Genomic DNA, 104,031 nt, shown 5'->3' with positions numbered 1-104,031 from the left:
TGAAGAAGTCATAGGCGTTAATGGTCTTTATGCGAAAGCTTTTGACTTAACGGCTTTGCCAAGTGGCACATACAATTTTGAACTTGATGGTGAAGTGGAAATTAAAACCATCCCTTTTACTGTTGCGTCTAACACCGTTAAACTTAATAGTGAAATGGCCAAAGTAATTTTTAAGCCAACCATAAGAGTAAAAGGTGATTTAGTATTTGTTTCTAAACTTTCTCTTAATAACGAACCTTTAAAGATTGATGTTTACTTCGAAAAAGGCAATAAATCTGAACTTATGTTGTCTGAAACCATTAAGGACACTAAAAAAATCGAAAGAGTTTATAAATTAACAGGTTTAAAAGGTGGTGACTATAAAATAGTATTCAATACCAGTGGTAAAGAATTTATAAAATACATTAATAATTAGTTAATGTCTTATTTAGTTTAGTTGGTAAAGTGGGCTGTGGTGGCCCACTTTTTTTATTTAAAACAATCTTAATTGTCCTTCTTTATATTGTTCATGTAAATCTAAATTCAATTTTTGCATGACTTTTCCTTTAAAATAGTTGTGCCTTGCCATTTTTATTAAATTATTAATTTGCTCGGCAATTTTTCCTTCTCCCCGCATTCTAGTGCCGTAACGGCTGTCGTTTAAATTTCCCCCGTGGCAACTTTCTATTTGATGCAATACTTTATCCGCCCTATCTGGCATCGTTTTTTTAATCCAATCGGTAAAAATCTCTCCAATAGCACCATTCAATCTAACAATAGTATGAGCTATAGATAAGGCACCATGCTCTGAAACCACTTTTGCCAATGGTAAAATTTCATGACTATTTATGGATGGGATTATGGGCGCCAACATCACATTTACAGGAATACCGTTTTCGCTAAGTATTTTAACAGTTTCCAATCGTTTTGTAATGGTGGTTGTTCTAGGTTCTAAAACACGCCTGATATCTTCAGATAAGGAAGTTATCGAGATGTTTACCCCAATTAAATTATCTTTCCCTAGTTCTTTTAAAAGATCCAAATCACGCAAAATCAAAGCATTTTTGGTGATGATAGCAACTGGGTGTTTGTATTTTAAAAACACTTCCAAACACTGTCTTGTAATTTCAAATTGTTTTTCGGCAGGTTGGTAACAATCGGTATTTCCAGACATCACAATGGGGTGTGTTTTCCAAGTTTTCTTTTTTATGAGTGCTTCTAAAAGTTTAGGCGCGTCTTTCTTTACTAAAATACGACGTTCAAAGTCCAAGCCGGCACTATAACCCCAATATTCATGGCTATTACGGGCATAACAATAAATACAACCATGTTCGCAGCCTTGATAGGGATTCATGGAATAAGTCATACCAATATCAGGGCTTTCTACTTTATTCACGATGGTTTTAGGGAACACCTCTAAATACAGCGTTTTGTTTTTGTCGATTTCTTCGCCTTCTTTATGGCAAAATTCAAGAAAATCGTCACGCATTTCATGACTGAGTTCAAAGAACCGATTAGGCACATTTAACTGCGCGCCTCGCCCTTTTATGGTGGATTTGGGATTCATAATAATGATTGTTTGGAGATACTTGCGTAGTAACTTTATAAAGTTACTTATTATTTAAAACGGAAATTGTTAAAATGAAGATGGGTTATTAACAAAATTTTAGCGAGGCTCTTGATTTTGTAAGAAAAAAAATATTAAATTCGTTTTTGTATGTGTACGGTCAAAACGCCCGTGCAAATTACCAACTCGTTCAAAAACAGTTATATTTCATTTAAAATAAAAACTATTTCCCAAATTGGGAACTAATTCATATCTTTGTAAAAAGTTGAGAGTCATTGCAAAAAAAATATTGAGAGAATTTTGGGAAGCCCATCCAGACTGTGAGCAACAACTAAAATCCTGGTTTAAGGAAACTTGTAAAGCAGAATGGAAAAATCCGAACGAAATAAAAGCTCAATATCCGAGTGCCAGTATTTTAAATGATAATAGAATCGTTTTTAACATTAAAGGAAATAATTACAGATTGATTGTAAAAATCAACTTTGAGTACGAAATGGTTTGGATTAGATTTATTGGAACTCATGCTGAATATGATAAGATTACCGCTAACACCATTTAGATTATGAACATACACCTTATAAAAACAGAACATGATTATAATCAAGCTTTAAAAAGACTTGAGGTTATATTTGATGCCAAAAAAGGAACGCCCGAAGGAGACGAACTAGAACTTTTAGGTATATTAATTGACCAATATGAAAATGAAAATTTCCCTATTGATTTACCAGACCCCATTGAAGCCATTAAATTTAGAATGGAACAAATGGGATATACCCAAAAAGACCTAGCGAACATTGTTGGCTTTAAAAGTCGGGCAAGTGAAATTTTGAATAGAAAAAGAAAGCTTACTTTAGAAATGATTAGACAACTGCACACAACACTGAACATACCAACGGATGTGTTAATTCAAACGTATTAGTTTTTCATATATTGTAGTTATTGATATAAAACATTAAAACGATTTCATATCATAATAGCTATATCCAATACCAGAATATGCAATCTAAAAAGAACACGCCTTACATTCAAATTTTGAAGAGATTTGTTACTCCAATTTTTGAAGAAAAAGATGGACTTTATTTTGTTCGCGAACAAAAATTTAGAAGCAAAATTTAAAGATATGGTTAAGCGCTTAGATAAACAATCATTCCACATCTTAAATCTTCGCTACTTTACAATACAAAAGTTAATCGTTTAGAAGAAGCTATCACTGCATATAATAAAAACTTTATAAATCTGCTAGTATGATGTTTATCTCTGTAACTGAAGGCTTGGTGAAATCACTAGGAAACTATTTAATAGAAAAACAACAGATTGATATTTCAAAATTAAAAAACTATCCATTCTTTAGATTCTTTTCTTCAGCACATACCATGGGAGACTGATTATTCCATAGACATAGGAAAAATATATGTTTATAACCGGTAACTATATTTTTGATAGGAATTACAATATTGAGGACAAAAAAATAATTAATTTAAAAACTCGACTTAATTTCTTAAAGAGGCAATATAAAGAGGGTCATAATTCAATCTTACATGGAGAAGATATTTCGTTTGGAGAAATATGGGATCTATATGTTAATTTTGCCACATTAGAAGAAGTATTTAATACTATTAAAATATTATGATAACTTTTATAAATAGCACTAAATTCAAGAATCTTTTAAAATCAAAGACCGCAATCGTTCTGCATGGTCATCACCCCATTGTCCCAAAACGGAAATAACAGGAATCAATGTTTTTCCAAAATCGGTTAATGAATATTCTACTTTAGGAGGCACAACCGGATAGATCTTTTTTGTAACCAAGTCATGCCCTTCCAATTCTTTTAATTGAATATTCAAAACCCGCCTAGAAGCATCAGGAATTTTACGTTGTAATTCGCTGGGGCGCTGATGTCCTTCATTGATAAACCACAACAAACGGATTTTCCATTTGCCATACAATACTTCCCCAATAAGATCCAAACCACAATTAAGGTTCAAAGGAATTTTTCTTTCATACATATTCCAAAATTAGTTCAATGTTCCAAAATGTGCAATAGGGGAATAATTTATCCCATAGCAATTCGATTTTCCGTACTTGTATAAACTGTTTATATGATGGAATTTTGTCTTATAAAAACAATTTATATGGAACAGTTTAATTTCAACAATGAGTTAGCAGGCAAAATTACCTTGGTAACAGGAGGCACAAAAGGCACAGGAAAAGCCATTGCAGAAAGATTATTAACCGCAGGGGCAACCGTGATTGTTACGGCAAGACATACACCGGAAACACTAAATGATAAACTACACTTTATTTCGGCTGATTTAAGCAAACATCTAGGCATCCAAAAGTTAGTAACTGAAGTTTTGAAACAGTTTGGAAGGTTGGATATTTTAATAAATAATATAGGTGGCTCTGAAACCAAAGGCGGTGGCTTTGCCGTTTTGAGTGATGAAGATTGGGAAGAAAGCCTTCAAATCAATTTGTTGGCACCCGTGCGTTTAGATAGAGGGTTTTTACCGCAAATGCTAGAACAAAAAAGCGGTATTATTATTCATATTGCCTCCATTCAAGGCAGATTGCCTCTATATGATTCCACGTTGCCGTATGCCGCGGCAAAAGCAGGTTTAATCAATTACAGTAAAGGTTTATCCAATGAGGTATCGCCAAAAGGTGTTCGCGTTTTAACGGTTTCCCCAGGTTGGATAAAAACCACCTCATCAGTCGCCATGATGGAGCGCATTGCCCAAAGTTCAAACATAACGGTTGAAGAAGCAACCAAAAGTGTGATAGATGCTTTGGGAGGCATACCTATTGGTCGACCAGCACAACCAGAGGAAATTGCCGAGTTTATTGGCTTTTTGGTATCACCAAGAGCCAATTATTTAACAGGAACAGAGTATGTGATTGATGGCGGCACGATTCCCACTATTTAATAATTTAAAAACAAAAAAAATGAACTTACCACAAATCCTCACAGATTTAATAGCTGCCCAAAATAGTTTTGACAGCGTAGCGTATGCACATTGTTTTTCTAAAACAGCCGTCGTTTTTGATGAAGGAAAAAGACATGTTGGAAAAGCAGCCATACAAAATTGGATAGCAAAGGCGAATGAAACTTACAGAACAATGATGAAGCCACTTGCCTATTCTGAAACAAAACAGACTTTAGATGCTGAAATTTCAGGAAATTTTCCTGGAAGCCCACTTATATTAACCTATCAATTTGAATTGAAAGACAGTAAAATTCAATTGTTGAAAATTGTCTGATAAAATTGGAGTAGTCTTTAATACTTTAACTGTAAATTTATATTCATTCAAACTAATGAACCCTAATAGACGTTGAATCATGCTAAAAGAATTTTCATATAAACAATTTGGGAATTTAGAATTCAGCAAATTGGCTCTTAAAGAAAAGGTGCTTACTTCTATTGATGACCACATCAAAATTTTATTTATTCCGAAGAGCGCTATTATTCAAGTTGATTTTCAGGAGTTCAACATGGAAGCGGACTCTCTCCTGTTTATCAATCCAAAGGTCATTTTAAAACCTTGTGAAACGGTAGACGGGCAGTTAATTCATTTCAATCGGGATTTTTATTGTATTGAAATTCATGACCAAGAAGTTGCTTGTGATGGTATCTTATACAACAATGTTTTTGAAATACCATTTATAGCCCTTGATGACATGCAATCGCAGGATATTCAGAATATAATACGCGACATTCAATCTGAAATGAAAAAGGAAGATGCCAGTACAGAAGAAATGCTCAGAATATTGCTAAAACTAATTATACTAAAATCCACCCGAATTTGGAAACAACAACACCAATTAGCAGATAACAGTCAACAATCTGACGTACAATTTTTAAGAAAATTTAGTAAATTGGTAGAACAGCATTATAAAACGCACCACAGTGTGGCGGATTATGCCGAATTATTATTTGTAACTCCCAAAAACCTTAGTAAAAAAATAGGCTTAATCAGTAAAAGCACTCCAAATGATATTATTAAAGACCGCATTATTCTAGAAAGCAAACGACTTTTGGCTCACACCACAATGACTGTAAAAGAAATCGCTTATAGTCTCAATTATGATGATGATGCTTATTTTATTCGATTTTTCACCAAGCAAGCAGGACTTTCTCCAGTGTCTTTTAGAAAACAATTTTAAATCCTTGAAGAACCATCATTTTGAGAAAAGCACGGCAATAAATGCCGTGCTTTTTCTTTTAAAACCACTTCAAAACCTACGATAATCCATTAAAAAACAACTCATTATTGCATTAAGGGAAAAAAGTGCAATGTAAAGGGAAAACCGTCCATTGTTGCCCTTTGTTAATTGCTGCAACTTTGCTTCATCAAATAAATAGTAACAATTTAAATATAAAAATCATGAACAAATTAACAGTAAAAGACGGAACAGAAATTTATTTTAAAGATTTAGGAACAGGACAACCCATTTTCTTTCATCATGGATGGCCTTTATCATCTGACGATTGGGATGCTCAAATGATGTTTTTTCTAGAAAAAGGTTTTAGAGTTATATCACACGATAGACGTGGACATGGACGCTCTACACAAACTTTCCAAGGAAATGATATGAACACTTATGCTGCTGATGTAGCAGAATTGGTTGAATTTTTAGACCTTAAAAATGTCATCCATGTTGGGCATTCAACAGGTGGTGGTGAAGCGATTCGCTATGCGGCTCAATACGGAAAAGACCGTGTAGCCAAAGTAGTTTTAATAAGTGCCATTACACCATACATGATTGCCGACGAAAACAATCCTAACGGAGTACCATTATCAGTGTTCGACGATATTCGTTACAATACACAACACAACAGGGCCCAGTTTTACCAAGACATTACCATTCCTTTCTTTGGATACAACCGTGAAGGTGCCGACATTAAAAAAGGCATTCAAGATAACTGGTTTAGACAAGGTATGATGGGTGGTATTAAAGCACAATACGACTGTGTTAGAGTGTTTTCTGAAACCGATTTTACAGAAGATTTAAAAAGTGTAACCATTCCTGTGCTTGTTTTACATGGCGATGATGACCAAATCGTTCCTTACGAAACTACTGCTGTCAAAGCTGCTGAATTATTGCAAAATGGGAAATTAATAATCTATCCTGGTTTCTCACATGGGATGCCAACAACGGAAGCCGCCACCATTAATAAGGACATCCTTGAATTCATAAATTCTTAAAAAAAAGTAATCACAATTTTAAATAATTAATAAAATGAAAAAATCAATTTTAGCAATCGCAATTTTAGTGTCTCTTTTCACTAACAGCCTCATGGCTCAAAACAAAAGAATTCCAGCATCAGCAGGAAGAGCGGAATATATTGAAGTAGAAAAAGGAGTAAAACTCCATGTAACCGACTTGGGAGAAGGCCAGCCCATCGTGTTAATTCATGGATGGCCTTTAAGTGATGCCATGTACGAGTATCAATACCAATATTTAAGTCGTAAAGGATTTAGGGTCATAGGAATTACGTTAAGAGGCTTTGGAAAATCAGATAAACCTTATGGACGTTATGATTTTGATGTGTTCTCAGATGACATTAAAGTGGTTTTAGAGACACTCAACATTCAAAATGCTGTACTGGGTGGATTTTCAATGGGTGGTGCTGTGGTAATTCATTATGTCACAAAATATGATTCAGCTCATGTGAGTAAATTGGCTCTTTTTGGTGCAGCCGCACCTTCTTGGAAACAAAGAGAAGAATCAGCATACGGCATTACAGAAGCAGATGCGAACGGTTTACTTATACAAACTATGACGGCCAGAGAGGATTTTATAGATGGGCTCGGCAGTGCATTTGTAGGTAAAGAAGGTAATATTTCAAAGCCTGTAGAAAAATGGCTGGAAAACATCAATTTAGAAGCTTCCCCTTATGCGGTTACGGAATCGATGCGCTCTTTATTAGAACTTGATTTACGTCCATCACTTTCAAAAATCAAAATTCCTACCGCCATATTTCAAGGGACTCAAGACAAGTTATGTCCATACCCATTAGCGGAAGAGCTTAATAAAGGGATTAAAGATTCATATATTGTGAAGTTCGAGAACAGTGGTCATGCATTATATGTTGAAGAAGCAGGTAAATTCAATACAGAGCTTGAAAAATTTGCCAAAAAGTAATAATTATTTCCATATAAGGGGCTGCCTAAAAACAGCCTCTTACTTATAAATAAACAATATTAAAATATGAAATATATAGCACTTTTAACAATTACTATTTTTTCCCTATCATCATCGATTGCCCAGGAAAACAACTCAAAAGAAGAGGCGAAATATATAAAATCTGAAGAATTTTTAGCACTCAATCTTCCATTTTCGCAAGCTGTTATTTACGACGATATCATTTATGTGTCAGGTCAAATTGGAAATAAAAACTCACAACTTGTGGAAGGGGGCATTCTTGCAGAATCCCAGCAAGCTCTGTTAAACATTAAAAATATATTGGAACAAAATGGTTCATGTATGGACAAAGTTATCAAATGCACGTGCATGTTAGCCGATATGAATGAGTGGCCTAGTTTTAACAGTGAATACATAAAATTCTTTCCAAACAACAAACCGGCAAGGAGTGCTTTCGGCACAAACGGATTGGCATTGGGTGCCAAAGTGGAAATTGAGTGTATGGCCTACATCAAAAAATAGACTTTTATAACTACATAAAAAATAAAAAAATGAACAATATAAACAACATAGGGCTTGATAAAAACAAAGCGAAACATTTAGCCGAAAAATTAAATGAACTTTTGGCAAACTATTCAATCTTTTACCAAAACACACGCGGCTATCATTGGAACATAAAAGGCGAGAAATTCTTCGAACTTCATTTGAAATTTGAAGAGTTATACAATGAATTGCTATTGAAAATAGATGCTATTGCAGAGCGAATTTTAACTTTAGGACATACGCCAAAACATAACTACGCAGACTATCGACTTACTTCAAAAATAAATGAAAGCACACAAGTAAGTGATGGTATAAGCGCGGTTGGAGATATTTTAGTTTCTTTTCAAACAACCATAGTACTTCAGCGAGAACTACTTATTTTAGCTGGAGATGCTAATGATGAAGGAACAAGCGCTTTAATGAGTGATTATATTAGAGAACAAGAAAAATTAGTTTGGATGTATTCTTCCTTTCTGAATAGATAAATCGGAATAAATCTAACTGGCAACAATTTATATGAAAGTTAAACAAACTACTTATTATTCTCCTGAAAAATTAGCCTTCCGCTTTTCTAAAAAAGCGGAAGTACCTTCAGCAAAATCATCTGTATCAAAACTCTTACCAAATGCTTCAATTTCCACTTCAAAACCATTAACGCCATCTTCAAAACAAGCATTAATAGCTTTTATAGCTGCACTTATAGCAACTGATGAGTTTTTTGAAATCCTGTCAGCAATTTTTTCGCAAAAAGGTAGTAATTCTTCTTGGGTTGTAACATGGTTTACCAATCCGTAAATAAGTGCTTGGTTGGCATCAATCATCCCTGCCGTCATAATCAATTCCATAGCTCGTCCTTTACCAACTAATAGAGGTAAACGTTGTGTACCACCATAACCCGGAATCAACCCAAGAGATACTTCTGGCAAACCCATTTTAGCGTTATCGCTCGCCACTCTAAAATGGCAAGCCATGGCTAATTCCAGCCCCCCACCAAGCGCAAATCCATTTACAGCCGCAATTACTGGTGTAGAAAGGTTTTCTATATAATCAAACAATAACCCTTGCCCTTTTGCTGCTAATTTTTTGCCTTCTTTTTTAGTGAAATCTGCAAATTCACTAATATCAGCACCAGCTACAAATGCTTTTTCACCGCTTCCAGTAATAATAATAACTTTGGTTTTTTTATCACCATCAGCCCTATTTAGGGCATCATGAAGCTCTTTAATGGTTTCTATATTTAAAGCATTGAGTTTATTTGGTCTATGAATGGTAATTGTGGTAATGTAATTCGCTCTTTCAGATAAAATGGATGTATATTTCATGTCTTTATTTTAAACCTTAACTATGCCCATATCACCTAAATCCAACGGAATGGTTTTGCCACCTTCTTTAATAGATTTATAAATAGCCTCTACAATCATGATATCTCGTTTACCCATTTCACCAGGTGCAAAATTAGGGCTTCCTGTTAACACATGCTTTGCAAAAGCATCCATTTGTATGGTTTGTTGATATTGTGGTTGATAGGGAAACTTGATTTCTTCTCCTCTAGAGGTACGACCAGATAATGGACCATAACTATGGGCAGGGTTCAATTCGGCCCAACCTCTACTAAAACTCTGGTAAAGACGATTAGCATTTGCATTATAGGAAGTAAACATATTTCCAACAACATTATTTGAAAATTTCATTTGGGCCGTGATAGATTCATCTACTTCTTTAAAAAAATCAGGTCTGGTGCTAAATTCTTGAGCTGAAATAGAAATTGGGTTGGCTCCTGCTCCATAAATACAACACTGTATGGCATAAACCCCCATATCCATTAAAGCACCGCCGCCTGCTAGCTTTTTATTTAAACGCCAGTTATCCCAAGTTCCCCATATAAAACCAGCATCAGAAGACACATATTTCAAATCACCAAATGTTTTCTCTTTGGCATAACGTTTAATCTCCTTAGTATAAGGATCTGTTTGCATGCGGTATCCAACCCCTAATTTTACACCATTTTCTTTACATGCATTTATTATGGCATCACATTCCACAACACTAACAGCCATTGGTTTTTCAGTAATCACATGTTTGCCTGCTCTTGCAGCTCTAATGCAAAATTCTGCATGCATACTGTTTGGCAGAACTACATAAACAATATCAATAGCATCATTTTTGGCAATGGAATCAAAATTCTCGTAGTTATAAACATTCGCTTTAGGTATCTTATATTTATCCATCCATTCTTTTTCTTTTGAAGGGGTACCCGTTACAATACCTGCTAAATAACAATGCTCTGTATTTAGCAAAGCAGGAGCTAATTGTCCACCACTGTAACCTCCTAATCCAACAAGCGCAATACCTAATTTTTTGTCTTGCTTTCCTAAATTAAGTCCATAGCTTAAAGGCATGTTTGCTAATAAAGCTGTACCTACTAATCCTCGTGTTAGTTTAGCACTAAATGCTCTTCTAGTGATTTTTTCCATTTTTATATCTTTTATGGTTTAGTTAGTGATTTTAAATTTACAATTATTTTTATGTAAGTAAATAAAAATTAAAAAAAATGACTGATCTAAATTCTTAAATAAGATAGATTTACAATATTATATTTTAGGAATGGTTACGATAAAAGTGGTTCCTTTATCTTTTTCGGTTTCAAAAGATATGGTGCCGTTATAGGTTTCTACAATATTTTTAACCATGGCTAAACCAAGACCCATACCGCTTGTTTTGGTCGTAAATTTAGGCTCAAATATTTTTTCTTTATTGTCTTCTGAAATACCCAGACCGTTATCTGAAACCGTTATGATAACATAATCTCCTTCGGCACTTACATTGACAATAATTCTTGGCCTTCTGTCTTCTGAAATAGCTTGAATCGCATTTTTTACCAAGTTTGTAACGACTCTTATAAGTTGCGTTCTATCAAATTTAGCAATGATTTCTACTTTATTTGAAGTGAAAAAAATGTAATCTTCATTAAAAATATCTAAAGCTAGTTTTACAATATTCACCACATTTAAAGTTTCATTTTGCTGTGCCGGCATTTTAGCGAAGTTTGAAAATGCCGAAGCAATGGAACTCATGGTATCTATTTGCTGAATTAACGTTTTGGTATACTCATCAACTTTTAAATGAATGCTCGGGTCTTCAGGATCAAACTTACGTTGGAAATTTTGCACCGTTAAACGCATGGGTGTCAACGGATTTTTAATTTCATGAGCTACTTGTTTTGCCATTTCTCTCCATGCCTGCTCACGCTCACTGGTGGCTAGTTTTACAGCACTTTCTTCAAGCTCATCAATCATACTGTTGTATGAAGTCACTAAAGTTGAAATTTCAGAACTGGTTTCTTCAACCACAATCCGTTCATTACGTTTTTCCAATCGAATGGTATTTATTTTATCGCTTATCGTCTTTAAAGATTTTGTAATATATTTTGATAGCAAAAAAGCAATACCAATGGCCATAATTAAGATAAACAAATAAGCGTAACCTAAACGGGTTAGAAACTTATTTAGTTCTGTCTTAAGAACATCATCGTTCTCCAAATACGGCAAGTTAATAATGGCAATGGGTTTAAATTTGGAATCTGTTATATAAGAATAAGAGGATTGAAATGTTTGTCCGTTCTCTACATGCTTGTCTACAAAACTATGAGTCGCTGTATTGAATATAGCATTTAAAATTTCAGCATCTATACATTTATCTTTGATATCGTGCTTTAAATTCGCTTTGGAAGTAATTAAAAGAGAGCCTTCTAAATCATACAGATTAATTTGTAGTTTATGAATATCTGCAATGTTAGTTAACTCTTCATTAAATATGTATGGAATGTTTTCTGTGGTAACTTCCCAAGTATTTTGTTTTCCGTTTAAAACACGACTAATATGCGTTTTAATATTTTCTTCTTTCTGTTCTAAGCGACTTATATGATAAACTTCACGCTCTTCTTTGTATTGATTAATCCCTACCAATGCAATAAGCACAGATGACAATAATACCAAAAGTATCATGACAATAAAAATACGCGTTCGTAAGGACAATCTTCTTAATTTCATCTGAATCAATAATGCATAAATATAGCAATAATCAAACCAAACATATGAAGCATAGATTTAAAATTGAAATTCGAAATTATTGTTTTTGAAATTTGCTGTTTAATTTTTAGGCATCCGGATTTTTAGCTCGAATGTTTTTGTAAAGTTTAAACCCTAACATGATAAGTATTCCTAAAACAACTATCCCAATAACACCAAAAACCCAATTAAGAGCACTTTTTAATATCACTAAAAATACGACCGCAAACAGAATAAAAGTAGCACCTTCATTCCAAATACGCATAAAACTTGATGTTTTTTTTACTACATCATTTTGAAGTTGGTTAAAATACTGATGCGTTTTTAAATGATATAAAATAAGCAATACAACAAACCCCAATTTTACATGCATCCAACCTTGTTCTAACCAATAAGGTTGTAAAATAAGTAACCAAATAGCAAATATGGTAGCTAAAATTGCCGATGGCCATGTAATAATGTACCACAAGCGTTTACTCATAAGTTTAAGCTGTTTTCCTAAAATTTCTTTATCGGGCGATGGCTTATAAAATGATTCTATTTGATAGACAAATAAACGAGGTATGTAAAATAATCCCGCAAACCATGTGATTACAAAAATAAGATGAAGTGATTTTATGTAATTATAGTATTCCATTGTTTCAAGAAATTGAATCTGAAACCTGAAGGTCAGGCTTTAAGGTCTTAACTATTTCTCTATTCAAAAAATAGGCTGTTACCAAGGTTGAAACCACATCTGAAATTGGAAACGATATCCAAACCCCTAATTCGCCATAAAACTTTGGAAGAATTAAAATAAGTGGAATGAAGAAAAACCCTTGCCTTGTCAGTGTTAAAAGTAAGGCAGGAATCGCTTTACCAACAGCCTGAAAATAGGCGGCTCCAATTAATTGAATGGCTATAATGGGTGTTGCCGCAAATACCCATCGCATAGCACTTGGTGTCTGATGAAGAACGTCCACATCTGTCGTAAACATTCTCGTTATAGCATCTGGGAAAAGCATTAAAACAAGAAACACTATAGTCGCTAATATGGAGGCGTATTTTATAGCTGTGTTGATAGATTCTCTTACCCTTGCATAGTTTTGAGCTCCATAATTAAAGCCCGCGATAGGTAAAAATCCTTGAGTAACTCCTAAAACAGGAAACATGGCAAACATAAGCATGCGTCCAACAATTGCATAAGCTGTTACTGAAATTTCACCTCCTAAGTGATACAAAATATTATTCATAAATAAGTACGTAATACTCACCACAGCCTGTCTAGCCAGCGTTACAAAGCCCAACGAACTTATTTCTTTTACAATACCTAAATTTAATCCGAAATGAGAAAAACCGATTTTTAGTTCAGAATTTTTCGACCTGAAATACCAAAAAATATAAATAAAACAAAGCACATAAGAAATACTGGTTGCCCAAGCAGCACCTTCCATACCATAATCTAGAAGATTTATAAAAATATAGTCTAAAAGTAAATTACCAACAGACGGAATCATCATGGCATACATAGCAAACTTAGGTTTACCTTCAGCTCTAATAACCGTATTACCCATCATGCACAACGCCAAAAATGGCACGCCATAAAGAACTATTTTATAGTAAATTTTAGCGGGTTCAAAAATAGCTCCTTTACCTCCAAACGATGTAATGATTGAATCTGCAAACCATAGCCCTAAAACACCCATGGTTACAGTTAATAATAAAGTTAGCGTAATTTGGTTTCCAAATGTTTTTAACGCTTTATTCTTGTTTTCCGAGCCTAATGCTCTTGATATAACGGACGATCCTCCAATGCCAATGGCCATACCTAAAGCCGCAATAAAAAAAGAAACGGGCAATACCACATTAATAGCCGCAATAGCTATAGAACCTATCCAATTACCCACAAAAATGGTATCCACCAAAATGTTTAAAGACATTACCAGAATGCCTATTGACGCAGGAAGCGCTTGTTTAATAAGTAATTTACTTATAGGCTGTGTACCCAAATCTTGAGCCGTTACTTTTGCCATTATACAGTTTACATTTTAGATACTGTCCAATCAGTAATCCATTTAGAAAGCAAAGTTACCCATTCTATGTCATCATTTAAGCAAGGAACGGTTGAAAATTGTTTTCCTCCCATTTCATGAAAAATTTCTTCACCTTCCATGGCTATTTCTTCTAAGGTTTCAAGACAATCGCTCACAAATGCCGGTGTTACAATGGCCATATTTTTAATCCCATTTTTAGCTAAACGCTCAATAGTTCTATCTGTATATGGTTGTAACCATGGATCGAAACCTAATCTGGATTGGAAAGAGGTTGAATAACTTTCTTCAGTAAGTTGAAGTTTTTCAGCAACTAGTCGTGTCACTTCTAAACACTGATGTCTATAGCAAAATTCATGTGCTTTACTAGGTGTTACACAACAACTGCCATTTATTTTACAATGTGATTTAGTGACATCGCTTTTTCTAATATGGCGTTCTGGAACTCCATGATACGAAAATAATATATGTTCATAATTTTTACCCTGCAAATGCCTTTTTATAGAGCTGGAAAGCACTTCAATATAATCTGGTTTGTTGTAAAACGCTGGTACAGATTCTATTTTTAAATTTGGAAAGTGTTCTTTTCTTATCTCTTCAGCTAAAACCAAAATAGTTTCGGTAGTTGCCATAGCAAATTGCGGATATAGTGGAAATAATAATACCTCGTCAACACCTTTATCTACCAATTCTTGAAGACCTTTCTTAATCGTCATACTTCCATAACGCATGGCTAATGCGACAGGAATTTCAACTTCCTTTTTTATTTTGTTCTGAAGTCTTTCTGAAAGCACAATTAATGGTGATCCTTCTTTCCACCATATTTTTTTATAGGCAGCTGCCGACGCTTTTGGTCGGGTTTTTAAAATGATACCTTTAACAAGTAGTGTTCTAGCCCAAAGTGGCACATCAATAACCCGCTCGTCCATTAAAAATTCCCCTAAATATTTTTTTACATCTTTAGGTTCTGGACTATCTGGAGACCCAAGATTTACAAGAAGTACGCCTTTTTTCATTTGCAATTTTATAAGTATCTAACAATACTAAATTAATCCTTTGTTATTTTCTAATTTTTGTTGGCAATATAATGTGGTCTTTTCATCATCAATATCCAAATCTTGAAAAATGCCACAGGAAATAGTGGGTCGTATTAAAGATTTAGTAATCATATTTTTAGATAACGCTTCTATTTCTGGAGTTAAAAATGTCATTTGTTTATTTGTTTTAAGATTGTAATTCTTTTTAGCTTAATTTAAAGACATAAGATATTTTTTAGGTGTGGTGCCATATTTCTTTTTAAATGCTGCAATAAAATGACTTGCCGTACTGTAACCAACTTTAAGCCCCACTTCGTTAACATTATTTTCCCCAGATTCTAATAATTTCCTGGCGACTTCCATTTTATAATCAAATAAAAAACTAAAAACGGAATCGCCATAAATTTGTTTAAAGCCTTCTTTTAACTTTTTTAGGTTTAAACCAATCTCATCTGCAAGCTCTTGCAAACTTGGTGGTTCTGACATACGTGATATTATAATTTCTTTAGCTTTTCTTATTTTAATCACATTGGTTTCGTCTACTAAAAACGGACATTGTTCAATATTAGCATCTTCACTTCTATTAAAATATAAACTTAAAAGTTCATAAGCCTTTCCTTTAAAATACAGGCTTTTAATAGATTTATTGAGGTTATAACTTATAACCTGATTTAAAACAATGGCCATAGATGGTGATATTACCCCATCTTTATAATATTTTTTGTCTTTGTTATCTTCACTTAAAAATGAAATATAATCGGCTTCTTGAGAAAACAACCCATGAAATTTCTTTATGGATATAAGAATAGTGACCATCCAAGAATTTGGATGTATTTCCAGATTAATTGGTAGCTCTCTTTGCGGATTATATAATAGCAATGAATTTTCTTCTAGAATATTTAAAGCATACCTTCCTTCATTAAATATAAATTTAGCAGATCCCTTAATACAAAAATGAAATTGAATAAAATCATTATGTACCTCTTTAACAATACTTTGAAAAGCACTTTTGTCATTTTTATAGGTAAAAACAAAAAAACCAACATCGACTTTTGTTTCTTCAAAAGTACTTTGAGCGACATTTTCTATTTGATTTTTATCACTAATCACAACCATTTATTTAGATTCGTTATAAATTACATTGCTTAAAGCTATTTAAATATATGCTAAAATATGATAATTATCATATTTTAGCATAAAAAGCGATTAAAAAACCAGAAACGATACTAAAAGTTCTTTGAGCGTTATTTTTTATCTTCCCATCAGCATACATTTGTTCTCGCAATTTTCAGGGAGAGCATGCAAAAATACAACATATCTAGAAGTAATTACTTTTATGCCATTGGTTTGAGCTATAAAAAAGCCGATGCTGACATAAGAGGCCGCTTTAGTTTGAATGAAGATTCAAAAAAAGCACTGCTTGATCAAGCTAAAGCTGAAAACATTGAAAGTTTAATAGTGACTTCCACTTGTAATAGAACCGAGATTTATGGGTTTGCACAACACCCCTATCAACTTATAAAATTGCTTTGCGATAATACCAATGGTACGGTTGAAGAATTTCAAGGAGTAGCATATATTTATAAAAACAAAGAAGCTATATCTCATATGTTTCGAGTTGGCTCTGGATTAGATAGTCAGATTTTAGGTGATTTTGAAATTATTAGCCAATTAAAACTAAGTGCGAAACTCTCAAGAAAAAACGAATTATTAAATCCCTTTATTGAACGCCTTGTTAATGCTGTCATTCAGGCAAGTAAACGCATTAAAAACGAAACCGAATTATCGTCTGGCGCAACATCCGTGTCATTTGCTTCGGTTCAATATATTTTCAACACAGTTGAAGATATTAAAAATAAAAATATTTTACTTTTTGGCACTGGAAAAATAGGAAGAAACACTTGTGAAAACTTAATAAAGCACACTAAAAACGAACATATTACTTTAATAAATAGAACAAAAAACAAAGCCGAACAAATTGCTGGAAAGTTCAATTTAATAGTTAAAGATTATGCTAATTTACAAGAAGAAATCAATAGCTCAGATATATTAATTGTAGCAACTGGCGCCCAACACCCAACTATAGATAAACAGGTTATACAAACAAAAAGACCACTTTTAATTTTAGATTTGTCCATCCCTAAAAATGTGGACGAAAATGTTGAAGATTTAGGGAATGTTAAGCTCGTTCATTTAGACCATCTTTCTCAAATTACCGATGAAACCTTAGAAAGAAGAAAAACCCATATTCCTTTGGCTGAAGCCATTATTGAAGAGGTAAATATTGAGTTTAATGATTGGTTAGAAACTAGAAAGTTTGCCCCAACCATAAAAGCTTTAAAACATAAATTACTTGATTTTGCTTCTTCTGAGTTAGATACCCAACGCAAAAAACTTTCAGATTTTAATGAAGTGCAGGCTGAACTGATTAGCAATAATATCATTCAAAAAATCACTAATCATTTTGCATCTCATTTAAAAAACGATAATATGTCTACGGAAGAAAGCTTAGAGCTTATTAAAAAAGTATTTCAGCTAGAAGAAACCCCAACAAATGTTTAAAACTTTTACATTTGTTACTTTATTCTTATGATTAGATTTTAACTCCAAAGAACAAAGTAAAAAAACTTAAAGTTTTAAGATAAAATGAAAAACAACAAAACCTTTATAAATCTATATCGTTTTATAGATGTCTTTATTTTATTCTTCTTAATCTTTGATTTTGGTTTCACTATTAATGATGATTATAAACCGTATAAACTAGTTGGCTTTTTTGCTATTGTAATTATATTAATAGCTTTTAACGTGATGAAAAGCTATCAATTTAAAGATAAAAGTTCTAAGAAATCTGTAAGATTGAATATTACTATTTTACTAATAACTTTAATTGCCGCTACTTCATTTATATTTTACAACAATGATTATTCCATAGTTCAGCATACTTTAAAAACTAAAGTTGTATTTGAGATTGGACTCTTCTTTTATTTACTTATAAGACTTTCATTTTTAATAAAATATATTTATAAAATTTACTTTAACCCTGCCATTTTGTTTATTGGTAGCTTTGGTATTTTTTCGCTTATTGGAGCTTTTTTTTTAATGCTTCCTCGAGTAACAACAAATGGCATTTCATTTATTGATGCCCTTTTTACATCCACAAGTGCTATTTGCGTAACAGGATTAGCCGTTTTAGATACTGCAAACGACTTCACTCAATTAGGACAAACCGTTATTATGGTTTTAATACAAATTGGTGGTTTAGGCATTTTAACCTTTACGTCCTTTTTTGCTTATTTTTTTAAAGAAAGCTCATCCTTCCGTGAAGGCATGTATGTAAAAGATTTTACTGCTTCTGAAAACCTGCAAGACGTTTTTAAGATGGCAGTAAAAATTGTTTTGTTTACTTTTGGTTTAGAAATTATTGGAGCCATTCTTATATATACCTCAATTGATGAGGTTACATCTGTTGAGAACAAACTATTTTTCTCTATTTTTCACTCCATTTCTGCATTTTGTAATGCCGGTTTCTCAACCTCATCAACAAGTTTTTACGATCCAGGCCTTCGCTTTGATTACTCGTTGCAATGGGTCATTATGGTGCTTATTATTTTTGGCGGCTTAGGCTATAACATAGTATTTAATATTGTAGCTTATTTTAAAAATTTCTTTGTTAACCTATTTCACAAAAAGAAAAAATTGCAATCGGTTAGGGTTATTACCCTAAACTCTAAATTAATCTTAGTGACCACAAGTATTCTGCTTGTTATTGGATTTGTGTTTTTCTACTTTGCTGAATCTAATTATTCGCTAAAAGAACACACCTCTACATTTGGAAGAATTACAGCTGCTATGTTTTCATCGGTAACACCAAGAACCGCAGGTTTTAACACCATAGATTATACACAAGTAGCTACACCTTCTTTACTTTTTGTCATTTTATTGATGTGGATTGGAGCATCTCCTGCATCAACTGGTGGTGGAATAAAGACAAGTACCTTTGCTATAGCTATTTTAAATATTTTTGCAACAGCCCGAGGAAGAAAAAGAATAGAGATTAACACTAGGGAGATTTCAAGTAGCACTGTAAACAGGGCGTTTGCCATTATCTGCATTTCGTTAATTGTTATTGGTATAGCCATTACTTTATTACTGTTTTTCGAACCTGAAAAAAACCTACTAGAAATAGCTTTTGAATGTTTCTCGGCATACAGTACCGTTGGCTTAAGTTTAAATGTAACACCTACATTGTGCTATTCTAGTAAAATTGTTATTATAATTGTTATGTTTTTAGGCAGAATTGGTATGCTTAACTTACTATTTGGTATGCTTGGTGAAGTAGAACAAAAATTTTATCAATATCCACAAGAAAATATTTTAATAAATTAAAATTCGATAATTATGAAAGTTATCATTTTTGGTCTCGGCAATTTTGGAATGTCATTAGCTTTAAGCCTTACAGAAACAGGCAATGAGGTTATTGGCGTTGATGTTAAAATGGACAAAGTTAATTTAATTAAAGATAAAATTTCCCATAGCATTTGTCTAGACTCAACAAACGAACAAGCATATCAAGCCCTTCCAATAAAACAAACAGATATAGCTGTTGTAGCCATTGGCGAAAACGAAGGCGCAGCCATAATAACAACAGCTATTATTAAAAAACTATCTAAGGCGAAGGTAATAAGCAGATCACTTTCTCCCATACACGATACTGTTTTACAAGCCATGGGCATTGATTTTATTGTTCATCCTGAACAAGAAGCTGCGGACAAATTAACCGATAAGCTTAATTTGAAAAATATTGTAGATAATTTTAAAATTGATAATCGTTATTCCATATCTGAAGTTAAAACCCCTGAGGCTTTTGTTGGCAAAACAATTATAGATTTAAATTTTAGAGGGACCTACAACTTAAATATTATTACCATTTTACGTAAAAAAGAAAAAACAAACTTAATTGGTGTTTCTACAACCCAATTAGAAGTTATTGGAATTCCTACGGGGGACACGGTTATTGAAATCGACGATGTTCTAGTGGTGTTTGGTTTAAACGAAAAAATTTCTGAAATTGGAAATATGAGCTAACAATCCAATCTAATAAAAAAAGAATAATACATCCATAAAAAATAGAGCTTTAATACATGTCTAAAATAATAAGAATTGGTACTCGCGATAGTGAATTAGCACTGTGGCAAGCCAAAATAGTTCAAAGTCAACTTGAAACCTTAGGTCATAAAACCCAGTTGGTTCCCGTAAAATCTACTGGCGATTTGGTTTTGGACAAACCTTTATATGAACTGGGAATCACAGGAATCTTTACTCGTACTTTAGACATTGCCATGCTAAATCATGATATTGATATTGCCGTACATTCTTTAAAAGATGTTCCAACGGTTTTACCACAAGGTATTGTTCAAGCAGCCGTTTTAAAACGTGGTAACGTCCATGACACGTTGATTTTTAAAGATAACGAAGAGTTTTTAAGTTCAAAGAAAGGTGTTGTTGCTACAGGAAGTTTGCGTAGACGTGCGCAATGGTTAAATAGGTTTCCAACCCATACGATTGTAGATTTACGAGGAAATGTAAACTCTCGTTTACAAAAGTTAGAAGACAATGATTGGAATGGTGCCATTTTCGCTGCCGCAGGCATTGGCAGAATTGGCTTAAGACCTGAAGACGCCATTAATTTAGAGTGGATGGTTCCTGCCCCTGCGCAAGGTGCCATTATGATTACAGCGTTACAAGATGATGAAGATACTAGAACGATTTGCAAAGAACTAAATCATGAAGAAACAGAGATTTGCACTACTATTGAACGTGAGTTTTTAAACAAATTAGAAGGTGGCTGCACAGCCCCTATTGGAGCTTTGGCTTATATTAAAAATGAAGAAGTCACTTTTAAGGGTGTTTTGTTAAGTACCGACGGTTCTAAAAGAATTGATGTTACCAGAGTTAAAAAATTAGGCGAACATCATGATATAGCTAATTTTTGTGCCGAATTTGTTATTGAACGTGGAGGCAAACGCTTAATGGATGTCATTAAAAATTCAAACAAAAAAACGACTGTCTATTCAACCAAAACGCTTACTGAAAGTCAGAAACTTTTATTTCATGAAAAAGTGGTTTTTGATAGTACCGACTTCATTAAAATAAGTTTAAACAGGATACATCCGCGATTTTTAAAAAATGAAATAAAAAACGTTGTTATAACCAGTAAAAATGCCGTAGAATCTTTAATAACAAATTATTCTGCCATCGAGTTACAATTTAAAAATATTTATTGTGTAGGCAGGAGAACGAAACAATTGGTTGAAAAAAAGATTGGTAAAGTTACCCATTCAGAAAATAGCGCAAAAAAATTAGCTCACTATTTAGTGGAATACATGGAAGGAAATGAAGTGACGTATTTTTGTAGTGATTTAAGATTGGATGATTTACCGACAATTTTAGAAGAAAACAATATAAAAGTAAATGAAGTAGAAGCCTATCAAACAAAGTTCGATGCTATAAAACTACCAGAATCTATTGAGGGTATTATGTTTTACAGTCCTTCAACAGTACAAAGTTATTTAGAAAAAAACAAAGCACATGGCATTGCTTTTTGTATTGGTGATACCACGGCAACCGAGGCAAAGAAACATTTTAAAGATGTTAGAGTTTCAAAAGTTCCAACCGTGGAAAGTGTTATTGAATTGGTTAATGAGCATTATATATAATAGTTGTTGGTTGTTAGTTTGAGGTTTTGAAGTAATCCATTCCAGAAACCAAAAACTAACAACCAACAACTAACAACAAAAAACATGATAAAAAACGATTTATTTTTAAGAGCGTTAAAAGGAGAAACTGTAGATAGACCCCCTGTGTGGATGATGCGTCAAGCAGGCCGTTATTTACCAGAATTTATAGCACTACGCGAGAAATACGATTTCTTCACACGTTGCCAAACTCCAGAAATTGCAAGTGAAATTACGGTACAACCAATCCGTCGTTATGGTATGGATGCCGCTATATTATTTAGTGATATTTTGGTGATTCCACAGGCCATGGATATTGAAGTACAAATGAAACCTAATTTTGGACCTTATTTGCCTAATCCAGTTCGCACATCTAAAGATGTTGACAATGTTATTGTTCCAGATGTAACCGTGGCATTAGACTATGTATACCAAGCCATAAAAGCTACCAAAGAATTGTTGAATGATGAAGTTCCTTTGATTGGTTTTGCGGGTTCACCCTGGACCATTTTATGTTATTGTGTGCAAGGTCAAGGCAGTAAAACCTTTGATAAAGCTAAAGAGTTTTGCTTTACAAATCCTGTCGCAGCTCATCTCTTACTTCAAAAAATTACAGATACAACAATTGCCTATTTAAAGGAAAAAGTGAAAGCAGGCGTTGATGCCGTTCAAGTATTTGATTCTTGGGGCGGTATGTTATCACCCGTCGATTATCAAGAATTTTCTTGGCAATATATCAATCAAATTATTGAAGCCTTAAAAGATGATGCTCCTGTTATTGCCTTTGGAAAAGGCTGTTGGTTTGCGCTTGGCGATATGTCAAAAAGCAATGCCTCTGCATTAGGTATCGATTGGACATGCTCTCCCAGAAATGCGCGGTATTTAACGGGCGGGAACATCACGCTGCAAGGTAATTTTGACCCAGCTCGTTTATTATCGCCTCCTTCTGAAATTAAAAAAATGGTGCATCAAATGATTAATGAGTTTGGTAAAGATAAATACATTGTAAATCTTGGTCATGGTATTTTGCCTAACATTCCCTTAGACCACGCCAAAGCATTTATTGATGCCGTGAAAGAATATAAAAGTTAAAACCAATACATGATACCTGAAAAAATCTTATCTCCATTTCAAAAATTTGTCAAGATAGAAAGCTTTAGCGGTATCTTATTAATGGCAGCGACCATTGTTGCTTTGGCTTGGGCTAATTCTCCTTTTTCTGAGAGCTATCAATCGCTTTGGCAATATAAAATAGGTTTCACGACCCAACATTTTGAGTTATATAAACCTTTAATTTTATGGGTTAATGATGGGTTGATGGCGATTTTCTTTTTTTTAATTGGACTAGAAATCAAAAGGGAATTTCTTATTGGCGAATTAAACTCTATTAAAAAAATAGCTTTTCCTCTGTTTGGTGCTTTAGGAGGTATGTTAGTGCCTGTAGGTATCTTTGTTATTTTAAATCAAAACCCCGAAACGTTCAAGGGCTGGGGCATTCCTATGGCTACCGATATTGCCTTCTCATTGGCTGTATTAAAACTCCTTGGCAATAAAGTTCCTTTAAGCTTAAAAGTTTTCTTAACGGCTTTCGCTATTGTTGATGATTTGGGGGCTGTTTTGGTTATTGCTTTGTTTTATAGTGGGAACATTAGCTTTGGGTTATTAATAACTGCCATTACGCTATTAGCTATTTTGTATCTTATATCTTATAAAGGATATTATTCTAAATTTATAATGATTTCTTTTGGAATTGTTATTTGGACCCTATTTTTAAAAGCCGGCATACATCCTACGCTTGCTGGTGTTTTATTGGCATTTTCTGTACCCATTAGTCAAAAAATCAAAACGCCTGAGTTTGTAGATAATTTAGTGGAAATTACAGAAAACATTAGAAAAGCTTCAATTTTAAAAAAACCCATTCTTTCAAAAGAACAAATTAACGAAATTGATAATTTGGAAGATTGGGCAAACAAGTACCAATCACCTCTTCAACACTTAGAACATAATCTTCATGATTGGGTTGCTTATTTCATCATACCTATTTTTGCATTGGCAAATGCCGGTGTTATTATTAATAGTGATATTCCGTTAGACTTTGCTTTAGTCATAAATATCATTATTTGTTTAATTATCGGGAAAAGCCTCGGTATTTCCAGTATTATATTTTTAGCTGAAAAAACAAAAATTATTGAAGTGCCCATAGATATTAGCCCAAGGCAAATTATAGGCGTGTCCTTTTTAGCTGGTATTGGATTTACTATGGCTATTTTTATTGCAAGTTTAGCTTTTATAGAGGATCCTATTTATTTAGACTCTGCAAAAATCGGCATTCTTATAGGCTCGTTAATATCGGCCATCATTGGTTATATTATTTTAAGTGTTACAACAACTAAAAAAATATAATGAAAGATACATTCTTTAAATACATCCATTCTCTACAAGATACCATTACTTCAACTTTAGAAAAAATAGATGGCAAAGCCACTTTTAAAGAAGATATATGGAAACGTCCAGAAGGCGGTGGTGGAAGAACCCGCGTGATTGAAAATGGCCATGTATTTGAAAAAGGTGGGGTTAACATTTCGGGGGTTCATGGAAAATTACCAAAATCCATGCAAACCTATTTTAATGTGGGTGATGTTGATTTTTTTGCTTGTGGAATCAGTTTAGTACTTCATCCAAAAAACCCCATGGTACCAACAGTCCATGCTAATTGGCGCTATTTTGAAATGTATGATGAAAATGGAGACATGATAGATAGCTGGTTTGGTGGTGGACAAGATTTAACACCTTACTATTTATTTGAAGAAGACGCCATTCATTTCCATCAAGTATGTAAAACGGCTTGTGACAAACATCATTCCGAATTTTATCCCGATTATAAAAAACGTTGCGACGAGTATTTTTATAATGCTCATAGACATGAAGGACGAGGCATTGGTGGCTTATTTTTCGATTATTGTAAAGCTACCAAAACTATGGGCATGGAAAACTGGTATAACTTTGTAACAGAGGTTGGCAATAGTTTTTTAGATGCTTATCTACCAATAGTTGAAAAACGAAAGGATTTGCCTTATACTGATGCGCAGCGTACTTGGCAAGAAATTCGACGGGGACGTTATGTGGAGTTTAATTTGGTTCATGATAAAGGTACCCTTTTCGGATTGAAAACCAACGGACGTATAGAAAGTATTTTAATGAGTTTACCGCCACACGTGCAATGGGTTTACGACCATCATCCAGAAAAAGGAAGCGACGAAGAAAAGCTTTTGAGCGTATTAAAAAATCCTAAAGATTGGGTGTAATGAATTGTTACTGCGGAAGTTTAAAATCATATAATAATTGCTGTGAAATAGCACATAAAAATTTAGCAGAGGTTGAAACTGCAGAACAATTAATGCGCTCAAGATATAGTGCATTTGTATTAGCTGATGGCGACTATTTAATGCAAAGCCACCATAGTTCAACACGACCAATTAAAGAAAAAAAAGAAATTGTTAAATGGTCTAAATCCGTTCGATGGTTAAAATTAGAAGTTTTAGAAACTTTTAAAGGAACCCAAAACGATACAGAAGGAACGGTAACATTTAACGCTTATTTTTATGAAAACGGAAAAGTAGAAATCATTCATGAAAAATCTGCTTTTGTAAAACAAAATAATCACTGGACTTACTTAGGATTAAGTAAATAAAAAATAAAACAATGTTCCCATTAAGAAGAAATAGAAGACTAAGAACAAACGAAGCTATTCGTTCTATGGTTCGCGAAACCCTCATCTCACCTAACGATTTTTTAGTGCCACTTTTTGTGGTGGAAGGCAAAAACGTTAAAGATGAAATTCCATCCATGCCCAATTACTTTCGTTATAGTTTAGATGTGTTAGAAAAAGAAGTTAAAGACCTTTGGCATTTAGGGCTTAAATCGGTTTTACTATTTGCTAAAGTACCAGACAGTTTAAAAGACAATAAAGGTACAGAGGCTATAAATCCTGATGGGCTCATGCAACGTGCGGTTAAAATAGTTAAAAATGCCTGTCCCGACATGTTAGTGATGACGGATGTAGCCTTAGACCCATACTCCGTTTACGGTCATGATGGTATTGTTGAAAACGGTATCATTCTTAACGACGCCTCCTCTGAAGTTTTGGCAAAAATGGCTTTAACACATGCACAAGCTGGTGCCGATTTTGTAGCACCAAGCGATATGAATGATGGTAGAATTATACAAATGCGTGAAGTTTTAGAAAATCATGGTTTTATTAATACCGGTATCATGAGTTATTCTGCAAAATATGCATCGGCATTTTACGGACCATTTCGTGACGCCTTAGATTCTGCTCCTGTTGACATGATTAACATTCCAAAAGATAAAAAAACCTATCAAATGGATTATGCCAATAGAATAGAAGCTATTAGAGAAACCAAAATGGATATTGATGAAGGTGCAGACATCGTGATGGTAAAACCAGGCTTATGCTATTTAGATATTGTTCGAGACATTAAAAATGCCGTTGATGTGCCTGTAGCTGTATATCAAGTTTCTGGTGAATATGCCATGGTAAAAGCAGCTGCCGAAAAAGGCTGGTTAGACCATGATGCCGTTATATTAGAACAGGTAACTGCCATAAAACGTGCTGGGGCAGATATTATTGCAAGTTATTTTGCTAAGGATATTGTGAAATTGATTTCGTAAATTAGCAATAAACATTTATAAATTCATGGGGTTATTAATATTTTACGGCTTAATTTCTATTTTCTTTTCTTTTCTATGTTCTATTTTGGAAGCTGTTTTTTTAAGTATTACCCCAACATTTCTAAAAATTAAAAAAAAAGAAGGCAAACTTTACGCCACTGAACTTGAAGCTTTAAGAAATGATGTAGACAGACCTCTAATTGCTATTCTAACACTTAACACCATTGCCCATACAGTGGGGGCTATTTTAGTAGGTAAACAGGCCGAAACCATATATGGGGATGGCGACAGTTATGGTGTTTTTATCGTTTCGGCTGTCATGACTTTCCTTATATTGACAGCCTCAGAAATCATTCCAAAAACAATTGGTGCCACTTACTGGAAACAACTGGCAAATTTCACTTCTAAAGCACTCAATATTCTAATTTTCCCCTTAAAATGGACGGGATTACTTTGGCTTATGCAACTTACCACAAAATTAATTGGAGGTAAAGGTCATGTTAGTGTTTTAAGTAGAGAAAGTTTTATGGTTATGACCGATATAGCACATGAAGAAGGCGTATTTCAAGATAACGAAATTAAAATAATCAAGAATTTACTAACGTTTAAAGAGGTGTTTGTAAAAGATATTATGACACCACGAACCGTTATGAAGGTAGAAAATGGAAATACAACCGTTGAAGATTTTTTCAATAAAAATTTAAACCTACGTTTTTCAAGAATTCCCATTTATTCAGACAATCCAGATAACATTGAGGGACTTGTTCTAAAAGATGATATCTTTAAAGAAATGGCTCTTGATAATGGCTTAAAAAAACTATCAGAATTAAAAAGAGATATTATCGTTGTGGATAGGAAATTACCCATCCCAAATCTTTTCGAAAAGTTAGTTGAATCACGCAATCATATGGCATTAGTGGTTGACGAATATGGAAGTGTCAGCGGATTGGTTACTATGGAAGATGTGATTGAAACACTTTTAGGTTTAGAAATTATGGATGAAAGCGACAGTGTATCAGATCTTCAACATTTAGCAAGAAGAAGCTGGGAATTACGTGCTAAAAAATTAGGAATTTACCATGAAGATAATTCTCAAAACTAATGGAAGAATGCATCATTAAAACACCTTTGGGTTATACTAAAATTATAGGTGATACAAATGGAGTTTCATCTGTAACCGTTCTTAATTCTGATGAAAAAATCACCGATATTATTCCGATACATCTTGAAGATTGTGCCTTTCAGTTGGAAGAATATTTTCAAGGCATCCGTAAAAATTTCGACCTTAAATTAAACCCTGAAGGCACCGAATTTCAAAAGAAAGTATGGGAACTGCTGGAACAAATTCCTTATGGAAAAACCGTTTCCTATTTAGACTTATCTAAACAAATTGGTGATATAAAAGCTATTCGCGCTGTTGCCAATGCCAATGCCAAAAACCCTTTATGGATTGTAGTTCCTTGCCACCGTGTTATTGGTAGTGACGGTAGCTTAACGGGTTATGCTGGTGGATTGCATCGCAAGCAATGGCTTTTAGAACATGAAAGTCCTTTTAAGCAACAATCTTTATTTTGACTTTCAATTTTTAAAATATTAAGAAGTTCATCATAAATTACTATATTTAATTCTACTAAATATTAGATATGAAATTCTTCAAAAAGTTCCTTAAATGGATTATCATCATCATTGGAACACTCATCCTTTTGTTATATATTTCTGGTTATGGCTATATTTTAAAAGGGGTTCGCGTCGTATATTTTACTGGGCACACTACAGCTTTTATTGATGATTATCCTTATTTTGAAAACGATACCATAAAAAAGGGAAATAACACGATTCCTTGGCCACTTCATAAAAACTACAATTCTGTGAAAGAAACAGAAAAGTTATTTAAAGTCAATAAAGATTGGGGAACGGTAGCCTATGTCATTATAAAAAATGATAGTGTTTGGTTTGAAAATTATTATGATGGTTTTAATGCCGAATCTAAAACTAACTCTTTTTCTATGGCAAAAAGCATTACCACGTCTATGTTGGGAAAAGCTATTATGGAAGGCTATATAAAAAGTCTAGATCAACCCATTAGTGATTTTTATCCAGAATATAACCATACAAAAACTACCGTAGGCGATTTAGCTTCTATGGCTTCTGGTTTAGATTGGGTAGAAGACTATACAGGTCCTTTTTCTATAACAGCAAGAGCCAATTATGATACTCATTTAGCTAAAACTATTTTAAATCAAAAAATTGTTAAAACACCAGGAAAATCATTTGAATACTTAAGTGGTAACACCCAATTATTGGGGATGATTATTCAAAAAGCAACCGGTAAAAAACTTGCAAATTATCTTTCAGAAAGTTTTTGGCAACCTTTGGGCATGACTGAAAATGCGCTTTGGGAATTAGATGATAAGGAAAACCGATTGGCTAAAGCATTTTGTTGTATTTCCAGTAACGCTAAAGATTTTGCACGTTTTGGAAAACTATACAAAGATTATGGAAAATGGAACGGAGAACAGTTATTGGATTCTGCCTTTGTTGTAAAATCAATAACTCCAAGATTTAAAGAAAGTCCACAATATGGCTATGGTTGGTGGATGAAGAATATGGGTAATAAGCACTTTTTTATGATGCGTGGCCATCTTGGTCAGTACGTTATAGTTGAACCTAACGATAATGTAATTATCGTACGTTTAGGACACAAAAAATCACCCGATGAAGGTGTTGGTCAATTTACTGATGATATTACAGTTTATATAGAAGAAGCTTATAAAATGATTGAAACTAAGTAATATGAAGCTATTTAATTTTAGTGAAATATATCAAAAAGCCGAATCAGCATTTTTACGTTTTCCTATAACCTTAACATGGGCTATTTTAGGAACGTTCTTTGTTATATACATTGTTGAATTTGATTTAGACTTCGATAATTACGTGCGAGAAACATCAACGCTATTCTTAGGAATTAGTTGGTTGATTGGAACACAATTTTTTATTGAACAACAAAAAGGATCCAAACCAAAAATGTGGTTATTTATTATAACTATTGCTTTACTATTAATTTTCTATTTTCACTTACCAAAAGAAGACAGCTTCAAAAACCCAATATATTATACACGTTTTTTACTGTATGTATTTGCTGGTCATTTATTTTTATTTGTGTCTCCTTTTTTAAATTCTTGGAATAAAAATGCATTCTGGAATTATTTAAAATCCATATTTATAGCTATTGGCAGGAGTTTATTGTTTTCAATAGTCTTATACTTAGGTCTAAGTCTTGCTCTTTTAGCTATTGAGTATTTATTTGTTTTTGAAATAAAGGGTGAACGGTATTTTCAAATATTTATATTCTGTTTAGGTATTGTAAATACTTGGACGTATTTATCAGATTTTCCTAAAAACATTCAAGAGCAAACAACTATAAATTACAATAAAGCATTAGAAGTTTTTGTAAAATATATTTTAATCCCCCTTGTTATACTTTATCTAATTATCCTGTATGCTTATAGTTTTAAAATTTTATTTACATGGAATCTTCCAAAAGGCTGGGTTTCATATCTTGTAATAGCTTTATCTCTACTTGGGTTTATTATACAAACTATGATTAACCCCATTCAAAAAACAATAAAATCTCCTGTAATAAATCGATTTCATCCATGGTTTTATTATCTATTAACACCTTTATTGCTATTGTTATTTATCGCTATTTTTAAGCGTATTGGAGATTATGGGTTTACAGAAAACAGATACTTTATTTTAATTCTTGCTTTGTGGATTACTGGAATGACAGGGTATTTACTGTTTAGCAAAAATAAGTATTTAAAAATTTTACCACTTACACTTACCATAGTAACACTATTAATTTCAATAGGGTTTTGGAGTGCTTTTAACATATCTAAAATTAGTCAACTTTCTGAATTTAAACAGGCATTTAGAACTGCCAAACTAAATAAAAATATAGCGACTAAAGAAGAGTATGAAACATTAGAATCTGTTTTACGTTATTTTTATAAAAGAGACAAACTCGATTTATTAGATTCTATTGTAGGCGTTAAATTAGATAGTGTTTATTTACGTAGAAACGGGAAATTTAAAAATAATTACTACTTAAATACTACTTACATTTTAGATAGTTTAAATATTATTAAACCTAAAGAAAATGATAATCTTGACAGCAAATACATGTCATTTGTTTTAGATAAAACCACTTTAAATACAGATTTAAACAACTATCAAAAATTATATTATATATCTTTTCAAAAGCAACCAAAGAACAGCATCGATAGTATTTATACTTTTGAAATAATTAACCACGAAACACAAGCGGTAATTAAAGAACATGATACTATTTTATTTGAATTAAACCTTAAATCTTTAATCGATAAAAATCCTTCCGATTATTATTATGAGTTACCCGAAGAAGATCTAATATTTAATTTTAAAAACGATAAGGTTTTAATGAAACTTATTATTGAATCGTTAAACATTAATATTGAAAAAGGAGATATAAACATTCAAAATTTAACCGCATTTGTACTAATTAAATAATGATATCAAAACTAAACCTTGAAAACATATTATTCCTAGATATTGAAACCGTTCCAGAAGTGCAACAATTCTCTGATTTAGATGAAACCAAGCAACATCTTTGGGACTTAAAATCGCAATATCAAAGAAAAGAAGATGAAAGTGCCGAAGATTTTTATGAACGTGCAGGCATTTGGGCAGAATTTGGCAAAATAGTTTGTATTTCGGTTGGTTATTTTAAACTTCAGGGTGATTTAAGAAAATTTAGAGTAACGTCTTTCTTTGGCAATGAAATTAAAATATTAAAAGATTTTAAAAACTTACTGATATCGCATTTCAGTGAAACAAAACATTTATTGTGCGCTCACAATGGTAAGGAATTTGACTTCCCATACATTGCCCGTCGTATGATCATTCATAATATAGAATTGCCACACAAACTGAATCTTTTTGGCAAAAAACCATGGGAAGTACCTTATCTGGACACTCTAGAATTGTGGAAGTTTGGTGATTACAAAAATTACACCTCTTTAAAGCTTTTAACTCATATTTTAGGCATTCCATCACCCAAAGATGATATTGATGGTAGCGAAGTGTACAGCGTATTTTATGAAGACAATGATATTGATAGAATTGTTACGTATTGCGAAAAAGATACAGTAGCGGTTGCCCAAATATTTTTGCGTTTGCGTGGTGACGATATATTAACCGACGATGATATTATTCATATTTAATGGAGAGAAAAAATATATTAACGGTTGAAAACCTGTCTATTTCCTTTGGCGAAAATGAAGTCATCCATCATATTTCCTACCATTTAAATCAAAACGAAATATTGGGTATTGTCGGGGAATCAGGATCCGGTAAATCGGTTTCTTCTCTGGCTATTTTAGGATTGCTCCCCAAGAAAATTAGCAAAATAACTTCTGGCAGTATTATTTATGACAACCAAAATTTAACAACACTTTCATCAAAAGCATTTCAATCCATTCGCGGAAAAAAAATAGCCATGATTTTTCAAGAACCCATGAGCTCTTTAAATCCGTCTACGACTTGCGGAAAACAGGTTCAAGAAATCTTATTACAGCATGAAAACCTATCTAAAAAGGAAGCCAAGCAACAAACCATATCGCTTTTTGAACAAGTAAAGTTACCAGACCCTTATCGTGTGTATGAGGCGTATCCACATGAAATTTCGGGTGGACAAAAACAACGGGTTATGATAGCCATGGCTATAGCTTGTAAACCAGATATTTTAATTGCCGATGAACCAACAACCGCTTTAGATGTTACGGTTCAAAGAAATATTATCGACTTATTAAAAGAGCTACAGGCTAAAACTAAAATGAGCATCATTTTTATTACGCATGATTTAGCACTTATTTCTGAAATTGCTAACCGCGTTTTAGTCATGTATAAAGGCGATATTGTTGAACAAAGCGACGTTTCCACCATTTTCAATCATCCTAAAAATAATTATACAAAAGCGCTTATTAATTCCAGACCTTCTCTAGATACGCGATTAAAAGTATTGCCAACCATCCAAGATTATTTAAACAACTCGGTATCCAAAGAGATAGTAACCGATGAAGACCGTAAAATAAATCATGAAAAATTATATAGTAACCCACCTTTATTAGAGGTTATAAATGTTGAAAAAGAATATATTTCAAAATCAGGATGGTTTACAAAATCAACCACTTTTAAAGCTGTAGACCAGGTTAGTTTTAAATTGTATGAAGGCGAAACTTTAGGGCTTGTTGGGGAGTCTGGTTGTGGAAAATCTACGTTAGGAAATGCCATTCTTCAATTAGACAAGGCTACTTCTGGAAAAATTTTATATAAAGGTGTTGATATTACAAAAATGTCTAAAGCCGACACTAGAAACCTTAGAAAAGACATTCAAATTATTTTTCAAGATCCTTATTCTTCATTAAATCCAAGAATTCCTGTGGGGGAAGCTATTATGGAACCTATGAAAGTGCATCGTCTTTACAATTCTGACAGTGAACGAAAAGACAAAACAATAGATATTTTAAATCGAGTTGGCTTGTCTGAAGATTATTTCAATCGCTACCCACACGAATTCTCAGGGGGTCAACGTCAACGAATTGGCATTGCTAGAACAATTGCCCTTCAACCAAAACTCATTGTTTGCGATGAGTCTGTTTCAGCTTTAGATATTTCGGTACAAGCACAAGTATTAAACTTGTTAAATGAATTAAAAGCTACTTTTGGGTTTACTTATATTTTTATTTCACACGACTTAGCTGTTGTAAAATATATGTCCGACCAATTATTGGTAATGAATCAAGGACACATTGAAGAATTAGATGATGCCGACATTATTTATAACAACCCAAAAAAAGAATACACCAAAAAACTTATTCATGCTATCCCTAAAGGATTATAGCATGAATATTTTTTTTGTGATGTAAAGTAGGCTTTTAACAAAACGCAAATTCTCTCTTAACGTTTCCTTGAATTTGCTGTCTTCATTTGTAGGTAGTTCTGGTAGATTTGCTGCGTAATTCATAATTGTTAAGTTTTAATAGATTTTGGGACATCTATGATTAATCTCTGGTTCGTTTGAGGATTGCTAATATGTAACAATTATTTTAAAAAACCTGTTTAAAAACAAAAAAAATCGATGAAATACATTTTAGATAAACATTTCATCGATTTAAGCTGGTTTTATTTAAATTTCAAAAGACAATTTCGGGAATATCCCCTTCAACTAATAATGTACCTTCAGTAGCCTTTTTTATATCATCAACAGACACTCCTGGAGCTTTTTCTAGAAGTTTAAACCCATTACTTGTGACCTCTAATACAGCAAGATTAGTGACTATCTTTTTTATGCAGCCAACACCAGTAAGTGGCAATGTGCATCGTTTTAATAATTTAGACTCTCCATTTTTATTGGTATGCATCATAGCAACGATGATATTTTCTGCACTAGCAACTAAATCCATGGCGCCCCCCATGCCTTTAACCATCTTGCCCGGTATTTTCCAATTGGCTATATCGCCGTTTTCAGCCACTTCCATGGCTCCTAAAATAGTCAGATGAACATGTTTACCTCTAATCATGGAAAAACTTAAAGCTGAATCAAAAAAACTGGCACCAGCCAATGTTGTTATGGTTTGTTTTCCTGCATTAATTACATCGGCATCTTCTTCGCCTTCGAAAGGAAATGGCCCCATACCTAATACCCCATTTTCACTTTGAAATTCAACCGCAATGCCTTCAGGAACATAATTAGCCACTAAAGTAGGGATACCTATACCTAAATTTACGTAGTAGCCATCTTTAAGCTCTTTTGCTAAACGTTTCGCTATTCCAATTTTATCTAACATTTTTTTTTAGTTATGATTGCCTAAAGTTATAAGTGTCTAAAGTGATGTTCGTTTTATTACGCCAATTTAAGGCACTTTAAATACTCATAACTTTAAACTTTTTGTCTGACAGTACGTTGTTCAATTCGTTTTTCATAATGTGTGCCTTGAAAAATACGCTGGACAAAAATTCCAGGAATATGAATTTGGTTGGGGTCTAATGTACCCGCAGGCACTAATTCTTCAACTTCTGCTACTGTAATTTTAGATGCACCACACATACAAGGATTAAAATTTCTTGAAGTTCCTTTAAAGATTAGATTACCTGCAACATCACCTTTCCAAGCTTTTACAAAGGAAAAATCTGATTTAAAGGCATGTTCTAAAACATACATTTTACCTTCAAATTCTCTAGTTTCTTTCCCTTCGGCTACTTCGGTGCCATACCCCGCTGGCGTATAAAATGCTGGGAAACCTCCCTGTGCCGCCTTGCATCGTTCTGCCAGAGTCCCTTGCGGAATCAATTCTACTTCTAATTCTCCAGAAAGCATTTGGCGTTCAAACTCATCATTTTCACCAACATAAGAAGAAATCATTTTTTTTATTTGTTTCTTTTGAAGCAACAAGCCTAGTCCAAAATCGTCTACACCGGCATTATTGGATATACAGGTTAAGTTTTTAACCCCTAGCCTGACTAACTCTGAAATAGCATTTTCTGGAATGCCAGAAAGACCAAATCCTCCCAGCATTAAAGTCATATGATCAGTGATACCAAAAAGTGCTTTTTGCACATTGGAAACTTCCTTATTTATCATTAACAATTATATTTTGTTCTTTAAAAATACAAAATGTCCACTAACAAATTTGACAAACCCATTAAAATGTTTAAAAGGGATACTCCATCTTACCATTGAAAAAGAAATAAATTTAAACATGCACAAATCAAAAAAGCCACTCAAAATGAATGGCTTATAATTTATAAAATTTTTAAATATGATAAATCCCTTAAAAACTTAAATCATCTGGCATTGTAGTGGTTCCATTAGAATTGACTTTTGTGGTATTAGAACAATCTACATTTATTGATAAATTAGCAGGGGCTTCAAACTCTTCTTTTGATACATTTAAATCTTTATCTGCATAACAGCTCTTCATATAAACGCCCCAAATAGGTAATGCCATAGCTGCCCCTTGACCATAGTCTATCGTCCTAAAATGTACAGATCTTTCTTCTCCTCCAACCCAAACACCCGTTACTAAATTCGGTACCATACCCATAAACCAACCATCACTTTGGTTTTGTGTAGTTCCTGTTTTACCTGCAATGGGATTTGTAAATCCATATGGATAACCTGTGATAACGTCCTTATAAAACTGATTTGGAGCACCTGTTCTTCTTAACCTGGCTCCAGAACCAGATTCAACAACACCTTCTAAAAGTTTAACAGTAACATAGGCGGTTTCATCACTTAATACATCTCTTGTTTCGGGCTTGAATTGATATAAAATAGTTCCATTTTTATCTTCAATACTAGTAACCATGACCGGTTTTGTATAAACGCCTTTATTAGCAAAGGCAGCATAAGCACCAACCATTTCATAAATACTTAATTCTGCAACACCCAGTGCTATGGACGGCACAGCAGGAATATCTGATTCTACTCCCAATTTTTTAACCATATCAATCACAGGTTGTGGCCCCACTTTGTCCATTAATCTAGCTGTAATGGTATTAACTGAGTTTGCCAAGGCATTTTTTAAAGTTCTGGTGCCTCCATAATCATTTTTTCCTCCTGAATTTTGTGGACACCAATCTTCCACATTGCCATATTTTCCTTTTTCAATACAAAAAGGGGTGTCAGGATAAACATCACATGGTGACACATGCAATTGATCTATGGCAGCAGAATAAACAAAAGGCTTAAATGTAGAACCTACTTGCCTTTTACCTTGTTTGACCATATCATATTGAAAGTGCCTGTAATTCATACCTCCAACCCAGGCTTTAACATGTCCTGTTTGAGGATCCATAGACATCATACCAGTACGCAAAAATGATTTGTAATAACGAATGGAATCTAAAGGCCTCATCATGGTATCAATTTCTGTGGCTTTACCATCTTTCCATGCAAAAATTGACATTTGTGTTGGTTTATTGAATGATTCTTGTATTTCTTTATCAGATTTATCTAAATCATATTTCATCTTTCTCCATCGTTCAGATTGCTTCATGGCACGTAAAAGCAAGGCGTCAATTTCTTCTTTCTTTAAATCTAAAAATGGCGCAGTGGGGTTCTTAGTAGGTGTGTTTTGTTTAAAAAATGCTTCTTGTAACTTAGACATATGTTGCTCAACTGCTGCTTCAGCATATTTTTGCATTCTGGAGTCTATGGTTGTATAGATTTTTAAGCCATCATTATACAAACTATATTTTGTACCATCTGGCTTTAGATTGTTTTTAATCCAATCTCTCATAAATGTATCCAAATAAGCTCTAAAATAGGTAGCCATACCATCTCTATGAGATTGGGGCGAATAATTTAAATCTAGTTCGGTTTTTTGAAGTGAATCTTTAACTCTTTCATTTATAAAATCATACTTCTCCATTTGTCTCAACACCACATCTCTTCTGTTTTTAACACCAACAGGATTTCGTCTTGGATCATAAAGTGATGAGTTTTTAAACATGCCTACCAACATAGCTGATTCCTTTAAATCCAATTCTTTAGGCTCTTTACCAAAATAAATACTGGCAGCACTTCTAATACCATCTGCATTATTTCCAAAATCGTAAATATTAAAATATTGTGCGATAATTTCTTCTTTGGTATATTGTCTCTCTAAACGTATAGCAATAATCCATTCTTTAACTTTTTGTAGCATCCTCTCGATGATGTTTTTTGATCCTTCTCCATGAAACAATTGCTTAGCTAATTGTTGGGAGATCGTACTTGCTCCACCGCCGCTACCTAATTTAACTACAGCTCGAAGAGTCCCAATAGCATCAATACCAGAATGACTATGAAAACGGGCATCTTCTGTTGCTATTAATGCATCCACTAAATTTTGTGGTAAATCTTCATAGCTTACAGGTGTTCTATTATCATTAAAATAAAATTTACCTAGTGTCTTTCCATCTGAAGAAATAATTTCAGTTGCCAAATTTGTTTTCGGATTTTCTAAAACTGTATGATCTGGCATTTCAGCAAATAAGCCTATCAATAAAAAAATTAAAACGATGAACAAGATACCTCCGGTAAATGTCCACCAAAACCAACGAATGTATTTTGAAAAATCTTGATTTTCTGTTGCTTTATTACTCTTTGCCATGTACTTAAGTTATATAATACCATCAATAATTCCTATTGAAACCGGAATCACTCGATGTGACATTTAATTATTATTTATTTTTTCTATTCTAAACCCAACATCTGTGATACCTTCTAAATCTACAACGCCGTTAACTTTTCCATTTTCCCTCATGGCATGTTGAATATTGACAGAATACATCCCTTCTTCTTTAAAAACAACCCCTTCTTTATACCAAAGTTTATTTTCTTTTACATCTGTTAAACCGGTTCCTAATAGTTTTCCCGTTGGGTCTGCCATTTTATATTCAAGAGTGTCTTTTATTGTTTTCCCGTGAGGAAATACCATTTCTACTATTAAAAACAAATTGTTGTATTTATACTCGTTTGTGTTCCTTAAATTAACAAACAAGTTATACCGGTTTATCGAATCTGGAGGGTTAATTTTAAAATTTATTATAGAATCTTTGTTCCATGCATTTGGAACCGATTTGTACTCGTCATAAACACGATTAGAGTCACAAGAGACACATATAAAAGAAAAAAATAAAACAGATAAAATAATATTACTTCTGAACATTTTTATTGCCTGGAGATTTAGGTTTTCTGTTATTCTTTTTTCTTTTATTATTCTTATTACCCTCTTGCGGTGCACTTTCTTGAAGAACGCCTTTTGGATTCCTTTTTCTTTTATTGTTTTTACGTTTGTTATTGGGTTTTGGACTATCAAAGCGTGTTAAACTATCTTGCCCTACAACGTTTTCAAATTCAGATTTAGTATCTTCCATAAGTTCTGAAGCATATTCTTCTAAACTTGCTACTGGTTGGTTTTTCTTATTTAAGGCTATAATTTCGTTCGCTTGAACGGTTGTTATCTTATGCCAATTCATCCACTCCCCTTCGTAAGCATACCACATATGCCCTTTAAAAATATCTGTTTTTTGGCAAACAGCCGTTCCCTTTTCTGTTTTAAGTTTAATTTCTGTTTTTGGAAATGCTTTTAGGGCATCAAGATAAGAATCTAGCTCATAATTTAAACAGCATTTTAATTTGCCGCATTGCCCTGCTAGTTTTTGTGGGTTTAATGACAGCTGCTGATATCTTGCCGCTGAAGTACTTACCGAGCGAAAATCTGTTAACCACGTAGAGCAACATAATTCACGACCACAAGACCCAATACCCCCTAGTCTGGATGCCTCTTGACGAAAACCAACTTGTTTCATTTCTATTCGTGTTCTAAATTCACGGGCAAAAACTTTAATAAGCTCCCGAAAATCAACACGTTCTTCTGCTGTATAATAAAAAGTGGCTTTACTGGCATCGCCTTGAAATTCAATATCAGAAATTTTCATTTCTAGCTTTAGGTCTATGGCAAACTGGCGTGCTTTTACCTTCATGGGTTCTTCTTTGTCACGTGCCTCAGACCAAATATCTATATCTTTTTGACTTGCTTTGCGGTAAATTTTAAGAATTTCTTCAGGAGTTTCTGAGATGTTTTTACGTTTCATTTGAATTCGGACTAATTCCCCTGTAAGAGTAACCATTCCAATATCATGACCAGAAGCGGCTTGTGTAGCCACCACATCCCCTATGCTTAGTGTTAAGTTTTCGGTGTTTTGATAGTATTCTTTTCTTCCATTTTTAAAGCGGACTTCAACCCAATTAAATGGTTTTTCTCCGTTAGGTAACGACATATTTGCCAACCAATCAAAAACGGTTAGCTTATTACAACTGTCTGTACCACAAGTACCATTATTTTTGCAGCCTTTTGGCTGTCCATCTTTAGTTGAGCAACTTGTGCAAGCCATATAGTATATATTGAATTCGTTAATAATTAAATTATTACGAATGAAGGTTCATAATTATTTTTTGGATTCCCGCATTTGCGAGAATAACCATCTGATTCGACTTTTGAAAGATAATTTCAAAAAACTTCTCGATGTAAAGATAAGATTATTATGCTTACTTTAAAACAGTAAAAATAGTAGCCTAATGTTTATAAAATATATTATCTCCTTTTTAAACAGATTTGACACTTATTATTTTTACAGGACATGCTTTTGACGCATGGTTACAATCTTCCAAAATATGCTCTTCGTTAGATTTTAAAGTGAAAAAACCTTTTTTATCTGTTGCATGAAGCAGTACAGATTTTCCGTCTTTTTTTGACATTTGGAATTGGTTGGGTGCCAACTCAACACAATAGTTACATCCAATACATTTATTACGTTGCAATGTGATGACTACCATTAAGCTTCGACTTTACTTTCAACCATTTTATACAATTTATCAGAAGGTCTAATTCTAAATCCTAATGGAATGGTAACTAAATCACCTTTGGTACCTTTACTCAGTTTTTGATCGTTAACCATCATTTCTTTTACCTTCACTTCTTTAACTCCTGTTGTTGCTCCCGTAATTAAAATAGTGTCTCCAATAGAAATATCGAACGCTTCAATTTTAAATTCACCTATTTGAGGCTTCGGAAAAAAATGTGTGCCTTTACCAATATACACTTTCTTTTGAGTAGCATGTGACCCAGAACCATTACTCCATTCACCTAGCTTCTGTCCTAAATAATACCCATTCCAAAACCCTCGATTATACACTTTTTCAAGTTCTTGCATCCAAGAAATCACCTGTACTTTTTCATAGGTTTTATTGGCTAAACTATCAATCGCTTCTCGGTAACACTTAATCACTTTTGCTACATATTCTGGAGCCCTGCCACGACCCTCTATTTTTAAAACTTTAATGCCTGCATCAGCCACCTGGTCTAAAATATCGATGGTACATAAATCTTTTGGAGACATTATGTATTCATTATCAATTTCCATTTCAAAGCCCGTTTCCTGTTCAATAACCGTATATTTTTTTCGGCAATTTTGCTTGCATGCCCCTCTATTTGCTGAAGAATTATACGCATGTAAACTCATATAACATTTTCCTGAAACTGCCATACACAAAGCACCATGACCAAAAATTTCAATCTCAATCAATTTTCCAGAAGGACCTTTGATTTGATCTTTTTCAATTTGTTCCGTAATCTTTTTTACCTGTCTTAAGCTTAGCTCTCTGCTTAAAACCATCGTATCTGCAAACAAGGCATAAAATTTAACTGTCTCAATATTGGTAATATTAATTTGAGTGGAAATATGCACTTCCATGCCTACCTCTCGAGCTGCCATAATAACCGCTTGATCCATGGCAATCACAGCAGTAATTCCAGCATCTTTAGCTTTGTTGATTAAGGTTTTTACAATGGATAAATCGTGATCATAGATAATGGTATTTAAAGTTAAATACGTTCTTACATTTTTCTCTTGACATCGTTTTGAAATTTCTGATAAATCCTCTAAAGTGAAATTTATAGAGGCTCTTGCACGCATATTTAATTGCTCAACGCCAAAATAAACAGAATCTGCTCCATTATCTAAAGCAGCTTGCAGAGATTCAAAATTTCCTGCGGGTGCCATTAATTCAATGTGTTGCATAACAGACTATTTATTAACTTTAAAATGATCAAAAATATTACGCAAATCTTTTTTATGTGGTAAATGATCTGCTCGTCCTTTTTTGAAAATATCGTTGCTATTGCCTTGTCCTTTTCTTAACTCTTTTTGCTCTTCGTAAGGCAATCTGTTTATTTCCATACAGGTTGTTGAACAGCAATTTTCCATTTCTTCTTTGCATTTAGGGCATTGTATAAATAGAAGATGACAGGCTTCATTAGCACAATTGGTATGCACATCAAAAGCCCCCCCACATTGATGACACTGTGCAATAACATCATCACTGATGCGCTCTGCCCTTCTATCATCAAACACAAAATTTTGACCTAAATACTTATTTTCAAGATTTTGGTCTTTTACTTGTCTGGCATATTCTATAATACCCCCTTCTAACTGATATACATTTTTAAAGCCTTTATGTTTAAAGTAAGCACTGGCCTTTTCGCAACGGATGCCTCCCGTGCAATACATTACCAAATTTTTGTCTTCTTTGAAGTCTTTTAAATCGGCTTCAATAATATCTAAAGATTCCCGAAACGTATCCACGTCAGGTGTTATGGCATTTTTAAAATGCCCGATTTCGCTTTCGTAATGATTACGCATATCGACCAAAATGGTTTTCTCGTCTTCAATAAGCTCATTAAATTTTTCAGCATTTACATGGACGCCTTTGTTAGTAACATCGAAGGTATCATCATTCAAACCGTCAGCAACAATTTTGTCACGAACTTTGACTTTAAGTTTTAAAAACGATTTATTGTGTTGTTCTACAGCAATATTTAAACGGATATCTTTAAGAAATTCTATGGTGTCTAAATGAGCTTTAAACTCATTAAATCTATCTGCCGGAAGTGACAATTGACCATTAATGCCTTCGTACGCCACATAAATTCTCCCCAAAACATCAAGGGCGTTCCAAGTAAGAAATAAATGATCTCTAAAAAGTTGTGGGTTGCCTATTTTGGCATACTGATAAAAAGAAAGTGTTAATCGATTTTTTCCTGTTTTATCGATTAATTCGGCTCTTTCTTTAGCACTTAATTTATTGTACAGTTGCATGCTATACGAATGTTTTTAAGGTTAAAAAAATATTTTAAGGTACAAAAGTACAATTTTTAAAAGCAGACCAAAAGTTATGGCACAAAAAAAGCACTTTGCCAAAACAAAGTGCTTTACAGACTAACTAACCATTTTTTTGATATTCTACTTTTTCATAAAGTTATTTTTGACTAAATTAGTCACTATCGAATTAACACTTACTGTTAAAATCACGGTAAAAGAAACACCTAAGCGTTAATTAATTTCAATTATGGAATCATTTCATAGCAAAAATTTCCCCACTTTAATTAGTAGATGCAAAATGTTCATAAAGGTTGCGTGATAAAATTGTAAGATGAAAAAACTTATACTATTTTAGCATCCATTACTTCAGAAAATAAAAATAAAATGAGCAACGAAAAAGAAGCAAAATTAAAAGCGCTTAAACTTACATTAGATAAATTAGATAAAGCATACGGAAAAGGAACGGTCATGAAAATGAGTGATTCTGCGGTAGTAGATGTTGAAGCCATTTCATCTGGTTCTCTAGGCTTAGATATTGCTTTAGGCGTTGGTGGATACCCTCGTGGTCGTGTTATTGAAATTTACGGACCAGAATCTTCTGGAAAAACAACATTGACATTGCATGCCATTGCTGAAGCCCAAAAAGCTGGCGGTATTGCTGCTTTTATTGATGCAGAACACGCCTTTGATAGGTTTTATGCACAAAAATTGGGTGTAGATATTGACAATTTAATTATTTCTCAACCAGATAACGGTGAACAAGCTTTAGAAATTGCCGATAATTTAATCCGCTCTGGTGCTATCGATATTGTGGTTATAGATTCTGTTGCTGCATTAACGCCAAAAAGTGAAATTGAAGGTGAAATGGGCGATTCTAAAATGGGATTACATGCACGTTTAATGTCTCAAGCCTTAAGAAAATTAACAGGTTCTATTAGCAAAACCAATTGTACGGTTATTTTTATTAACCAATTGCGTGAAAAAATTGGCGTGATGTTTGGAAATCCTGAAACCACAACGGGAGGTAATGCGCTTAAGTTTTATGCGTCTGTGAGATTGGATATTCGTCGCTCCACACAAATAAAAGAAACTGATGGTAATGTTACTGGAAATAAAACGCGAGTTAAGGTTGTAAAAAACAAAGTAGCACCTCCTTTTAAAACAGCTGAATTTGATATCATGTATGGCGAAGGCATCTCTAAAGTTGGGGAAATACTGGATATTGCTGTAGACAATGAAATCATTAAAAAAAGTGGTTCTTGGTTTAGTTATGAAGACACTAAATTAGGACAAGGTAGAGATGCTGTAAAAGCACTTATAAAAGACAATCCAGAACTTATGGACGAACTTGAAGCCAAGGTTAGAAAAATAGCCAAGGCGGCATCTTCTTCAGAAGATTAAATTAATTTTTTAAATCCCGAAACTTCTCGGGATTTTTTTATTTCATAACGCAACCTTTTAACTTTTTATGCATCTAGCAATAAAAGCTATTATAAATTCCAAATCTTTTATTTGTTATGAAAAAATTTTTAATTCTTAGTTTTATATTAATTTTAATGGGGTCTTGTAGTTTAGACAATGATCGCGATGATTTCAATTTAGAAATATTGCCTATTGAAAGCGTTGATATCCCAGATTCATTTACCATTGGAGAAACATATCCCATTACGGTTAGTTATTTTAAACCCTCTACCTGTCATTCATTTAGAGAATTTTATTATGACAAAGAAAATAATATCCGTACAGTTGCTGTTATTGATTATAAATTTTTAAAAAGTGACTGTGAAGATTTAGAGAATGAATTGGTGGAAGCCTCTTTTAATTTTCATGTAACCAGCAATGGGAGTTATATTTTTAAATTTTGGCAAGGTGAAGATGCTGATGGTGTAGACCAATATTTAACCATAGAAGTACCCGTGACTGAATAAACTAACTTAAACATTAATTAATCTGAGTTTAATTTGAGTTTAAATCAACTCATAGAAAATTGTAAAATTAATGATACCAAAGCACAAGGAGACCTCTATAAACTCTATGCGAGTAAATTGTTCCCCATATGCTTGAAGTATTCGCGCAACTATGCCGAAGCGGAAGATAATTTGCAAGATGCTTTTTTAACTATTTTCAATAAAATTGATCAATATAAAAACAAAGGCTCTTTTGAAGGTTGGTTGAAACGAATTACGATTAACACCGCCTTACAACGTTATAGAAATGAAAAGGTTTTTGAGATTATAAATGATAATATAACGGAAGACGTTGAATTGGAAATAGACGAAGATAACATCTCCCTAAATTATCTTTTAAAGATTATCCAAGAATTACCAGACAGATATAGACTTGTTTTTAATTTGTATGTGCTGGATGGTTATTCTCATAATGAGATAGCTGAGATGCTAAAAATTAACATAGGAACTTCAAAATCGAATTTATCAAGAGCTAGACAGACTTTGAAGCAAACCATTGAAAATTATAGAACACAACAACATTTACAGTCATTATAGAATGAGTGATAATAAACATATAGACAGATTGTTTCAGGAAGCCTTCAAGGATTTTGAAGAAGCTCCTAACGACGCTGTTTGGAAACGTATTGAAGCCCAATTAAAAGAGAAAAAGAAACGTAGGGTTATCCCTATTTGGTGGCGTTATGCTGGCGTTGCTGCTCTATTGTTGTTATTGTTAACTATTGGCAATGGTTATTTTAATGATGATTTACCTACGGATAAATACCAACATCAAGTGGTAGACACTGATGAAAACACGGATTTGAATCAAATAGATAGTGTAAATACAACTGGAGATTATAACAATCCAAGCAATAATAACATCATAAGAAACACAGAAACCATTACCAGTAATAATACTTCTGAAACGGATTCAAATAAGTCGACTCATGATAACAGAATAATCAATAGAAATCAAAAAGTATTGAATCCATCAAATGTATCATCCGTGGCAGATAATGCATCAAAAAATGATGGCAAAACAACAGATGATTCTTCAAGTAGTAGATCCAATAAAAAATCAAGCAACAACAATAACTTGTCTAGAACAAAAAACAATGCAGAAAGCACCATTGAAATCGCAAACACTTCAGAAGAAAAGACAAATAAGCCATCTGAGACTAATACCGCTGAAGTAGACAAAACTAAAATTGACAATCTGTTTAAAACCAATAAAGAATCAAACATTGCTGATGCTGAAATAATTCAAACGGACAAAGCAAAAACAAACGAAAAAGAACAAAATAAGCTTACTATTGAAGAAGCCATAGAAATAGCCAAAAATAATGATGAAGAAGAAAAAGTGAATTTAAATAGGTGGAGTGTTACCCCAAACGCTGCGCCTGTTTTTTTCAACAGTTTGGGTAAAGGCTCTTCCATTGATCCTCAGTTTAATAATAATTCTAAGAGTTCTGAAACCAATATGAGTTATGGTATCAGTGCCAGTTACGCTATAAATAATAAGATAAGTATTCGTTCGGGAGTTAATAAAGTAAATTTAGGTTATAATACAAATGATGTGGTACTGGTTCAATCACTTAACGGTCGCTCAAGTATTAGTGTTTTAAAAAATGTAAAACCTGAAATAAATAATACCGCCAGTGATGTCACTGTTTTAAGCACTCAAAATTTTGCTAATAAAAGCTCTCTATCGTTCGCGACAACTACAGGTATAAGCACATCAATCAATCAATCATTAAGTTTTATTGAAATCCCATTAGAAATTAAATATCTGTTGTCTGATAAAAAATTAGGCGTAAATGTTATAGGTGGTTTTAGCTCATTCTTTTTAAGTGACAATGAATTGTCTTCAGATTTTGAAGGAAACAAAACACGTCTTGGAGAAGCAAGCAACATTAATAAAACCAGTTATAGTGCCAATTTTGGTTTTGGTTTAGACTATAAGGTTTCTAAAAAAATAAATTTGAATTTAGAGCCTATGTTTAAATATCAAATCAACACATTCAATGATACATCTGGTGATTTTAAACCTTATTTTATTGGGGTATATACCGGATTCGGAATTAAGTTTTAGGTTTTTGGTTAGATCTGGATATTGTTTTCTATCTCCCTATAGAAAACAATATCGAAAAAAAACTGCCTCTCCCCGGGGCAGTTTTTATTTTTTGAACAGTTGCCAATTGGCTTAAAATATATCTGGCACTTAAAGCATCTTAGGATATTTTAGCTGAATGTTTTTTTCTATTCAGCAAATCTTATAATTCCATTACTTTCAAACCAAAGTTGTTTGTATTTTATGGGAATTATCTCTTTTCCCTTATTGTCAATATATCCAACTTTTCCATTCATTTCTACATACGCTAAACCGTTTGTAAAAGGTAATGCTTCCTCATAAATAGCTGGAATTTTAATATTCCCTTTTTTATTAATAAATCCATATTTCCCATTTGCTTTAAATAAAGCTAATCTATTAGTGAAAAATGGATAGCCAGTTTTCTCCATGTTGAATTTTACTTTGATTCTATTCTTTGTATCAATACATCCATAAAAATCTCCTTTTTTGACGAAAGCTAATTGTTCCAAAAACGCATAAGCTTCATCATATTCAAATGATATTTTTGTTTCATTTTTTCTATTGATGAAACCCCATTTCCCATCTTTAAGTACCGGGATTAAATTTTCATTTATATTAAAGCCTACTTCATCATAAATAGCAGGGATTACTTCTTCCCCAGATTTATTTATAAAACCGAATTTTTTATCATTTTTTACAGCATAAAGTTCATCGTCATTAACAAAATATATTTCTTCATATTTAGGAATAATTATATTCTTTCCTTTGATATTCACAAGTCCTTTTAGTTTTTTTCCCTTTATTACTTCTTGGTAGATAATAATTGAATCTTTATCGAAGTAGTGGCTTTTTATGTCATAATTTAAATCTTTATTAAAAAGGATTTTTCCATCTGAATCTAATATGTGACTTCCTTTGTTTTCTATTTGACATTCAAAATGATTGAATCCAAAATTACTAACCATTGTATATTTAAAACTAGTCAATGAATCGCCTTTCCGATTGATTAATCCATATTTTCCATTCTTTGTAGCAATACCTGTATTCCCATAATAAAAGAAGACATCATCATAATTATCCAGTAAAACTTCATCTCCATTTTTATTAACGTAACCATAAATAGAGTCCTTGATAATGTTGGCATAATTATCGTAAAAATCAGAACCCATGTTATATTTTGGTTTAATAATTATTTCCCCTTTTTTATTCATATACCCAATTTTTGGATAATTTTCAGGTTGAATATCGTAGTATAATATTCTTAATAAGTTTTCAGATAAAGAATTACTTTCTGTTTTTTGAGGCACTCTCCCAAGAAAAGACATCGTATTAATGTCTGGTTTTATTTCATTTTGTGAAAAAGAAAAATTTGACGAGATAAGTATTATAATTAATAGTAATAATTTGTTTTTCATTTTAATTTATTTTTTTGTTGAGCTTACTTTGGTTTAAAATAACACACCCACTACTGCCTCCAGCAGAGATTATTCATATTCCTTGATATTTATTTTAAATCCGTTACTTATGGTCATATTTCATTCAAAGTTTCTATTTGTTTTATTTTCCAATTGTTATTTTCTTTAATGAATATAATAGCTCTTTCTGAACCACCTTTTACATCTTGAGATAATTGGTCTCGATATTTAACTGAATTCAATATTAATATTTTATTTTCATCAATTTGATAAGGCTTAGAGAATGTATAATTAAGTTCAGTTTTTTTAGAATGCATAATTTTTGAAGAATTTAATATACTTTCTGTTTTAGAAGATAATTCTAAACTATAATCCGTATTAATAAACTTATCCGAAAGCTTATCCGCTTCTGACTCTATAATTACCTTATTTTTTACTAAAGCCTGTTTAATTTCTAAGCTAGGTGTATAATCATTGATGATTTCATAAGTGATATAAAATTGATTAGTATCAATTTTTTTTAACTCATCAAAAATGAATTCATAAAAATGAATTTTAGGTTGAGTGTCAATTTTTGATTTTACTCTATCACTATCTGCCTTTTTACAAGAATAAAGGAGAGCAAAAACTATGATTAGATATTTCATTTTAGTTGTTTTTTAAAATAATTTCTGCGTTACTAATCCAAACGCTTTGTCCGTAAACATCATTTTCAAATAACAGACCTTCCTCCTGTGGATATTGCCATGCGTCACCATTATAATTATAGTCACCATAATGAACATACTCGTGCAAAATAGTTACGCCAATTAGAAATGCAAATGCATTCGCTAAATTTGAATTTGGTGTTGTATTTTCTAATTGATTTACTAAATCAATGTCTAAATATAAGCTATTTGGATCAGTGCTTTTTTTGAATTTACCATATGGAGAACCCAGTTGTTCTATTCTTATAGTTGGTCCATTTCCCCATTTTAGATGATCTTCAATTTCAGTGGTTGTTAGATTTGTGTATTTTTTAATTGCATTTATAATAGTGCTATTGCCGTTTATAGTTGGCAACTGATTTTTTAGATATTCTGTAAGTTTAGGATATTGAGTTGCATAATTACTATTTGGAGGATATTTTACAAAAGGAAAAGCAGTAACTAAAGTGTTGTCTACTCCAGAATCAACGATTTCATTACCAAATGCTTTAGCTTCAGGAGCAACATTTCCCTGAGCGTCTGCATTGGCAGTTAAATAATTGTCTATGCTCAATATTTGGTATAGGGTCGCTTCTGTATTTAACCATACAGATTCTGATGACCTTAAGCTTATGCCCAACCTGCCCAATATACTTACACTCAAATCCCCAACGTTAACGCCTATTTCTCCCTCTATTTCCGCACAGTCTATTTGTGATTTAGAGGTACTGGATTGTTTGTCCAAATGGTCATCCGGCTCCCATGCAATAAATGTCATAATCCTTGTTGAAGAACCGCCACCGCCAAAAAATGTGGTAACTGTAAGACTAATAAGGCTTCCTTGTGAATTATAGTAGCCGGTAATTGAGACTCCAGTTATTGAGGTAGATGATGAGATAGACACGTTGACCGCGTATTGTGAATAACCTTGGCTTGTTAATGCATTTACAGGAAATTGCTCATCCCTCACGGTATCTTGGTATGATGTGCTGCCGGCTGTGCCACCATAGGTATTAAAGTCAAGCCTATAACTTTCCCCATATTCATATGGTGCATAATCATAGGCATTGGGGTCTGTTTTTAATGGATGGTCATTAGGTATGTCATAAAAATCCCCATTACCGCCATTGCCCGTATTGTCAATTCCCGTTTCTTGTACACAGTCACTTGTTGTTGAACTGCTTTTGCTTAATATCCCACTGGAGTCCTTAAAAAACGCATTAAAGGACATTATGTACTGTTTTCCCTTAAAATAACGGAAGTCTTTATCGTTCATTAAAAATGCATCCAATGCATCATCGTCCACAACATATTTAATGACATAGGGCGACCTTAATTTCCCTTTCGCGTCCTCATTTACTATCAAATTGTAAAACTCGTTCAATGGGGCATGTTCTACCGTTATGCTAAAAGAATAGTTTGTAATGGACTCTTTGTTCTTGGCTTTTAAGATTCGCTTTATATCTATATAGGACTTTTTATAATTAATCCCTTTATTGGAAGATGTCTTGCTTAATGATGAAATGCCCGTGAAAGCGGTTATGGCATCTATCACTTCGGGCACATCCGATTCGGTAACATAGCCGACGGTTGTTCCCGTTCCGTGAACTTTTGCCTCTTCTCTTACCGTATTTTCAAGAATATCTTTGTTACAGCTAAAAAGCATTATGAACGCCACCAAAATGTAGGCGCCCCGTTTTGAATGGGTTTTTTGAATTAATTTCATGAGCATAAATTATGTGGGTTGGTTATTTAAATCTTTATGCTATTAATAATTTAGAGAGGGGATTGCTATACCGTAAACTTAAAAACAATATTTTATTTTCTTACACAAAAATTGTCTCAATTTATGTAATTCATCAAAAAAGCATAATTATGGTTGTGGGAAAACCGTAATGGGTGGCGTCTATAATAAATTTTAAAGACTAAAAATCTTTAATTGGTTTAAAATAATATGTCTAGCTTTATTATTTAACTCTTTCGTGTCTTTAATGTCCAATCCTTCCGTTGGTAAAAATTCATGGACTTTAACACGCATCCTGCCTGGGCTTCCACTAAAAAAAGAAAAAGGAAACCGTTGTTTGTTATCAGGAAACGTTAATGGTACGATGGGTATTTTATGATTAATGGCCAACCTAAAAGCACCATCTTTAAAGTCATCCAATTCTACATGTTCATCCGGCACACCGCCTTCAGGAAAAATACAAATGCTCAATCCGGATTTCAATCGCCGCTGTGCTCTTAAAAAAACAGCCTTTCTGCTTTTTTCAGACGTTCTATCGACTAAAATACAAGTACGCTTATAGAAAAAACCAAATAATGGGATTTTAGCTAATTCCGCTTTACCAACAAACACAAATGGATTTTTTATGACAACCAACATGAGCATAATGTCAGTCATAGATGTATGGTTAGCAATAAACATATAACTTTTATGTTTTTCCGGGGTCTGTTCGCTTTTAATAAGCCAGTGAAAGCCCATACCAATTAAAATAATTTTTGCCCAAATTCGAGCTATTCTAAAAAAGAATGGATACCAAGATTCTTTTAAAATAGAAATAAAAAGAATCGGAAAAGCAATGAATATGGGGCTCGCTACTAGTATATAAAACCAAATACGGTACAATAGCCAAAAGATATATTTAAAAATTTTCATGCAAATCAAAAATACACAATTGTATCGAGCTATTTTACTAAAACAATTACCTTTGCTTTTTAGTTTAATTAAAAGATTCCTGCTGAAGTTTATCTTGAGCAGAGCTGAAAAGGCAAGAAATATTATGGCAAGAATACTTACTGGCATACAAAGTACGGGCACACCGCATTTAGGAAACATTTTAGGCGCAATTTTACCAGCAATAGACATGGCGAACAATCCTGAAAATGATTCGTTTTTATTTATTGCCAATTTACATACTTTAACGCAGATTAAGGATGCCGAAATGTTAAGACAAAACACTTATTCGGTAGCTGCTACTTGGTTAGCTTTTGGATTGGACATTGAAAAAACCGTATTTTATAGACAGAGTGATATTCCACAAGTAACCGAATTATCTTGGTATTTAAGTTGCTTTTTTCCTTACCAGCGTTTAACACTGGCTCACGGTTTCAAAGATAAAGCCGATAGATTGGAAGATGTCAATTCTGGGTTGTTTTTCTATCCCATGCTTATGGCCGCCGATATTTTATTGTATGATGCTGAAATTATTCCCGTTGGTAAAGACCAATTGCAACATATTGAAATGACACGCGATGTGGCATCTCGTTTTCATGCAAAAATGGGAGATGTTTTTGTTCTTCCAGAAGGAAAAATTGAAGAAAACATCATGCTTATTCCTGGTACAGATGGTGAAAAAATGAGTAAAAGTAGAGATAATACCATCAATATTTTTTTAGATGATAAAAAACTACGCAAGAAAATCATGTCGATCGAAACCGATAGCACACCACTCGAAGAACCAAAAGATTGGAAAACCTGCAACTGTTTTGCTTTATATAAATTATTAGCGCATGATGAGCAAATAAAAACCATGAAAGCCAATTACGAAAATGGCAATTATGGTTATGGTCATGCCAAACAAGCTTTGTTTGAATTAATTGTTGAAAAATTTGCAGTGCAACGCGAACGTTATAATTACTACATGAATAACCTCAACGAGATTGATGCCGCATTAACTGTAGGTGCTGAAAAAGCGAAATTGGTTGCAGATAGTGTATTGAAAAGAGTTAGAGAAAAAGTAGGATATTAATTTTTTATTCCGCCTGCGCAGGAAATCGAAGATTCGACGAAGTCAATGACAATCCTAAACAACCTCAAACAATTTCCCTGGTAAAGGTCTGACAACCCCTTTAAGTTCCATGTTTAATAATAGGCTTGCAACTTTAAAAATAGGTATTTGACATTCTATAGCAATCACATCTAATTGTTGCTTATTGTTTTCTTTTAGGTAATTGTAAATCGACTTTTCACTATCGTCTAACTCAACAAACAATTGTTTTTGAACGGTTGGTTTTATGGCTTCTTCTAACTGCCAATTCAACATATAAGGCACATCAAATGGGTTAGTGAGCATGTGTGCTTTTTGATACTTTATTAAATTATTGCAACCAGAACTTTGTATATCTGTTGTTCTTCCCGGAACTGCAAACACATCCCTATTATAAGAATTAGCGATATCGGCAGTTACTAGGCTTCCTCCTTTTTCAGCAGATTCTATCACAATAGTAGCCTCGCTTAGCCCCGCAATAATTCTATTTCGCTTTAAAAAATTATTTTTATCAAAGGTATCGCTACTCCAAAAGTCGGTAAAAAATCCACCATTTCTTTCCATGGTTACCATGTACTTTTTATGAACTTTGGGATAAATTTGATTTAACCCATGAGCCAAACAGCCTATGGTTTGTAAATTGTGTTTAATAGCAGCTTTATGAGCTGTAATATCTGTACCGTAAGCGAATCCAGAAACAATAACTGGATTATAAATCGCTAGTTTTTCAACTAAATCTTCACAAAAAGCCATGCCACTAGTGGTAATTTTTCTTGAACCAACAATACTAATTATTCTCTGTTTTTTTAAATGAATTGCTCCCGCTTGAAATAACAAAATAGGCCCATCAATACAATGCTTTAGTTTTTCTGGATATTCTTCATCTTTAAAATAAGACACTTGAATGTTATTGTTGTTTATAAAATCAATCTCTTTTTCGGCTTCCTTTAAATGGTACGATTTAAATAATTCTCCTACAATAACACTTCCAATACCATCAATTTTAAGCAGATTTTGCTTTTTCTCCTTTAAAACAATTTCAGCAGAACCACAATGATGTATCAATCGTTTCGCTATGATATCACCAATATTCGGTACATGTTGTAACGCTAAATTGTAAAGCAAATCGGTTTCGGTCACTGTAAAGTTTTGAATTTGAACATAAATAAAAGAATTTTTATTCTGTTAATAAATACTTACGTCTAAATTTTATCTACAAGTATAATTTTTTAACTTTGTTTTATGCAATTAGAAACCTACATAAGCGATTTACTTTACAGATATGAATGTGTTACTGTTCCTGAATTTGGAGCTTTTTTAACACAGAGAGTAACAGCATTTATTGATGACTCCAATAACACTTTTTATGCCCCAAAAAAAGTGTTATCATTTAATGAACAAATTCAAAAAAACGATGGCTTGTTGGCTCATTATATTGCCGATGTAGAAAAAATTCCTTTTGAAGTTGCGATTCAAAAAATAGAAACTCGCGTAAAAAGTTTAAAAGATAGCTTAACACAAGGAAAGACTGTTACTTTTGATAATATTGGTGAGTTAAACTTTAATAATGAAGGAAAAATTCTGTTTCAACCATCTTATCGTTTAAACTACTTGACAGAAGCCTTTGGTCTATCTCAATTTGTCTCTCCTGCTATCACGAGAGACGAATACAAAACAGAGGTTGAAAACTTAGAAAAAGTTATTCCTATTACAATTACCCAAGAAAAACGTAAATCCAGACCTTATTTAAAATATGCTGCCGTTGCGTTAATTGCTTTGACTGTTGGTGGTTTTGCTGCCTCAAACTATTATGTTAATGACATTGAAACTTATAACGAAATAGCTCAAGAAAAAGCCGCTCAACAATTAGATACTAAAATTCAACAGGCTACTTTCACCTTAAATACGCTTCCGGCTATTACACTAAACGTTACCAAACAATCTGGAAATTACCATATTGTTGCTGGTGCTTTTAGAGTTGAAGAGAATTCAGATAAAAAAGTTGAACAACTAAAAGCTTTAGGATATAATGCTCGAAAAATTGGTGTTAACAAATATGGATTGCACGTGGTGGTTTATGCTAGTTATGAAGATAGACTAGAAGCACTTAATGCATTAAGAACCATTAAAAAAGAAAACAACCAAGATGCTTGGTTAGAAGTTAAAGAATTGGATTAGTTTTAGCTTAAATTTTATTTCTTAATATGTAACTTTGCTTTTTCAAAAATTATTGAATGCAAGCAAAAACTCCCGAACACTCAAAAACAACCCTTACCGATGTGGTTTTACCCGGTGAAACCAACGCCTTAAACAGCTTATTTGGTGGCGAATTGCTCGCTCGTATGGACAGAGCGGCCAGTATTTCCGCGAGTAGACATTGTCGGCATATAGTGGTTACAGCTTCGGTTAATCATGTTGCTTTTTCAAAACCTATCCCTCTTGGTAGTGTTGTAACTGTTGAAGCCAAAGTATCTCGCGCTTTTAAAACGTCTATGGAAGTTTATATTGATGTTTGGATTGAAGATAGGGAGTCTGGTGAGAAATCTAAAGCTAACGAGGGGATTTATACTTTTGTTGCTGTTGATGAAGCAGGAAGGCCTTTAAGTGTTCCAGAATTAATTCCAGAAACAGATTTAGAAAAAAAGCGTTTTGAAGCTGCCTTACGAAGAAAAGAATTGAGCCTGGTGTTGGCAGGCAAAATGAAGCCTCATGATGCTATTGCTTTAAAGGCATTGTTTTTGAATAGCTAATCTTAAATTAAAGTAGAAGAAAGATTCCTGTTTTTTTGCAGGAAATCGAAGATTCGGATGAAGGCTATGACAGAAACTACATTTTATAAATCCAAGAATTTGGATTTTCAGTTTTAGCCTCTTTAAAAACAATGAAGCTTAAAACGGTTTCTCCATCAATTGAGTTTGTAAAAACTTCGCCTATAGGCTGTTTTGTAGTCACCTTGTCCCCTTCTTTAACGTAAACTTTCGAAAGATTTTTATATGCAGTAAAGTAATTACCGTGGCGAATCATTACAAAAGGGTTGGCATTTTTAATAAAAACGATTCTATACACTTCTCCATTAAATACAGCCCTCGCTTTTGCGCCTTTTTCAGTCGCAATACGAACACCATTGCTTTGTATCATTACCGACTTGTCTATTGGGCTTGGTTGCGTTCCATAACCAAGGGTCACATAGCCTTTTTCAACCGGCCAGGGCAATTTGCCTTTATTAGAAACAAAACTTGCTGCTAGAACTTTTTCTTCAGCTGTTAATGCAAAGCTAGTGGAACTGGTTGCTGTTGTATTTCCTGCTTTTTTATTAGAACTTACTATAGCTGCTTTAATAATATTTTCTATTTCTCGATCAATTCTCTCTGCTTCGCGTTGTTTTTCTCTAATTTGAGCAGTAAATAAGTTGATGTTTTTCTTAATAGCGGTCATTAAATCTTGATGGTCTGATCGTTCTTTCTCTAAGGTTTTTTGAAGTTCTCTATTTTCAGCTATTAAATCTTGCTTGTTTTTCTTTTGGTTTAATAAATTCTTATTTACTTGTTGAAGTTCTTGTGTTTTAACCTTTATCGCTTCTCCTTGCTCCTTTTGATGGTTTGAATATTGTTTAATGTATTGTAACCGCTTGTATGCTTGCTTAAAATCGTCCGAAGACAATAAAAACATGATTCTACTTTGTTGATTTTTGCTTTTATATGATTTTACAATCATAGCGGCATAATCTTCTTTCAAGCCTTTTAATTCGTTACGAAGATTCGTGATTTTTTTTTGGTTATTATTAATATCCCGCGTTAATAAATTGGTTTGTTGATTGGTAACTTTTATCAAATTATTAATCACACTAATTTTATAATTAAAATCTTGAATAAGAGACAACTGCGACTTTTGCTTCGATTTGTTTTCGGCTTGTAACTGGCTTATTTTTTGAATTTCTCGTCGTAATTCTTGTCGGCGGGCCTCCAGTTCTGCTTGTTTATTATTTTGTGAAAAAACAAAAACACTACTCAATAAAGCGATAAGGAGTACAGGTAATTTTATTATGTTTTTATAGTGTATCATTTAAGTTTTATTTCATCGAAACCAGATGGAATAGAAAAGGGAAACCTTAAATCTTCGTTCAAAGATACAGATTTGAATTCGAGTTCTGCAATCATTTCTTTATTCGCTTCTACTGCGATAATTTTAATATTTTCTGGAAGCGACTGCTTGTGGACTTCTTGATAGGTTAAATAATCAATTTGCAAATGTCTGAACTTCTTAGGTTGAGAAATTTGTTGTGACTTCAATTTAAAATGTGATGGACTTAATATATAAAATATTTCAAAAAGCTGTGGTTGTTGTTTTGGTTGAAGCACGTACAATTCATCTATAACGGATAGATTATAAATTTCGTTCTTTAAACCAAACAAAGCTTCTCCAAGCAATAAGTTTTGAAGTTTTTTAAAGTCTAATTCTGTCCCTATTAAATCGCTTAAATATTTATAATTTCCATCAAAATAAGTGTTATCTAATTTATTGTAAAAACTTACTTTTTCGGGCGTTATCATGGCTCTAATGACTGAAAACGCAGAGTTTATCCAAATAACCTCATCCTTTTTCATTCTGAAAGTTACTGAATGGGTTTGTTCGTTATCATCTGAAGTATAGGAGATTTTAAGTTTCGCTTGTAAGGTTTTAAAATCTGGTGATTGCCTCTCATTTTCTTTTATAAGTTGCTTTGAAGATAAACTTAAATTGGCTTCTCCGGATGCTATTCTCTTGGTCGTTTTACAACTTGTAATAAAAACAAGAGTAAGTAATAAAATACCGAATATATGGGTACGTTTTTTCAAATGACTAGGATGTTTAATTTTGAGTTTCTAATTGTTTGGCTTTATCACTAAACGATTTTGCTTTCGCCGTATTGTTTAACAGTGTATAAGCTATACTTAATTGGCTATAAAAATCTGTTTCTAATTTGTGGTCATCTATAATCCACTCTAATCCAGATTCTAATACTTCAGCCGCTTTTTTAGGCTCTTTTAATTCATTTAAGGCCACACCACTTACTAAATAACAAATAGGTTGGGAAGGGAATTTTTCTATCGCTTTATTGCTTTTTTCATTGGCTTCTTTATACTGTTTCAAGTCCAAATGAAGCAGTAATACATTTTTCAAAATACTTAAATTATCTTGATCTAATTTTAAGGCTTCTTCAAAATATTTTAGAGCATTGGCTTTGTCGTTTTTCGCTAAATAATATTGACCGAGTTCTAAAAATGATTTTTCTGTATTTTGGTCGCCAATTAAGCTTGTTGCTTCTACTAAATCTGACTCGTATTCAGGATTGTTTTTTACAAAATCAACAAAATCGGCTAAAACTTTAAGTTTCGCTTCTGGTCTTATCTCGTTGCTTCTAACAACAATTTTCATAGACTCAATGGCTTTTTCAGTATCGTTTTGTTCTAAATAAAACTTATATAATGCCAAATGAACTATTTGAGAGTTTGGGTTTATTTTTAGTAATTCCTTCGCTGTTTCAAAAGCTTTATCCTGTTCATTATTTTCACTATATCTAAAAATAAGAGCAATATAATTAGACTCTTTATCTGGATTGTTATCAATACGTGCTTCTAAATTTTTTATTTGATCGTCTTTTCTGCCTGTAACCTCATAAATACGATTTCTCATCATATCTCGAGACATTGTTATACCAAATTCAGAATCTAATTCATCTAGAATTTTTAAAGCTTCATCAAATTCTTTGGTTTTAAAATATAAACCTGCTAAATCCTCTTTATAATCTGGATGATATTTTACTAATTGTTTTACTGTTTTAATGGCTTTATCATAATCATTTTGCTCTATATAAAATTGGTATAGTGCATCTAAATACCACTCGTTGCTTGGGTCTTTATCTACGGCTTCTTTTAAAGCGTCTTCAGCAGAGCCAAAATTTTTAAGCTTATTGTAGTTTTTACCTAATTCGTAATATACTACTGGAATCGATTTATCTAATGTTTTACATTTTAAGAGGGCGTCAATAGATCTCTCATAATTTTCAATTCCTTTTTGCTTGAGAGCTTCAAAAAAGTATTCTTGAAATTGATCATCTACATCTCCTAAATCGTCCGTTGGTTTTTTATTAAGATCTCCTTGGGAATAGTTATACACCGGAAACAATAATGCTCCGAAAACTAAAAAAATTATGTAGATGTTTTGTTTCATAAAATATGTGATATGCTTCACATTTGTTGACAGGACAAATATTATTCCAAAATAGAATAATCGCCAATACTAACACTTGTAAAATTACCATTGTATTGCACATGATTACCAATCATGGCACTGTCTAAATTAGCATTTTTAATAGTAGTGTATGTTTGTATTAAACTATTTTTAACAGTTGAATTTTCTACCAAACAACCTTCTCCTATAGACACATTAGGACCTATAGTCGTGTTTTTTAAAACAACATGGTCTCCGATAAAACAAGGTTCGATGATTTTTGAATTTTCGAGTTTAACCGATGCCGCTATTAATTGCTCTTCACCATCAGCTTTTAAAAAGCTTAACATTTTAGTGTTGGTTTCTAAAGTGATGGCTTTGTTGCCACAATCCATCCACTCATCTACGGTTCCTGTTTTAAATACTTTCCCTTCAGCCATCATACGCTTAATACCATCATTAATTTGATATTCGCCGCCGTTCATAACGTTTTCATTTAAAACGTCTTGTAGTTTATCTTTTAAAACGGCAACATCTTTAAAATAATATATGCCTATAACGGCTTGGTCGCTAATAAAGTTTTTAGGCTTTTCAACCAATTCGATTATTTCTTGTTTATCATTTAATTCAACAACGCCATAAGCTTCTGGATTATCCACTTGTTTTGTCCAAATCACACTATCTGCAGTTGGATCTAAATCAAATTCTGCCCTAATGAGCGTATCTGCATAAGCGATAACTGCAGGGCCTGATAATGATGGTTTGGCACACATAATAGCGTGCCCCGTACCTAATGGTTGATCTTGACGATAAATAGACGCTTTAGCACCTAAATCGAATGCTAATTTTTTTAAACTTTCAACAACATCTTCTCCAAACCAAGCAGGGTCGCCTAAAACAAAAGCAATTTCTTCAATAGGTTGTTTTAAAACTTTGGCAATATCTTTTACTAATCTGTGTACAATAGGTTGTCCAGCCACCGGAATTAATGGTTTAGGAACTGTAATACTATGCGGTCTCAAACGAGAACCACGTCCTGCCATAGGCACTATTATTTTCATACTTTAAAAGTTGATTCGTTTATTTGTTACGATGTTTATTTATTTTCCAAAATTCAAATTGTTTCCTTTATCAATCAAAAATCGTTAATAGGGATTCGTCAATCACTTAACTCCCGTACTCCCAAAGCCCCCTTCACCTCGAGAAGTTTCAGATAATTCTTTTACTTCAATCCATTCTGCGCGTTCATGTTTTGCAATCACTAATTGAGCAATACGCTCTCCGTTTTCTATGATAAAATCTTCATTAGATAAATTCACTAAAATAACCCCAATTTCGCCTCTGTAATCAGCATCAACAGTTCCTGGAGCATTTAAAACGGTAATTCCTTTTTTAGCTGCCAATCCGCTACGTGGTCGCACTTGTGCTTCAAAACCAATAGGCAACTCAATAAACAAACCTGTTTTTACAATGGTTCGTTCTAATGGTTTTAATATAATTGACTCTGTTAAATGGGCTCTTAAATCCATTCCAGCAGACGCAATGGTTTCGTAATTTGGTAAGGAATGATTGGATTTATTGATTATTTTTATTTGCATCTTATCGTTTTAATAATTTCTTTAATTCGTTTCTTTCGAAGAAAACACTTAGTCCCAAAAATAACAAAACTATAAAGGTATTAATATAATAATTGGTGTTTGTGTTTAGGCTGATAATAGATAATACAATTGATAATACTAGATACCCTAATATACTTTTAAGGTCGTAAGGAACACAATAATACTTTTGTCCAATTACATATGACAATATCATCATTACTCCATAGGCAGCTAAAGTCGCCCAAGCAGCAGCTATAAACCCTATTTTTTCAATCATTATCACATTAAAAATTATTGTGATAACAGCCCCAACAATTGATAAATACATACCATATATTGTTTTATCTGTTAATTTATACCAAATACCTAAATTGAAATAAATTCCCAAGCATAAATTAGCAATTAATACAATTGGCACTATGGTAATAGCTTGCCAATAACTTTCGTCTTTAACTAATGCTATTTTAAATATGTCTAAATACGATATAATAAAAACCAACATAAAACTCCCTACTATTACAAAATACTTCATGATTAAAGCATATGTTTCTTTGGCGTTTATCTCTTTAGAATGTGAAAAGAAAAAGGGCTCTGCACCCAATCTAAAGGCTTGAATAAAAATGGTCATGAACATAGCAATTTTATAACACCCACTATAAGCACCGTTTATGTCCTTACCAAGTAAATAAGGAAGTATCCACTTATCAAAATTTTCGTTAATAACATATGCCAATCCAGCCACCATTATTGGCCATCCATAGTTCAATAGTTGTTTTAAAACACCTATACTAAACTCTAATTTAGTTTTAAAGAAATACGGAATTAGCATTAAAAAAGTCACTATACTCGCTATTAAATTCGCTATAAAGATATATTGAACTAAATCTGATTTATCATAACCAGGAAAATCAATATTAAATTTTGGAATGGCCCAAAGGAAAAAATAATTAAGAATTACATAAATTATAATATTAGCGATTTTAATAGCAGCAAACTTAATCGGCCTACCCGTAGCTCTTAAATATGCAAAGGGAGCCACCACAATCGTGTCTAAGACTAATAATCCGACTAATATTTTAAAATATTTTGGCGAAATATTTAACCATAAGGAAAGTTGTTGGGTAAATGTTAAAACAAGTACTAAAAATATAAATGTGCTTATAATTAAGCTTATAAATGTGGTAGAAAAAACCTTTTCTTTTTCGTTTGATTTATTAAAAAACCTAAAAAAAGATGTTTCCATTCCATAGGTTAATAAAACATTGAAAAAAGCGGCATATACGTAAAAAGTGGTATTATCAGAATAGCTAGTCGTTTCTAAATTACCAGTATGTAGAGGAACTAATATAAAGTTCATTAGACGAGGTAAAACAGTCGCTAAACCATAAATAATGGTGTCTTTAAAAAACTTTTTTAATACGCTCAAGGCATTGCTTATTTATCTTGCTAAAAATACGTTTTTAGCCCATACAAAGCAAAGATAAGTTATTGAATGCAATTGATATTTAAGGATACAATTGTCTTTCTTTTTGAGTAACATGTTCTATTTTTAAATACTTTATAACATTATCTTCTTTATAACTTACAATGCATTCGTCATCCTCAGGCTTAATCGATGATGTTTCAGGAAGCTTTGGCACCTCATTTCCATATTCGGCATAAGGCTCATGACTCATAATAATATCTTGTTTTTTAATAATCAGTGTTTTAAATATGCCGATAAACATATTATTTTTATATTCAAGTTTTGTTTGTTTGCCTTGAAAGTAAACGCTATCCAACAAAATGTTTTTAGGGTTTGATTTCATGGTAATGAAAATATTTATATTAGAACCCAATTCTTGATAATAGATTTCTCCTATTTTAAACGGCAAGTTCTTTTGTAGCCTTTTAGAACTTGAACATTGATAAAAACTTGCCATAATGAACAGCATGAAAAGAAAAGTAATTATGTTTTTAAATGTTTTCATCTATAATGGAAATTAATAACAATTTCATTTCAAAAGTAATGCCAGAAAAAAAGCCTCACTTTTCAAGTGAGGCTTGGTATTTTTAAATGCTAAAACTAGTTTAACATGATTATTTAATTATTCAAAGCCTCTGCACCGCCAACAATCTCTAAGATTTCGTTAGTAATAGCTGCCTGACGTGCTTTATTATAAGTTAATTTAAGTTGATCTCTTAACTCAGTTGCATTATCTGTTGCTTTGTGCATAGCGGTCATACGAGCGCCATGTTCACTAGCAAAAGAATCTCTTATTCCCTTATAAAGTTGCGTTTTTAAAGATTTTGGTATTAATTGCTCAACGATTTCAATTTTTGATGGCTCAAAAATGTAATCTGCATTCACATTTACATCTCTTTTTATTGGAACGATTGGTAAAAATTGCTCGGTAATAACTTCTTGAGTTGCTGCATTTTTAAATTTATTATAAACAATCTCAATTTTATCAAACTCTCCTGCTACGAATTTATCCATTAACATTTGAGCAATATCAGCAACATTATCAAATGTTAAATCATCAAGAATATGACTTTTATTCGCGATAATCTTATTGGTTTTTTTAAAGGCATCATTGGCTTTTTTACCAATAGCCACATAAGAAACCTCTTGATTAGCATAGGTTTTAGTGGTTAACCTACTAACTTCTTTAATAATATTTGAATTAAAAGCACCTGCTAAACCTCTGTTGGAAGTAATGGCCACAATTAAAACTTTTTTTACCTCGCGTTGAGTAGAAAATTTACTTCCAGAATCTGCATCTAAAGTCGCACTTAAATTTTGTAAAAGTTCTGTTAGCTTATCTGCATAAGGACGCATTGCTGTAATAGCATCTTGTGCTTTTTTTAACTTTGCAGCCGATACCATTTTCATGGCACTGGTTATCTGCATCGTTGAAGATACCGATGATATTCTGTTACGTATTTCTTTTAAATTTGCCATAGTTCAAATTATGAATTATAAATTATGAATCATGAATTTTTAATAATTGAAACTAAAAGTTTAATTAGAACTTCACAATCCTCTCTAAGCTTTGGTGGCACTTGGTAAATATTTGTTTCTTCTATAACGTCCAACCAAAATGATGTCTCATCTGCTTCTTTAAGAGCAATTCCTAATTTATTTTTAAAATCTTTTGTACTTTACACCTCTTTGAGATTCTCTCACATTAGCACCAACACTAGTGCCTGATTTTAGTAGCTGATTTGCTATTTCAAAAAACCGCTTTTCTTTGAGTTCTTCAGCGTAAACAACTATATCACAAGCAAAATAAAAACTTTTATCTACTATAGCATTACCGCTTTTTTTAAAACTCATAATTCAGAATTCTAAATCCTTAATTCAGAATTAGCTTTTGTATTTTGCTGATAATTCTTTTGCTACAACTGTTAGGGTATCTGTAACTTCGTCGGTTAATTTACCCGCTTTTAAGTCCGCTAAAATATTGTTGTGTTTTGCTCTTAAGAATTCTAAATAATCTCTTTCAAATTCTTTTACTTTTTCAACAGGAACATCTCTTAGCAAGTTTTTAGAACCTGCATAAATAATTGCAATTTGATCTTCTACTGTAAATGGATCATTTTGAGCCTGTTTTAAAATCTCAACATTACGTTTCCCTTTGTTGATTACATTTAATGTAACTGCATCAAGGTCAGAACCAAATTTAGCAAATGCTTCTAACTCGCGATATTGTGCTTGATCTAATTTTAATGTACCAGCTACTTTTTTCATGGATTTAATCTGTGCATTACCTCCAACACGAGATACCGAAATACCTACGTTAATCGCTGGACGTACACCTGAATTGAATAAATCTCCATCTAAGAAAATCTGTCCATCCGTAATCGAAATTACGTTTGTTGGAATATATGCAGAAACGTCTCCTGCTTGTGTTTCAATGATTGGTAAAGCTGTTAATGAACCTCCTCCTTTAACAATAGATTTTAATGCATCTGGAAGGTCGTTCATATTTTTAGCAATATCATCATTGTTGATGATTTTTGCAGCACGTTCTAATAAACGAGAGTGTAAATAGAAAACGTCTCCAGGATATGCCTCACGCCCTGGTGGACGACGTAATAATAAAGACACCTCACGGTAAGCCACCGCTTGTTTTGATAAATCATCATAGATAATTAAAGCGGGACGCCCAGTGTCTCTAAAATATTCTCCAATAGATGCCCCAGAAAATGGTGCGTATACTTGCATCGCTGCAGGATCTGATGCATTAGCAGCTACAATAGTAGTATAAGCTAAAGCTCCTTTTTCTTCTAATGTTTTAGCAATTAAAGCTACGGTTGATGCTTTTTGACCAACAGCAACATATATACAAAATACAGGTTCACCTGCATCGTAAAATTCTTTTTGATTTAAGATGGTATCAATACAAACAGCTGTTTTACCTGTTTGACGGTCGCCAATAACCAACTCACGTTGACCACGACCAACAGGAATCATCGCATCAATAGATTTAATACCTGTTTGTAATGGCTCGGTAACTGGCTCACGGAAAATAACCCCTGGAGCTTTACGCTCTAGCGGCATCTCATAAGTTTTACCAGAAATAGGACCTTTACCATCAATTGGATTTCCTAATGTATCAACTACACGTCCAACGATACCTTCTCCAACTTTAATAGAAGCAATACGAGAGGTGCGTTTTACTATAGATCCTTCTTTAACACCTATTGAAGCTCCTAACAATACAATACCAACATTATCTTCTTCAAGATTTAGTACAATACCTTCTAAGCCGCCTTCAAATTCAACTAACTCTCCATATTGAGCATTAGCTAATCCGTAAGCACGTACAATACCATCACCTACGGTTAATACAGTTCCTACTTCATCTAATGAAGCACTTGCTTCAAAACCTGATAGTTGCTTTTTTAAGATTGCTGATATTTCAGCTGGTTTTACTTCTGCCATCTTTTATTTATTAGATATTAGACATTAGACTTAGATGTAAGACATCTTTCGTTTAACTCTTTATTTTAATTTAATATAAATTCTCTTTTTAATTTACTTAGTTGGTTTGCAATACTTGCATTATATTGAATATCTCCAATACGTAAAATGAATCCACCAATAATGCTTTCATCTATAACATTTTCTACTTCAATATCTTTACCAGTTAGCTCTTTAGCCTTTACTAATACTTTCTTTTTCAAATCATCTGTTAAAGGAACAGCGGTAGTTACTGTAGCTAATTCTATACCTTTAGATTCGTCAAATAACTGATTGTATCTTTCTGCAACATCACTAAAAATATCAATTCTGTTATTACTAATTAAAGTATCTATTAAATTTAATATTGCTTTATTAGAATTTTTGAAAACTTCTAATAAAACAGATTTTTTTACAGATGAACTTACCACAGGACTTTTAAGCACATCGCGTAAATCTTTACTTTGTGCAATAGTATTAGCTATAAGTTTCATCTCCGTATTTACAGCTTCTGCTGTTTTTTCATCTGAAGCTAAACTTAAAACTGCTTTTGCATAACGTATTGCTGCTCTTGATCCTGCCATAATTCTTAATTAAAGGTTGTTTCACCTAACATAGACTCAACCAATTTTAATTGCTTGTCTTTACTAGATAATTCTTCTCTCACAACTTTCTCTGCTATTTCAATAGATAAGTTGGCCACTTGATTTTTTAACTCGGCAATAGCTGCTTTCTTTTCGCTTTCAATAGCCGCCTGTGCTTGTTCTATTATTTTATTAGCTTGATTTTGAGCTTCCCCTTTAGCATCTTCAATCATTTTCGCTTTCAAATCTCTCGCTTCTTTAAGCATGGCTTCTCTTTCCATTCTAGCCTCTTGCAATAACTTTTGGTTATCCGCTTGCAGGTTTTGCATTTCTAATTTTGCCTTTTCAGCAGATTTCAATGCCTCATCTATTCCAGTTTCTCTTTTTTCAACGGCATCAAGAATAGGTTTCCAAGCAAATTTCCTTAAAAGCAACACCAATCCAACAAACAATACTAATTGCCAAAAAAACAATCCTATTGAAAACTCATTAATTAACTTTTCCATTTATATCTATGTTTTTAATAAATATTAAATTAAAAACAACTTTAACCAACCGTTAAAGTTGTTTTTTGCTTTTTACGCTGCAAATAAAGCAGCAAATCCAATACCTTCAATAAGTGCCGCTGCAATAAGCATAGCCGTTTGAATTTTTCCAGAAGCTTCTGGTTGACGTGCGATAGCATCCATTGCTGATCCACCAATTTTACCAATACCTAAACCAGCACCAATAACGATTAAACCTGCTCCTACAATAGTTGGAATTTCCATAATATATATATTAAAAAATTAAACACTCACTTTTAGTGGTCGGCATGATGTTCTTCAACCGCAGACCCAAAATACAATGCCGATAACATTGTGAAAATATATGCTTGTAAAGCAGCCACCAACAGCTCCAACAAAGATAAAGCAAATGCTAAACCAAATGACAATGAGCTACCTAGCCAGTTTTTAAAGATAAACATTAAACCAATAATACTCATTAAAACAATATGCCCTGCTGTAATATTTGCATACAAACGAATCAATAATGAGAACGGTTTAATTAATGTACCTAGTAATTCTATAGGTGCCAAAATAATCTTCATTGGCCATGGCACACCTGGCATCCAAAAAATATGCCCCCAATAGTTTTTATTGGCCGTGAATGTTGTTATAATATAAGTCAACAAAGCCAATGCTAGTGTTACAGCAATATTATTTGTGACGTTAACCCCAAGTGGTGTTAAACCTAGTAAGTTAATAATCCAAATAAAGAAAAATACCGTTAACAAAAAACTCATGTAACGCTTATAATGTTTCTTACCTATATTTGGAATCGCAATATCATCTCTTATGTAGAGTACAATTGGTTCTAAAAACCTTCCAACACCAACTGGAATTGCATTACCTCTTTTATACTTTTTGGCCATACTGGCAAACATAGCAAACATGAGGAAACCAATAATAAAAATGGTAAACACGTTTTTTGTAATAGAAAAATCTAAAGGTTTTTCATTGATTGGATGATGTTCTTCATTATAATCTATTGTTCCTGAAGCATCGGTTTTATAAATTTTACCGTGATACGATTTATAAAAATTTCCATCGACTTCGGCAACCGCCTCACCATGATGTAATTTAGAAGATGAAAATATTCTTAAACCACCATCCCATAAAATAACTGGTAATGGAAAACTAATGTGTTTAACTTCTCCTGATTCTGCTTCATAAGAAAACAGACTGAAGTCATAAGAATCCTTTAAATGGTGTTGAATGTATTCCTTTATTTCTGTTTTTTTATCAGGTTTTGCCTCAATGTGCTCTACCTCTTCCTGTCCATAGAAAAAAAAGGTTGACAAAAACAGTAATAATGTTATTGGTTTTAAAGATATTTTTCTTCGCATATTACTCTAACTAATAGTGGCTTAAAAATCGCTGCAAAGGTAGGTTTTTATGTCAAAAACAAAAATAATTTTATGTTTTATTTCAAGGCTAATATTTAACCCTTTTTTCTAGGGCATTATTCCATATTGTTCAACCATTTGCTAAGGCTTATGGTTTCTAGAAACAAGCCTATTATATAAGGTATAAAAAAAGCAGCAAATTCTAATCTAGAGATATCATTATCCAACTTATAAAAAGGATAAAAGAAGATGAAAAACACAGTAAATTTCAGAGCACTTCCCACCAAAAACAAAAAGCCCAGTTGGCTTTTATATTTTCTTTTTAATAAATAAAGCATCCCAAAAACAGCTATAATTAAAAATAAGTTTGCAATATATGAAGCAATTATTCTGTCGTTAAACAAAGGGTATGCTAAAACGTTTAAAACTGTTATGTGTATGATAAACGCACTTCCCAAAACAACAAATGCCTTTATTGTAAAGCTAAAAAAAGGGTTGTTCATTTAATATTTAATTCGATTGACTTGCTGAATGACCACATAAAGAGAAATGGCAACTCCTAAAAGGGTAGTAATAATGATGAATAATTTATCTCCATGATGAAATTTGGCATCTAACCATCTACCTAAAATAACAAATAAGTAAATAGTAATACCCATTTGAATTGCTATACCAGTAAGTACAGCCAGGTTTTTAAGCTGTTTTCCCGGTTTCTGGTTTTCTTTCTTCACTTTTATTCATTTCTTTAACTGAACCTTTCATAACACAGGTTACATTAAAGGTAGCTCCTGGCTCTACCGCCAATTTTCCAGCAACTACTTCACCTTCAATATGTGCCGATGCTTTTAATGTTAATGTACCCGAAAGCGCCAATTTACCTGAAAATTTACCTTCAAAATAAGCATCTGTACCTTGTAATGTTCCTTTAATAACACCCGATTTACCAACGACCACTTTTCCGTTTGTTTTTATATTTCCCTCTACAATACCATCTATTCTAAAATCGCCTTCACTATTAAAATCACCAATAATTTTAGTGCCTTGTGAGATAATGTTTTGATTGGATGTGTTTTCCACCATTTTTCTTTCTTTTTTGTTGTCAGAGAACATATTATATTGTTTATTTATTAGCCCTGTTTAAATACATATCTAAATTCTTATGAATTTGTATGGTTTGATAGTTTGCAGATGAGATTGCAAAGTATGGTTCTTTTATTTTTTTCTTATCTTCTTTAGTTAATAATTGATCAAAGGTTTTTGCTACTTGTTCATTTTTAAAACCATGAACAATCACAAAAGTGGTATCTTTATTATAAACATCTTTTGATGAACTTAACTTATAATATTTTATTTTACTTAATATGGTATCTAAAGTAGTTTTAAAGTTATTTATATGTTCTTTTTTTGAATTATCAAAGCTAAAAACCACTTTAAAATTATTTGCAACACTATCTGGTTGAAAATCTTTATTTACAATTTTAGGCAATACCTGCCCTTCTATATCTTGAGCCTGTTTGCCTTCGGCTGTGTTAGCATAGGTAATGGCCACATAATTTATAGCTTTAGCATACGCATCATAGCCATACAAACGCCCGGAAGCTGTCGCTTTTAATAGTTCGAGTTTGGGTACTATGGGTTCTCCATCAAAAATATTGATGTATTCTTCTGCTTTAGATATGACCTCATCATAATCTTGATTGTCAAGTTTCTCATAAAGGGCTTCATACAAACTTTCCGGACTATTTTCATCTTTGGCAGAAGCCAATTCTGGATTACTTAAAATGGTAGCATATCTAGATTCTGGATAATTTGAAATGATATCATTTTTTGCAATATTAGCTTCATCATTTTCGCCTAAAAGCTCGTAAATTTTATACAGGTTATATTTTGATGGCAATATCAATCGGTCTTCTGGATTACTTTTTAGTAAATTTTCAAATCTTCTTTTGGACAATTCGTATTCCTTGAATTTTTCTTTGTAAATCAATCCTAATTGATAATATGCATAATTACGTTCTCTAGAAATACTATCAATGTCTTTTTCTTCGGAAGGAATTTTAGACATATAAAATTGAGGATCGAATACCTCGTTTTCGGTAGCCGAAGCGATAACATCTTTAGCTACAACATCTGTATTTGAATTTGATACATTTTTAGTAGACCATCTCCAATCATCTTCTAAAGCTCTGTCTCCCCAAATTTTAATAAACTCGTTTTTGCCATAAGCAACTGTTGTTGGATTATAAAAATAAAAAGAGGCAGCTTGGGCCGGTGTGCTTCCCACTCTTGATGGAGCGTTATTACTACTATTAGTATTTAGAGTTATTAAACCGTTATTTCGTTCTAAAGCATCCTCGTTTTCTTTTTGCTTTTCTGATTGAATTTTAAGTTTTTCTACAAAAGTTTCAAAATAAACCAATCTATCTGCCTCTGGTAAATTAACAAGATTTAAAATACTATCATTGGTTTGGGCAATACTTTCATAATAAATAACATCTTCCAGATTATCTCTTTTTCGCTTAATGGTTCTATATTCTTTAGAGTCTTGAGCCAATTTGCCCATAGTGCTATCATAATATTCGCCGGCATCTCTGTAAAGTGATTTATCAAAATTCATGTCGCCAAGAATTTCATAATTACGAGCCATTAATATTTGATCTTCGGAATTTGTACGCAAAGATTTATTATAATAGGTTTTAGCTAAAACTTCAGCATTGGTTTTGCGATAAAACTCTGCTATTTGGTGATATATTTTATCAAGGAACGGTCTATTTTCTCTATTTTCTTCAAGTTTTGTGAGGAATTCCAATAACTCAACTTTATCGCCTTTCTCGTAATCGAAGTTTTTAATTTTTTCTATTTCAGCACTTATCAAATAAATGCGGGGGATTTTTCGGTTTAACTCTATCACCTTATCAAAAGCATAAACCGCACTATCTTTAAGACCTAAAGCATTGTATAACTGTCCTTGTATAAACCGATAGCGACCTCTCTCATCGCTTTTTTTAGTAGCATTGGCCGCAATTCCTAATTCTGTGATAGCGCTATCAACCGATTTTGTATTAATATAAGCCTGAGCTAAAATGGAAGTGGCGTCTGCTAAGTCCTGATTTTCTAAAACTTCTTGCTCTAATAGACGTTTTAGGTTTTTTATGGCAAGCTCATCATTTTCTAAACGGATGTTGGCTTTCTCTCTCCAAATTTTTGCTTGATTTATTTTATCACTTGCTGGATATTTGTAAAGGATATAATTGAAAGCTTCTAATGCTGGCACAAAACGCTGATCAAAATATCTAGCTTTTCCTAATAACAAATAAGCTTCATCAATTTGAGGGTTTTTCTCTTTGCCATCAATGTTCATTCCATGGGTTTGAACCGCTTTGACAGCCTTCTCTTCCGCTCTTCCAAAACTTTCGTTCTTAGATTGCCCAGGAAGCACAACGTCTTCAAAAACTTCCATGCGCTCTATGGGAAGAATGTCCCAATAATTATCAAAATAACTTTCGTTAAGACGGGTTCTGCCTTCTTCTAAAGCATTATAACCATTATAAAGCGTGTTGTATTCTGCTGTTACAGCATGAAAATTACGGCTAATAAATTTGTCTTTTTTTCTTGAACAACTTGTTACAACAAAAATAGAACAGCCGAGAATTAGTATCCCTTTAAAAAATGTTTTCAATCCCCTATTGTTAGTCATATAAATAACTACAAACTAGTGTTTATAGTATGTTTCTGGGTAAAAATAAACATCTTTTTTGATTAACTTCTAAAATTAAAGCACTTTTAGATAACTTGTTAACCAGCAAAATGTGCCTCTAATTCTTTTAACGTAGCTTCGTTTGTCTCCAAATCTTTTATTATGTGTCCTTTTTCAAGCACAACAATACGTTCGCAAACGTCTGTAACATGCATTAAATCGTGACTGGAAATTAAGACTGTGACCCCTTTTTTTTCTGCTAAATCCTTAATAATACCTTTAAGTCTTATTTGGGTTGTAGGATCTAAATTCGCAAAAGGCTCATCTAAAATAATAACGTCTGGATTTCCTATTAAGGCTGCTACTATCCCTACTTTCTTTTGGTTTCCCTTACTTAAATCACGCAAGTATTTTTTCTGATTTAAAATTTCACCATGGAAAAAATCCTCAAATTGAGATAACAAAGCATTAACATCGGCTTTATTTTGGTTACGAAGTTCACCAATAAAATAAAAATATTCTTCGGCAGTTAAATAGCCGATTAAAAAACTTTCGTCAATAAAGGCTGATGTAAAAGGCTTCCAATCTTCGCTTTCATTAACTTGAATATTATTTGTTTTTATAAAGCCTGTGGTTGGTTGTATTAAATCTAAAAGCAAACTAAAATAGGTGGTTTTACCTGCCCCGTTGTTGCCGACTAAACCAAAACTTTGGCCTTTAGGAATCTCTAAAGATTCAATATTTAAAACCAAACTATTATTATATTTTTTTGAAAGATTTGATGTTATTATCATATTGTAATTTTTTAATTTTTGGTAATTATTTTTTATTTGAAAAAATGAGTTTTAAACGTTTTTTAATTTCAAAAAATTAAAAATATTTTTACGCTTCAATTTCAAAAAAACAACTTTTTTTAAAAATTGATTTTTATTTTTTTTTGACACTAAAATTATTGCTATTTCTATAGTAAAAACAATAGTTTTAGCAGTTTTATAATTTTGAAATTAAACTAAAAAAAAATGGTTTTAAAAAAAACTAAAAATTTCATTTTTTAAGTCCTATTTTTTTATGCAAATAGCATATCATATTTTATGTTTTTAATTTTAAAAAAACATAAAATGATTAGAATTTATTTATGGTAAATACCTTAATTGTTTTTAATCATTTTGATTAAACGCACTAATCATTTTATACTTTGATTCTAAATATTTTCTTGTGATTAATCTCATTAGTTTTTGATGAAAAACAATACCAACTATTCCCATTATTGCCAATACTAAACATGCCAATTCAAAACCAACAAGAAAATAGAATAAAGCAAATATTCCCATAGGTAAAATTAGCAACGGAATGCCTATAAGCCACTGCACAGCACCAGTACCTTGATAATTAAAGGCCGCTTTCTGACTTAATTCTATTTTTTTTCTATTGTAAGAGCCTCCATATAGAATTACATGTGTATTAACGCCAATATTATAAATGGCTGCCACAAAATGTGCCAATAAAATTTTCCAACCAAAAAACACATATGGGATACCAAGCACAAATAGGATTACAACGCTTAATGCCATTAAAGTGAATTTAGATTGCAAGTATTGTTGATACTTAATATTCTGACTCATTAATAATTTATAATAAGCACTATCCCAAGCAGGTATAAATTGACCAAAGTTGATTAAAAAAATTCCCGTTGAAAAAACACCAATAAAAACAAAAAACCACGGTAAGTTTTGGTATGTTGGTTGCGGGTAAAAAAACAGGCCATATAACAACCCTATGGCAACCAAAAAAACAGAAGATTTAGTACGCTTATTACGCCAAATTAATTTCAAATCCAATTGCATGAATGGAGCAATATCTCCAAAATTCTTTGTCCATTCTAAATTTGATGTTTGTACTTCTTTTATCTTTTCTTTTAAACCACTATCTAAAAACAGCTTTTCTTTTAATAACTTAAAATTAAAGAGATATAGCCCTATTAGAATTAACACCGGAACTACAATAAAAATTGGAGTTTCATAAATGGCATTAAAACCTTTAGAAAACAGCTCGTTAAAAGCTATAATATTAAAATGATTAAGGGCAAACAAACCACCTGTTAAAGCTATAATAGGTAAAAATGAGAACTCTTTCTTTGACGAAAAACTTTCAATAATAAAATTTAAGAAATTAATTATTAATGTGATTAACACTAATGCTATCATCCAAATTAATACTGAAGTTGTGGGATAATCTTCAACAATAAGTGTAACACCAAAAGGAATAATTGCAAAAAGCGGTAAAAAGTTAAAAAACGATAGTGTAGATTTACCTAAAACATAATTAACAATTTTTGATTTTTTTATGGGCACTATTAAAAGTGGCTTTACCACCAATACTGGCAGTTTTTGAAAGAAAAACCTAAAAATCAAATCTACTAGAATCCAATAAAAAAGAAAATTATTTACAATTAATAATGGGTCTGCATTGGGAAATGCTTTTTTAAGTCCCGGATATAAAAAAACGCCCATGCTTAAAAAAATCGCCATAAAATAGAGTGCTAAAAATCCCATTAAAATTTTTATAGCAAGTCCTTTACCAAAACTTGCAGACCTTAAAAAGGATTTCCACTCTAAACTTAAAAAACGCTTTACCATAAGTCTATTTAGTTATATTTTTGTGCAATTCCTTGTAATTCCATGCCCCAAGATTGCCCAAGCATCATGCCTTTTTGGGTTAAACTTAATTGTTTTTCGGCAAGTTTTTTGCCTAAATCAGTGTTATAAAAAGCTACCAACTCTTTTATTTCGGCTTGAGTAAACTCTTCCATATACAAATCGGCTAATTTATCGTAAAGCCCATCTAAAGTGGCATTTGCATCTTTTTGGTAAGCCCCTTTATTCGCTTCAGAGACCATAGTACCAATTTGAGCAATAGCGTTATCAAAGGCAGCTCCAGAACCTGTTAGTTTAATAAACTCAATGGTTTCCTTTTTAAATTCTGAATTCTCCTGTGCTTGGGTTACAACAGTTGAAATTAAGAATAATACTAGCAATACTTTTTTCATGGTTTTAGGTTTTAAATGGTTAGTGATTTCGTTTATAAAATAGATTTCTCTTAATTAGTGAAAATTTTGAAGTAATTGTTACAATCAAAATTTAAATTTACAAATCTACTTCGCTATTTTTGCATAAAACATATTAAATGTCATCATTTCATAAACTCTCAGTAAAAAAAATTAACAAGGAAGCTAACAAAGCTATCAGCATTGTTTTTGATATTCCCGAAAATTTAAAATCGTCTTTTCTATTCAAAGCCGGCCAATATATTACTTTAAAAAAAGATATAAATGGCAACGAATTAAGACGCGATTATTCTATTTGCTCCTCACCAAAAAGCAATGAGCTTAAAGTAGCCGTGAAAGAAGTGAAGGATGGTACATTTTCTTCTTATGCCAATAATCAATTAAAAGTTGGAGATGTTTTAGATGTTGCTCCACCTAAAGGGCGTTTTGTGTTTGAGCCGAATGACAAAAAAACTAAAAACATTGCCGCTTTTGCTGCTGGTAGTGGTATTACACCTGTTTTAAGTATTATAAAATGTGCTTTGGAAGAAGAAATACATAGTAAAGTGATTCTTGTTTATGGTAATAAAACGACTGAAGACACCATGTTTTTAAATGAACTTTTAGAGCTTCAGCACCAATATAAAGATAGGTTTTCCATCCAATTTGTGTTTAGCCAACAAGAAGATGAAAACTCCATTTTTGGACGTATCGAAAAAAGCACTGTTAATTATGTTATGAAAAACAAACATCAACATGTTGATGTTGATGCTTTCTATTTATGTGGCCCAGAAGCTATGATTCATACCGTTAAAGATGTTTTAACCTCTAATGGTATTGATGAAAAAAGTATTCATTTCGAACTTTTTAAAGCCGCAAAACCTGTAGATATTGAAGATAACGTTACCGCATCAAATGAAAAAACAACCATCACTATTACTGTTGATGATGAAACGACCACTTTTGAAATGTCGCAAAAACACACGGTTCTAGAAGCTGCTTTAGATGAAGAGATTGATGCACCCTATTCATGCCAAGGAGGTATTTGCAGCAGTTGTTTAGCGCGTGTAAAAGAAGGACAAGTTACAATGAGACAAAATAACATTTTAACAGATAAAGAAGTTGCAAAAGGCCTCATTCTAACATGTCAAGCCCAACCTACTACACCAACTTTGGTTGTTGATTATGATGATGTTTAATTTAGAACGTTAGATGCTTAGAACGCTTCGCTTTTTAGATTTTTAGAGAACTGAAATAATCTTGTTTACAATCATTTTTGGTGAAATACTTCCCGCTGCATTTTCATAACCTTTCGGGTATGTGTTTCCGTAAATGGAGGTTGGAATTTTAGGGAATTGATTTTTATCTGCTAACAATACATGATCTTCGGGTTGGTTAAAGGGTGCGAACCCAGCAAATGGATGTGTAACGCCCCAAATAGTCACCACTTTTACACCCAACATAGCCGCCAAATGCGCATTTCCAGAATCCATGGAAAGCATGACATCTAGATTTGAAATAATATCTAATTCTTCATCAAGCGTCAACTTTCCTGAAATATTTATAACATTTTCAAATTCGTATTCAAAATGGTTTAAAATACTTGATTCTTTTTCTCCACCGCCAAACAAAATAATTTTATACGCTTTTGAAAGCGAATTAATCACTTGTTTCATTAAATCTAAAGGATACATTTTACTTTCGTGGGCTGCAAAAGGTGCTATTCCAATCCATTTTGTTGTTTTGTTTCCTAATATTTCTGAAACTTTCGAACTTAATTTTTTAGGCTTTGGAAATGAAGGATTCTTTAAATCTAAAGTAAATCCTAGTGTTTTAAAAACCTCTGCATAGCGCTCATGGGTTGTTTTTAATTGCTGAAATATTTCACCAGAAACCAATGCTTTTTTCTCTGCTCTGCCTTTATCTATTTGAACAACGGGTTTTCCGAAGAAAGAAAACTTTAATACATTGCTACGTAATACATTATGCAAATCGGCTACAGCATCAAATCCTATTGCTTTTAGTTCCTTTGAAAGTTTAAAAAGCCCTAAAATGCCTTTATGTTTCCCTTTAACCTCAGCAGGAAATATAGAGACGTTTGGCAACTCCCTAAAAAAAGGCATGAAAAAAGCGCGTGTTAAAATAGTGATTTTAAGTTGCGGATTTTGTTCTGTCAATGCACGTAAAACTGGCACCATCATGGCCACATCGCCCATAGCTGAAAGACGAATAACCAATATGTGCTTTGAATTGGACATTTGAATTTATAAAAGTGAAATTCCTGCCTTTGCAGAGATGCTAAATTATTTTTGCCCTCTTAATACAGGGTTTAGCTCATCATCATTGTACATTTTCATTTGCTTGTAAACTTTCATGTACTTTTCGCCATTTTCTATATCATACAGCAAGGTATCGATAGCTGTAGACAAATCTACACGTTGCTCTAACAATACCTCTAGTTTTACCTTACAAGCTGCTTTGTGTCCTTCAGAAGCATCTGTACGAGTGGCTTCTTCATTCATGTGATAGATTTTTAACGCTAAAATAGATAATCTATCGATGCCCCAGGCCGGACTTTCGGTATTGATTGTTGCGTTTGCTTTTGGGGTAACATGCTTGTATTTTTCTAAAAAATAACTATCAATGTACTCCACCATATCGGTTCTGTCTTGATTTGAAGCGTCAATTTTACGCTTTAATGTTAAAGCAGCTACTGGATCAATTTGCGGATCGCGAATGATATCTTCATAATGCCATTGAACCGTATCAATCCAACATTTTCTATATAATAAATGTTCTATTAAATCGCTTTTTGAATAGGCATTTTCAAACGGCTGCTCTACACTATTAATAACATGGTATTTTTCAATAACGTCTTGAAATATTTTATTCGCTGTACTAGTAAACATGATGTATTTATTTTAAAGTGCAAACCTACAAAATTTAAACCTAAATAATATCCTTTTCAATTTCTGTAGATCCACGGTTTCCGTTTTTATTTAAATTGATATGATACCCGTAAATATAAGTTTAAATAATTAAATTTATGATTCAAAAAATGAAAGATAGAAAACCATGCATATTCATAACCTGTCTCTACAAAACTCTGTATTAAATACTTTTTTATCTGAAATTAGAAATATTCATGTTCAAAAAGACAGCATGCGTTTTAGACGAAATATTGAGCGAATTGGTGAGGTTTTAGGTTATGAAATGAGTAAAGTTTTAAACTACAAGCCTTCAATTATTGAAACACCTTTGGGTAATTGTGACATTAGTTTAATCCATAATGACATTGTTCTGTGCTCTATTTTGAGAGCTGGGATTCCATTACATAATGGCTTGCTTAATTATTTTGATACTGCCGAGAATGCTTTTATTTCTGCTTACAGGCATCACAACCCTGACGGTTTTGAAATTATTGTGGAATATCTAGCCTGCCCCAACCTAGAAAACAAAACCCTTATTTTGGCAGATCCCATGCTAGCTACAGGACAATCTATGGTAGCAACTTTTGAAGCCTTAAAACCCTTTGGAAAACCAAAAGAGATTCATTTAATTAGTATTATTGGAGCTAAAGAAGGTGTTGAATATGTAACGAAACATTTTGACGATGCTACTTATTTATGGATTGCTGCTATTGACGACAAACTAAATGACAAAGGCTATATTATTCCTGGACTTGGTGATGCTGGCGATTTGGCTTTTGGTGAAAAACTACAGAAATAATATCACAAAAGGGGTTATAATTAATGTAAGCAAAAACAGTTCTCTAAACCATTTATCTTGAATGGTTTCTATATAATTAGTGATGATTATTGCTAGAGGCGCAAACATAAATAAAAACTCACTCCCATCTTTATTAGGAGCTAAAATAACGGCAATAAAGCCGACAACAATTGCTAGAAATACTATTTTAAATGCAGGTCTAAATGCTTTTTTCTTGCTTTTAATACTTCTTATATAAAATAAAGAAGACCAGACACCGAAAGATAATAACATGGTAATGGCTATTATAAACTGAGGTGTATTGTATTTGCTAAAATCATAACTAACTTCTGGCAAGCTTTTAAAAACACCTAAAAAATTATTATTATAAATTATTGAAATACTTATTGCTATGACAAAAACGGTTGCCATACCAAAAAAAGGAATGAGCCAGTGCTTGAATTTATTATCAGAATATAAAAGTAGCGCTGCAAATATTATAATAAAAAACAAAATAGCCCAAAAGTAAAATAGAGCTGCAATAGCTATCCATAAGGCAGAATCAAATATTTTTTTTTCTGGAGTAATCATGGAGCGTAAGCTTATGACTCTTCTAAAACTAAGTAATATAAAAAAGTTTGAAAAAATAATATTTGGATCTGCGGTGGTTTGGGGTATTACCAACAAAAACAAACTAAAAAGCAGAATTTCATAACTGTTTTTTTTTGTTAAACTATGCTTACTAACAATAAAATTAATCAATAACACAGAACCATAGCAAAACAAGAACAACGCTATTTGCTTAAAAATATAACCCGCATTTACTGGTTCAATTACTAACTTTAATTTAGCCGTTACAAAAGCTAGAAGCGTAATAAAAAAAACAATAATAAAATTTATTGGTTTAGATTTTTTAAAAATGCTTGTTATCATTAACCGTTTTTGTATTTTTGCTTTGTAAATATACTAACTATGAAAGATTTCTTTTACGCTATACAGGATTTATTTGTTAATGTGCTTTTTGCCCCATTCGATTTTTTACGACTTGATGTGAAAAACTGGTTTTTAGCAAACACAATATCTTGGATTTTCATGGCCATTGGCTTTATTGCTATGGTATACTGGATGTTGCAATTAAAAAAATATAACGACAACAACGAAGAAGATAAAAGCGTTTCTGCACACTCTTACTTATAAGTCGAAACCTATATCCTTACGATAATACATCTTATCAAAATGTAGTTTTTCTATATTTTGATAAGATTTTTTTATGGCTTCTTGGTATGTATTTCCATAGGACGTTATGGCCATAACACGACCTCCAGACGTCACCACTTTATCATCTTTTAACTGTGCTCCAGCATGAAAAGCTATAGAATCTTCAATATTATTGATTCCTGTAATTTCTTTGCCTTTTTCATAATATTCAGGATAACCACCAGATACTAACATAATGGTTGTTGCTGCACGCTCATCGATGTCAATATCAATTTTATCTAAAGTTCCGTTTGCCATAGCTTGTAGAATTTCAACAAAATCGCTTTTTAATCTTGGCAACACCACCTCGGTTTCTGGATCCCCCATACGCACGTTATATTCGATTACTTTCGGATCGTCTCCCGCCTTTATTAATCCTATAAATACAAAACCCACATACGGCAAATTATCTTTCTTAAAACCGCTTATGGTCGGTTTTACTATGCGCTCTTCAATTTTATTCAAAAAATCATCTGTTGCAAATGGTACTGGAGAGACGGCTCCCATACCTCCTGTATTTAATCCGGTATCCCCTTCACCAATTCGTTTATAATCTTTAGCTGTTGGTAATATTTTGTAGTTTTCACCATCAGTCAATACAAAACAACTTAATTCAATACCATCTAAAAATTCTTCAATCACGACTTTGGTACTGGCTTGTCCGAATTTAGAATCTACCAACATGCTTTTTAACTCAGCTTTGGCTTCATTTAAATCATTTAAAATAACCACCCCTTTTCCTGCTGCTAATCCATCTGCTTTTAAAACGTATGGTGGATTCAAGGTTTCTAAAAAGGCATACCCTTTTTCAACAGTCTCTTTAGTGAAACTTTCATAAGCTGCCGTTGGAATGTTATGTCTAAATAAAAACTCTTTAGCAAATTCTTTACTGCCTTCTAATTGTGCAGCAGCTTTTTGTGGACCAATAACAGCGATGTGTTTAATAGCATCGTCATTTAAAAAGAAGTCGTGAACGCCATGTACCAATGGATCCTCTGGTCCCACAACAACCATGTTAATTGCTTCATTTAAAACCAGTTCCTTTATGGCATCAAAATCGGTTACTCCAATATTTACATTAGTTGCAATGTCTGCTGTTCCAGAATTACCTGGTGCTACAAATAATTGTTTACATAATGGACTTTGAGCAATTTTCCAAGCGAACGTATGTTCCCTTCCGCCAGAACCGAGAATTAAAATATTCATGATGTGTGTTTCTTAGATGCCCATCTACATGGGAATGACAAATTAATGTTTTTAACACGCCGCATTAAAAGCGAGTTTTCAAGTGCAAAAATAAAATTAATGAGACGAATTCAAGAATATTTTTTATTTACTTTACAAAAATTACTTTCAGCTTGAATTCGGTTGATCTTTCTTTAAAATTTAGAAGATGATAAAATAGGGTCGGAAAAAATAACTAAGAATTCCTGAATTAATGAAAATGGTAAGGCTGAATGAGGATTTACTTGTTGAAATTCTTGATTAAAATAATACCGTTTTGCCCATTGGGGAAGAAAGTCGGAGGGTTATACATCTTTATATAATAAAGACATCTCTTTATTTGATATGATTTGGGTGAAGTTGGTGTGCTTTGTAAAAAAATAGCCAGATTAACGTTTTATTATATTACAAAACCGCTGTTGAAAACAGGGAAAAAATGAAGAAAGTCATTATTAAACAACTCCAATTGATACTTTTAAAATAAAAGATTATTGAATTATAGAAGAACTTTCAAATAAAAAAGTTAAAACAAAAAGCGGATAATTTAATGATTATTATCCGCCTTCGTTTTTTATAAACTATTTGGTTGTATAGTTAGTAAAATCTTTATGTTCACTTTTATAAAGTTCTTCTTCTGTTAAACTTTTAAAATAATCATAGGTAATTTTCATACCTTCTGCTCTATCCACTTTAGGCTCCCAACCTAACAGTTTTTTTGCCAGACTAATATCTGGTTGTCTTTGCATGGGGTCGTTTACTGGTAAATCTTTATAAATAACTTTTTGTTTAGTTCCCGTTAGTTTAATGATTTCTTCAGCAAAATCACTAATAGTGATTTCATTCGGGTTTCCAATATTTACTGGATATGCATAATCGCTTAATAACAGTCTATAAATACCTTCAACTTCGTCATCTACATAACAAAAAGAACGCGTTTGTGAACCATCTCCAAAAACAGTTAAATCTTCACCTCTTAAAGCTTGTCCCATAAACGCAGGAATAACACGTCCGTCGTTCAGTCTCATTCTTGGACCATAGGTATTAAAAATCCGAACGATGCGGGTCTCAACACCGTGGAATGTATGGTAGGCCATAGTTATAGATTCTTGAAAACGCTTCGCTTCATCGTATACGCCTCTAGGTCCAATGGTATTTACATTTCCATAATAATCTTCGGTTTGTGGATGTACTAAAGGGTCTCCATATATTTCAGAGGTTGAAGCGATTAATATTCTGGCCTTTTTTGCTTTGGCTAAACCTAAAAGATTATGAGTTCCCAAAGAGCCTACTTTTAATGTTTGAATAGGAATTTTTAAATAGTCTATTGGGCTCGCTGGTGATGCAAAATGTAAGATATAATCTAAATCCCCTTTTATTTCAACAAACTCCGTGACATCGTGATTAATAAACTCAAAATTTGGATTGTTTGATAAATGATCAATATTTTTTTTATCGCCTGTAATAAAGTTATCCATCCCTATGACATAATACCCTTCTTTAATGAAGCGATCACATAAATGTGAGCCTAAAAAGCCAGCGGCTCCTGTGATTAATACTTTTTTCATATCGTGTTGTGTTTGTTTATGTTTAAATTAATATGCTTTGTCTTCGCCTTTAAATATATTTACTGCTGTTTGAATAATAATATTTAAATCCATTAATAATGACCAGTTTTCTATATAAAAAATATCATATTTAGTTCTATTTATAATATCTTCTTTGGTTTCAATCTCTCCTCGATAGCCTTTTATTTGTGCTAATCCAGTTATTCCTGGTTTGACAAAATATCTAACCATGTATTTTGATATGGTTGTTCCATACATTTCATTTTGTTTCCATAAATGTGGCCGGGGACCGACAACAGACATGTGTCCAAATAATACATTAAAAAATTGAGGTAATTCATCTATGCTGGTTTTACGAATAAACCTACCTATTCTTGTTACTCTTGCATCATTTCTAGAAGCTGATTTTTCTGTTGTCGAATTAATGGCCATGGATCTAAATTTATAACATCCAAATCCTTTTTCTTTTATTCCAGGGCGGTCTTGTCTAAAAAATATTGGCCCTTTGCTTTCAATAACAATTAAGAGCCCTAAAATAGGTATAAGCCATGAAAGAATAAAAACGACTATAAATAAAGAAATTAGAATATCAAAAATTCTTTTAACCGCCTTATTTACTGGCTCTTGAATGGGAATTCTGCGAAGTGATAATATAGGGATATAATCATAATATTCATATTTAAGCTTTTTTGAATATATATCTTTATTATCAGGAATAAACTTTAGTTCCTTTAGATTATTGTCTGCAAAATCTATGATTCTGTTAATTTGTTTATTGGATAGTTCAGCAACAGAAGTATAAATTTCATCAATATCATTTTCAATAATAAACTTAAAGCATTTTTGCAAAGAAAAGTCCTCCTCTTCCAAGGTAAATTGTTTTTTAAACTTATACCCATAATCAAGCTTTTTATTAAATATATATATCAGTTGCCTTGTCTTTTCAGTGTTTCCAATAACGACCACATTTCTATAATTACCTAATTGTTTTGACCTATATTTATTTAATACAAAATATAATAGAAATTTTAGAAATGAAATAACAGCGAGAACGAATAAAAAATAATTTCCTAAAGCGAGCCTGCTAATGTAAGGCTGTTTAAAGAACCCTATAAATGCATACAGAATTAAGCCGTAAAATACAAACTGAACTAATATTAATGTAACAATTTGAAGAACTCGTGTATACCTTTGTACATCATAAAAATTATTTTTAAAAGAGATAATTATCCATAAAAAAGAAATATAAATACTAAACAAATAGGTGTCTGTAATAAACGTTTCAAATAAAAAAATAGAGCCATTTATAACCCCCAAATCTATTAAATAGGAAATTGGCTTAATATAATCTGAATTTCGTTCTTTTTTAATTGTATTCAATTTTGTCTATATTCCATTTATCATAAAGCTTTTTTCAACTTTTAATTAAAAGCTTCTCGTTTTGATTATTAAAGCAAATATCTGAAAAGTTAATGAAAAGTATTATTTTATTCCGCCAATTTTTATTTGCTAAATAAAACTAGTTAATGCTTTTGTTTCGCTAAAACACACTTTATTTATAAGCAATATAACATTATAAACAAGAACAAGCCATGCTGACACCACAATAAAGATTCTGTAAAAAACACCATAATTATAGGAATACAGAACATAATGAATAAAAAATTTAAGCACGTCTCCCTTTTATGGAATAGAATATCTTTGAAAGATAGATAAACGAAGGCAAAATGCTTGAAATTACTAGAGCAATTACGGTGGGGCAAAACCGTAAGATGCACTTTTTGTCTTCTGATAAGGTCAAACCGATAAAAACCGAGCAAGGACGGTATTCTTGCAAAAACTGTAAAAGGTCATTTTCGGTTCTTGTCGGCACTATTTTCGAGGAAACCAGACTTTCATTGCCTAAATGGTTTCAGATAATCACGCTAATGCTCAACGCAAAGAGCAGTATGTCCGCAAAGGAAACAGAGCGTAATATTGATGTGACTTATAAAACCGCCTATTACACTTGTATGAGGGTAAGGGTCGGTATTCTCATGCCCGAAACGAAACTGAACGGCATCATAGAAATAGACGAATCGTATTTTGGGGGCAAGGCACGTTCAAAACACAATATCCCCGATGACGAAGTAAGCTTGGCTACTAACTCCCTAAAAAGAGGACGTGGCACTAACAAAGTGTCGGTCGTGGGGATGGTACAAAGAAAAGGTAACGTAAAGACAAAGCTTATTGATAAGTTAACAAAACGTAATCTGTTATTCATGCTAAAAGCGAACGCAAAGAACGATAACTCGATACTTATGACCGATGGGTTTAAAAGTTATTCGGAACTCGAAACTTACATTGACAGACTTGTAATAAATCATTTAAAACAATATAGTAAAGGAATAGTGCATATCAATACCATTGAGGGTTTTTGGAGCGACGTAAAGAACGGAATTAGGGGAAGCTTTAAGTCCGTTTTAGCAAAAAGTACCTCCCATTATATTTAAGTGGAGTTTGAAGGGAAATGAACTTGAAAAGTTTCTAAAGAACGTACTATTCCAATAAAAAGAACTGGAGCATTGGAAAGCCCAAAGCCCACAACAAATAAAAACAATGGCATATGGAAGCTAATACGGAAACAGTAGAAAAACCAAAAAAGAAATCCCTTAAAAAATTTCATGCAGATTGGAAAGCGATACAAAAACAAATAACCGATTTTGGATTTGAACACCAAGACGTTATTTGGGGCATTGAGACACGTTTTTCAAATAGCGAAAAGGGGGATTTAGAATGGATATGGACATACAAAGGGACGGACAGCTCTAAATGAACTATACGAGTACGATATTTAACGATAGTATGTTTTAAGGTTATCGATACTCGTGTAATCAATCGTATCATTCCCATTATGTCTGTATTTTACCCTGATATAAAAAGAATGTTCAGGATTTTGGATTGATTTACACTCTAAATCTAATACTGTTATTGTATAAGAATCAGAAATATAAGTGAAAGATTTACCAATAATATCTTGGTGTTTTTGAAGTTCTGTTTCGCAAAAATTCTTATCCCTGAAGAAAGATTTAAAAGTTAAAGATTGACGATTACATTAAGTATATAAAAGGAATCGAAAACCAAATATAAACAAATAAAACAATCTATTCTATTAAAGGGATAAGTGCTAAAATTTATGCCCTTTAAGTATTGAAATCGTGTAAATATCTACTTCGAGGACTCTAAAGGGGAAAACACAAAAACTGTAATTAATATTGAGTAAAACATTATTCCATATTGTCTTTGAAAAATAGTTTCAGTAAAATTAAATAAGGTAATGATAATTAAAAAGTAACTCATAATCACTTTTTTGGAATTGATTGAATATTTAAATAAAGAAAATAAACTTGACATATATATAATTAAACCTAGAAGACCATTTGTTAACCAAATTTCTAAAAATTGATTATGAGTATTATATCCATCCAAAGAAAACTTGAATCCCTTTTGATAGTAACAGTAATCAAGATGTTTTTGATAATCTCCGATTGGAATAAAATATAAATAGTTGTTGATACGTATTTTTTCCAAAACACAATCCCATATAATAACCCGTGGATCTAAACCTAATGCTAATGTTTTAATTCTATCAAAAAATGGATCAAATATTACGAGCATTAACACCACTAAAAAGAACAAAATAATGGAAAAAAAAATAGTGTTTCTTATGCTAAATTTGGAAAAAAAAATTAACACTAAAGATAATATTAATGTTATTAAAGCCATTTTTGAAGACAAAAAAATAAAACTTAAAATCAAGACACAGTTTAAAAAGATAAAAATTGTTTTAAACTGTGTCTTGATTTTAGAATACAAAAAAATGGAAGAAACTAATGTGAATGTAATGTAGGTAGCTAAATATACATGCTGAGCCGGGTATATATAAAACAAATACTTTGAATCAAAAAAACTATTTTTTTCTAGATAAAAAACAAATCCTTTTACAAGTCCATAAAAATTAACCAAAGAAAAACCTATTAATAATGCCCAAAAGAAAGATATAATATCTTTCTTTTGTATATATTCAAATACTAAAATACCGACAAATGGAACCAGCAAGATAGGAAGCCTTTTAACCAGAATACTAGTTGCATTTTGAACATCATATGAAAAAAAAAGAGACACTAAGGTAAGCCAAAACGGAACAGATATAATTAAAAAAAGTTTAATATTTTTTTTAGAAAATTTTCTCTTTTCAAACAAAAATAAAGAAAGTATAACAGAAAAAAAAAGAGTTAAAGAACTAATAAAAAATGAAAATAAAACAGAACAAAGGCTAAGTGCTAGTAACCAAAATATAATTAAAGAAAGTTTTTTTTTATTTATCATTATCATTTAAATTCTAAACCTTAATTTAGCCGATTCAAATATATAAATTTTGTACCCAAATGAGTTTTAAATTATCTGAAAACACGAAAGTTTACATTGCTGGCTGTGGAGGCATGCTTGGAGAAGCTGTATATGAAGCATTTAAAGAAAAATGTATTGTAAAAGCAACAGACATAAATCTTACGGAGCATTGGCTGGAATATGCCGATGTCCGAAATTACACTGAAATAAAAGAATCTATCTTAGAATTTGAAGCTGATCTTATTATTAACTTAGCGGCACTTACTGACCTAGAATATTGTGAAAAAAATCAAGAAGAAACTTGGCTTACAAATGCTCTAGGACCTGAAAATATAGGCCTAATTGCTAATGAACTTGATATTCCTTTAGTATATATAAGTACAGCTGGAATAGTTGACGGTTTACAGGATGTTTATAATGATTTTGACCAGCCAAATCCCTTAAGTATTTACGCAAAAGCTAAATACCATGGAGAATTATTCACTCAATTTCACGTAAATAAGTTTTATGTTTTTAGAGCCGGATGGATGATGGGTGCTGGTCCTACAAAAGATAAAAAATTCATTAACAAAATATATAAACAAATTAAAAGTGGTAAAAAAGAACTTTTTGTAGTTGATGACAAACTTGGGACCCCAACTTACACTAAGAGTTTTGCTAAAGGCATCATGCATGTAGTACAATCTGGAATGTATGGTGTATATAATCAAGTTTGTAATGGAGATTGCAGTAGGTATGACGTTGCAAAAGAATTTATTGCCCTTTTAGGTTTAACAGAAACCATTAAAGTGACTAAAGTAAATTCGGATTATTTTAAAACTGAATACTTTGCTCCTAGACCATACTCTGAAAAACTTACGAACCTAAAACTGAATAGTAGGGGTCTTAATGTAATGCCTGATTGGAAGGAGGCTTTAGAAGATTATGCTAAGGTATATATTAAAGATTTTAATAATTGAAAATAGCGGTAATTGGCATAAGAGGACTACCTGCTAGTTACAGTGGTTTTGAAACTTGTGCAGAGCATACTACTAAACAATGGGTGAAAAATAAACATGAAGTTGTTGTATATTGTAGAAGTCATATTTACGAAAGCAAAATTCCTAAAACAACAGAAGGGGTTTACTTAAAATACCTACCTTCTCTTCCAATAAAATCCCTTGAAACATTATCTCATACGTTCTTATCGGTATTACATTTGTGTTTTATCGAGAAAAACATCAAAATTATACACCTATATAATTGTGGTAACGGCATTTTTATACCTATTCTAAAGCTCTTTGGGAAAAAAACTTTTATCTCTGTAGATGGTTTAGAATGGAAAAGAAAAAAATGGGGTTTTATAGCAAAAAGCATGTATAAATTTGGTGCTAAAGTAGCAGTAAAATTTTCAAATGAATTAATTGTTGATAATAAAGTTGTTCAGGATTTTTATTCTTACAAATTTAACAAAGAAACTTCTTTGATTGCCTATGGAGCAAAAATTATTGAAAAATCAAAAATGACTTCTGAAGAAGTTTTTAATAAGTTTGAATTAAAATCTAAAGAGTATTTTCTTTTTGTAGGCAGATTTGTTAAAGAAAAGGGAGTCTTAAATCTAATTAAGAGTTATTTAGAACTTAACACACATTACCCTTTAGTGATTATTGGAGACGATGTTGAAAATAATGAATATAGAGATTATATTTTTTCCACATATAATGCACACCCCAAAATAAAATTATTAGGTTATCGTTTTGGAGACGAATATGAAGCAATTTTATCGAATGCCTTAATGTATGTTTCAGCAAGTGAACTTGAAGGCACCTCTCCTTCTTTATTGGCTGCAATGGGAGCTAAAACCTGTACTTTGGTTAATGGAATAGAAGAAAATTTGACTACCTTGGGGGGTAGTGGTTCTGTTTTTGAAAAAAATGATTATAATGATCTCGTAAAAAAGTGGCAATATTATATAGACAACCCAACAATAATTGACAAAATGGCGTTAAAAGGATACAAATATGTTTTAGAAAATTATAGTTGGAGTAAAATCTCAAAAGATTATATTTCATTGTTTGAGAAAAATAATTATTCATAACATTTCAGTTCTTATGATTAAAAAAATCAAAAAACTACTTATTAGATTAACTAATCAAGTTGGGCATTTAAAAGTGGGTGTGGATTGCCCTTATGAATGGTAAGGAAATGAATACGCTGGTTTGTGTGTCTGCCCAAATGTATATTCATTTGGGATCGGTGAGGACATATCTTTTGACAAGGCTTTAATTGAAAAATTTAATTGCTAAGTATTTGGCTTTGAACCAACAACCAAGTCAATAAAGCTGGATTAGAAATCAAGTTTTACCTAGTAATTTTTCATTTAGCGATTATGGAATTGGTGTAATTATTGAGAATACATTGTTCTATCTTCCAGAAAATGAAACACATGTTTCCGGAAGTATCAAAAAACATAACAACGTTGCAGCTCAAAAGAGCATTAAGGTTCATATAAAATCATTTGATGATATTGTTAAAATTCTTGGACACCCAAGGGTAAATATTGTTAAAATGGATATTGAAGGAGCTGAATACGGCGTAATCGAAAGTATCCTAAAAGCAATGCAAAAATAGATCAGTCATTGATAGAGTTTCATGATAGATTCTTTAGTGATAAAAAAGGAAGCTCTCAGAAAGCTGTTTCAATGCTTAAGGAGAATGGATATGAGGTTTTTGCAGTATCGGAGTTTCCTTTATTAAAAAGCATTTAATTTCATGATATAATTAAAGAAATTAAGGGGCGAACAATTGTACAAAAAGTAACATTATGAAAGTATTTAGTTCAATTTTATTGTTTATCCTTTGCTTTGTCGCCTCCACGCAACTCATTGCAAAATATTGGTCTCCCTATCTTTATTTTGATGATATTTTGTTCTTAATAATTACAGGTATTTCCGTCCTAGATATAATCATTACAAATAAATATTCACGCACTTACTCTTACCTAGTAATTGCATTTATCATATTTATTTTTATTTCATTTTTATTTAACTTTTATAGCTTAAATGCTTTTCTTTCAAAAAGTTTTTTTTATGCAAAACCACTTCTAACTTTTGTCTTTGTGAGCTACTTGTCTAATAAGTATATGCTTTTCGAGCATAAGAAAAAACTTTATACCCTTTTTATTCTTATTTGCCTTTTTTCGCTATTAGAGTTTTATATAATACAATATGTGGATAGAGGTTATATACACTACTTTAGCTATTCACAAAGATATGGTTATTACCGAGCTTCGAGTGTTACCTACCATCCAATTTCCTTAGGATTGTTAGCATTTTTTGGAATTGTTATAGGTAGGGAAGTAATTGAAGATAAACGAAAATGGCCTTATTTAGTTTTTGTAGTTTCTCTTATCCTTACAGGAACAAGGTTTGTAATGCTATTAATGGCAGTTTACTTTATCTATAGATTTATAATAACAAAAAAAATAGTTCTGGGTCATTATAAGTTTCCTCTGAAACATATCTATACATGCTTGTATCCTTTTATATTTTTTACCTTATTCGGAATATCGACCTATGTCAACATTAAAGATTATCATTCGATTCGAAGTCTTTCTTTACGGTCTGGCGTTGAATTACTTCTTGAACCTAAAACAGTCGTCTTAGGAACAGGTCTTGGAAGTTTTGGAACTTCTGAATCGGTATTATACGAATCTGAAGTCTATGATAAAATTTACTTTCCTGAGCACTACAAAACCCTGTTAGTTTCAGGGAATAATAGTAAAGCAGGGACAGAGAATTTTTTCTTTATGGCATTGGTTGAATTTGGAATTTTCGGGCTACTCCTGTACTACTTCATTATACTTAGAATACCAAATAAACGATATTTAAGCTATTTTTTTACATTCTATGTCTTGTTGGTGGTTTCTATTACTTTTGTGTACCCATTAAACACTTTACCATTTATGTATTTGATAAATATATTTTTTCCATTTGGTCGCAAAAATAATAAGTCTATTAGCTCATAATCTTAGTTAAGATCTTATGATGGCCCATTATTTATTAGGTTTTGGAATGAAAATAAAATTCTGAAAATCTTGTTGAAACTTAGCTTCATCAAATTCATAAAAAATAGTGAGCTCATTAAATTGCCCCATTATATATCCCTCTTTTAAAATTAATTGAGCTACATCTGAATTGCTAGGGTTATTATTTTTCCACTTATCTCTTAATATCTCAATACCTAAGATAGGTTTGAATCTTTTTAAACCTTTCTTAAAACCTCTCATAACTTCTAGCTCATGTCCTTCAACATCTATTTTGATAAAATCTAAGGTTTTGATATTATTGGCTTCCAAAAAGCCGTCAATTGATTTAGACTTAACCTTAATTATAGTAAAATCTTCCTTATTCCTAATTTGAGAAGCAGTTTCTGCAATTGCCGCATTTGGAGGGCAACTAATTCCTTTTTGAATTAAAAATTCCACCTCTTCTCTTTCTCCACTTGACAGTGCAACATTATGAGCTATCACGTTTTTAAAAGATTTAGTCCTGTTTGTTAAGAAGTCAAATGTCTCTTTATTTGGTTCAAATGCATGTATAGTTCCTTGAGGCCCCGTTTTTTTTGAAATAGAAATTGCCCATCGACCAATATTTGCACCTATATCTAAAACCGTTGCCCCGCTATTTAAATACATTAACGTTTTAGAAATAAGTTCTTTTTCAAATCTTGAGTCTGTATCAAAAATACTTTTGTATAAATGATGTCCTTTTCTAGTGAATGAATGACCAAAAACTTTATTAAACAAATCGAAAATATCTCGCTTTATTTTATCTTTTTGCATATATCTTTAATTTTGGGGAGCTGTTTATCTTTATATTTTCACGGCTACATAAATGAACATAATTTCCTAACTCTTCCTTTTCCAGTCTAATTAAGAAACCATATCCGTGTTTTAATGTCTTGTCATCCAAAACAACTAATTCTGTTATATTTAATCTAAAATCTTGATTACTTGTTTTATGAGGTTCAAAATACAACTTTTCTGTACCAATTTTTGGATAACGATTCCAACTGATTTCATTTTCTTTCCATGCCTCTTCAATATTCTCAACAATCAACCTTGTATTACCAGAGTGCTCGGGTTTTTTCACCTTATATAAGCCAGACTTATCGTTAAAATAAAGTTGCAAAAAAGCACTGTCTATTTTTGTTCCTTTTGGAAATTTGTCTAAATTAAAATATAGTGCTGCTCTGTTTAAATAACGCTTTCCATTAATTGAATCGCAATAAATATTTAACTCCGTTTCACTTCCATAATTATTATTTGAATTAGGGATACTCAAGACAGCATCCATACCATTTATTTTGCTATCAAAAGCATAAACTATATTACCTTTTCTTTGACAAGACAAAAAAACAAAGATAAAAAATGCAATGGCTAATTTAATAAATTTTATCATCTCTCTTTTTAATTACTCTTGCAGGAACGCCAGCAACAACTGTATTTGGCTCCGTATTTTTAGTAACTACTGCCCCTGATGCTACAACAGTACCTGTTGCAACTATTACACCAGGCATTATTATTGCATTTGCACCTACCCAAACATTATCTTCAATTATAGTAGTAAAACGTATTTCACCTTGATTTTTTATAGGGATATCAAGTTTGTTGAAATTATGATTTTCTGATAGAACGGTTACTCTTGGTCCAAAAATTACATTATTCCCAATAGATATCTCTCCTCGTACTCCAATAAAGCAATAATGATTGATAGCAACATTATCACCAATTGTCAGTTTGTCTCCAATTGCTCTTAAAACTCCTGTACATTCAATAATTGCAAAATCACCTAACATAAAATTGTCGCCTATTTTAACACCATTAATACTTAATGCATTTATCAAGCTATATCTACCCATATTCAGATTTCTTCCACAAGAAACTTTCCCAGAGAAAAGTACTTTGGCGCCTTTTGCCGCAAAAACCAAACCTTTTGTACTAGTTTTAATTTTTACCTTAAAAAACCCTCTTAATATTTGCGTTGCCTTATCAAATAATATTCTGGTAGTTTGCCTTTTACTAAAACAGTAGGTGATAGAATAGTCCTCTTTCTTCAAACGAGATATTAATTTTCCTAGCATATCAAGTCTTTGTAAATCTCTGATATTTTTGCAAAATGGTCATCTTCATTATATTGCTTTTCAGCCTCGATTGCGATTTGCTGGTTGTCTAAATATTTATTTTCCAAGACGATTTTTTTTAATTCTTCATAAATCTTATCAGATTTAAAATCGACCAAATATCCATTCAAATCATCCACCATCTCTTGAAAACCGCTGTGATTTGATGCAATTACCGGCGTACCCAGCATTAAAGATTCTAAAACAGACATTGGAAAATTATCATACCAAATAGATGGATGAATAGTAAATTTGGCGTTGGCAACTAACTCTATCAATTCTGAACCATATTTTGGGCCCAAAACCTCAATATTATTGGAAGGTTTAATAACCATGTCTCCTTTTCCAACAACTTTTAATTTATAATTCATTTTATCAAATAAATCCACTATTTTTTCAAGTCCTTTTTCTTTCGATACTCTCCCAAAGTAAAGAACATATTCCTTGCGTAGGGCAATAGTTTTAAAATCTTGTTTAGGAACACAATAAGGCAACCTTACAATTTCCTTGTATAATTTTGGTTGTATAATTTTTTTAAAGAAAATACTAGGGCTTATAATAGCATCAAAATATTTTTTGTACGAATTTAAAATATTATGATGTAAATAAGATTCTGCCATTCCTACAACACTTTTTGAGAAAGATTGATCGAAACATTTATTAATCGGAGCTTTATAATACTTTCCATGTAAACATTTAATACATACTTCATTTTTATGAGGAATATATAATCTATGGTTTGGGCATGCTAATTGCGAATCATGTATTGTATAGACTATTTTAATATCTCTTTTTTTAATTTCAGATAAAATTGATGGAGTTAATTGAAAATTAAAATTGTGTATGTGAACAATATCTGGTTTAAACCCATCTAGAATGACAGCCAATCTTTTCTTGTTTTGTTTAGAATATAAAACGTTTATTGATTCTCTTAATTTGGATTTTAGATCTGTTGTTGTCTTAAAATCTATTCCTCTAGCAAAACAGTTATAAGTGTCGGGAACCTTATTGTTATCGTCCTCCATCCCCCAAAATTCAACCTCAATACCTTTTTTAATTAGAACAGTTGCCAAATTAAACATATACGTTTCGGCCCCTCCTACAATTTTCATATACTTATTTATCTGCAGTACCTTCATTATGTGTTCTTAATTTATGTATTCCAAATATTAATAAAAAAGTAATAATCTCAAAAGTGCTAAAAATTACTGCTGCAAAATAAAGACTTTTGGCTGTCAAGACAAAATATGTAAGTGCTTTTAAACAAAAAACCGCTCCAAAGGCTACCACTGTTTGTAATGTTTTATTATTGTAGTTATTGTGTAATAACTTTAGCTGATAAGCAGCATAGAACGGTAGAGCCAAACAAAGAATTGCCAAGATCATCGCGCCTGGTTTGTAATCAATAGGATAAATAACAGTATATAAATCTTTTAAATACATGACATAAATTGCGATCATAATTAGGTTAAGGGCTAAAAATATCAGAAAGTGCTTTAGTTTGACTCTATAAAATAGAGGTTTGAGATTAACCGTAATAAAAGCCATGAGAAATAACGTTGCTGCACTATAAAAGTTATATGCTGAGGAAAAATATGCTACTTGCTTAAAATCCAGATATTTTTCTAAAAAGAAAATATCCATTCTTCCAATACCAACTTGAAAAACTTGGTAGAGAAAGTAATACTTAGTTTTACCTAATAAAGGCACATAATCATTAAAAGGAGGAATAAATAATTTGAAATTTAATTTCCTTAGATTAATAACAAAGAATATGATGGTAAGCACTAGGCCTATTAAACTAAAACCAATACATATCCCCAACAATGATATTTCAATATCAAAAATATATAAAACAAGCATTAATATTAATCTGGCAATAGGTTCAGAACTTGCTAAAATTATATCATTTTTACTTTGTTCTAGTCCTCTAAAAATAATTTGTATAAATTTTACAAAACCTGTATTAAGAAAAAAAAACGTTACCAGAAAAGTAATCCAAAATGAATTGGAGGTCCCCACAAAAAACAATGGTACAATAAAAAGGACTACAAGGGATTGAAATAATCTGGAGTTTATGGATAAATCTAGTAATGAAGAATCTTTTTTTATTGCATTGTTAAAAGTAAACCAACTAACTCCTAAGTCTGCAAAAATTGTAAACCAACTTGCAATTGCTATAGAAAAACTATATATACCATAATCTTCAACAGAAATAATTCGAGTTAATAAGACAATTACTATGAAAGAAATAGCTTTAGCCCCCATTTCAAAAAATGGGACTAAGAATTTAGATATATTTAATTTTAATGCTCGTAACAAAACCCCTAGTGAATTCGTTCCTTAATAACAGAACCATATACTTCAAAATATTTTGGAGCCAAAGTGTTCCAATTAAATTCATATACCCTACTCTTTAGGTTAAATCTCATTTTTTCATATTCGACTTTGTTTGAAATCAAGAAATCAATTTTTTCAATCCATTTAGACAAATCTAACTGTTCCATAACATATGAATCCCGACCACTTCTTAAAATACTATTTGCACCAGCATTATATAATGAAATCACAGGCAATCCGAATGACATACATTCTATATAAACCATACCATAAATCTCTACTGTACTAGGCATTAAAAACAATTTTGAAACATTATATAAGTAGCCGAGTTCTTTCTGTTCAAGTTGCGGAATATATATAATATCTTTCGATATTTCGGCGATCCTTTTCTTTACTAATTCTTCATATTTTCCTTTGCCTACTATCACAAATTGGACATCACTATTGTTAGAATAATGGGCTGCTAAATCCAATATAAAAAATGGATTTTTATCATCGATAAGTCTACCTACAAAAAGTATAATATCTTTAGTTGTATCAATACTATTCAAGCTATCAGGTCTTTTTTGATTCAAATTAGAATGGAGTTTATTACTATCAAAACCTACAGGAATAACAAAGGTGTTTTTAAAACGTTTTTTTACTATATAGTCTTCGGCAAATTTTGTCTTGCAAATAACAGCAGAAGTACATTTTCTTAAAATTGGCAAAAACAAAATGTCATAAACTCTTTGAATTAATTTATGTCTAGTCTCATTATACTCTTGATACATCCCCTGCCATAAAACCATTGGAACATTATTTAACTTACACCAAACTCCAACAATTACTGATTGTATAGAACTATCTTCAGAAACTTGAATAACAGTATAGTTATTCGATTTTAAAAATTTAAATAAATTGATAAAAACACCTTGCTGTGCTATCAACTGTCTGACTCTCAAGTAGACTATTTTTACTTTATTATTATATCTTATTTGTTCCTCTATATTTTTATTATTAGCATAGTAAACATCAACCTCAAAGCCTAAATCTACTAGTTCTTGAGCTAATCCTAACTCTTGTAAGTTATAATGATTAACTGAAAGGTATTTAGTCGAATTTCTTATTATGCCTAATTTAAATGTTTCTCCTTCCATATACTTTTATAATTATCAGTTATTTGACACAATAAATTAAGTATCGATTGTTTGTTTTAATATGTCTTTTAGGCTATCCCTCCAATGTGGCACTTCTTTAAGATATTTAACCTTTATTTTGTCCTTACTTAAAATACTATTTTTTGGTCGAGAAGCAGGAGTTGGATATTGGTTGGATGTTATTGGGATTAATTTTATATCATTTTCACATATAGCAAATATCTCCTTAGCAAAATCATACCAACTTATATTGCCTTCGTTACTATAGTGATAAATTCCATTTTCCTTTTCATTAGAATTTAGAATAAATATTAAAAATTCCGCTAAATCATTTGCATTGGTTGGTGAGCCAATCTGGTCGTTTACTACTTTTATTTCATTTCTTTCCTTTCCTAACTTAAGCATGGTTTTTACGAAATTATTTCCATGCCTTGAATAAACCCATGATGTTCGAATAATAAAAAAACGTTCTAAAATTTCCTGAACATATTCCTCTCCTTTGAGCTTTGAAGTGCCATAAACATTAATTGGGTTTGGTTGGTCAGTTTCTAAATATGGTATGTGTTTTTTTCCATCAAAAACAAAATCCGTTGATATATGAATAAGAGTGGCACTATAGTCTTTACATATAGTTGCTAAAAGCCTAACTCCCTCTGCATTCACCAAAAATGCTTTTTCTTTTTCGCTCTCTGCTCTATCTACAGCTGTATATGCAGCACAATTAATTAAATAATCAATTTTATGATTTTTAAAAGCATCAAGAATAGAGTTTTCGTTTGTTATATCTAGCTCCGTGGAAGATTTAAAAATCCATTTAATACCAGTTGTGTTTATTGAAATGTCCTGTAAACACTTACCTAATTGACCATTAGAGCCAGTAACTAATACTGATATCATACTTTAGCGGTTTCTAATTTTGGTAACAGTAAATCTTTTTCAGAAATTATAAACTCATCATCATTTAATTTCCAATTTATATTTAATGATTCATCATTATAAATTACACCGCCTTCTGCTTCTTTATTATAAAAATTATCACATTTATATGAAAAAATAGCTGTGTCGCTTAAAACAATAAAACCATGAGCAAATCCTCGTGGTATAAATAATTGTCTTTTGTTTTCTTCTGATAATTCAACAGAAACATGTTTTCCAAAAGTTAAAGAATCTTTTCTAAGATCAACGGCAACGTCTAATACCTTCCCTTTAATAACTCTTACTAGTTTTGCTTGCGCATGTTCTCCAAGTTGATAATGCAAGCCTCTAAGGACTCCTTTAGAAGAAAATGATTCATTGTCTTGAATAAAATTTACGCTTTTATCAATTAATTTATTGAAAGTATTTTGATTGAAACTTTCAAAAAAATAACCTCTACTATCTTCAAAAACCTTAGGCTCAAGTATAAAACAGCCTTTTAATTTAGTTTCTTTTGCAATCATTATTTTTTATTAATCAAGCCTAGCAAATTTTTACCATAGCCACTTTTCAATAATGGTTTTGCTAAATTTTTAAATTCTTCTTCATTTATATAGCCCATTTCAAACGCAGCTGCTTCAATCGCTCCAATTTTTAAACCTTGGCGTTCTTCTATAACTTCTACAAATTGAGATGCTTGCATTAAGGACTGAAATGTACCAGTATCTAACCAAGCTGTTCCTCTATCTAATATGCTAACATTCAGTTTGCCTTGTCTTAAATATTCTCTATTAACATCTGTAATTTCAAGTTCTCCTCTATGGCTAGGTTTTATATTTTTTGCAATTTCAACAACAGAATTATCGTAAAAATAAATACCTGGCACAGCATAGTTTGATTTAGGATACTCGGGTTTTTCTTCAATAGAAATAGCTTGTCCATCACTATTAAATTCGACCACGCCGTAACGTTCTGGATCATGCACTCTGTAGGCATAAACAATACCTCCGTTTGGATTATTATTTGCTTGCAATAGTTTTGCTAAACCAGTTCCATAAAATATATTATCTCCTAATATCAATGCCACTTTATCTTTTCCAATAAAATCTTCACCTATAATAAAAGCTTCGGCTAGGCCGTTAGGTGCATCTTGAACCGCATATTCAAACTTACATCCATATTTTTTTCCATCACCTAATAAATCTTGAAATAACGGTAAATCTTTAGGGGTCGAAATGATTAAAACCTCATGGATTCCTGCGTACATCAAGGTAGATAATGGGTAATAAATCATTGGTTTATCATAAATAGGCATCAATTGTTTACTTACAGATAATGTTAATGGGTGTAATCGAGTTCCTGAGCCTCCTGCTAATATGATTCCTTTCATTGTTTAAGGGTTACAAAGTTATATGGTTATGGGGTTATAAAGTTATAATTAATTTAAACTTTTTATGAGGTTTGAAAGCATATTTCTAATAAAATAAATGCGTGTGTTTACTTCTTCAACCTCTTTAATATATCCCAGCCTATAGGAAATTTCTATTTGTGTTTCAACTTCTGAAAGTGACCCTAAAGCAATGTATAAAAATCTAGAATATTCTTTTCCTCCTTTTCTACCTGCTCCTTCTGCAATGTTAGATGGGATTGAAACAGAAGCTTTGCGTAATTGAGACGTCAATCCATAAGCTTCTTTTGATGGAAAATCTTCTGTTATAACATAAATCAGAACAACAAAATCCATAGATTCTTGCCAAACTTTTAAATCTTTATGGGATTTAATTTTATCCATTGCTTAAATTCACTAATCTGTCGTCTCTTATAACCTTTTAACTTTATAACCTCTTAGCCTTTCAACTATACTGCTTTTCATAATAAGATTGATATTCCCCGCTAGTCACACTATGTAACCAATTCTCATTATTTAAATACCAATCAATCGTTTTGTTTAACCCTTCTTCAAAAGTAACTGAAGGCTGCCATCCTAATTCCTTATTAATTTTAGATGCATCTATAGCATATCTTAAATCATGTCCAGGGCGGTCTTTTACATAGGTTATTAGTTTTTCTGAACTGCCTTTTGGCCTGCTTAATTTTTCATCCATTTGTTCGCATAATAACTTAACCAAATCAATGTTTTTCCATTCATTAAAGCCTCCTATATTATAGGTTTCTTTGTTTTTTCCTTTATGAAAAACCAAATCGATAGCAACTGCATGATCATTTACATATAACCAATCTCTTGTATAATTTCCATCCCCATAAACTGGTAATGGCTTGTTGTTTATAATATTATTAATAAACAATGGGATTAGCTTTTCCGGGAACTGGTTCTGACCATAATTATTGGAACAATTTGAAATGACATAAGGCATGTCATACGTTTCACCATATGCCCTAACAAAATGGTCTGAACTGGCCTTGGAAGCGGAATAAGGCGAATTTGGGTCGTATGAAGTCGTTTCGGTAAACAATCCTGTTTGCCCCAAACTGCCGTAAACCTCATCTGTGCTAATATGATAAAAGAGTTTGTTTTGAAAATTATCTTTCCATAAATTTTTAAAGGCATTTAAAAGAATCATGGTTCCAATAACATTGGTTTTAACAAATGCTAAAGGGTCTTTTATGGAGCGATCTACATGTGACTCGGCAGCTAAATGAATCACAGAATCAAACTTATGTTTTTCAAACAACTTATTTATAAAGGTCTCATCAGTAATATCTCCTTTAACAAACGTGTAATTGGGTTGCTCTTCTATATCTTTTAAGTTCTCTAAATTACCCGCATAGGTTAAAGCGTCTAAATTAAAAATGTGGTAATTTGGATAGGCTTCAACAAATAATCTTACTACATGTGATCCTATAAACCCAGCTCCTCCTGTTATTAAAATAGTCATATTTTAGTTCTTTTTGTAATTTTTAAGATAGGTATTTAAAGATAATAGTAAGAAAATAAATAATGCTAAAATTAACATAATAGATGGTACAAGAAACTTATAACTTTTAAAAATACCTTTTTGTTTTACTCCTTTATTGGGAAAATCGGAGATAACATTTAAAATACTGGATTTATTAGCACGTTCCTCATTAAGCTCTACTAAACTAGTTTTTAATTCTTCCATTTTATTTATTAATGCCAGCTCTTTATTGTCTTTGCTACCATTCTCGCCTAGATTAATAGAGGTGCCTTGCATAGGGCGAGCCGCCTCTTTTTCCATAACTCTTTTATAGAGTGATTGTAATGAGTCTATCTCTACAATTTGCTTATTATAAAGTTTTTCTTGTAATTTTATATTATCCCCATTGGTCTCTTTCTGAAGTTTAAAATAATTATTATTTGAAATGGAATTAATAATGACGGGTTGAATTTTTTTTGCTATACTATTATTTGTCGCTATAACAGATACCGTATGAAATCGGGCATCCAAAGAGTTAAAATTTTTAAGATATGCTTCCATGTCAATAGCTTTTTGGGTAGTGGTATCTAGACTACGCACAAACTCATCAAAAAGCTGTACTTTTTGGTTTTCATCGGAATACGATTCTACTTTGAATTCCTTTATGGTGGAAGCCTCTTTTTTAGAAATAGATAATGCATCTGCTAAAGCAGTGGAATCTTCGGCTCGAGCCAATTCATTATAAAAATTGATATTATTATACAACTGCTGTACACTATGGAAATTTGGCTCAACGACCATAGTAGAAATATATTTAGGCTCTTTTATAAAATCCAAATAGATTCCTATAGCTAACCCAATACCTCCAACAACCACTAATTTTATAAAGTTTTTTTGAAGAAAAAGTAAAAAAAGTATAATAACCCCAAATATCCCTTTAAAGATACTTCCTATAAATTTGAAAAAACGGTCAAAGGCATTGCCTATCAATTTAAATAATTGTCCCAAATCTACTTCTTCAGATTGTTGTGGTTGAGGCGATTCTTTACTCATAATTCTACAATTGTTAGTTAAATAGTTGTTCTAATATTTTTCTTGTTATTAAATAGGTCGGTCTTACACCTGATGTTCCCAAGCCACCCGACGCTAAAGTACTTCCCGTTTCTAAAGGATTATCACTGGCATAGTAAGCATATCTTACTTTTACCTCTGGACTGATACTGCCTCTAACTTTTGATGCCGCTTGGATGGCTTTTTGGTAATGGGCCCCTTCCATTTCTAATCCGATAACATTCCATGTGGAATTATGAAAGAACTTTAAAATGTCTTTATTTTGAAGCGATGTGCCTAAAACGGTAATCATGGATCCTTCATACACATGGACACCTTGATTTTCTAAATCTTCTTTTTTTAATTCATTTTTAAATGGATAATTATCGGCTGTGCCTTCAAAAATATGTGCCGATGGAATCATAATATCGCCTTTACCTCCCTCTAAAATACCTGCTTTTCCCATAATAGACACAGACTTAACATCTAAATGAATTTTATTGCCTTTTATTTTATAAGGTTTTAAAAGTTCATCAATTGTTTCATAAGCTTGCTCTCCAAAAGCATAATCCATCACTAAAATAATAGGCTTTTCCGATTTTAAAAGCACTTTATCTGCTTTAATATCAATCTTATCAAAATCTATTCTATTGGTATCAAAAATTTGAACATCTATATTAGTTCCTGAGGTATCTGCAATAAAAGTCATTCCGTTTTTTAAAGCTTCTTTTGTGACCTTATTTCGTAAGTCTTCATTTTCCTTCTTACTAAGTTGCTCATACACTTCAAAAACATCTTTTTTTGGAAATACTGTTTTTAGACCTTCGGGTGCAAATAGTGTATTCATAACACTATGCATATTGGCACTTATTATATGAATGGGTCGTTCTAATAATCCATTCTTGTAAAGTGTCTCCTTTATGGAATCTGCCCAAATATCTCCATGAATATGATGCCCAATGCGTTCTCTTAATACCGGACTAAATGTTATGGTTCGTTTGTTGTTATCAAGTTGCTCCTCTATCGCCAATTTACCTAGCCAATAAACAATGTGCAATAACCTTTCCGGTTGGGTTGGTGTCGCAAAATCATTGTAAACGGATATCAATTCGTTAAATGTTCGTCCTAAAATATTAGCGGTATGTGTAATGGCAACTTCTCTTTCTGCTTGGGTCAACTTCTTTTTTGATAAAACCGCTTTTTCTAGCTTTATCCAATCTCTAGTAGTCGTGCCTTCTTCATGAATTAGAACTTTATTACTTATTTTATGAGACTCCACAAAAAGAAAAGTAAGATGTGTCAAAATATCATAGATTTCTGAACGTCCTCTGGTAATCTCGATATTCATTTGTTCATCATCTATGCGATAACAATTTCTTCTTCTTTTTTCTGGGATAATGGGTTTAAAATGTGAGCTAGAATAGCCTTCATCACTTGTTAGATTAATAAAAGTACATTCTTCAATACCTTGTGGCAACCTATCTATTACATAAAGCAACCCTGCTAATTCTGCTTTTTCTTCACCTATAGAACCATAAATTTCTGGTCTTAAAAGCAATAAAGACTGTCTTAAGGTGTCTCCTGAAATGCCCATAGGTTTATAAAACCCACGGTTAAATAAATGGCGCATAGTTATATACATTCTTTCGATTGCATTCGAGCTTTCTTGCGCCCTTGTTCTTTCGTGATGTTTTTTGTTTTTCATAACTATTTTTAGCCCTACAAAGGTAATACTAATTATACAAACTTGATAGAGGAAAAGCCTCAACAATTTTCCTGTCGTTAGATAAGCGAGGGATTTTATTCTGACCACCAAGCTTCCCTATAGATTTCATATAATTTTGAAACCCATCTTTTTTCACCTTGGTTATTTTAAGAGGCTGTAATACATTACCTTGTATCAAATCAAAATAATAACTATTTTGTTTTTGAAGAGATTCGTCAATTTTTTTAGCCAATATCAAAAGGTTTTCTGGTTCGTTTTCAAATTCAATAAACCATTCGTGATAAGGCAAGCCGCTATCAGGATTTATTTGAGGTGCCACAGTAAACTCTGAAACTCTAATATCTGTATTAAGTGTAGCTTCTTGCATGGCCTCTTCTACTTCCTTCCCAATAACATGTTCTCCAAAAGCTGAAATAAAGTGCTTGATTCTACCTGATACAATTATTCTATAGGGCGTGGTTGATGTAAACTCAATCGTATCGCCTATGTTATAAGCCCAAAGTCCTGCATTTGAGGAAATAATCATAACATAATTGATTCCAATCTCAACGTCTTTTATGGTGATTCGTTTTGGGTGTTCATTAAAAAACTCGTCAGCTTTTACAAACTCGTAAAAAATACCTGAGTTTAATTGAAGTAACATGCCTTTTTCATTCTGTTTGTCTTGGTAGGCAAAAAATCCTTCGCTAGCAGGATACAATTCTATACTGTCTACTTTTCTACCAATAAGATTTTCGAATTTGGCTCTATAAGGTTCATAATTAACACCTCCAAAAATAAATAAGTTGAAGTTTTTAAAAACTTCGCCCACTTTTTTTCCTGTTTTTTTCTGAATCTTCTCAAAATACATTTGCACCCAAGACGGAATTCCAGAAATAACGGTCATGTTTTCTGGAAGTGTTTCTTCAACAATCGCATCCACCTTAGTTTCCCAATCTTCAATACAATTGGTTTCCCAAGAAGGCATGCGATTTTTTTGCAGATATTTCGGAACATAATGTGCTACAATACCCGAAAGGCGACCAATCTGAATGCCATTTTGGGTTTTCATAACAGGGCTTCCTTGTAAGAAAATCATTTTTCCATCTACAAATTTGCTATTTCCAGTTTCATTAATATATAACAAAATAGCATTTCTAGCTGATTCAACATGGTAAGGCATACTTTCCTTGGTAATGGGAATATATTTTGAACCTGATGTGGTTCCTGAAGTTTTGGCAAAATACAATGGTTTTCCTT

At 32.2% G+C, this 104,031-nt stretch carries 109 protein-coding genes and 1 pseudogene (1 of these 110 cut by a window edge); 43 read left to right on the top strand and 67 right to left on the bottom strand.

The window, feature by feature from the left end; translation table 11 throughout:
• Positions 1 to 415, top strand: a pseudogene (locus tag DKT72_RS11235) (hypothetical protein); the annotation flags it as partial.
• Positions 416 to 472: 57 nt separating this feature from the next.
• On the opposite strand, the gene DKT72_RS11230 reads toward DKT72_RS11235, so the two are convergent.
• Complete coding sequence (locus DKT72_RS11230) at positions 473 to 1,546, bottom strand: PA0069 family radical SAM protein (RefSeq protein WP_111308835.1); 1,074 nt, start codon at positions 1,544 to 1,546, stop codon at positions 473 to 475.
• A gap of 265 nt (positions 1,547 to 1,811) precedes the next feature.
• Here DKT72_RS11230 and DKT72_RS11225 point away from each other — a divergent pair, with 265 nt between their 5' ends.
• The 3 genes from DKT72_RS11225 (at position 1,812) to DKT72_RS18250 (ending at position 2,931) form a co-directional block, all read left to right on the top strand.
• Positions 1,812 to 2,105: a type II toxin-antitoxin system HigB family toxin gene (locus tag DKT72_RS11225; protein ID WP_111308834.1), complete on the top strand. Its 294-nt coding sequence runs from the start codon at positions 1,812 to 1,814 to the stop codon at positions 2,103 to 2,105.
• A gap of 3 nt (positions 2,106 to 2,108) precedes the next feature.
• Entirely contained in the window at positions 2,109 to 2,465 is a 357-nt protein-coding gene (locus DKT72_RS11220; RefSeq protein WP_111308833.1) for a helix-turn-helix domain-containing protein, read from the top strand.
• A gap of 325 nt (positions 2,466 to 2,790) precedes the next feature.
• A complete protein-coding gene (locus DKT72_RS18250; RefSeq protein WP_162623302.1) occupies positions 2,791 to 2,931 on the top strand; it encodes a hypothetical protein in 141 nt (46 codons plus the stop codon).
• A gap of 269 nt (positions 2,932 to 3,200) precedes the next feature.
• Here DKT72_RS18250 and DKT72_RS11210 read toward each other — a convergent pair whose 3' ends face one another.
• Complete coding sequence (locus DKT72_RS11210) at positions 3,201 to 3,554, bottom strand: winged helix-turn-helix transcriptional regulator (protein ID WP_111308831.1); 354 nt, start codon at positions 3,552 to 3,554, stop codon at positions 3,201 to 3,203.
• 126 nt (positions 3,555 to 3,680) lie between these two features.
• Between DKT72_RS11210 and DKT72_RS11205 the strand changes: the two genes are divergently transcribed.
• From DKT72_RS11205 to DKT72_RS11175, 7 genes are all read left to right on the top strand, one after another.
• Positions 3,681 to 4,472, top strand: coding sequence for an SDR family oxidoreductase (locus DKT72_RS11205; protein WP_111308830.1), 792 nt, complete (start codon positions 3,681 to 3,683; stop codon positions 4,470 to 4,472).
• 19 nt (positions 4,473 to 4,491) lie between these two features.
• Positions 4,492 to 4,806 (top strand): Cif family virulence factor, encoded by a 315-nt coding sequence (locus DKT72_RS11200; RefSeq protein WP_111308829.1) that lies wholly within the window; start codon positions 4,492 to 4,494, stop codon positions 4,804 to 4,806.
• Between the two features lie 79 nt (positions 4,807 to 4,885).
• Positions 4,886 to 5,710 carry a helix-turn-helix domain-containing protein gene (locus tag DKT72_RS11195; protein ID WP_111308828.1) on the top strand — a complete coding sequence of 275 codons (825 nt, stop codon included), beginning with the start codon at positions 4,886 to 4,888 and terminating at the stop codon, positions 5,708 to 5,710.
• A gap of 221 nt (positions 5,711 to 5,931) precedes the next feature.
• Complete coding sequence (locus DKT72_RS11190; protein WP_111308827.1) at positions 5,932 to 6,753, top strand: alpha/beta fold hydrolase; 822 nt, start codon at positions 5,932 to 5,934, stop codon at positions 6,751 to 6,753.
• 34 nt (positions 6,754 to 6,787) lie between these two features.
• Positions 6,788 to 7,693 (top strand): alpha/beta fold hydrolase, encoded by a 906-nt coding sequence (locus DKT72_RS11185; RefSeq protein ID WP_111308826.1) that lies wholly within the window; start codon positions 6,788 to 6,790, stop codon positions 7,691 to 7,693.
• A 66-nt stretch (positions 7,694 to 7,759) separates the two neighbouring features.
• Positions 7,760 to 8,215 (top strand): RidA family protein, encoded by a 456-nt coding sequence (locus DKT72_RS11180; protein WP_111308825.1) that lies wholly within the window; start codon positions 7,760 to 7,762, stop codon positions 8,213 to 8,215.
• A 29-nt stretch (positions 8,216 to 8,244) separates the two neighbouring features.
• Positions 8,245 to 8,721: a Dps family protein gene (locus tag DKT72_RS11175; RefSeq protein WP_111308824.1), complete on the top strand. Its 477-nt coding sequence runs from the start codon at positions 8,245 to 8,247 to the stop codon at positions 8,719 to 8,721.
• 54 nt (positions 8,722 to 8,775) lie between these two features.
• On the opposite strand, the gene DKT72_RS11170 is transcribed toward DKT72_RS11175, so the two are convergent.
• The 8 genes from DKT72_RS11170 to DKT72_RS11140 all read right to left on the bottom strand — a co-directional run bounded on the left by DKT72_RS11170 (position 8,776) and on the right by DKT72_RS11140 (position 16,486).
• Positions 8,776 to 9,558: an enoyl-CoA hydratase/isomerase family protein gene (locus DKT72_RS11170; protein ID WP_111308823.1), complete on the bottom strand. Its 783-nt coding sequence runs from the start codon at positions 9,556 to 9,558 to the stop codon at positions 8,776 to 8,778.
• 9 nt (positions 9,559 to 9,567) lie between these two features.
• The gene (locus DKT72_RS11165) at positions 9,568 to 10,710 is read right to left on the bottom strand and encodes a Gfo/Idh/MocA family protein (protein ID WP_111308822.1); all 1,143 of its coding nucleotides are present in this window, start codon (positions 10,708 to 10,710) and stop codon (positions 9,568 to 9,570) included.
• Between the two features lie 117 nt (positions 10,711 to 10,827).
• Positions 10,828 to 12,285 (bottom strand): sensor histidine kinase, encoded by a 1,458-nt coding sequence (locus DKT72_RS11160; protein ID WP_111308821.1) that lies wholly within the window; start codon positions 12,283 to 12,285, stop codon positions 10,828 to 10,830.
• 106 nt (positions 12,286 to 12,391) lie between these two features.
• Positions 12,392 to 12,940: a CopD family protein gene (locus DKT72_RS11155; RefSeq protein ID WP_111308820.1), complete on the bottom strand. Its 549-nt coding sequence runs from the start codon at positions 12,938 to 12,940 to the stop codon at positions 12,392 to 12,394.
• 4 nt (positions 12,941 to 12,944) lie between these two features.
• Positions 12,945 to 14,315, bottom strand: coding sequence for an MATE family efflux transporter (locus tag DKT72_RS11150; RefSeq protein ID WP_111308819.1), 1,371 nt, complete (start codon positions 14,313 to 14,315; stop codon positions 12,945 to 12,947).
• 8 nt (positions 14,316 to 14,323) lie between these two features.
• A complete protein-coding gene (gene hemH / locus DKT72_RS11145) occupies positions 14,324 to 15,349 on the bottom strand; it encodes a ferrochelatase (RefSeq protein WP_111308818.1) in 1,026 nt (341 codons plus the stop codon).
• A gap of 27 nt (positions 15,350 to 15,376) precedes the next feature.
• Positions 15,377 to 15,544, bottom strand: coding sequence for a hypothetical protein (locus DKT72_RS18375; protein ID WP_220628115.1), 168 nt, complete (start codon positions 15,542 to 15,544; stop codon positions 15,377 to 15,379).
• Positions 15,545 to 15,580: 36 nt separating this feature from the next.
• A complete protein-coding gene (locus DKT72_RS11140) occupies positions 15,581 to 16,486 on the bottom strand; it encodes a helix-turn-helix transcriptional regulator (RefSeq protein ID WP_111308817.1) in 906 nt (301 codons plus the stop codon).
• A 183-nt stretch (positions 16,487 to 16,669) separates the two neighbouring features.
• On the opposite strand from DKT72_RS11140, the gene hemA reads away from it, so the two are divergent.
• The 15 genes from hemA (at position 16,670) to DKT72_RS11065 (ending at position 33,736) form a co-directional block, all read left to right on the top strand.
• Complete coding sequence (gene hemA, locus DKT72_RS11135) at positions 16,670 to 17,932, top strand: glutamyl-tRNA reductase (RefSeq protein ID WP_111308816.1); 1,263 nt, start codon at positions 16,670 to 16,672, stop codon at positions 17,930 to 17,932.
• Between the two features lie 84 nt (positions 17,933 to 18,016).
• Positions 18,017 to 19,756: a TrkH family potassium uptake protein gene (locus tag DKT72_RS11130; protein WP_111308815.1), complete on the top strand. Its 1,740-nt coding sequence runs from the start codon at positions 18,017 to 18,019 to the stop codon at positions 19,754 to 19,756.
• A 12-nt stretch (positions 19,757 to 19,768) separates the two neighbouring features.
• Positions 19,769 to 20,455, top strand: a complete 687-nt coding sequence (locus tag DKT72_RS11125; RefSeq protein WP_111308814.1) for a potassium channel family protein — start codon at positions 19,769 to 19,771, stop codon at positions 20,453 to 20,455.
• Positions 20,456 to 20,511: 56 nt separating this feature from the next.
• A complete protein-coding gene (gene hemC, locus DKT72_RS11120) occupies positions 20,512 to 22,086 on the top strand; it encodes a hydroxymethylbilane synthase (RefSeq protein ID WP_111308813.1) in 1,575 nt (524 codons plus the stop codon).
• A gap of 84 nt (positions 22,087 to 22,170) precedes the next feature.
• The gene (hemE, locus tag DKT72_RS11115; RefSeq protein ID WP_111308812.1) at positions 22,171 to 23,196 is read left to right on the top strand and encodes a uroporphyrinogen decarboxylase; all 1,026 of its coding nucleotides are present in this window, start codon (positions 22,171 to 22,173) and stop codon (positions 23,194 to 23,196) included.
• A 9-nt stretch (positions 23,197 to 23,205) separates the two neighbouring features.
• Positions 23,206 to 24,507 carry a Na+/H+ antiporter NhaA gene (gene nhaA, locus DKT72_RS11110; RefSeq protein WP_111308811.1) on the top strand — a complete coding sequence of 434 codons (1,302 nt, stop codon included), beginning with the start codon at positions 23,206 to 23,208 and terminating at the stop codon, positions 24,505 to 24,507.
• Positions 24,507 to 25,409, top strand: coding sequence for an oxygen-dependent coproporphyrinogen oxidase (gene hemF, locus DKT72_RS11105; RefSeq protein WP_111308810.1), 903 nt, complete (start codon positions 24,507 to 24,509; stop codon positions 25,407 to 25,409). Before nhaA ends, hemF begins: the two co-directional genes overlap by 1 nt.
• Positions 25,409 to 25,795 (top strand): YchJ family protein, encoded by a 387-nt coding sequence (locus tag DKT72_RS11100; protein WP_111308809.1) that lies wholly within the window; start codon positions 25,409 to 25,411, stop codon positions 25,793 to 25,795. Before hemF ends, DKT72_RS11100 begins: the two co-directional genes overlap by 1 nt.
• An 11-nt stretch (positions 25,796 to 25,806) precedes the next feature.
• Positions 25,807 to 26,796: a porphobilinogen synthase gene (gene hemB, locus DKT72_RS11095; protein WP_111308808.1), complete on the top strand. Its 990-nt coding sequence runs from the start codon at positions 25,807 to 25,809 to the stop codon at positions 26,794 to 26,796.
• Between the two features lie 25 nt (positions 26,797 to 26,821).
• Positions 26,822 to 27,898 carry a CNNM domain-containing protein gene (locus DKT72_RS11090; protein WP_111308807.1) on the top strand — a complete coding sequence of 359 codons (1,077 nt, stop codon included), beginning with the start codon at positions 26,822 to 26,824 and terminating at the stop codon, positions 27,896 to 27,898.
• Positions 27,898 to 28,371 carry a methylated-DNA--[protein]-cysteine S-methyltransferase gene (locus DKT72_RS11085; RefSeq protein WP_111308806.1) on the top strand — a complete coding sequence of 158 codons (474 nt, stop codon included), beginning with the start codon at positions 27,898 to 27,900 and terminating at the stop codon, positions 28,369 to 28,371. The genes DKT72_RS11090 and DKT72_RS11085 overlap by 1 nt, the downstream gene beginning before the upstream one ends.
• A 68-nt stretch (positions 28,372 to 28,439) precedes the next feature.
• A complete protein-coding gene (locus tag DKT72_RS11080; protein WP_111308805.1) occupies positions 28,440 to 29,588 on the top strand; it encodes a serine hydrolase domain-containing protein in 1,149 nt (382 codons plus the stop codon).
• 1 nt (position 29,589) lies between these two features.
• A complete protein-coding gene (locus DKT72_RS11075; protein ID WP_111308804.1) occupies positions 29,590 to 31,344 on the top strand; it encodes a DUF4153 domain-containing protein in 1,755 nt (584 codons plus the stop codon).
• Complete coding sequence (locus tag DKT72_RS11070; protein WP_111308803.1) at positions 31,344 to 32,057, top strand: 3'-5' exonuclease; 714 nt, start codon at positions 31,344 to 31,346, stop codon at positions 32,055 to 32,057. The genes DKT72_RS11075 and DKT72_RS11070 overlap by 1 nt, the downstream gene beginning before the upstream one ends.
• Entirely contained in the window at positions 32,057 to 33,736 is a 1,680-nt protein-coding gene (locus DKT72_RS11065) for an ABC transporter ATP-binding protein (RefSeq protein WP_111308802.1), read from the top strand. Before DKT72_RS11070 ends, DKT72_RS11065 begins: the two co-directional genes overlap by 1 nt.
• Here DKT72_RS11065 and DKT72_RS18610 read toward each other — a convergent pair.
• The 9 genes from DKT72_RS18610 to trhO all read right to left on the bottom strand — a co-directional run bounded on the left by DKT72_RS18610 (position 33,731) and on the right by trhO (position 42,540).
• Complete coding sequence (locus tag DKT72_RS18610; RefSeq protein ID WP_262496593.1) at positions 33,731 to 33,859, bottom strand: hypothetical protein; 129 nt, start codon at positions 33,857 to 33,859, stop codon at positions 33,731 to 33,733. The genes DKT72_RS11065 and DKT72_RS18610 overlap by 6 nt on opposite strands.
• 169 nt (positions 33,860 to 34,028) lie before the next feature.
• The gene (locus DKT72_RS11060) at positions 34,029 to 34,682 is read right to left on the bottom strand and encodes a 3-oxoacid CoA-transferase subunit B (protein ID WP_111308801.1); all 654 of its coding nucleotides are present in this window, start codon (positions 34,680 to 34,682) and stop codon (positions 34,029 to 34,031) included.
• Between the two features lie 92 nt (positions 34,683 to 34,774).
• Positions 34,775 to 35,476, bottom strand: coding sequence for a CoA transferase subunit A (locus tag DKT72_RS11055; RefSeq protein ID WP_111308800.1), 702 nt, complete (start codon positions 35,474 to 35,476; stop codon positions 34,775 to 34,777).
• Between the two features lie 190 nt (positions 35,477 to 35,666).
• Entirely contained in the window at positions 35,667 to 37,991 is a 2,325-nt protein-coding gene (locus DKT72_RS11045; protein WP_111308798.1) for a penicillin-binding protein 1A, read from the bottom strand.
• Between the two features lie 63 nt (positions 37,992 to 38,054).
• Positions 38,055 to 38,549 (bottom strand): gliding motility lipoprotein GldH, encoded by a 495-nt coding sequence (locus tag DKT72_RS11040; RefSeq protein ID WP_111308797.1) that lies wholly within the window; start codon positions 38,547 to 38,549, stop codon positions 38,055 to 38,057.
• Positions 38,536 to 39,777 (bottom strand): PSP1 domain-containing protein, encoded by a 1,242-nt coding sequence (locus DKT72_RS11035; protein WP_111308796.1) that lies wholly within the window; start codon positions 39,775 to 39,777, stop codon positions 38,536 to 38,538. The genes DKT72_RS11040 and DKT72_RS11035 overlap by 14 nt, the downstream gene beginning before the upstream one ends.
• A gap of 211 nt (positions 39,778 to 39,988) precedes the next feature.
• Complete coding sequence (locus tag DKT72_RS11030; RefSeq protein WP_111308795.1) at positions 39,989 to 40,219, bottom strand: ferredoxin; 231 nt, start codon at positions 40,217 to 40,219, stop codon at positions 39,989 to 39,991.
• Positions 40,219 to 41,463, bottom strand: coding sequence for a peptidase U32 family protein (locus tag DKT72_RS11025; RefSeq protein WP_111308794.1), 1,245 nt, complete (start codon positions 41,461 to 41,463; stop codon positions 40,219 to 40,221). Before DKT72_RS11025 ends, DKT72_RS11030 begins: the two co-directional genes overlap by 1 nt.
• A 6-nt stretch (positions 41,464 to 41,469) precedes the next feature.
• A complete protein-coding gene (gene trhO / locus DKT72_RS11020; protein WP_111308793.1) occupies positions 41,470 to 42,540 on the bottom strand; it encodes an oxygen-dependent tRNA uridine(34) hydroxylase TrhO in 1,071 nt (356 codons plus the stop codon).
• Positions 42,541 to 42,927: 387 nt separating this feature from the next.
• Between trhO and recA the strand changes: the two genes are divergently transcribed.
• From recA to DKT72_RS11000, 4 genes are all read left to right on the top strand, one after another.
• Complete coding sequence (gene recA / locus DKT72_RS11015; protein WP_111308792.1) at positions 42,928 to 43,944, top strand: recombinase RecA; 1,017 nt, start codon at positions 42,928 to 42,930, stop codon at positions 43,942 to 43,944.
• Between the two features lie 116 nt (positions 43,945 to 44,060).
• Positions 44,061 to 44,471 carry a hypothetical protein gene (locus DKT72_RS11010; protein WP_111308791.1) on the top strand — a complete coding sequence of 137 codons (411 nt, stop codon included), beginning with the start codon at positions 44,061 to 44,063 and terminating at the stop codon, positions 44,469 to 44,471.
• A 33-nt stretch (positions 44,472 to 44,504) separates the two neighbouring features.
• Positions 44,505 to 45,047, top strand: a complete 543-nt coding sequence (locus DKT72_RS11005; protein ID WP_111308790.1) for an RNA polymerase sigma factor — start codon at positions 44,505 to 44,507, stop codon at positions 45,045 to 45,047.
• Positions 45,007 to 46,584, top strand: coding sequence for a hypothetical protein (locus tag DKT72_RS11000; RefSeq protein WP_162623301.1), 1,578 nt, complete (start codon positions 45,007 to 45,009; stop codon positions 46,582 to 46,584). Before DKT72_RS11005 ends, DKT72_RS11000 begins: the two co-directional genes overlap by 41 nt.
• Before the next feature lie 167 nt (positions 46,585 to 46,751).
• On the opposite strand, the gene DKT72_RS10995 is transcribed toward DKT72_RS11000, so the two are convergent.
• The 4 genes from DKT72_RS10995 to DKT72_RS10980 form a co-directional block, all read right to left on the bottom strand.
• Positions 46,752 to 47,999 carry a WG repeat-containing protein gene (locus DKT72_RS10995; RefSeq protein WP_111308788.1) on the bottom strand — a complete coding sequence of 416 codons (1,248 nt, stop codon included), beginning with the start codon at positions 47,997 to 47,999 and terminating at the stop codon, positions 46,752 to 46,754.
• 113 nt (positions 48,000 to 48,112) lie between these two features.
• Positions 48,113 to 48,646, bottom strand: coding sequence for a hypothetical protein (locus tag DKT72_RS10990; RefSeq protein ID WP_111308787.1), 534 nt, complete (start codon positions 48,644 to 48,646; stop codon positions 48,113 to 48,115).
• Between the two features lies 1 nt (position 48,647).
• Positions 48,648 to 50,411: a hypothetical protein gene (locus DKT72_RS10985; protein WP_162623300.1), complete on the bottom strand. Its 1,764-nt coding sequence runs from the start codon at positions 50,409 to 50,411 to the stop codon at positions 48,648 to 48,650.
• A gap of 192 nt (positions 50,412 to 50,603) precedes the next feature.
• A complete protein-coding gene (locus DKT72_RS10980) occupies positions 50,604 to 51,341 on the bottom strand; it encodes a lysophospholipid acyltransferase family protein (protein WP_111308785.1) in 738 nt (245 codons plus the stop codon).
• A gap of 124 nt (positions 51,342 to 51,465) precedes the next feature.
• Between DKT72_RS10980 and trpS the strand changes: the two genes are divergently transcribed.
• On the top strand, positions 51,466 to 52,434 hold the full coding sequence (gene trpS / locus DKT72_RS10975; RefSeq protein ID WP_111308843.1) for a tryptophan--tRNA ligase: 969 nt from the start codon (positions 51,466 to 51,468) through the stop codon (positions 52,432 to 52,434).
• Positions 52,435 to 52,488: 54 nt separating this feature from the next.
• Here the strand turns inward: trpS and dprA are convergent, their stop codons facing one another.
• Positions 52,489 to 53,592 carry a DNA-processing protein DprA gene (gene dprA, locus DKT72_RS10970; protein ID WP_111308784.1) on the bottom strand — a complete coding sequence of 368 codons (1,104 nt, stop codon included), beginning with the start codon at positions 53,590 to 53,592 and terminating at the stop codon, positions 52,489 to 52,491.
• 102 nt (positions 53,593 to 53,694) lie between these two features.
• On the opposite strand from dprA, the gene DKT72_RS10965 reads away from it, so the two are divergent.
• Positions 53,695 to 54,630 (top strand): HU domain-containing protein, encoded by a 936-nt coding sequence (locus DKT72_RS10965; RefSeq protein WP_111308783.1) that lies wholly within the window; start codon positions 53,695 to 53,697, stop codon positions 54,628 to 54,630.
• A gap of 56 nt (positions 54,631 to 54,686) precedes the next feature.
• The gene (locus DKT72_RS10960; RefSeq protein WP_111308782.1) at positions 54,687 to 55,202 is read left to right on the top strand and encodes an acyl-CoA thioesterase; all 516 of its coding nucleotides are present in this window, start codon (positions 54,687 to 54,689) and stop codon (positions 55,200 to 55,202) included.
• Positions 55,203 to 55,278: 76 nt separating this feature from the next.
• On the opposite strand, the gene DKT72_RS10955 is transcribed toward DKT72_RS10960, so the two are convergent.
• From DKT72_RS10955 to DKT72_RS10855, 22 genes are all read right to left on the bottom strand, one after another.
• Positions 55,279 to 56,514: a murein hydrolase activator EnvC family protein gene (locus DKT72_RS10955; protein WP_111308781.1), complete on the bottom strand. Its 1,236-nt coding sequence runs from the start codon at positions 56,512 to 56,514 to the stop codon at positions 55,279 to 55,281.
• Positions 56,511 to 57,287 (bottom strand): lipoprotein insertase outer membrane protein LolB1, encoded by a 777-nt coding sequence (lolB1, locus tag DKT72_RS10950; protein ID WP_111308780.1) that lies wholly within the window; start codon positions 57,285 to 57,287, stop codon positions 56,511 to 56,513. The genes DKT72_RS10955 and lolB1 overlap by 4 nt, the downstream gene beginning before the upstream one ends.
• 13 nt (positions 57,288 to 57,300) lie before the next feature.
• Entirely contained in the window at positions 57,301 to 58,662 is a 1,362-nt protein-coding gene (locus DKT72_RS10945; protein WP_111308779.1) for a tetratricopeptide repeat protein, read from the bottom strand.
• A 41-nt stretch (positions 58,663 to 58,703) separates the two neighbouring features.
• Positions 58,704 to 59,723, bottom strand: a complete 1,020-nt coding sequence (locus tag DKT72_RS10940; protein ID WP_111308778.1) for a sugar phosphate nucleotidyltransferase — start codon at positions 59,721 to 59,723, stop codon at positions 58,704 to 58,706.
• 102 nt (positions 59,724 to 59,825) lie between these two features.
• The gene (dut, locus tag DKT72_RS10935) at positions 59,826 to 60,260 is read right to left on the bottom strand and encodes a dUTP diphosphatase (protein ID WP_111308777.1); all 435 of its coding nucleotides are present in this window, start codon (positions 60,258 to 60,260) and stop codon (positions 59,826 to 59,828) included.
• A 1-nt stretch (position 60,261) separates the two neighbouring features.
• Positions 60,262 to 61,686, bottom strand: coding sequence for a lipopolysaccharide biosynthesis protein (locus DKT72_RS10930; protein WP_111308776.1), 1,425 nt, complete (start codon positions 61,684 to 61,686; stop codon positions 60,262 to 60,264).
• A gap of 79 nt (positions 61,687 to 61,765) precedes the next feature.
• The gene (locus DKT72_RS10925) at positions 61,766 to 62,230 is read right to left on the bottom strand and encodes a hypothetical protein (RefSeq protein ID WP_111308775.1); all 465 of its coding nucleotides are present in this window, start codon (positions 62,228 to 62,230) and stop codon (positions 61,766 to 61,768) included.
• A gap of 113 nt (positions 62,231 to 62,343) precedes the next feature.
• On the bottom strand, positions 62,344 to 63,204 hold the full coding sequence (gene atpG, locus DKT72_RS10920; RefSeq protein ID WP_111308774.1) for an ATP synthase F1 subunit gamma: 861 nt from the start codon (positions 63,202 to 63,204) through the stop codon (positions 62,344 to 62,346).
• A 29-nt stretch (positions 63,205 to 63,233) separates the two neighbouring features.
• The gene (locus DKT72_RS18680; protein WP_317048437.1) at positions 63,234 to 63,374 is read right to left on the bottom strand and encodes a four helix bundle protein; all 141 of its coding nucleotides are present in this window, start codon (positions 63,372 to 63,374) and stop codon (positions 63,234 to 63,236) included.
• A gap of 13 nt (positions 63,375 to 63,387) precedes the next feature.
• Positions 63,388 to 63,579, bottom strand: a complete 192-nt coding sequence (locus tag DKT72_RS18675; protein ID WP_317048436.1) for a four helix bundle protein — start codon at positions 63,577 to 63,579, stop codon at positions 63,388 to 63,390.
• Positions 63,580 to 63,609: 30 nt separating this feature from the next.
• A complete protein-coding gene (atpA, locus tag DKT72_RS10910) occupies positions 63,610 to 65,190 on the bottom strand; it encodes a F0F1 ATP synthase subunit alpha (RefSeq protein ID WP_111308773.1) in 1,581 nt (526 codons plus the stop codon).
• Positions 65,191 to 65,255: 65 nt separating this feature from the next.
• The gene (gene atpH, locus DKT72_RS10905) at positions 65,256 to 65,792 is read right to left on the bottom strand and encodes an ATP synthase F1 subunit delta (RefSeq protein ID WP_111308772.1); all 537 of its coding nucleotides are present in this window, start codon (positions 65,790 to 65,792) and stop codon (positions 65,256 to 65,258) included.
• A gap of 5 nt (positions 65,793 to 65,797) precedes the next feature.
• Complete coding sequence (locus DKT72_RS10900; RefSeq protein WP_111308771.1) at positions 65,798 to 66,298, bottom strand: F0F1 ATP synthase subunit B; 501 nt, start codon at positions 66,296 to 66,298, stop codon at positions 65,798 to 65,800.
• Positions 66,299 to 66,370: 72 nt separating this feature from the next.
• Positions 66,371 to 66,562: an ATP synthase F0 subunit C gene (atpE, locus tag DKT72_RS10895; RefSeq protein WP_126161628.1), complete on the bottom strand. Its 192-nt coding sequence runs from the start codon at positions 66,560 to 66,562 to the stop codon at positions 66,371 to 66,373.
• A gap of 32 nt (positions 66,563 to 66,594) precedes the next feature.
• Complete coding sequence (gene atpB / locus DKT72_RS10890; protein WP_111308769.1) at positions 66,595 to 67,680, bottom strand: F0F1 ATP synthase subunit A; 1,086 nt, start codon at positions 67,678 to 67,680, stop codon at positions 66,595 to 66,597.
• A gap of 116 nt (positions 67,681 to 67,796) precedes the next feature.
• Positions 67,797 to 68,183, bottom strand: a complete 387-nt coding sequence (locus tag DKT72_RS10885; protein ID WP_111308768.1) for a hypothetical protein — start codon at positions 68,181 to 68,183, stop codon at positions 67,797 to 67,799.
• Positions 68,184 to 68,411, bottom strand: a complete 228-nt coding sequence (locus tag DKT72_RS10880) for an AtpZ/AtpI family protein (RefSeq protein WP_262510073.1) — start codon at positions 68,409 to 68,411, stop codon at positions 68,184 to 68,186.
• Positions 68,374 to 68,790, bottom strand: a complete 417-nt coding sequence (locus DKT72_RS10875) for a bactofilin family protein (protein ID WP_111308766.1) — start codon at positions 68,788 to 68,790, stop codon at positions 68,374 to 68,376. Before DKT72_RS10875 ends, DKT72_RS10880 begins: the two co-directional genes overlap by 38 nt.
• A gap of 10 nt (positions 68,791 to 68,800) precedes the next feature.
• Positions 68,801 to 71,359 (bottom strand): type IX secretion system periplasmic lipoprotein PorW/SprE, encoded by a 2,559-nt coding sequence (gene porW / locus DKT72_RS10870; RefSeq protein WP_111308842.1) that lies wholly within the window; start codon positions 71,357 to 71,359, stop codon positions 68,801 to 68,803.
• Positions 71,360 to 71,475: 116 nt separating this feature from the next.
• Positions 71,476 to 72,171 (bottom strand): ABC transporter ATP-binding protein, encoded by a 696-nt coding sequence (locus DKT72_RS10865; protein WP_111308765.1) that lies wholly within the window; start codon positions 72,169 to 72,171, stop codon positions 71,476 to 71,478.
• A gap of 363 nt (positions 72,172 to 72,534) precedes the next feature.
• Positions 72,535 to 74,013: a DUF5687 family protein gene (locus DKT72_RS10860; protein ID WP_111308764.1), complete on the bottom strand. Its 1,479-nt coding sequence runs from the start codon at positions 74,011 to 74,013 to the stop codon at positions 72,535 to 72,537.
• 8 nt (positions 74,014 to 74,021) lie between these two features.
• On the bottom strand, positions 74,022 to 74,423 hold the full coding sequence (locus DKT72_RS10855) for a DUF2059 domain-containing protein (RefSeq protein ID WP_111308763.1): 402 nt from the start codon (positions 74,421 to 74,423) through the stop codon (positions 74,022 to 74,024).
• Between the two features lie 137 nt (positions 74,424 to 74,560).
• Between DKT72_RS10855 and DKT72_RS10850 the strand changes: the two genes are divergently transcribed.
• Positions 74,561 to 75,619, top strand: a complete 1,059-nt coding sequence (locus DKT72_RS10850) for a ferredoxin--NADP reductase (protein ID WP_111308762.1) — start codon at positions 74,561 to 74,563, stop codon at positions 75,617 to 75,619.
• A 42-nt stretch (positions 75,620 to 75,661) separates the two neighbouring features.
• Here DKT72_RS10850 and DKT72_RS10845 read toward each other — a convergent pair whose 3' ends face one another.
• Together DKT72_RS10845 and DKT72_RS10840 are read right to left on the bottom strand one after the other, a co-directional pair.
• Positions 75,662 to 76,678, bottom strand: coding sequence for a glycosyltransferase family 9 protein (locus DKT72_RS10845; RefSeq protein ID WP_235841694.1), 1,017 nt, complete (start codon positions 76,676 to 76,678; stop codon positions 75,662 to 75,664).
• Positions 76,679 to 76,723: 45 nt separating this feature from the next.
• A complete protein-coding gene (locus DKT72_RS10840; protein WP_111308761.1) occupies positions 76,724 to 77,329 on the bottom strand; it encodes a DUF4254 domain-containing protein in 606 nt (201 codons plus the stop codon).
• Between the two features lie 166 nt (positions 77,330 to 77,495).
• Between DKT72_RS10840 and upp the strand changes: the two genes are divergently transcribed.
• Complete coding sequence (gene upp / locus DKT72_RS10835; protein ID WP_111308760.1) at positions 77,496 to 78,149, top strand: uracil phosphoribosyltransferase; 654 nt, start codon at positions 77,496 to 77,498, stop codon at positions 78,147 to 78,149.
• Here the strand turns inward: upp and DKT72_RS10830 are convergent.
• A complete protein-coding gene (locus DKT72_RS10830) occupies positions 78,138 to 79,061 on the bottom strand; it encodes a DUF6427 family protein (protein ID WP_111308759.1) in 924 nt (307 codons plus the stop codon). The genes upp and DKT72_RS10830 overlap by 12 nt on opposite strands.
• A 39-nt stretch (positions 79,062 to 79,100) precedes the next feature.
• On the opposite strand from DKT72_RS10830, the gene DKT72_RS10825 reads away from it, so the two are divergent.
• Positions 79,101 to 79,325 carry a DUF6341 family protein gene (locus DKT72_RS10825; RefSeq protein ID WP_111308758.1) on the top strand — a complete coding sequence of 75 codons (225 nt, stop codon included), beginning with the start codon at positions 79,101 to 79,103 and terminating at the stop codon, positions 79,323 to 79,325.
• On the opposite strand, the gene purD is transcribed toward DKT72_RS10825, so the two are convergent.
• The 3 genes from purD to DKT72_RS10810 form a co-directional block, all read right to left on the bottom strand.
• Entirely contained in the window at positions 79,320 to 80,591 is a 1,272-nt protein-coding gene (gene purD, locus DKT72_RS10820; RefSeq protein WP_111308757.1) for a phosphoribosylamine--glycine ligase, read from the bottom strand. The two genes, DKT72_RS10825 and purD, sit on opposite strands and share 6 nt — an antisense overlap.
• Positions 80,592 to 81,187: 596 nt before the next feature.
• A complete protein-coding gene (locus DKT72_RS10815) occupies positions 81,188 to 82,174 on the bottom strand; it encodes a UDP-glucuronic acid decarboxylase family protein (protein WP_111308756.1) in 987 nt (328 codons plus the stop codon).
• Positions 82,175 to 82,201: 27 nt separating this feature from the next.
• Positions 82,202 to 83,554 (bottom strand): exopolysaccharide biosynthesis polyprenyl glycosylphosphotransferase, encoded by a 1,353-nt coding sequence (locus tag DKT72_RS10810; RefSeq protein ID WP_111308755.1) that lies wholly within the window; start codon positions 83,552 to 83,554, stop codon positions 82,202 to 82,204.
• A gap of 351 nt (positions 83,555 to 83,905) precedes the next feature.
• Between DKT72_RS10810 and DKT72_RS18735 the strand changes: the two genes are divergently transcribed.
• The 3 genes from DKT72_RS18735 (at position 83,906) to DKT72_RS18245 (ending at position 84,989) form a co-directional block, all read left to right on the top strand.
• Positions 83,906 to 83,983 (top strand): hypothetical protein, encoded by a 78-nt coding sequence (locus DKT72_RS18735; RefSeq protein ID WP_369074224.1) that lies wholly within the window; start codon positions 83,906 to 83,908, stop codon positions 83,981 to 83,983.
• A complete protein-coding gene (locus tag DKT72_RS10805; RefSeq protein WP_369074223.1) occupies positions 83,956 to 84,666 on the top strand; it encodes an IS1595 family transposase in 711 nt (236 codons plus the stop codon). Before DKT72_RS18735 ends, DKT72_RS10805 begins: the two co-directional genes overlap by 28 nt.
• 113 nt (positions 84,667 to 84,779) lie before the next feature.
• Positions 84,780 to 84,989, top strand: a complete 210-nt coding sequence (locus DKT72_RS18245; RefSeq protein WP_162623299.1) for a hypothetical protein — start codon at positions 84,780 to 84,782, stop codon at positions 84,987 to 84,989.
• A gap of 392 nt (positions 84,990 to 85,381) precedes the next feature.
• Here the strand turns inward: DKT72_RS18245 and DKT72_RS10800 are convergent, their stop codons facing one another.
• Positions 85,382 to 86,542, bottom strand: a complete 1,161-nt coding sequence (locus tag DKT72_RS10800) for an O-antigen ligase family protein (protein WP_111308753.1) — start codon at positions 86,540 to 86,542, stop codon at positions 85,382 to 85,384.
• A 59-nt stretch (positions 86,543 to 86,601) separates the two neighbouring features.
• On the opposite strand from DKT72_RS10800, the gene DKT72_RS10795 reads away from it, so the two are divergent.
• The 4 genes from DKT72_RS10795 (at position 86,602) to DKT72_RS10780 (ending at position 90,569) form a co-directional block, all read left to right on the top strand.
• Positions 86,602 to 87,522, top strand: a complete 921-nt coding sequence (locus DKT72_RS10795) for an SDR family oxidoreductase (RefSeq protein ID WP_111308752.1) — start codon at positions 86,602 to 86,604, stop codon at positions 87,520 to 87,522.
• Complete coding sequence (locus DKT72_RS10790) at positions 87,519 to 88,640, top strand: DUF1972 domain-containing protein (RefSeq protein ID WP_111308751.1); 1,122 nt, start codon at positions 87,519 to 87,521, stop codon at positions 88,638 to 88,640. The genes DKT72_RS10795 and DKT72_RS10790 overlap by 4 nt, the downstream gene beginning before the upstream one ends.
• Positions 88,641 to 88,960: 320 nt before the next feature.
• Positions 88,961 to 89,173, top strand: coding sequence for an FkbM family methyltransferase (locus DKT72_RS10785; protein WP_162623298.1), 213 nt, complete (start codon positions 88,961 to 88,963; stop codon positions 89,171 to 89,173).
• A 193-nt stretch (positions 89,174 to 89,366) separates the two neighbouring features.
• Positions 89,367 to 90,569 carry a hypothetical protein gene (locus DKT72_RS10780; RefSeq protein WP_162623297.1) on the top strand — a complete coding sequence of 401 codons (1,203 nt, stop codon included), beginning with the start codon at positions 89,367 to 89,369 and terminating at the stop codon, positions 90,567 to 90,569.
• Positions 90,570 to 90,596: 27 nt separating this feature from the next.
• On the opposite strand, the gene DKT72_RS10775 is transcribed toward DKT72_RS10780, so the two are convergent.
• The 14 genes from DKT72_RS10775 to DKT72_RS10710 all read right to left on the bottom strand — a co-directional run.
• The gene (locus DKT72_RS10775) at positions 90,597 to 91,385 is read right to left on the bottom strand and encodes an FkbM family methyltransferase (RefSeq protein WP_111308748.1); all 789 of its coding nucleotides are present in this window, start codon (positions 91,383 to 91,385) and stop codon (positions 90,597 to 90,599) included.
• Complete coding sequence (locus DKT72_RS10770; RefSeq protein WP_111308747.1) at positions 91,372 to 92,004, bottom strand: DNRLRE domain-containing protein; 633 nt, start codon at positions 92,002 to 92,004, stop codon at positions 91,372 to 91,374. Before DKT72_RS10770 ends, DKT72_RS10775 begins: the two co-directional genes overlap by 14 nt.
• Entirely contained in the window at positions 91,988 to 92,686 is a 699-nt protein-coding gene (locus tag DKT72_RS10765) for an acyltransferase (protein ID WP_111308746.1), read from the bottom strand. Before DKT72_RS10765 ends, DKT72_RS10770 begins: the two co-directional genes overlap by 17 nt.
• Complete coding sequence (locus DKT72_RS10760) at positions 92,680 to 93,837, bottom strand: glycosyltransferase family 4 protein (protein WP_162623296.1); 1,158 nt, start codon at positions 93,835 to 93,837, stop codon at positions 92,680 to 92,682. The genes DKT72_RS10765 and DKT72_RS10760 overlap by 7 nt, the downstream gene beginning before the upstream one ends.
• Before the next feature lie 4 nt (positions 93,838 to 93,841).
• Positions 93,842 to 95,047, bottom strand: a complete 1,206-nt coding sequence (locus DKT72_RS10755; protein ID WP_162623295.1) for an oligosaccharide flippase family protein — start codon at positions 95,045 to 95,047, stop codon at positions 93,842 to 93,844.
• 5 nt (positions 95,048 to 95,052) lie between these two features.
• Entirely contained in the window at positions 95,053 to 96,204 is a 1,152-nt protein-coding gene (locus DKT72_RS10750; RefSeq protein ID WP_111308743.1) for a glycosyltransferase family 4 protein, read from the bottom strand.
• 36 nt (positions 96,205 to 96,240) lie between these two features.
• On the bottom strand, positions 96,241 to 97,101 hold the full coding sequence (gene rfbD, locus DKT72_RS10745) for a dTDP-4-dehydrorhamnose reductase (RefSeq protein WP_111308742.1): 861 nt from the start codon (positions 97,099 to 97,101) through the stop codon (positions 96,241 to 96,243).
• Positions 97,098 to 97,643 (bottom strand): dTDP-4-dehydrorhamnose 3,5-epimerase, encoded by a 546-nt coding sequence (gene rfbC / locus DKT72_RS10740; RefSeq protein WP_111308741.1) that lies wholly within the window; start codon positions 97,641 to 97,643, stop codon positions 97,098 to 97,100. The genes rfbD and rfbC overlap by 4 nt, the downstream gene beginning before the upstream one ends.
• Complete coding sequence (gene rfbA, locus DKT72_RS10735) at positions 97,643 to 98,509, bottom strand: glucose-1-phosphate thymidylyltransferase RfbA (RefSeq protein WP_111308740.1); 867 nt, start codon at positions 98,507 to 98,509, stop codon at positions 97,643 to 97,645. Before rfbA ends, rfbC begins: the two co-directional genes overlap by 1 nt.
• 48 nt (positions 98,510 to 98,557) lie before the next feature.
• A complete protein-coding gene (locus tag DKT72_RS10730) occupies positions 98,558 to 98,911 on the bottom strand; it encodes a four helix bundle protein (RefSeq protein WP_111308739.1) in 354 nt (117 codons plus the stop codon).
• 61 nt (positions 98,912 to 98,972) lie between these two features.
• On the bottom strand, positions 98,973 to 100,016 hold the full coding sequence (gene rfbB, locus DKT72_RS10725; protein ID WP_111308738.1) for a dTDP-glucose 4,6-dehydratase: 1,044 nt from the start codon (positions 100,014 to 100,016) through the stop codon (positions 98,973 to 98,975).
• A 3-nt stretch (positions 100,017 to 100,019) separates the two neighbouring features.
• Entirely contained in the window at positions 100,020 to 101,069 is a 1,050-nt protein-coding gene (locus DKT72_RS10720; protein WP_111308737.1) for a hypothetical protein, read from the bottom strand.
• 13 nt (positions 101,070 to 101,082) lie between these two features.
• Entirely contained in the window at positions 101,083 to 102,771 is a 1,689-nt protein-coding gene (locus DKT72_RS10715; RefSeq protein ID WP_111308736.1) for a DUF6909 family protein, read from the bottom strand.
• 28 nt (positions 102,772 to 102,799) lie between these two features.
• On the bottom strand, positions 102,800 to 104,031 hold the 3' portion of the coding sequence (locus DKT72_RS10710; RefSeq protein WP_111308735.1) for a GH3 auxin-responsive promoter family protein. 271 nt of this gene lie beyond the right edge of the window; only the last 1,232 of its 1,503 coding nucleotides appear in the window; its start codon lies off the right edge, out of view; the stop codon is at positions 102,800 to 102,802.

Origin of the sequence: Confluentibacter sediminis (assembly GCF_003258355.1) — a bacterium.
GTDB classification, from domain to species: Bacteria; Bacteroidota; Bacteroidia; order Flavobacteriales; family Flavobacteriaceae; genus Confluentibacter; species Confluentibacter sediminis.
The sequence above is the reverse complement of the archived record's forward strand: the minus strand, read 5'-3'. Positions and strand labels throughout refer to the sequence as shown.

What these genes read in the sequence shown, in the direction of transcription:
- DKT72_RS10760 (WP_162623296.1), bottom strand. Translation starts at nt 93,837, where the DNA reads ATGAAAATTGTAGGAGGGGCCGAAACGTATATGTTTAATTTGGCAACT.
- hemC (WP_111308813.1), top strand. Translation starts at nt 20,512, where the DNA reads ATGTCTAAAATAATAAGAATTGGTACTCGCGATAGTGAATTAGCACTG.
- DKT72_RS10845 (WP_235841694.1), bottom strand. Translation starts at nt 76,678, where the DNA reads ATGTCCAATTCAAAGCACATATTGGTTATTCGTCTTTCAGCTATGGGC.
- DKT72_RS11160 (WP_111308821.1), bottom strand. Translation starts at nt 12,285, where the DNA reads ATGAAATTAAGAAGATTGTCCTTACGAACGCGTATTTTTATTGTCATG.
- DKT72_RS11175 (WP_111308824.1), top strand. Translation starts at nt 8,245, where the DNA reads ATGAACAATATAAACAACATAGGGCTTGATAAAAACAAAGCGAAACAT.
- DKT72_RS11055 (WP_111308800.1), bottom strand. Translation starts at nt 35,476, where the DNA reads ATGATAAATAAGGAAGTTTCCAATGTGCAAAAAGCACTTTTTGGTATC.
- DKT72_RS11085 (WP_111308806.1), top strand. Translation starts at nt 27,898, where the DNA reads ATGGAAGAATGCATCATTAAAACACCTTTGGGTTATACTAAAATTATA.
- DKT72_RS11150 (WP_111308819.1), bottom strand. Translation starts at nt 14,315, where the DNA reads ATGGCAAAAGTAACGGCTCAAGATTTGGGTACACAGCCTATAAGTAAA.
- recA (WP_111308792.1), top strand. Translation starts at nt 42,928, where the DNA reads ATGAGCAACGAAAAAGAAGCAAAATTAAAAGCGCTTAAACTTACATTA.
- DKT72_RS10825 (WP_111308758.1), top strand. Translation starts at nt 79,101, where the DNA reads ATGAAAGATTTCTTTTACGCTATACAGGATTTATTTGTTAATGTGCTT.
- DKT72_RS10765 (WP_111308746.1), bottom strand. Translation starts at nt 92,686, where the DNA reads ATGCTAGGAAAATTAATATCTCGTTTGAAGAAAGAGGACTATTCTATC.
- DKT72_RS10865 (WP_111308765.1), bottom strand. Translation starts at nt 72,171, where the DNA reads ATGATAATAACATCAAATCTTTCAAAAAAATATAATAATAGTTTGGTT.
- DKT72_RS10955 (WP_111308781.1), bottom strand. Translation starts at nt 56,514, where the DNA reads ATGATACACTATAAAAACATAATAAAATTACCTGTACTCCTTATCGCT.
- hemA (WP_111308816.1), top strand. Translation starts at nt 16,670, where the DNA reads ATGCAAAAATACAACATATCTAGAAGTAATTACTTTTATGCCATTGGT.
- DKT72_RS11155 (WP_111308820.1), bottom strand. Translation starts at nt 12,940, where the DNA reads ATGGAATACTATAATTACATAAAATCACTTCATCTTATTTTTGTAATC.
- rfbD (WP_111308742.1), bottom strand. Translation starts at nt 97,101, where the DNA reads ATGATATCAGTATTAGTTACTGGCTCTAATGGTCAATTAGGTAAGTGT.
- atpE (WP_126161628.1), bottom strand. Translation starts at nt 66,562, where the DNA reads ATGGAAATTCCAACTATTGTAGGAGCAGGTTTAATCGTTATTGGTGCT.
- DKT72_RS18610 (WP_262496593.1), bottom strand. Translation starts at nt 33,859, where the DNA reads ATGAATTACGCAGCAAATCTACCAGAACTACCTACAAATGAAGACAGC.
- DKT72_RS10855 (WP_111308763.1), bottom strand. Translation starts at nt 74,423, where the DNA reads ATGAAAAAAGTATTGCTAGTATTATTCTTAATTTCAACTGTTGTAACC.
- DKT72_RS11205 (WP_111308830.1), top strand. Translation starts at nt 3,681, where the DNA reads ATGGAACAGTTTAATTTCAACAATGAGTTAGCAGGCAAAATTACCTTG.
- DKT72_RS11100 (WP_111308809.1), top strand. Translation starts at nt 25,409, where the DNA reads ATGAATTGTTACTGCGGAAGTTTAAAATCATATAATAATTGCTGTGAA.
- nhaA (WP_111308811.1), top strand. Translation starts at nt 23,206, where the DNA reads ATGATACCTGAAAAAATCTTATCTCCATTTCAAAAATTTGTCAAGATA.
- DKT72_RS11200 (WP_111308829.1), top strand. Translation starts at nt 4,492, where the DNA reads ATGAACTTACCACAAATCCTCACAGATTTAATAGCTGCCCAAAATAGT.
- dut (WP_111308777.1), bottom strand. Translation starts at nt 60,260, where the DNA reads ATGCAAATAAAAATAATCAATAAATCCAATCATTCCTTACCAAATTAC.
- rfbB (WP_111308738.1), bottom strand. Translation starts at nt 100,016, where the DNA reads ATGACTATTTTAATAACAGGAGGAGCTGGGTTTATAGGATCACATGTA.
- DKT72_RS10925 (WP_111308775.1), bottom strand. Translation starts at nt 62,230, where the DNA reads ATGAAAACATTTAAAAACATAATTACTTTTCTTTTCATGCTGTTCATT.
- DKT72_RS11230 (WP_111308835.1), bottom strand. Translation starts at nt 1,546, where the DNA reads ATGAATCCCAAATCCACCATAAAAGGGCGAGGCGCGCAGTTAAATGTG.
- DKT72_RS10945 (WP_111308779.1), bottom strand. Translation starts at nt 58,662, where the DNA reads ATGAAACAAAACATCTACATAATTTTTTTAGTTTTCGGAGCATTATTG.
- DKT72_RS10980 (WP_111308785.1), bottom strand. Translation starts at nt 51,341, where the DNA reads ATGAAAATTTTTAAATATATCTTTTGGCTATTGTACCGTATTTGGTTT.
- DKT72_RS11065 (WP_111308802.1), top strand. Translation starts at nt 32,057, where the DNA reads ATGGAGAGAAAAAATATATTAACGGTTGAAAACCTGTCTATTTCCTTT.
- DKT72_RS10885 (WP_111308768.1), bottom strand. Translation starts at nt 68,183, where the DNA reads ATGAACAACCCTTTTTTTAGCTTTACAATAAAGGCATTTGTTGTTTTG.
- hemE (WP_111308812.1), top strand. Translation starts at nt 22,171, where the DNA reads ATGATAAAAAACGATTTATTTTTAAGAGCGTTAAAAGGAGAAACTGTA.
- DKT72_RS10875 (WP_111308766.1), bottom strand. Translation starts at nt 68,790, where the DNA reads ATGTTCTCTGACAACAAAAAAGAAAGAAAAATGGTGGAAAACACATCC.
- DKT72_RS10900 (WP_111308771.1), bottom strand. Translation starts at nt 66,298, where the DNA reads ATGGAAAAGTTAATTAATGAGTTTTCAATAGGATTGTTTTTTTGGCAA.
- DKT72_RS11030 (WP_111308795.1), bottom strand. Translation starts at nt 40,219, where the DNA reads ATGGTAGTCATCACATTGCAACGTAATAAATGTATTGGATGTAACTAT.
- DKT72_RS11080 (WP_111308805.1), top strand. Translation starts at nt 28,440, where the DNA reads ATGAAATTCTTCAAAAAGTTCCTTAAATGGATTATCATCATCATTGGA.
- DKT72_RS11185 (WP_111308826.1), top strand. Translation starts at nt 6,788, where the DNA reads ATGAAAAAATCAATTTTAGCAATCGCAATTTTAGTGTCTCTTTTCACT.
- DKT72_RS10850 (WP_111308762.1), top strand. Translation starts at nt 74,561, where the DNA reads ATGTCATCATTTCATAAACTCTCAGTAAAAAAAATTAACAAGGAAGCT.
- rfbC (WP_111308741.1), bottom strand. Translation starts at nt 97,643, where the DNA reads ATGATTGCAAAAGAAACTAAATTAAAAGGCTGTTTTATACTTGAGCCT.
- DKT72_RS10990 (WP_111308787.1), bottom strand. Translation starts at nt 48,646, where the DNA reads ATGAAATATCTAATCATAGTTTTTGCTCTCCTTTATTCTTGTAAAAAG.
- DKT72_RS10730 (WP_111308739.1), bottom strand. Translation starts at nt 98,911, where the DNA reads ATGGATAAAATTAAATCCCATAAAGATTTAAAAGTTTGGCAAGAATCT.
- DKT72_RS18375 (WP_220628115.1), bottom strand. Translation starts at nt 15,544, where the DNA reads ATGACATTTTTAACTCCAGAAATAGAAGCGTTATCTAAAAATATGATT.
- DKT72_RS18245 (WP_162623299.1), top strand. Translation starts at nt 84,780, where the DNA reads ATGGAAGCTAATACGGAAACAGTAGAAAAACCAAAAAAGAAATCCCTT.
- DKT72_RS18675 (WP_317048436.1), bottom strand. Translation starts at nt 63,579, where the DNA reads ATGAGTTTTAAAAAAAGCGGTAATGCTATAGTAGATAAAAGTTTTTAT.
- trhO (WP_111308793.1), bottom strand. Translation starts at nt 42,540, where the DNA reads ATGCAACTGTACAATAAATTAAGTGCTAAAGAAAGAGCCGAATTAATC.
- hemB (WP_111308808.1), top strand. Translation starts at nt 25,807, where the DNA reads ATGTTCCCATTAAGAAGAAATAGAAGACTAAGAACAAACGAAGCTATT.
- DKT72_RS10960 (WP_111308782.1), top strand. Translation starts at nt 54,687, where the DNA reads ATGCAAGCAAAAACTCCCGAACACTCAAAAACAACCCTTACCGATGTG.
- DKT72_RS11220 (WP_111308833.1), top strand. Translation starts at nt 2,109, where the DNA reads ATGAACATACACCTTATAAAAACAGAACATGATTATAATCAAGCTTTA.
- DKT72_RS10770 (WP_111308747.1), bottom strand. Translation starts at nt 92,004, where the DNA reads ATGATAAAATTTATTAAATTAGCCATTGCATTTTTTATCTTTGTTTTT.
- DKT72_RS10985 (WP_162623300.1), bottom strand. Translation starts at nt 50,411, where the DNA reads ATGAAATTAATTCAAAAAACCCATTCAAAACGGGGCGCCTACATTTTG.
- hemH (WP_111308818.1), bottom strand. Translation starts at nt 15,349, where the DNA reads ATGAAAAAAGGCGTACTTCTTGTAAATCTTGGGTCTCCAGATAGTCCA.
- atpG (WP_111308774.1), bottom strand. Translation starts at nt 63,204, where the DNA reads ATGGCAAATTTAAAAGAAATACGTAACAGAATATCATCGGTATCTTCA.
- DKT72_RS11035 (WP_111308796.1), bottom strand. Translation starts at nt 39,777, where the DNA reads ATGGCTTGCACAAGTTGCTCAACTAAAGATGGACAGCCAAAAGGCTGC.
- DKT72_RS10780 (WP_162623297.1), top strand. Translation starts at nt 89,367, where the DNA reads ATGAAAGTATTTAGTTCAATTTTATTGTTTATCCTTTGCTTTGTCGCC.
- DKT72_RS11165 (WP_111308822.1), bottom strand. Translation starts at nt 10,710, where the DNA reads ATGGAAAAAATCACTAGAAGAGCATTTAGTGCTAAACTAACACGAGGA.
- DKT72_RS11090 (WP_111308807.1), top strand. Translation starts at nt 26,822, where the DNA reads ATGGGGTTATTAATATTTTACGGCTTAATTTCTATTTTCTTTTCTTTT.
- DKT72_RS11195 (WP_111308828.1), top strand. Translation starts at nt 4,886, where the DNA reads ATGCTAAAAGAATTTTCATATAAACAATTTGGGAATTTAGAATTCAGC.
- DKT72_RS10795 (WP_111308752.1), top strand. Translation starts at nt 86,602, where the DNA reads ATGAGTTTTAAATTATCTGAAAACACGAAAGTTTACATTGCTGGCTGT.
- DKT72_RS10815 (WP_111308756.1), bottom strand. Translation starts at nt 82,174, where the DNA reads ATGAAAAAAGTATTAATCACAGGAGCCGCTGGCTTTTTAGGCTCACAT.
- DKT72_RS11180 (WP_111308825.1), top strand. Translation starts at nt 7,760, where the DNA reads ATGAAATATATAGCACTTTTAACAATTACTATTTTTTCCCTATCATCA.
- DKT72_RS11125 (WP_111308814.1), top strand. Translation starts at nt 19,769, where the DNA reads ATGAAAGTTATCATTTTTGGTCTCGGCAATTTTGGAATGTCATTAGCT.
- DKT72_RS11025 (WP_111308794.1), bottom strand. Translation starts at nt 41,463, where the DNA reads ATGCAACACATTGAATTAATGGCACCCGCAGGAAATTTTGAATCTCTG.
- atpA (WP_111308773.1), bottom strand. Translation starts at nt 65,190, where the DNA reads ATGGCAGAAGTAAAACCAGCTGAAATATCAGCAATCTTAAAAAAGCAA.
- DKT72_RS10995 (WP_111308788.1), bottom strand. Translation starts at nt 47,999, where the DNA reads ATGAAAAACAAATTATTACTATTAATTATAATACTTATCTCGTCAAAT.
- DKT72_RS10940 (WP_111308778.1), bottom strand. Translation starts at nt 59,723, where the DNA reads ATGAAAATAATAGTGCCTATGGCAGGACGTGGTTCTCGTTTGAGACCG.
- DKT72_RS10965 (WP_111308783.1), top strand. Translation starts at nt 53,695, where the DNA reads ATGCAATTAGAAACCTACATAAGCGATTTACTTTACAGATATGAATGT.
- DKT72_RS11190 (WP_111308827.1), top strand. Translation starts at nt 5,932, where the DNA reads ATGAACAAATTAACAGTAAAAGACGGAACAGAAATTTATTTTAAAGAT.
- DKT72_RS11010 (WP_111308791.1), top strand. Translation starts at nt 44,061, where the DNA reads ATGAAAAAATTTTTAATTCTTAGTTTTATATTAATTTTAATGGGGTCT.
- atpB (WP_111308769.1), bottom strand. Translation starts at nt 67,680, where the DNA reads ATGCGAAGAAAAATATCTTTAAAACCAATAACATTATTACTGTTTTTG.
- upp (WP_111308760.1), top strand. Translation starts at nt 77,496, where the DNA reads ATGCATATTCATAACCTGTCTCTACAAAACTCTGTATTAAATACTTTT.
- DKT72_RS11130 (WP_111308815.1), top strand. Translation starts at nt 18,017, where the DNA reads ATGAAAAACAACAAAACCTTTATAAATCTATATCGTTTTATAGATGTC.
- trpS (WP_111308843.1), top strand. Translation starts at nt 51,466, where the DNA reads ATGGCAAGAATACTTACTGGCATACAAAGTACGGGCACACCGCATTTA.
- DKT72_RS18250 (WP_162623302.1), top strand. Translation starts at nt 2,791, where the DNA reads ATGATGTTTATCTCTGTAACTGAAGGCTTGGTGAAATCACTAGGAAAC.
- DKT72_RS11170 (WP_111308823.1), bottom strand. Translation starts at nt 9,558, where the DNA reads ATGAAATATACATCCATTTTATCTGAAAGAGCGAATTACATTACCACA.
- DKT72_RS11060 (WP_111308801.1), bottom strand. Translation starts at nt 34,682, where the DNA reads ATGTTAGATAAAATTGGAATAGCGAAACGTTTAGCAAAAGAGCTTAAA.
- purD (WP_111308757.1), bottom strand. Translation starts at nt 80,591, where the DNA reads ATGAATATTTTAATTCTCGGTTCTGGCGGAAGGGAACATACGTTCGCT.
- DKT72_RS10775 (WP_111308748.1), bottom strand. Translation starts at nt 91,385, where the DNA reads ATGCAAAAAGATAAAATAAAGCGAGATATTTTCGATTTGTTTAATAAA.
- rfbA (WP_111308740.1), bottom strand. Translation starts at nt 98,509, where the DNA reads ATGAAAGGAATCATATTAGCAGGAGGCTCAGGAACTCGATTACACCCA.
- DKT72_RS11040 (WP_111308797.1), bottom strand. Translation starts at nt 38,549, where the DNA reads ATGTTCAGAAGTAATATTATTTTATCTGTTTTATTTTTTTCTTTTATA.
- DKT72_RS10750 (WP_111308743.1), bottom strand. Translation starts at nt 96,204, where the DNA reads ATGGAAGGAGAAACATTTAAATTAGGCATAATAAGAAATTCGACTAAA.
- atpH (WP_111308772.1), bottom strand. Translation starts at nt 65,792, where the DNA reads ATGGCAGGATCAAGAGCAGCAATACGTTATGCAAAAGCAGTTTTAAGT.
- DKT72_RS11210 (WP_111308831.1), bottom strand. Translation starts at nt 3,554, where the DNA reads ATGTATGAAAGAAAAATTCCTTTGAACCTTAATTGTGGTTTGGATCTT.
- DKT72_RS10830 (WP_111308759.1), bottom strand. Translation starts at nt 79,061, where the DNA reads ATGATAACAAGCATTTTTAAAAAATCTAAACCAATAAATTTTATTATT.
- DKT72_RS10800 (WP_111308753.1), bottom strand. Translation starts at nt 86,542, where the DNA reads ATGATAAATAAAAAAAAACTTTCTTTAATTATATTTTGGTTACTAGCA.
- hemF (WP_111308810.1), top strand. Translation starts at nt 24,507, where the DNA reads ATGAAAGATACATTCTTTAAATACATCCATTCTCTACAAGATACCATT.
- DKT72_RS10840 (WP_111308761.1), bottom strand. Translation starts at nt 77,329, where the DNA reads ATGTTTACTAGTACAGCGAATAAAATATTTCAAGACGTTATTGAAAAA.
- DKT72_RS10720 (WP_111308737.1), bottom strand. Translation starts at nt 101,069, where the DNA reads ATGAGTAAAGAATCGCCTCAACCACAACAATCTGAAGAAGTAGATTTG.
- DKT72_RS11070 (WP_111308803.1), top strand. Translation starts at nt 31,344, where the DNA reads ATGATATCAAAACTAAACCTTGAAAACATATTATTCCTAGATATTGAA.
- DKT72_RS10860 (WP_111308764.1), bottom strand. Translation starts at nt 74,013, where the DNA reads ATGGTAAAGCGTTTTTTAAGTTTAGAGTGGAAATCCTTTTTAAGGTCT.
- DKT72_RS11045 (WP_111308798.1), bottom strand. Translation starts at nt 37,991, where the DNA reads ATGGCAAAGAGTAATAAAGCAACAGAAAATCAAGATTTTTCAAAATAC.
- DKT72_RS11140 (WP_111308817.1), bottom strand. Translation starts at nt 16,486, where the DNA reads ATGGTTGTGATTAGTGATAAAAATCAAATAGAAAATGTCGCTCAAAGT.
- DKT72_RS11075 (WP_111308804.1), top strand. Translation starts at nt 29,590, where the DNA reads ATGAAGCTATTTAATTTTAGTGAAATATATCAAAAAGCCGAATCAGCA.
- DKT72_RS10715 (WP_111308736.1), bottom strand. Translation starts at nt 102,771, where the DNA reads ATGAAAAACAAAAAACATCACGAAAGAACAAGGGCGCAAGAAAGCTCG.